This window comes from Halomonas sp. IOP_14 (assembly GCF_021021315.1).
In the GTDB taxonomy this organism is placed as follows: domain Bacteria; phylum Pseudomonadota; class Gammaproteobacteria; order Pseudomonadales; family Halomonadaceae; genus Vreelandella; species Vreelandella titanicae.
On record NZ_JAINWD010000002.1, the window covers coordinates 228,408 to 331,919 of the forward strand.

The 103,512-nt window shown below is 56.1% G+C and carries 95 protein-coding genes (1 of these 95 cut by a window edge); 55 read left to right on the forward strand and 40 right to left on the reverse strand.

The features are described 5' to 3' along the window. The 3 genes from K7H09_RS02640 to dctP all read right to left on the reverse strand — a co-directional run. Window positions 1-737: the 5' portion of a TRAP transporter large permease gene (locus K7H09_RS02640; protein WP_009285860.1), read on the reverse strand. It extends 598 nt beyond the left edge of the window; 737 of the gene's 1,335 nt are visible here — the first part of the coding sequence; it begins with the start codon at window positions 735-737; the stop codon falls past the left edge of the window. Window positions 738-739: 2 nt separating this feature from the next. After that, a complete protein-coding gene (locus tag K7H09_RS02645; RefSeq protein ID WP_027957005.1) occupies window positions 740-1,261 on the reverse strand; it encodes a TRAP transporter small permease subunit in 522 nt (173 codons plus the stop codon). Window positions 1,262-1,361: 100 nt separating this feature from the next. Further along, entirely contained in the window at window positions 1,362-2,357 is a 996-nt protein-coding gene (gene dctP, locus K7H09_RS02650; RefSeq protein WP_141440610.1) for a TRAP transporter substrate-binding protein DctP, read from the reverse strand. A gap of 156 nt (window positions 2,358-2,513) precedes the next feature. Between dctP and K7H09_RS02655 the strand changes: the two genes are divergently transcribed. Further along, window positions 2,514-3,197: a GntR family transcriptional regulator gene (locus K7H09_RS02655; RefSeq protein WP_141440611.1), complete on the forward strand. Its 684-nt coding sequence runs from the start codon at window positions 2,514-2,516 to the stop codon at window positions 3,195-3,197. A gap of 95 nt (window positions 3,198-3,292) precedes the next feature. Here K7H09_RS02655 and K7H09_RS02660 read toward each other — a convergent pair whose 3' ends face one another. Further along, window positions 3,293-4,732: an amidase gene (locus K7H09_RS02660; protein WP_141440612.1), complete on the reverse strand. Its 1,440-nt coding sequence runs from the start codon at window positions 4,730-4,732 to the stop codon at window positions 3,293-3,295. A gap of 307 nt (window positions 4,733-5,039) precedes the next feature. Here K7H09_RS02660 and K7H09_RS02665 point away from each other — a divergent pair, with 307 nt between their 5' ends. Beyond that, window positions 5,040-6,047, forward strand: coding sequence for a GlxA family transcriptional regulator (locus K7H09_RS02665; RefSeq protein ID WP_141440613.1), 1,008 nt, complete (start codon window positions 5,040-5,042; stop codon window positions 6,045-6,047). Further along, window positions 6,038-7,201, forward strand: coding sequence for an MFS transporter (locus K7H09_RS02670; protein WP_009287469.1), 1,164 nt, complete (start codon window positions 6,038-6,040; stop codon window positions 7,199-7,201). Before K7H09_RS02665 ends, K7H09_RS02670 begins: the two co-directional genes overlap by 10 nt. Here K7H09_RS02670 and K7H09_RS02675 read toward each other — a convergent pair. Genes K7H09_RS02675 through K7H09_RS02695 form a run of 5 tightly spaced genes read right to left on the reverse strand, consistent with a single transcriptional unit; the run spans window position 7,198 to window position 12,518 of the window. After that, window positions 7,198-7,644: a phosphatase domain-containing protein gene (locus tag K7H09_RS02675; protein WP_027957001.1), complete on the reverse strand. Its 447-nt coding sequence runs from the start codon at window positions 7,642-7,644 to the stop codon at window positions 7,198-7,200. The two genes, K7H09_RS02670 and K7H09_RS02675, sit on opposite strands and share 4 nt — an antisense overlap. Continuing rightward, window positions 7,632-8,723 carry an MBL fold metallo-hydrolase gene (locus K7H09_RS02680; RefSeq protein ID WP_141440614.1) on the reverse strand — a complete coding sequence of 364 codons (1,092 nt, stop codon included), beginning with the start codon at window positions 8,721-8,723 and terminating at the stop codon, window positions 7,632-7,634. The genes K7H09_RS02675 and K7H09_RS02680 overlap by 13 nt, the downstream gene beginning before the upstream one ends. Beyond that, window positions 8,720-9,811, reverse strand: a complete 1,092-nt coding sequence (locus K7H09_RS02685; protein WP_141440615.1) for an ABC transporter ATP-binding protein — start codon at window positions 9,809-9,811, stop codon at window positions 8,720-8,722. The genes K7H09_RS02680 and K7H09_RS02685 overlap by 4 nt, the downstream gene beginning before the upstream one ends. After that, window positions 9,799-11,511, reverse strand: coding sequence for an ABC transporter permease (locus tag K7H09_RS02690; protein WP_141440616.1), 1,713 nt, complete (start codon window positions 11,509-11,511; stop codon window positions 9,799-9,801). The genes K7H09_RS02685 and K7H09_RS02690 overlap by 13 nt, the downstream gene beginning before the upstream one ends. 2 nt (window positions 11,512-11,513) lie before the next feature. After that, entirely contained in the window at window positions 11,514-12,518 is a 1,005-nt protein-coding gene (locus K7H09_RS02695; protein WP_138799361.1) for an ABC transporter substrate-binding protein, read from the reverse strand. A gap of 134 nt (window positions 12,519-12,652) precedes the next feature. On the opposite strand from K7H09_RS02695, the gene K7H09_RS02700 reads away from it, so the two are divergent. Next, window positions 12,653-13,405 (forward strand): DeoR/GlpR family DNA-binding transcription regulator, encoded by a 753-nt coding sequence (locus K7H09_RS02700; RefSeq protein WP_035538847.1) that lies wholly within the window; start codon window positions 12,653-12,655, stop codon window positions 13,403-13,405. A gap of 64 nt (window positions 13,406-13,469) precedes the next feature. Continuing rightward, window positions 13,470-13,736 (forward strand): DksA/TraR family C4-type zinc finger protein, encoded by a 267-nt coding sequence (locus K7H09_RS02705; RefSeq protein WP_022521873.1) that lies wholly within the window; start codon window positions 13,470-13,472, stop codon window positions 13,734-13,736. A gap of 12 nt (window positions 13,737-13,748) precedes the next feature. Here the strand turns inward: K7H09_RS02705 and K7H09_RS02710 are convergent, their stop codons facing one another. Further along, on the reverse strand, window positions 13,749-14,033 hold the full coding sequence (locus K7H09_RS02710; protein WP_022521874.1) for a YrhK family protein: 285 nt from the start codon (window positions 14,031-14,033) through the stop codon (window positions 13,749-13,751). A gap of 194 nt (window positions 14,034-14,227) precedes the next feature. On the opposite strand from K7H09_RS02710, the gene K7H09_RS02715 reads away from it, so the two are divergent. Beyond that, window positions 14,228-15,472, forward strand: a complete 1,245-nt coding sequence (locus tag K7H09_RS02715) for a GGDEF domain-containing protein (RefSeq protein WP_022521875.1) — start codon at window positions 14,228-14,230, stop codon at window positions 15,470-15,472. A 64-nt stretch (window positions 15,473-15,536) separates the two neighbouring features. Then, the gene (mtnK, locus tag K7H09_RS02720) at window positions 15,537-16,799 is read left to right on the forward strand and encodes an S-methyl-5-thioribose kinase (protein ID WP_230803469.1); all 1,263 of its coding nucleotides are present in this window, start codon (window positions 15,537-15,539) and stop codon (window positions 16,797-16,799) included. Between the two features lie 220 nt (window positions 16,800-17,019). On the opposite strand, the gene K7H09_RS02725 is transcribed toward mtnK, so the two are convergent. The 3 genes from K7H09_RS02725 to mtnB are packed head-to-tail and all read right to left on the reverse strand — an operon-like array spanning window position 17,020 to window position 18,854. Continuing rightward, on the reverse strand, window positions 17,020-17,568 hold the full coding sequence (locus K7H09_RS02725; RefSeq protein WP_190374578.1) for a 1,2-dihydroxy-3-keto-5-methylthiopentene dioxygenase: 549 nt from the start codon (window positions 17,566-17,568) through the stop codon (window positions 17,020-17,022). A gap of 11 nt (window positions 17,569-17,579) precedes the next feature. Then, window positions 17,580-18,266: an acireductone synthase gene (gene mtnC / locus K7H09_RS02730; protein ID WP_230803470.1), complete on the reverse strand. Its 687-nt coding sequence runs from the start codon at window positions 18,264-18,266 to the stop codon at window positions 17,580-17,582. After that, a complete protein-coding gene (mtnB, locus tag K7H09_RS02735) occupies window positions 18,267-18,854 on the reverse strand; it encodes a methylthioribulose 1-phosphate dehydratase (RefSeq protein WP_190374580.1) in 588 nt (195 codons plus the stop codon). Between the two features lie 102 nt (window positions 18,855-18,956). Between mtnB and mtnA the strand changes: the two genes are divergently transcribed. Continuing rightward, window positions 18,957-19,982 (forward strand): S-methyl-5-thioribose-1-phosphate isomerase, encoded by a 1,026-nt coding sequence (gene mtnA / locus K7H09_RS02740; protein WP_230803471.1) that lies wholly within the window; start codon window positions 18,957-18,959, stop codon window positions 19,980-19,982. 16 nt (window positions 19,983-19,998) lie between these two features. Here the strand turns inward: mtnA and K7H09_RS02745 are convergent, their stop codons facing one another. The 8 genes from K7H09_RS02745 to K7H09_RS02780 all read right to left on the reverse strand — a co-directional run bounded on the left by K7H09_RS02745 (window position 19,999) and on the right by K7H09_RS02780 (window position 28,833). Further along, window positions 19,999-20,679 carry an RES family NAD+ phosphorylase gene (locus tag K7H09_RS02745; RefSeq protein ID WP_022521882.1) on the reverse strand — a complete coding sequence of 227 codons (681 nt, stop codon included), beginning with the start codon at window positions 20,677-20,679 and terminating at the stop codon, window positions 19,999-20,001. Then, window positions 20,676-21,077 (reverse strand): MbcA/ParS/Xre antitoxin family protein, encoded by a 402-nt coding sequence (locus K7H09_RS02750; protein ID WP_230803473.1) that lies wholly within the window; start codon window positions 21,075-21,077, stop codon window positions 20,676-20,678. Before K7H09_RS02750 ends, K7H09_RS02745 begins: the two co-directional genes overlap by 4 nt. A gap of 94 nt (window positions 21,078-21,171) precedes the next feature. Continuing rightward, a complete protein-coding gene (gene recQ / locus K7H09_RS02755; RefSeq protein ID WP_230803475.1) occupies window positions 21,172-23,010 on the reverse strand; it encodes a DNA helicase RecQ in 1,839 nt (612 codons plus the stop codon). Window positions 23,011-23,072: 62 nt separating this feature from the next. Then, entirely contained in the window at window positions 23,073-23,915 is an 843-nt protein-coding gene (locus K7H09_RS02760) for a carbohydrate ABC transporter permease (protein ID WP_230803477.1), read from the reverse strand. Continuing rightward, a complete protein-coding gene (locus tag K7H09_RS02765; protein WP_138799370.1) occupies window positions 23,912-24,796 on the reverse strand; it encodes a carbohydrate ABC transporter permease in 885 nt (294 codons plus the stop codon). Before K7H09_RS02765 ends, K7H09_RS02760 begins: the two co-directional genes overlap by 4 nt. A 63-nt stretch (window positions 24,797-24,859) precedes the next feature. Then, entirely contained in the window at window positions 24,860-26,140 is a 1,281-nt protein-coding gene (locus K7H09_RS02770) for an ABC transporter substrate-binding protein (RefSeq protein WP_138799371.1), read from the reverse strand. Between the two features lie 29 nt (window positions 26,141-26,169). Continuing rightward, complete coding sequence (locus K7H09_RS02775) at window positions 26,170-27,300, reverse strand: ABC transporter ATP-binding protein (RefSeq protein ID WP_138799372.1); 1,131 nt, start codon at window positions 27,298-27,300, stop codon at window positions 26,170-26,172. A 114-nt stretch (window positions 27,301-27,414) separates the two neighbouring features. After that, a complete protein-coding gene (locus tag K7H09_RS02780) occupies window positions 27,415-28,833 on the reverse strand; it encodes a sigma-54 interaction domain-containing protein (protein WP_138799373.1) in 1,419 nt (472 codons plus the stop codon). A gap of 222 nt (window positions 28,834-29,055) precedes the next feature. On the opposite strand from K7H09_RS02780, the gene speB reads away from it, so the two are divergent. The 4 genes from speB (at window position 29,056) to K7H09_RS02800 (ending at window position 34,617) form a co-directional block, all read left to right on the forward strand. Further along, window positions 29,056-30,006 (forward strand): agmatinase, encoded by a 951-nt coding sequence (gene speB / locus K7H09_RS02785; protein ID WP_230803479.1) that lies wholly within the window; start codon window positions 29,056-29,058, stop codon window positions 30,004-30,006. A 104-nt stretch (window positions 30,007-30,110) separates the two neighbouring features. Next, entirely contained in the window at window positions 30,111-31,493 is a 1,383-nt protein-coding gene (locus K7H09_RS02790; protein ID WP_230803481.1) for a YjiH family protein, read from the forward strand. Window positions 31,494-31,503: 10 nt separating this feature from the next. Next, window positions 31,504-33,162: a 5-guanidino-2-oxopentanoate decarboxylase gene (locus tag K7H09_RS02795; protein WP_230803482.1), complete on the forward strand. Its 1,659-nt coding sequence runs from the start codon at window positions 31,504-31,506 to the stop codon at window positions 33,160-33,162. A 9-nt stretch (window positions 33,163-33,171) separates the two neighbouring features. Further along, a complete protein-coding gene (locus tag K7H09_RS02800; RefSeq protein WP_230803483.1) occupies window positions 33,172-34,617 on the forward strand; it encodes an aldehyde dehydrogenase family protein in 1,446 nt (481 codons plus the stop codon). 28 nt (window positions 34,618-34,645) lie between these two features. Here the strand turns inward: K7H09_RS02800 and K7H09_RS02805 are convergent, their stop codons facing one another. After that, complete coding sequence (locus tag K7H09_RS02805) at window positions 34,646-35,575, reverse strand: hydroxymethylglutaryl-CoA lyase (RefSeq protein ID WP_230803485.1); 930 nt, start codon at window positions 35,573-35,575, stop codon at window positions 34,646-34,648. A gap of 10 nt (window positions 35,576-35,585) precedes the next feature. Then, the gene (locus K7H09_RS02810) at window positions 35,586-36,791 is read right to left on the reverse strand and encodes a CaiB/BaiF CoA transferase family protein (protein ID WP_230803487.1); all 1,206 of its coding nucleotides are present in this window, start codon (window positions 36,789-36,791) and stop codon (window positions 35,586-35,588) included. A gap of 148 nt (window positions 36,792-36,939) precedes the next feature. On the opposite strand from K7H09_RS02810, the gene K7H09_RS02815 reads away from it, so the two are divergent. From K7H09_RS02815 to hpaI, 5 genes are all read left to right on the forward strand, one after another. Further along, window positions 36,940-37,839, forward strand: a complete 900-nt coding sequence (locus K7H09_RS02815) for a LysR family transcriptional regulator (RefSeq protein ID WP_022521899.1) — start codon at window positions 36,940-36,942, stop codon at window positions 37,837-37,839. Between the two features lie 309 nt (window positions 37,840-38,148). Next, complete coding sequence (locus K7H09_RS02820; RefSeq protein WP_141440629.1) at window positions 38,149-39,129, forward strand: TRAP transporter substrate-binding protein; 981 nt, start codon at window positions 38,149-38,151, stop codon at window positions 39,127-39,129. A 141-nt stretch (window positions 39,130-39,270) separates the two neighbouring features. Beyond that, window positions 39,271-39,813 (forward strand): TRAP transporter small permease, encoded by a 543-nt coding sequence (locus tag K7H09_RS02825; protein WP_141440630.1) that lies wholly within the window; start codon window positions 39,271-39,273, stop codon window positions 39,811-39,813. Continuing rightward, a complete protein-coding gene (locus tag K7H09_RS02830; RefSeq protein WP_009287487.1) occupies window positions 39,810-41,105 on the forward strand; it encodes a TRAP transporter large permease in 1,296 nt (431 codons plus the stop codon). The genes K7H09_RS02825 and K7H09_RS02830 overlap by 4 nt, the downstream gene beginning before the upstream one ends. 22 nt (window positions 41,106-41,127) lie before the next feature. Continuing rightward, window positions 41,128-41,898, forward strand: coding sequence for a 4-hydroxy-2-oxoheptanedioate aldolase (hpaI, locus tag K7H09_RS02835; RefSeq protein ID WP_141440631.1), 771 nt, complete (start codon window positions 41,128-41,130; stop codon window positions 41,896-41,898). A 14-nt stretch (window positions 41,899-41,912) separates the two neighbouring features. On the opposite strand, the gene K7H09_RS02840 is transcribed toward hpaI, so the two are convergent. Genes K7H09_RS02840 through K7H09_RS02850 form a run of 3 tightly spaced genes read right to left on the reverse strand, consistent with a single transcriptional unit; the run spans window position 41,913 to window position 45,848 of the window. Then, window positions 41,913-43,337: an FAD-binding oxidoreductase gene (locus K7H09_RS02840; RefSeq protein WP_141440632.1), complete on the reverse strand. Its 1,425-nt coding sequence runs from the start codon at window positions 43,335-43,337 to the stop codon at window positions 41,913-41,915. Then, a complete protein-coding gene (locus K7H09_RS02845) occupies window positions 43,337-44,638 on the reverse strand; it encodes an L-fuconate dehydratase (protein ID WP_141440633.1) in 1,302 nt (433 codons plus the stop codon). The genes K7H09_RS02840 and K7H09_RS02845 overlap by 1 nt, the downstream gene beginning before the upstream one ends. Before the next feature lie 46 nt (window positions 44,639-44,684). Beyond that, complete coding sequence (locus K7H09_RS02850) at window positions 44,685-45,848, reverse strand: fumarylacetoacetate hydrolase family protein (RefSeq protein ID WP_141440634.1); 1,164 nt, start codon at window positions 45,846-45,848, stop codon at window positions 44,685-44,687. A 237-nt stretch (window positions 45,849-46,085) separates the two neighbouring features. Between K7H09_RS02850 and K7H09_RS02855 the strand changes: the two genes are divergently transcribed. From K7H09_RS02855 to nanR, 8 genes are all read left to right on the forward strand, one after another. Next, complete coding sequence (locus K7H09_RS02855) at window positions 46,086-46,850, forward strand: SDR family NAD(P)-dependent oxidoreductase (RefSeq protein WP_141440635.1); 765 nt, start codon at window positions 46,086-46,088, stop codon at window positions 46,848-46,850. Then, window positions 46,847-47,848, forward strand: coding sequence for a 4-hydroxythreonine-4-phosphate dehydrogenase PdxA (gene pdxA / locus K7H09_RS02860; RefSeq protein WP_141440636.1), 1,002 nt, complete (start codon window positions 46,847-46,849; stop codon window positions 47,846-47,848). Before K7H09_RS02855 ends, pdxA begins: the two co-directional genes overlap by 4 nt. Next, window positions 47,845-49,038, forward strand: coding sequence for a four-carbon acid sugar kinase family protein (locus K7H09_RS02865; protein ID WP_141440637.1), 1,194 nt, complete (start codon window positions 47,845-47,847; stop codon window positions 49,036-49,038). The genes pdxA and K7H09_RS02865 overlap by 4 nt, the downstream gene beginning before the upstream one ends. Before the next feature lie 199 nt (window positions 49,039-49,237). Continuing rightward, window positions 49,238-50,239: a sialic acid TRAP transporter substrate-binding protein SiaP gene (locus K7H09_RS02870; RefSeq protein WP_009287493.1), complete on the forward strand. Its 1,002-nt coding sequence runs from the start codon at window positions 49,238-49,240 to the stop codon at window positions 50,237-50,239. Between the two features lie 128 nt (window positions 50,240-50,367). Continuing rightward, complete coding sequence (locus K7H09_RS02875; protein ID WP_009287494.1) at window positions 50,368-50,901, forward strand: TRAP transporter small permease; 534 nt, start codon at window positions 50,368-50,370, stop codon at window positions 50,899-50,901. 38 nt (window positions 50,902-50,939) lie between these two features. Further along, entirely contained in the window at window positions 50,940-52,319 is a 1,380-nt protein-coding gene (locus K7H09_RS02880) for a TRAP transporter large permease (protein ID WP_027956967.1), read from the forward strand. 62 nt (window positions 52,320-52,381) lie between these two features. After that, the gene (locus tag K7H09_RS02885; RefSeq protein WP_041159285.1) at window positions 52,382-53,458 is read left to right on the forward strand and encodes an Ldh family oxidoreductase; all 1,077 of its coding nucleotides are present in this window, start codon (window positions 52,382-52,384) and stop codon (window positions 53,456-53,458) included. Between the two features lie 64 nt (window positions 53,459-53,522). After that, on the forward strand, window positions 53,523-54,245 hold the full coding sequence (nanR, locus tag K7H09_RS02890) for a transcriptional regulator NanR (protein ID WP_022521913.1): 723 nt from the start codon (window positions 53,523-53,525) through the stop codon (window positions 54,243-54,245). Window positions 54,246-54,301: 56 nt separating this feature from the next. Here the strand turns inward: nanR and K7H09_RS02895 are convergent, their stop codons facing one another. Beyond that, on the reverse strand, window positions 54,302-55,378 hold the full coding sequence (locus tag K7H09_RS02895) for a TRAP transporter substrate-binding protein (RefSeq protein ID WP_022521914.1): 1,077 nt from the start codon (window positions 55,376-55,378) through the stop codon (window positions 54,302-54,304). A 327-nt stretch (window positions 55,379-55,705) separates the two neighbouring features. On the opposite strand from K7H09_RS02895, the gene K7H09_RS02900 reads away from it, so the two are divergent. From K7H09_RS02900 to K7H09_RS02915, 4 genes are read left to right on the forward strand one after another with little or no spacing between them, the layout of a single operon-like run. Further along, entirely contained in the window at window positions 55,706-57,508 is a 1,803-nt protein-coding gene (locus tag K7H09_RS02900; RefSeq protein ID WP_041159284.1) for an IlvD/Edd family dehydratase, read from the forward strand. Window positions 57,509-57,525: 17 nt separating this feature from the next. Continuing rightward, the gene (locus K7H09_RS02905; RefSeq protein ID WP_144809064.1) at window positions 57,526-58,470 is read left to right on the forward strand and encodes a DMT family transporter; all 945 of its coding nucleotides are present in this window, start codon (window positions 57,526-57,528) and stop codon (window positions 58,468-58,470) included. A 31-nt stretch (window positions 58,471-58,501) separates the two neighbouring features. After that, entirely contained in the window at window positions 58,502-59,272 is a 771-nt protein-coding gene (locus tag K7H09_RS02910; protein WP_027956964.1) for a FadR/GntR family transcriptional regulator, read from the forward strand. A 35-nt stretch (window positions 59,273-59,307) separates the two neighbouring features. Continuing rightward, window positions 59,308-60,258 (forward strand): Gfo/Idh/MocA family protein, encoded by a 951-nt coding sequence (locus tag K7H09_RS02915; protein WP_051052052.1) that lies wholly within the window; start codon window positions 59,308-59,310, stop codon window positions 60,256-60,258. Window positions 60,259-60,306: 48 nt separating this feature from the next. On the opposite strand, the gene K7H09_RS02920 is transcribed toward K7H09_RS02915, so the two are convergent. The 5 genes from K7H09_RS02920 to K7H09_RS02940 form a co-directional block, all read right to left on the reverse strand. Next, on the reverse strand, window positions 60,307-61,203 hold the full coding sequence (locus K7H09_RS02920) for an NAD(P)-dependent oxidoreductase (protein ID WP_138799385.1): 897 nt from the start codon (window positions 61,201-61,203) through the stop codon (window positions 60,307-60,309). A 67-nt stretch (window positions 61,204-61,270) separates the two neighbouring features. Then, window positions 61,271-62,326 (reverse strand): Ldh family oxidoreductase, encoded by a 1,056-nt coding sequence (locus K7H09_RS02925; RefSeq protein ID WP_230803489.1) that lies wholly within the window; start codon window positions 62,324-62,326, stop codon window positions 61,271-61,273. Window positions 62,327-62,364: 38 nt separating this feature from the next. After that, window positions 62,365-63,243: an NAD(P)-dependent oxidoreductase gene (locus tag K7H09_RS02930; protein WP_138799387.1), complete on the reverse strand. Its 879-nt coding sequence runs from the start codon at window positions 63,241-63,243 to the stop codon at window positions 62,365-62,367. 131 nt (window positions 63,244-63,374) lie between these two features. Continuing rightward, window positions 63,375-64,340, reverse strand: a complete 966-nt coding sequence (locus K7H09_RS02935; protein ID WP_141440642.1) for a GntR family transcriptional regulator — start codon at window positions 64,338-64,340, stop codon at window positions 63,375-63,377. A 28-nt stretch (window positions 64,341-64,368) separates the two neighbouring features. Continuing rightward, window positions 64,369-65,898: a UxaA family hydrolase gene (locus tag K7H09_RS02940; protein WP_141440643.1), complete on the reverse strand. Its 1,530-nt coding sequence runs from the start codon at window positions 65,896-65,898 to the stop codon at window positions 64,369-64,371. 550 nt (window positions 65,899-66,448) lie between these two features. Between K7H09_RS02940 and K7H09_RS02945 the strand changes: the two genes are divergently transcribed. The 4 genes from K7H09_RS02945 to K7H09_RS02960 all read left to right on the forward strand — a co-directional run bounded on the left by K7H09_RS02945 (window position 66,449) and on the right by K7H09_RS02960 (window position 70,692). After that, complete coding sequence (locus tag K7H09_RS02945; protein ID WP_022521924.1) at window positions 66,449-67,582, forward strand: iron-containing alcohol dehydrogenase; 1,134 nt, start codon at window positions 66,449-66,451, stop codon at window positions 67,580-67,582. A 189-nt stretch (window positions 67,583-67,771) separates the two neighbouring features. Then, complete coding sequence (locus K7H09_RS02950; protein ID WP_197029746.1) at window positions 67,772-68,698, forward strand: tripartite tricarboxylate transporter substrate binding protein; 927 nt, start codon at window positions 67,772-67,774, stop codon at window positions 68,696-68,698. Window positions 68,699-68,707: 9 nt separating this feature from the next. After that, a complete protein-coding gene (locus K7H09_RS02955; RefSeq protein ID WP_027956958.1) occupies window positions 68,708-69,202 on the forward strand; it encodes a tripartite tricarboxylate transporter TctB family protein in 495 nt (164 codons plus the stop codon). Further along, window positions 69,190-70,692: a tripartite tricarboxylate transporter permease gene (locus K7H09_RS02960; RefSeq protein WP_041159279.1), complete on the forward strand. Its 1,503-nt coding sequence runs from the start codon at window positions 69,190-69,192 to the stop codon at window positions 70,690-70,692. Before K7H09_RS02955 ends, K7H09_RS02960 begins: the two co-directional genes overlap by 13 nt. A 375-nt stretch (window positions 70,693-71,067) precedes the next feature. Here the strand turns inward: K7H09_RS02960 and K7H09_RS02965 are convergent, their stop codons facing one another. The 5 genes from K7H09_RS02965 to K7H09_RS02985 form a co-directional block, all read right to left on the reverse strand. Beyond that, window positions 71,068-72,642, reverse strand: a complete 1,575-nt coding sequence (locus tag K7H09_RS02965; protein ID WP_022521927.1) for an aldehyde dehydrogenase (NADP(+)) — start codon at window positions 72,640-72,642, stop codon at window positions 71,068-71,070. Between the two features lie 30 nt (window positions 72,643-72,672). Continuing rightward, a complete protein-coding gene (araD1, locus tag K7H09_RS02970) occupies window positions 72,673-73,659 on the reverse strand; it encodes an AraD1 family protein (protein ID WP_141440644.1) in 987 nt (328 codons plus the stop codon). A gap of 42 nt (window positions 73,660-73,701) precedes the next feature. Beyond that, window positions 73,702-75,003 (reverse strand): TRAP transporter large permease, encoded by a 1,302-nt coding sequence (locus K7H09_RS02975; protein ID WP_009287507.1) that lies wholly within the window; start codon window positions 75,001-75,003, stop codon window positions 73,702-73,704. Further along, entirely contained in the window at window positions 75,003-75,614 is a 612-nt protein-coding gene (locus tag K7H09_RS02980; RefSeq protein ID WP_009287508.1) for a TRAP transporter small permease subunit, read from the reverse strand. Before K7H09_RS02980 ends, K7H09_RS02975 begins: the two co-directional genes overlap by 1 nt. 97 nt (window positions 75,615-75,711) lie before the next feature. After that, entirely contained in the window at window positions 75,712-76,731 is a 1,020-nt protein-coding gene (locus K7H09_RS02985; protein ID WP_022521929.1) for a TRAP transporter substrate-binding protein, read from the reverse strand. Between the two features lie 238 nt (window positions 76,732-76,969). On the opposite strand from K7H09_RS02985, the gene K7H09_RS02990 reads away from it, so the two are divergent. Further along, on the forward strand, window positions 76,970-78,715 hold the full coding sequence (locus K7H09_RS02990; protein ID WP_101148332.1) for an IlvD/Edd family dehydratase: 1,746 nt from the start codon (window positions 76,970-76,972) through the stop codon (window positions 78,713-78,715). A gap of 131 nt (window positions 78,716-78,846) precedes the next feature. Next, entirely contained in the window at window positions 78,847-79,623 is a 777-nt protein-coding gene (locus K7H09_RS02995) for an SDR family oxidoreductase (RefSeq protein ID WP_022521936.1), read from the forward strand. An 81-nt stretch (window positions 79,624-79,704) separates the two neighbouring features. Here the strand turns inward: K7H09_RS02995 and K7H09_RS03000 are convergent, their stop codons facing one another. The 3 genes from K7H09_RS03000 to K7H09_RS03010 are packed head-to-tail and all read right to left on the reverse strand — an operon-like array spanning window position 79,705 to window position 81,794. Beyond that, the gene (locus tag K7H09_RS03000; RefSeq protein WP_022521937.1) at window positions 79,705-80,337 is read right to left on the reverse strand and encodes a hypothetical protein; all 633 of its coding nucleotides are present in this window, start codon (window positions 80,335-80,337) and stop codon (window positions 79,705-79,707) included. Beyond that, a complete protein-coding gene (locus K7H09_RS03005; protein WP_022521938.1) occupies window positions 80,337-80,513 on the reverse strand; it encodes a hypothetical protein in 177 nt (58 codons plus the stop codon). The genes K7H09_RS03000 and K7H09_RS03005 overlap by 1 nt, the downstream gene beginning before the upstream one ends. Before the next feature lie 42 nt (window positions 80,514-80,555). After that, a complete protein-coding gene (locus tag K7H09_RS03010; RefSeq protein ID WP_138799396.1) occupies window positions 80,556-81,794 on the reverse strand; it encodes an ROK family transcriptional regulator in 1,239 nt (412 codons plus the stop codon). 212 nt (window positions 81,795-82,006) lie between these two features. Here K7H09_RS03010 and K7H09_RS03015 point away from each other — a divergent pair, with 212 nt between their 5' ends. The 20 genes from K7H09_RS03015 to K7H09_RS03110 all read left to right on the forward strand — a co-directional run bounded on the left by K7H09_RS03015 (window position 82,007) and on the right by K7H09_RS03110 (window position 103,420). Further along, complete coding sequence (locus K7H09_RS03015) at window positions 82,007-83,518, forward strand: sugar ABC transporter ATP-binding protein (RefSeq protein WP_230803491.1); 1,512 nt, start codon at window positions 82,007-82,009, stop codon at window positions 83,516-83,518. Further along, a complete protein-coding gene (locus K7H09_RS03020) occupies window positions 83,511-84,536 on the forward strand; it encodes an ABC transporter permease (protein ID WP_230803494.1) in 1,026 nt (341 codons plus the stop codon). The genes K7H09_RS03015 and K7H09_RS03020 overlap by 8 nt, the downstream gene beginning before the upstream one ends. Window positions 84,537-84,664: 128 nt before the next feature. Next, window positions 84,665-85,630, forward strand: coding sequence for an ABC transporter substrate-binding protein (locus K7H09_RS03025; protein ID WP_230803504.1), 966 nt, complete (start codon window positions 84,665-84,667; stop codon window positions 85,628-85,630). Between the two features lie 100 nt (window positions 85,631-85,730). Continuing rightward, on the forward strand, window positions 85,731-86,786 hold the full coding sequence (locus K7H09_RS03030; protein WP_230803506.1) for a sugar phosphate isomerase/epimerase family protein: 1,056 nt from the start codon (window positions 85,731-85,733) through the stop codon (window positions 86,784-86,786). 22 nt (window positions 86,787-86,808) lie between these two features. Then, the gene (locus tag K7H09_RS03035; RefSeq protein WP_027956951.1) at window positions 86,809-87,972 is read left to right on the forward strand and encodes a Gfo/Idh/MocA family protein; all 1,164 of its coding nucleotides are present in this window, start codon (window positions 86,809-86,811) and stop codon (window positions 87,970-87,972) included. Between the two features lie 43 nt (window positions 87,973-88,015). Next, window positions 88,016-88,786: an SDR family NAD(P)-dependent oxidoreductase gene (locus K7H09_RS03040; RefSeq protein ID WP_230803508.1), complete on the forward strand. Its 771-nt coding sequence runs from the start codon at window positions 88,016-88,018 to the stop codon at window positions 88,784-88,786. A 44-nt stretch (window positions 88,787-88,830) separates the two neighbouring features. Beyond that, window positions 88,831-90,120: an ABC transporter substrate-binding protein gene (locus tag K7H09_RS03045; protein ID WP_230803510.1), complete on the forward strand. Its 1,290-nt coding sequence runs from the start codon at window positions 88,831-88,833 to the stop codon at window positions 90,118-90,120. A gap of 66 nt (window positions 90,121-90,186) precedes the next feature. Further along, complete coding sequence (locus K7H09_RS03050) at window positions 90,187-91,119, forward strand: carbohydrate ABC transporter permease (RefSeq protein WP_009287517.1); 933 nt, start codon at window positions 90,187-90,189, stop codon at window positions 91,117-91,119. Beyond that, window positions 91,116-91,943 carry a carbohydrate ABC transporter permease gene (locus tag K7H09_RS03055; RefSeq protein ID WP_008959441.1) on the forward strand — a complete coding sequence of 276 codons (828 nt, stop codon included), beginning with the start codon at window positions 91,116-91,118 and terminating at the stop codon, window positions 91,941-91,943. Before K7H09_RS03050 ends, K7H09_RS03055 begins: the two co-directional genes overlap by 4 nt. 13 nt (window positions 91,944-91,956) lie before the next feature. Then, window positions 91,957-93,573 (forward strand): glycoside hydrolase family 43 protein, encoded by a 1,617-nt coding sequence (locus K7H09_RS03060; protein WP_230803512.1) that lies wholly within the window; start codon window positions 91,957-91,959, stop codon window positions 93,571-93,573. Window positions 93,574-93,577: 4 nt separating this feature from the next. Then, entirely contained in the window at window positions 93,578-94,633 is a 1,056-nt protein-coding gene (locus tag K7H09_RS03065) for an ABC transporter ATP-binding protein (RefSeq protein ID WP_159177357.1), read from the forward strand. A 68-nt stretch (window positions 94,634-94,701) separates the two neighbouring features. Beyond that, on the forward strand, window positions 94,702-96,108 hold the full coding sequence (locus K7H09_RS03070) for a sugar porter family MFS transporter (RefSeq protein WP_009287519.1): 1,407 nt from the start codon (window positions 94,702-94,704) through the stop codon (window positions 96,106-96,108). A 291-nt stretch (window positions 96,109-96,399) separates the two neighbouring features. Continuing rightward, window positions 96,400-96,699, forward strand: coding sequence for a hypothetical protein (locus K7H09_RS03075; RefSeq protein WP_442908113.1), 300 nt, complete (start codon window positions 96,400-96,402; stop codon window positions 96,697-96,699). A 187-nt stretch (window positions 96,700-96,886) separates the two neighbouring features. Continuing rightward, window positions 96,887-98,011 carry a heparan-alpha-glucosaminide N-acetyltransferase domain-containing protein gene (locus K7H09_RS03080; RefSeq protein ID WP_230803515.1) on the forward strand — a complete coding sequence of 375 codons (1,125 nt, stop codon included), beginning with the start codon at window positions 96,887-96,889 and terminating at the stop codon, window positions 98,009-98,011. 29 nt (window positions 98,012-98,040) lie between these two features. Then, window positions 98,041-99,186, forward strand: a complete 1,146-nt coding sequence (locus tag K7H09_RS03085; protein WP_230803517.1) for a serine hydrolase — start codon at window positions 98,041-98,043, stop codon at window positions 99,184-99,186. A gap of 49 nt (window positions 99,187-99,235) precedes the next feature. Next, window positions 99,236-99,514, forward strand: coding sequence for a peptidylprolyl isomerase (locus K7H09_RS03090; protein WP_007112840.1), 279 nt, complete (start codon window positions 99,236-99,238; stop codon window positions 99,512-99,514). An 83-nt stretch (window positions 99,515-99,597) separates the two neighbouring features. Further along, complete coding sequence (locus K7H09_RS03095) at window positions 99,598-100,533, forward strand: ABC transporter ATP-binding protein (protein WP_230803518.1); 936 nt, start codon at window positions 99,598-99,600, stop codon at window positions 100,531-100,533. After that, on the forward strand, window positions 100,530-101,291 hold the full coding sequence (locus K7H09_RS03100; RefSeq protein ID WP_133733238.1) for an ABC transporter permease: 762 nt from the start codon (window positions 100,530-100,532) through the stop codon (window positions 101,289-101,291). Before K7H09_RS03095 ends, K7H09_RS03100 begins: the two co-directional genes overlap by 4 nt. 35 nt (window positions 101,292-101,326) lie before the next feature. Beyond that, a complete protein-coding gene (locus K7H09_RS03105; protein WP_230803520.1) occupies window positions 101,327-102,340 on the forward strand; it encodes a nucleoid-associated protein in 1,014 nt (337 codons plus the stop codon). A 117-nt stretch (window positions 102,341-102,457) separates the two neighbouring features. Continuing rightward, a complete protein-coding gene (locus K7H09_RS03110; RefSeq protein ID WP_022521956.1) occupies window positions 102,458-103,420 on the forward strand; it encodes a hypothetical protein in 963 nt (320 codons plus the stop codon). The last annotated feature ends 92 nt before the right edge of the window (window positions 103,421-103,512 follow it).

The window sequence follows — 103,512 nt, forward strand, 5'->3', positions numbered from 1 at the left end:
GCAAACAGGATACCCGCGACCACGCCCAGGAAAGGCAGAACACGCACTAGCGCTTTCAGGTTGGTATCAACATTCTGCTTAACGTTCTGCTTTAGCCGTTCGACGGACTCCGCCATCGGGTTGTTATAGCCACCGGCCATCTTGCAGGCGATCATCGTCCAGATCATAAACAGGCCCGCAAGCATAAAGCCTGGCACCACCCCGGCAATAAACAGTCGACCAATAGAGGTTTCGGTGGAGATGCCGTAGATAATCATGGTGACCGACGGCGGAATCAGGATGCCCAGGGTGCCACCCGCGGCAATACAGCCCGCCGCCACGCCATCTGGGTAGCCGCGCATGCGCATTTCGGGAATGCCCATTTTACCAATTGCCGCACAGGTGGCTGGTGACGATCCCGAGAGTGCAGCAAAGATAGAGCAGGCGCCGATATTGGAAACCGCCAAGCCGCCGGGCAGCTTGCCCATCCATAGATCCAGCGAGCGATACAGATCGCGCCCGGTGGGGGAAGAGGCCACCGCGGCGCCCATCAGAATAAACATCGGAATGGCGACAAAACCAAACTCGGCGATGCGGTCAAAAAAGGTTTCCCCGAAGTAGGTGAGCTCAGCAAGACCACGGTCGTAGATCAGCGCCAGCAGCGATACACCGCCCAGGGCGAAAGCGATAGGGGTGCCAATGGCCATCAGCGCAATCAGCGCGATGGCGACAATAATGCCTAAGGTAATGGGATCCATGCTTAGCTCTCCCCACGCAGAATTTCAGCTACATATTGCAGCGACAGCAGGGTGGCGCCGACGGCCATGGGCAGCAGGGCGGGCCACAGCGGTGGATTCCAGACGGAACCCGTCGTCCACTCACCGTGAAGTGCCTCAAAAACATAGACCCAGCTGGCATACGCCAGGGCGGCACAGAAACCTAATCCAAACAGCGAAGCGATCAAACGCATGATGGTGCGGGTAATACCACCCAGCGCATCGGGCACAATAGTGATAGCCACGTGCCCGCCGGTCATCAGTACATAAGGGCTACCCATCAACATTGCCGCCGTTACTGAAAAGATGGTGAATTCGGTCTGCCAACTGGTGCTCATTCCAAGCAAGTAACGAATAAATACCATCTGGCAAATCACTAATACGCCAGCGATAAACATGGCGCAGGCTAAATAGGCGGAAAGCCGCGAAAGCTTATCCATGACGCGAATGTAGCCGCCGATGATGCCCCCACGCGCCAGGGCATTGTGAGTCGTTGCAGGTGCCATATTTCCCTCGTCAAGCTGGTTATTTCGCCAAGCTAAGCAAGCATCAGTTGAAAACGGCCACCCCGAAGGGCAGCCGAGCCGTTAGGCATTCATGGGTTGCTTACTCGACGGCCAGCGCTGCATCGATAATGGCCTGGCCATTGGGAACATTGTCGGCAAAGTTTTTGTAAGAGGTTTCCTTGGCAATAGCGAGCCAGGCGTTGTAGTCGTCTTCGCTCATGCTGACCACCTCGACGCCGTTCTCCTCGTATAGATCGACCATTTCCTGATCAATGGCGGCGGCCTCTTCAGCAAAGAAGGCTTCTGCGGCTTCACCGGCTTCTATCAGCGCCGCCTGCTGTTCCTCGTTAAGCTCTTGCCATACCTGCTCAGAAATAAGAATGGGTTCGTACATGTACCAGAGCGCGAAGTCACCCGGTTCGGTCAAGCATTCAACCTGTTCATAAAGCCGGAAAGAGATAAACGACATCGACGAGGTATTGGCGGCATCCAACACTCCGGTTTGCATGGCGGTATACACCTCGGAAGAGGGCATGGAGGCAATGGAGGCGCCAGCGGCCTCAAGCATTTGTTCAAACGCAGGTCCGGCAGCACGGAAATTTTGGCCCTCGACGGTATCCGGGGAGGTAACGCACTGTTCGCTAGATGCAAAGCCACCGGATAACCAGGCATCTGCAAGTACTCGAGCGCCGCCTTCGCGAATGACTTCTTTAATCATGTCCATATATTCAGAGTCATTCAGGCGTTGGGCATGTGCCTGATTACGCACTAAGCCCGGCATCAACGTAGCCGAAAATTCCGGATGCCGACCACTAGCGTAGTCCAGCGGTAGAGAGGTGATATCGAGGCGACCACGAGCGATAGCGCCCCACTGTTCACGCGCTTTGAACAGCGATTGGCCCGGATAAACTTCTATGGTCAGCCCTACATCCGCATCGGCTACTTTGCGGGCCATCATTTGCACCATTTCGTCGCGAACGTCTCCCTGCCCCCCGGGGAATTGATGCGACGCGCGTAGCACGGTATCGGCTGAGGCGTGGGAAGCGGCAATGGCGAGACCGAGAGCGGCAGCAGTTGAGATCAAATAGCGTTGCATGAGGCGTCTCCAACAGTTGTTGTTGTGTGTTTGGATGGGCTATATGTATCTATCAGTCGAGCTGATATATATATCAATAGGCGCTATGTATGCTAATGTCAACTGTATGACAGCATTAAAACGGCTAAGAAGAGCCGCGATCCAAGGAGGTAAAAGATGACCGGCACCAAGCGATCCAATGCTCAACGATTAAGAGATTCTCTTGAGGATGACATCATCAATGGCCGCCGTTTACCGGGAGAGCGCCTGGATCCAGAGGCCTTGGGGCGCGAGTTTCAGGTTTCGCGAACGCCTGTGCGCGAAGCCTTTCAACAGTTGGTCGCCAGCGGCTTGGTCACCGTTTCCCCGAAGAAGGGCACCTTCGTTGCGAAAGTGGGGATTGATCAACTGATCGAGATGTTCGAGGTGATGGCGGAGCTTGAAGGCATGTGCGGCCGCCTGGCGGCACGCCGGATTACCGAACCAGAGCTGGCCGCGTTACGCGAAGCGCATCAGCGCTGCGAAGCAGCGGCCCTAGCCGGCGACAGCGACGAGTATTACTACGAAAACGAAGGCTTTCACGACTGTATCTACACCGCTAGCCACAACACTTTTTTGGCCAGCGAAGCGCGCCAACTTAAACAACGTTTAAAGCCTTACCGACGCCTGCAGCTCCAGGTGCGCCAGCGGGTCAATAATTCCCTCAGCGAGCACCAAACTATCGTCGAGGCTATTGAGCGGGGTGACTCTGGGGCGGCCCAGCAAGCACTGAGCGACCATGTATTGATTCAAGGCGAGCGCTTTAGCGATTTCGTTTCCAGCGTACGCAGGATGGAGTCACCGTTAGAGAGAACGGGCTGATTTATCTTATAGCTTATTGATTGGTATGCCTGTATCGGTTGGGTCGCGGTTGTCTTCACAGAACATAGTTTTTCACAAAGGTTTTTTGAGAAAAGCTATTCAGAAAAACAGGGCGGCAAACGATATTTCCAACTGGGCAAGATTGATTGGTAGGCTTGACCAAGTTGCAATAGCGCTAGCTCGGCTCGATGGGGTGCGATTACCTGAATGCCCATCGGTAGGTCGTTATCATTAAAGCCCGCAGGTACGTTTAATACAGGGCAGCCTGAGAGAGAGCCAGGTATGACAATTTGCATCCACCGGTGATAGGTATCCATTGGTTTGCCTGCAATTTCGCTTGGCCACTGGGTTGTCACAGGAAAGGGGAAGCACTGCGCGCTGGGCAGCATGACATAGTCGTAATGCAAGAACAGTTTATTTAGCTCTGTATACCACTGGCTGCGCGTCACATTGGCTTTATGGACATCCAGTGCAGACAAGGCAAGCCCTTGTTCTATTTCCCACTGCGCTTCTGGTTTCAATAAACGCCGCTTTTCAGGGGCTTGATAAGTGTCTACCAAGTTACCGGAAATAGCCCATTGCCGCAGTGTCAGCCAGCTTTCCCAAAGTGATTCCATCGACATCGGCATATCAGGTTGCTCAATGGTGCAGCCAATCTGTTCAAACTGTTTAACTGCGTTTTCGCATAGCTCAAGTACGCCGGGTTCGAGGGGCAATTCTCCCTGCCAATCGCCAAGCCATGCAATGCGTTTACCATGCTGGCAAGCGTTCAAAGAGCCAGAAAGGTTGGTTAAGGAGTCGGTTATAGAGAGTGGAACACGTGGGTCGTGACCAGATTGCGTGACCAGTAGACCTCGAAGGTCTTCGATATTTCTGGCCATAGGGCCTTCGGTGCTCAACTGATGCCCAAAAAGATCGGGTGCTGATACTGAAGGAATGCGCCCAAATGTAGGTCTAAGACCGTATAAATTTTGATAAGCAGCCGGGTTACGTAAAGAGCCCATCATATCGCTACCGTCGGCGACCGGTAGCATGCGAAGTGCCAGGGCTACCGCGGCTCCGCCGCTTGAGCCACCGGCTGTTAGATGTGGGTGATAGGCATTGCGCGTCGCACCGAAAACAGTGTTGAAGGTTTGGGAGCCCAAGCCGAATTCAGGGGTATTGGTTTTTCCTATGATAATGGCGCCGTCGCGCTTAATCCGTGACACCATAATCGTATCAGTGTCAGGTATTTGGTTGGCCATAAGGGGAGAGCCAAGCGTCGTCCTTATACCTGCTGTAGAAGATAAATCCTTGATGGCTTGGGGAATCCCGTGTAACCAACCACGAGATTGCCCTTTAGCAAGTTCCCTATCTAATTGCGTGGCTTCAGCAAGCAAATCATCAGTGTCGCGCAATGAGACAATCGCGTTAACAATAGGATTGAGTAGTGAAATATGGGCGAGATAATCCGCGATTACCTCTTTGCAACTAATATCACGTGAGTGAATCGCATTCGATAGTTCTATCGCATTCATCCCAACGGTAGGAGGCATGCTATAGGCCTTGGGCCAAGGAAGAGGTTCGGGTAGTGAAAGCGGGGAAGGTGAAAGTATATTCATCGGTGAGAAATATCCATTTTTTGCTAAGTTATATACTTCATAAGCTATAATGGATATTTAAGGGGCTGGCAAGCTGTAAGCTGTCATGGTGGCCCCGTTAGATAAACCAGGCTGATGAATACTCTTCGGATAGCGTATCTAGCGAAATGTCCATATCGGTGGGGTAATGGTCCTTGCCGACATAGGGTGCAGCGCTGACACTCTCTCTAATGCTTCGATTCCCCGTTAGCGGAGAGAGACTGTGACTCGCCATGTTGCTCTATTTGCCTACCCCGACTGCCAACTACTGGATGTCAGCGGCCCCTGGCAGGTGTTTGCCAGCGCCAATGCGCTAAGCCCCCAGCCGTTGTATCAGTTGACCCTGGTCGCCGATGCCGTCGGCCCGGTTGTCACCAACGGCGGCCTAGCCGTACATGCTACGCACACCTACCATCAACTGACTCATTTACTGCCCCTGGATACGCTGTTGGTGGCGGGTGGCAGTGGCGTGATGCAGCAGCGTGAAATAGCCGCAGTAACGCGGGTGCTTTGTGAGGTCGCCCCAGAGGTGAGGAGGCTCGGCTCTATCTGCTCCGGGGCATTTTTGTTAGCCGCTGCAGGGTTGCTGGATGGCTGCCGCGTTACCACTCACTGGCGCCATGCACCTCAACTGGCGGATGAGTACCCCGCGCTTAGTGTCGAGCCCGATGCGCTCTATATCGAAAGCAACGGTCGCTACTCCAGCGCCGGTGTAACGGCGGGGATTGATTTGGCGCTTTCGCTGGTAGAGGCAGATCACGGTGCTGATCTAGCTGGTCGAGTGGCCCGTGAGCTAGTGGTGTTTTTGCAGCGCCCTGGTGGGCAGTCGCAGTTCAGCGAGATACTGCGACACCAACAAGAGGCGGGGCCGCTGCGCCGCTTGCTGGATCAGCTCCACGCCGACCCCAGCGTAGATCACGGGCTTGAGAGCATGGCCGACCTGATGGCGGTCTCCCCGCGCCATTTAACCCGGTTATTTAGGCGCTACTTAAATACCACCCCCGGCGCTTACCTGACCCAACTACGTCTTGAACAAGCGCGCTTGGCGCTGCTTAACGGGCGCGAAAACGTATCCCTCGAGCGCCTGGCGCAACGCTGGCGGCTGGGCGGCGCAGAACAACTGCGCCGCCAGTTTCAGCGTTACTACGGCGTATCACCCTCGGTATATCGCCAGCGCTTTGCGTCTTCCCATACAGATGATTCTATTCAGGAGAGCGTTTCATGCCTTTAACCGTCACCCTATTGTCGCTCTGCCAAGCGCTACTGGTTACCGGTAATGTCTTACTGATTGCCGTTTCGCCGCTGATTGGGGCGTCTTTGGCGCCAAGTGCGTCCTGGTCGACCGCGCCGGTCGCCACCCAGTGGCTGGGGCTGATGTGTGCCACCATTCCCGCCTCGTTAATTATGGCCAGGCTGGGCCGGAAGCGCGGCTTTATACTGGGCAACCTTGTGGGACTGGTGGGCGCACTGCTCGCCGTGCAGGCGCTGATCGGCGAGCGCTTTGGGCTGTTCTTGCTGGCAACCTGGCTGATTGGTATCGGCATTGGCTTTGGTCAGCTCTATCGCTTTGCCGCGGTGGAAGCTGCCCCTACGCCGATGCGTGACCGGGCGATTGGTTTGGTGATGGGGGGCGGTGTGCTGGCTGCATTTGCCGGGCCGTGGTTGGCCAGAGTGAGCCGTGAGCTGGGGGAGGTGCCGTTTCTGGGCAGCTTTGTGGGCTTGGCAGCGCTCTACGCACTGGCGTTAGTGGTGCTGATGCTGACGCAACTACCGCCTGCTTCCCGCACCCACGGCGAAGGCAATGCACTGTCGCTGGGTAAGATACTCCGCCAGCCTGGATTTATTGTGGCGGTGAGCGCGGCGATGATCGGATACGGCGTGATGAATCTGGCCATGACCGCCACGCCGCTCGCCATGGCGGGGGCTGGACACCACTTTAACCATGTTTCAATGACCATTCAGTGGCACGTGGTAGCGATGTTTTTACCCTCGTTCTTTACTGGCCATTTGGCCACCCGCTTCGGCGCTAAGCAAGTCATTGTGGCCGGCTGCCTGCTGCTGGTGGCAAGTGCCTTGGTCGCTCAGTTGGGTATCAGTTTAGCCGGTTTCAACGTGGCGCTGATTTTGCTGGGCTTGGGCTGGAATTTTACCTTTCTGCCCGCTACCGGGCTGCTCACTGAGAGCTACCGCCCGGTGGATAAAGCGCGCACCCAGGCCGCCAACGAGTTTTTAGTCTTTGGCACCGCCGCTATCACTGCGTTGCTCGCTGGGCCCTTGGTCAGCGGCTTAGGCTGGGCGACACTTAATCTACTGTTGATCCCTATCTCGCTGGTGCCCTTGGCGGTGCTGGTGTGGCAGCACCGAACCAAGCTGGCAAACGCTTAAAAATCCCCCGGCGCGCACTGCAGGCAAGTAAGCCCGAGCGCGCGCCACTGGGCGACCACGGCATCACGGTCATCCAGCACCAGCCAAGGCGTAAAGCCGTCGCTGCGCATTTGATTGAGTAGCGCGGCTTTCACCTCTTCATCATCTATATGGTCATCGCCCTCAGGGCGCAGGTACATGGCATCAAAGGGGATAGTGTGGCGCTCTAGCCAGCGCTGGGTATGCTCACGATGGCTATCCGGGCGGCCGCTGCAAATCACGATCTGCTGGCCTTGGGCCTTCAGTATCTTGACCAGCTTGGCCACCGCTTCGATCACCGGCGCTTCGGCCATATGGGCAAAGAAGGGCTCCCACTGTTTTTGGCTGCCCAGCACCCAGTCACTGACCTGGTGGGGGTGAAACTCGGCTAAGGTGCCGTCAACATCAACAATTACTGCGGACATGCAAAACTCCCTAAACTGGAAAGGGTGACTAGACGTGAATGAGCAGATAAACGCTGGGCAGTGCAGAGGCGCTCGCCTAGTAGTCCATGCCAGGCATTCAATTCGTTATTGGCAAGCTGGGTAAATAGCGGCACCACTTGAGTGGCGCCCAACTGATCGGCAAGCGCCACCAGGTGCGACGCGCGTAGGTGAACATTCCAGCGCTGCCAACTGATTTGGCCTGCCGCTAGCTCGGCGCGGCGATCAGGAGTCAGATAGCCGGTGTGGAGCAGGTGGTGGTCGGGCCACTGTTTCGGCGTATCGCTGCGATCGCACATCAACATAAGGGTTGGCGGGCAAGCGTTTTGCCGCGCTAAAAGCGAGCGAATCGAGTGGTCGAGCCCAGGCCGACGCAGCGTTGCAGGCAGTGCCAATAGCGCGGCCAGGTTGTCGCGAATCACCGGGTCGATGGCGAGCGTTAACTGCCGCTGGTCAGCTTCTTCCGCCAGCCATAGTGCCATTTCCAGGGCACGGCCGGTTTCCGGCACTGGAAATGCCAGCGGCTGATAAAGATGCTCACTAATGGCCTGTACACAATGTGCTTGGGGTTGGTCGTAGCTGCCGTAGGAGGCATCCAGTAGCGCAATAGCCGCTTTCGGCGGAGTATCAAAAGGAAACAGTCGCGACTCAAAACAGGCGTCGCCGCTATAGTAAACACCGCCCCCTACCGCTAAATGTAGCCACACACCGCCTAGCGAGTGCCCCGCTTGGCCGGTAGTAACGGTGATGCCTTCCAACTCTAGCGTGCCGCGTTCGGGCAGTGGGTGCCAGGGGCGGTTGTGAGGCAAGGCCTTGGCTACCAGCGGTGTGCAATAAAGTGGCACGTTCTCCGCTAGCTCGGCCACGCCGCCGATATGGTCGATATGGTCATGGCTGATCAGTACGGCATCCACATCCAGGTTGTTCGCCCAAGTAATGGTGTCATCCGAGTGGAGTGCACCGCCTGCATCTAGCAGTAGGCGTTTTCCCTGGGCTTCTACCACTATCGCAGCAGGCCCTTTGGCGCCTAAACCACTGAGAATCTCGATATTGACACTCATTGGTCGGGCTCCAGGCACCAGCCCTGCTGAAGGTCGACGGCAACCTGGCTACCCAGGTCAGGTGCGGTGTGGTGGTAGGCCAGCAGTGTTTCCCCGCTGGGCAGGCGCAGTGTGAGCTCATAGCGCTCGCCGCGGAAAATCACGCTTTCCACCTGTGCGGCAAGCTGGTTATGAGTGGGAGCTGCGGAGGATGCGAGTGCCGCGCTGATCTGAATATGTTCCGGGCGCACCAGCACGCTTTGGGTTCGTTCGGACTCGATGGCGTTCAGCCCGCGCATTAGGGCCGCGTTCTCAAGGCGCTTCCCAGGGTGACCGGCGGCGACCTTTAATTGGCTGCCCTGGCCGATAAAGCCCGCTACCCAGGCGGTTCTCGGCTGCCTGTAAAGGGTTTCAGGGGCGCCCCATTGAACCAGCCTGCCCGCTTTCATCACGGCGATTTTGTCCGCCAGCGCCATGGCTTCGGTTTGGTCGTGGGTGACATAGACCAGCGTGGCGCCAGTGCGCTGGTGAAAATCGCGGAAGCTGTGCTCCATGGTGGCGCGCAGGTGCCGATCAAGGTTGGCCAGCGGCTCATCCAGCAGCACCACCGAAGGGTCGCTGACCAGGCAGCGCGCGAGAGCGACGCGTTGGCGCTGGCCTCCACTGAGGGCCTGGGGCATGCGATCGGCGTAGGCATCGAGCTCCACCAGGGCCAGGGCCTGTTGCACCCTGTGGTGATACGCCGCCCCTCGCAGGCCGCGTAGCTTGACTGGGTAGCCGACGTTGTCAGCCACGCTCATATGCGGCCATAGCGCATAGGATTGGAACACCATGGCCATATTGCGCTGTTCAGGCGGCACATGGGTATCGGCGCTGGCCAGGGTGCGATTGGCTAATTGAATCGTACCGTCGTTGATCGTTTCAAAGCCTGCCAGCATGCGTAGCATGGTGGTTTTGCCACAGCCGCTGGGGCCGAGCAGGGCGACAAACTCGCCTGGATTGATCGTCAGCGACAGCGCATCAACGGCCGTCTGCTCGCCAAAGCGCTTGGTGACACGGTCGATCGTTAGCCCTGCTGTGTTTAACCCTGATGTGTCTAGCTCTGCCATGGAATGACTCCTTTGGGTAAACGCGGCGCCAGTAAACTGAGTGTCAGCATCAGCGAGGCGACCATGATTACCACCAGCACTGACACCGCAGAGGCCAGCACGCTTTCGCCGCCTTCGTCGAGGTTGAAAATCAATACGCCGAGGGTTTCGTTACCGGCGCTCCATAGCAGGGCTGACACGGTCAGTTCGTTGACCGCCAGCAGAAACACCAGCAGGCCGCCTGCGAACAGCGCGGGCGCGACCAGGGGTAAAATAATGCTGCCCAGGCGCCGCCAGGGGCCTGCACCCGCGAGCTGTGCCGCCTCTTCAAGCGAAGGATCCAACTGCGCCAGGCTGGCGGCGACGGGCTTAACGCAGACCACCAGAAAGCGCGCCAGGTAAGCGATAAAAATCAGCCCCAGGGTGCCGTAGAGCGCCACATTGATAATCGGCAGCGGGCGAACAAATAGCAGGATGCAGGCAATGGCCAATACCACGCCGGGAAGCGCATAAGGAATCTCAATGGCACTGAGTACCACACCCCGCCAACGCTCCGGCAGGCGCTGTAGCCGGTAAGCCAATGGCAGACTGAGCAGCATCAGCACCACAGCCGCGCTGCCCGCCAGCCACAGACTGTTGTTCACCGCTCGCCATGTGGCGCCTTGGCGACCCACCACTTCGGCGTAAGCGTTCAGGGTGGCGGTCTCGGCGTTTAATGGCACGCCCATGGCGGGTACCAGCGAGCTGATGATCAGGGCAAGCAGCGGCGCGACCAGAATAATCAGTAAGATCCCGACGAGCGTGGCGGTCACCAGCGAGCGCCAACTTCCCAGGGTGAAATCATGGGAGCGCCCACTATGGCCGCCCAGCCCGAAGCGGCTGCGATTCATCAATTGCTGCTGCAACGCCACCCCGGCCAATGCCAGTAAACCAATCAGCAAGGAGAGCGCAGCCATCTCTGCCAACACCCCGGTGCCAAAGTTGGCCATACGCTGGTAGATCAGTGTGGGCAGCACGTAATAGCCTGCGGGAATACCCAGCATGGCGGGGATGCCGAAGTTGCCGAGACTTGAGATAAACGCCATCGCGCCCCCGGCGATCAAGCCGCTACGGGTCACGGGTAGAATAATATGACCCCACACTTGGGTTTGTTTGGCGCCGCTAATGCGAGCAGCTTCAATAAGCTCCCGAGGCAGCGAAAGCAGGCTGGTGCGCAGGGCCAGAAACACCAGCGGGGCGCTCTGGATGCCCAGCAGTAAAGCGATTCCTTCAGCGGAGTAGAGCGGCTGCGGGCTGCCCAGTGGGGGCGCCAAGCCTATGCTTTTCAGTAGCGGGCTGGCCGGACCAAAGAGCTGCAGCCAGCTCAAGGCGGTAACCTGGGGCGGAATCATCATTGGCAGCATAAAGCAGAACACCAGCCACGATTTTCCGCGCACATTGGTGAGCGTGATGGCAAAGGCGAACAGGCTACCCAGGATCAGGGCGATCAGCATGCCGAGCCCCGATGTATACAGGCTATGCCAGAGTGCTCGCCAAGTGCTGGCACTGCTGAGCACCTGCCACAGCGGTGACTGGCGGCCCTGAGCAAGATCGCTCAACGCCTCCATCAGCAGACGCAGGCTGGGTGCCAGGCTCAGCAGTACAATGGCGATCAGCAGGCTTGAAAGCAGCCAGCGGTGCTGGCTGCCGGTCTTGTTGTCAAAGATGAGAGCGGACGTCATGATTACCCGCCGAAGAGGTCACTAAAACGCTGTTTAAGCTCTTCTTCCTGCGCCAATGCCTGCTCGGTATCAACCGGCATCAGGGTAATGCTATTGCGCTCGGGGAAGCCTTCCGGTGGGGTAACGTCGTTGTGAGCAGGCAGATAGCCTTGCTGGCTGACCAACTCCTGGCCCTGCTGGGAAAGCACAAAATCAACAAACTTTTGCGCGGCCTCGACATTCTCTGCACCTTGCATAATGGCGACCGGCTCGGTCACCGCGCTTACGCCCTCTTCCGGGAACACGAATTCGACCGGCGAGCCTTTGGCGGCTTCACGAATTGGCAGGAAATCCACCACGATGCCGTAGGGCTTGGTGCCCGCGGCCACGGCGTTAAATACGCCCCCATTGCCGCCCTGGGCTTCGGTGCGGTTTTCATGAAGCGCTTCGTAATACGCCATGCCAAGGTCCGGGTTGGCAGTGATCGCCGCCATATGGATCAGTGCCGCGCCGGAGTAAAGCGGACTAGGCATGGTGACCAACCCTTCGTAGTCAGGCCCCAGCAGGTCTTGCCAACTTTGCGGCTGATGCTCGGCGCCGGTGTTATAGACAATCCCGGTGGTGATCAGCTTGGTGCCGTAGTAGTAGCCTTCTGGGTCATACAGATCGGCGTCATAGGCTTGGCGCTCATCGCTTAGGTAAGGTTGTAAATGACCCTCTTGCTTGAGTGATTCCATGGTCATGCTGTCGGCAATCAGCAGCACGTCGGGGTTGCTCACCCCGGCTGAAAGCTCCGAGCGCAGCCGGGTCATCAAGCGCGTGGTACCGTCGCGTACCCACTCCACTTCAATGTCGGGGTAGGCCGCTTCAAAGGCGTCAACTGTTTGCTGTGCATCGCTATTGGGCTGGCTGGTGTAGAGCGTTAGCGTTTCGTTCGCCGCTACCTGAGCCGAAAGGGAAAAGCTGGCTACCGCGATGGCAGTAGTAAGGGCAGATGTCGGAATAGATAACAGGGGGCGCTTCAACATGGGTAAACCTCCAGTGAGTGAACCCCACCTAAGCTACTGTCATCTGCTTACAACAAAGTGACACTATGCTTTCGTTCAACATTTTGTGGCTTTCGTTTGCTGCACTTTTTGCTTTCGTTGTGCCTAGAGGGGTTATGCGCCAGTTCGAACGTCGACAACAGCTGTTACAGCGAATCCACTCACAAGGGCGCCAGTCGGTAGACAGCCTGGCAGGCGAGTTTGGGGTTTCTGTGCAAACCCTGCGTGGGGATATTCGCCACCTAGCCGATAAAGGCCTGGTGCTGCGCCGCCAAGGGGAGGTGCTGCCGTTTCCCGAGCAGGAAAATATCGGCTACGACCAGCGTCAGATCGTTAACGTGGCGGGTAAACGGCAGATCGCGGCGCGGGCAGCGAGCTTGGTACAGGATCATCAAGCACTGTTCTTAGGCACGGGCACCACGGTTGAGCAGTTGGCCGATGCGCTGAGTGATAAGCAAGGCCTGCATATCATGACCAATAACCTGCATGCGCTGATTAAGCTGTGCCAGTTGAAGTGTGAGTTAGTAGTAGCCGGTGGGCGAGTGCGTCGTCGCGACCAGGATGTGATTGGCGGCGATGCCTGGCGCTTTTTTCAACGCTACCGTGCCGATGTGGGGATTGTGTCGGTGGGGGGAATGGATAGCCATGGCCAGCTTTATGACTACAACGACGACGAAGTGATGGCCCGTGAGGCGCTGTTGGCCCATGCCGGTTATCGCGTGTTAGTGCTGGATAAAACCAAGTTCGACCTGCCACTACGCTGCGCCGCGGGTCAACTGGGTGATTATGATGCCGTAGTGACCGATGTACCGCTGCCAGACAAACTACGCAGCCCCTTGGCTGCCCAAGGCGTTCGGTTTTTGGGCTAACGGTGCACGCTTCTCGTTACTGCTATGCTGATAGATTGCTAGTGCCGAAGCGAGGAGTGCGATTATGGCAGGTGGATGGGCAAAAGATGGCGCCGAACAAGAGCAGATGGAAAGCACGCTAGAGGATGCGGTGCAGCGTGCGCGTAGCCAGTTGCCCCGCGGCGAAAGTCTTGAGGTTTGCGAAGAGTGTGGCAATCCCATTCCTGAACCGCGCCGTAAAGCGATTCCGGGCGTTAGACTGTGTGTGGTGTGTCAGGGTGAATTGGACAAAAAGCAGTCGGCCTATAGTGGCTACAACCGTCGTGGTAGTAAAGATAGCCAACTGCGTTGAACGGGCTTGTGTCTAAGCGTCCTGGTCGGTGTCCGGCAACTGCTTAAAATAGACATAGCGGTGAAGGCGAATCGCTGGGCGAATCAGCAGTTGGATGCTACCTATCACAAACAGCCACACGCCGACAGTTTGAACCGCACCCTGGTAAAAAAAGCAGACACTGCCGATCGTAAACCAAATGCCCAGCATAAAGTCGTTGATCATGCTAAGCACCTCATAGCGTTGGTGCACAACGAGTTCGCGATGCCCAATGATGAAAGTCCAGTCGTTAGTCACCGGATCCTGTTGGCGCTGCATCATTAGTCTCCTGGTTGAATGTTCAATTAATGAAAATTGGGATGAGTTTCGTTTAACATGTGTACCAATATTCATTTTAACTAAACGCTATTGTGGCACACTATCGTCGTACTCAAAGGTAGTATTAGGCTTCTGATGTTCATTGATGATACATGAAAGCCACAAGTAACCGGGTGAGGCATTGAGGGCGAGTAATGATCAATGACACGCTGCTGACAGCGGTGGAAGATGAGTTGCGTAGAGGGCCTTGGCGGTTACGTTTTGCTGATGAAGTGGAAGCAAGGTTTGAAGAAGATACTCAGCGCCAACGTAGCCGTAGCATGGTCATGGCAGGGTTGATATCGGCGATCATCTACTGCTTGTTTTTGATCAACGACCACAGCTTTCGACCGGATACTTTCACCACCGCGCTGGCGTTAAGGGTGGGGGTAATGCTGCCTTTTGGTATGCCAATTCTGTGGTGGGTTTACCGTGGCGTGTCTCCAGCCCAACGTGAAACGTTAATGGCGAGTACGGTGATCGTTGCTACGGTGATTTCATGTTTGATTTTGGTGGAATCCACCGTTCCTTACTCTTACCTGGATGTTTTCTCTTTCGGCCTTATTTTGCTGGTGGGTAATATTGTTTACTCACTGCGGTTTAACTATGCCTGCGTCTCATCTGCCATTTGTATATTTATAATACTGCTTTTTGTTCTATCTTATGACCCCATGCCGCCAGAGGCGAAGCGGCTAGCAATATTTACTATTATCGCTCAGACGCTGTTTACGTTAGTGGCCAACTATCGTTTCGAGCAGAGCGAGCGAACCTCCTACTTGCATGTATTGAAAGAAAAGCTCCGCGCTGGCTATTACTTAAAAGATAACCAGGAACTGTCGCGCATGTCGGTGACTGATCCTTTAACCAATCTTGCCAACCGGCGCCAGTTCGATACGGTTTTTCCTGTGCGCTGGCAGGAGGCTACCGATAAAGGCCTTTGTTTAGGGCTGATGGTGATCGATATCGACCATTTCAAAGCTTACAACGACTACTATGGGCATCCTCAGGGTGACGAGTGCTTGCGCCAAGTCGCTACTGCCATGCAGGCCAATAGCCGTGATGCCGATTTAGTGGTGCGTTTTGGCGGTGAAGAGTTTGTAGTGCTAATAGCCAATGCATCGCCTGAGGCGGCAAAACCGGCGGCCGAGCGTATCCGGTGCAACGTGGAGGCCTTGGAAATTCCTAATCACGGTGTCTCGGCGCAAAGCGTTGTTACCGTTAGCGTTGGCGTTGCAGTACTCTACCCGAAAGTTAGCCTTGCCCCAGCCGAACTATTATCCCAGGCAGATGACGCGCTTTATGAAGCCAAGCGGCAAGGCCGCAACCGTGTATGGGTGGCTAGTGCGATTGATTCATCATCTGGCGATAATGCTATTGATGGCTTAAGCGTATCAGCCTAGTCGCGGAGATTAACGGGCCAACTGGCGGCTAGCCAAACACGTAAACGTTTGTGAGGAGAGAACTGTGGAGATTGATCAACATTACCGCGCGCTAAGCGTTGACACTCTATCCCAGCGGCTTGGTGATGTTGAGGCGGTGGTTAGACGCGTGGGCGAAGAACCCGCGAGCTGGGACATTCGCGAGGTGGGTGACGGCAACCTCAACCTAGTGTTTATCGTCTCCGGTGACGCGGGCAGTGTAGTGGTTAAGCAGGCGCTTCCCTATGTACGTATGGTCGGCGAGAGTTGGCCGCTGCCGGTCTATCGCGCCCACTTTGAGTACTACGCCTTGGTGCGTCAGGCCAAGCGTGCACCGGGCATTGCCCCTGAAGTCTACTACTTCGACAAGCCCCAGGCGCTGTTTGTGATGGAGTATCTGTACCCCCACACTATCTTGCGCCGTAAGTTGATCAACGGTGAGCGAGTCGCTCGACTTGGCGAAACCATCGGCAAGTTTTGCGCCCGCACGGCGTTTCGTGGCTCAGAGCTTTCGCTGAGTAGCCCAGAGAAAAAGGCGGATGTGGGGCTGTTTTCCGGCAATGTGGCGATTCCTGCCATTACCGAATCACTGGTATTTACCGACCCTTATTACGGCGCTGAAATGAATCACCACACCCCGGAGCTTTCACCGGTGGTGGACGAATTGCGTCGTAACGCGCGTTTAAAGGCCAAAGTACAGCGGCTGTTGATGAAGTTCACCGCGAACACCGAAACCATGCTGCACGGTGATCTGCACTCCGGCTCGATCATGGCCACGGATACCGACGTGCGGGTCATTGACCCCGAGTTTTCCCAGTACGGGCCGATGGCTTTTGACCTGGGAATGGCGGTGGCCAACTTCCTGATGGCCTACTTCAGCCAGCCCGCTCACCGTCAAGAAGGTGAGCTTGATGAGTATCAGGCGTGGATCCTTGATGTGGTCGATGCGTGCTTTAGCCACTTTGATGCCGAGTTCCGCCACCTGTGGCAAACCGAGCGGACGGGCATTCTGTTTCCCAAGTCGCTATTTGAAGAGCAGGGCAACAGCGCAGATGATGCCTGTGATGCACTGCTTGAAGAGATACGCCTGGATGCGCTGGCCTACTGCGGCATCGAAATGCATCGCCGTGTTTTATCACTGGCCCACAACGCCGATTTCGAAGAGATTGAAGACACCGCGCTGCGCGCCAAGCTTGAAGCGCGCAATGTGCTGATGGGCCAAACGCTGATTATGGAGCCGGAAGCCTATAGTGACCTTACCGCGCTGGCGGATTTAGCCAGGACGTATAACCAGCAAGAGGTGTTGTAAACGCCTGCCCCGTAGCGCGGCGTAACGAATCTCGCGAGGAACGAGCGTATGAGGCACCCGCGACGGCGGCGCCAGCCGCCTGGATAATGCCTCCGCGCCTGATCCGGCCTCGGCGTCACCTTCGGCACCGCTAGCGCGCTGCTTCCGCGGGTGCGCTGGCGCTTACGCCGCGCTACAACTGCCTCCCACGATTCACTACTTACGATTTACTATTCACTAATCAAAGCTGATCCAGGCGATCAAACTTCCCGGCGATATCGCTTTCGGTCCAGTGGGGCACCCAGCCTTCCACATTATCGAAGAAGCGCAGCGCAGTGAATTCTGGCGCTGGGCCCATATCGAACCAGTGGGGTGTGTTGGCGGGTACGCTGATCAGGTCATTGCGGGTACACAGTACCTGATACACCTTGTCATCGATGTGAAGACAAAATAACCCTTGTCCTTTGACGAAGAAACGCACTTCATCTTCATGATGGCGGTGCTCGTTTAGGAACTTCTGCCGCATGGCGTCTTTGTCTGGGTGCGTGGGCACCATATGCAACACATCAACGGTTTGATAGCCGCCTATGGCTTTGACGCGGTCGATGTCGTCTTGATAAAGCGCCAAAATATCTTCCTGGGTGGCGTCGTCGGCAATTTCGCCCGGCGCTGCCCACCGCTCAAACAGCACGCCCACCTTGTTTAGCTCAGCGCTAATCTGCTCGCCGTCGGTGGTGTCGATCAGGGCATCGTTAGGGTTTTGATCAGCAAATACTTTCAGTTGCGACATCGTAAGCTCTCCTAAAGCGCAATTTCATCAAAGCGAGTAACGCAAGCATGGGTGTTGCCCGCCTGTGTACCTTCGCGCACCAACTGCAGGGTTTGCATGCCTGCCTGTTTGGCGGCGTCCAGTTCTTCGACCACGTCAGACAAGAACAGCACCGCTGCTGGCGGCAGGTCAAGCTCGGTGACAATGCGATGGTAAGCGGCAGCCTCACGTTTATGGCCAATATGGGTATCAAAGTAGCCGCTAAATAGCGGGGTTAGGTCGCCCGCATCGCTATAGCCAAACAGCAGCTTCTGCGCCTGCACCGAGCCGGACGAGTAGACGTACAGCGCCTTGCCCGAGTCTTTCCACTGGCGCAGGGCGGGGGCTACATCGCTATAGAGATGGCCTTTAAAGTCGCCGCGCTGGTAGCCATCGGCCCACACCATACCTTGCAGTGCTTTCAGCGAAGTAATTTTTTGGTCAGTCTCGATCCAGTGCAGCAGCTGGTCGATCACTGCCTCAAGGGGGGCGTTAGGGGCGTCCATTTCGCTGCGTACGGCATCAATTTGCTCGGCAACTGCAGGTGTGTCTGCATTCGCAAGTAGAAAGTCGGGCAACTTGGCGTGGGCGTAGGGAAAAAGCACCTTATGGACGAAATTAATGTCCGTGGTGGTGCCTTCAATATCGGTCACAATGGCGCGAACAGTTGAATTACTCATTTAAGACCACCGACTCTCTTCAAGAACACAGGCAAGTAAAAACTCAATCGCTTCCAGGTGGCGGCGACAGCTGGCAATGCTATCGCCCACGGCATAAATGCCATGCCCTGCGACCAAAAAGCCCCAGGGCATCGGCCAGCCGCTGCGTACGTACTCGGCCAGTTCTTCCATATCCTGGGAGTTGGGCACCACCGGTAACCAGATGGTAGCCTCGTGGGTCTCGTTGCCTGCTAAGGCTTTTTGCATTTCAAGGCCGCTGAGCTCTATGCCCTTAGGAAATCGTCGCGACAGCACCGTGCTGGCCACGGTGTGAGTGTGCAGCACGCAGTTAATCGACGCATCCAGGCGATAGAGCGCGGCATGTAGATCGCTTTCCGCGCTAGGCTTACCATCGCCGGATAGCACCTTGCCATCCAGGTTGCAGAGCAAGAGGTCATCGGCCTGAATGCGGGTTTTATCCCGGCCAGAAGCGGTGACAAGATAGCCCGCCTCGGTACGGGCGGAAAAGTTACCGCCAGTGGCTGGCGTCCAGCCTTGCTGCGCCGCCCATGAAATGGCGTCCAGCAGTTCAGTTTGTAGCGTCATCATAGGATCTGCGTCGCCTCTTCTAGTGGCAGCCATTCTATATGATAAGCTTCGCGGCTGATAAGCCGTGTAGCTGTTCCGATCAAGTGCTCAAGGAGTCCATCGATGCCTCATCTTCAATCACGCAGTTTGCGGATCTATGCCGACCACCTTGAGTATTTGGATCAAACCCAACTGCCCCAGGCGGAGCAGTGGGTGCGCTGTGACTCGCCAGAAGAGTGGCAGCATGCGGTGAAAACCCTAGCGATTCGCGGCGCGCCGTTGATTGGTTTGAGCGCCGCTTTCGTGCTGGCCCAATACGCCGCTCGCCATCCACAAAATGATTGGCAGTTGGTAAGTGATCGCTTACGCGCCACGCGTCCCACTGCAGTTAACTTAATGTACTGCCTGGATGCCATGGAAGCCTGCTTTGAGCAAGGCGTCAGCGCCCTGGCCGAACGTGCCGCTGAACTGTTTGCAGAAGACCGTGCGCTGTGCCAACGCATGGCTGAGCGGGGGGCTGACTTGCTGAAAACGGGTGACCGTGTGCTGACCCACTGCAACACTGGCGCCCTGGCCACCGCCGGGGTGGGTACGGCCATTGGTGCGCTGGCAGTGGCCAAGCAGCGCGGTGTAGAGCTGCATGTGTTTGTGGATGAAACCCGCCCGCTGCTGCAAGGCGGCCGCTTAACCGCCTGGGAAATGGCCGACCTGGGCATTCCCTACCAGCTAATTACCGACAGCATGGCCGCCAGCCTGATGGCCGCAGGCAAGGTAGATAAAGTGATGGTGGGTGCCGACCGTATCTGCGCCAACGGCGACTTTGCCAATAAAGTGGGTACTTACATGCTGGCGGTGATCGCTCACTACCACCAGGTGCCGTTCTATGTGGTGGCTCCCTACACTACGGTTGATCCCGCTTGTGCTACTGGTGCGGACATTCCTATTGAACAGCGCGACCCCGCTGAGATCCGCGGCGTCGCTGGCGCCTTTGGTGAGGTTACCTGGGCACCCGATAATGCACCGGTATGGAACCCCGCCTTTGACGTCACTCCCGCCAAGCTCGTGACGGCTTGGGTGTTGGATACCGGCGTATTTGATGCCGCCGCGATAGCACGCGGCGAACACTGCCTGGGGCGCGGCGAAAATTAGGAGCGAAAGTTAATCGCTAGCCCAATAGCGTTAGCTCATAGACATGGCGGATATGCTGACCATCCCAGTCATAGCCAAGATGCCGTCCTTGCCTTGTGGCGGAGAGCACGGGCGGCCGTAGCACAGCGGCACACTCGCCTTCAGGGTCTCGAACGCTAGGGTAAACGATGCCGTCCGTGTGTTCCTCCCAGGCTTTTCTCCCCAAGGTTTGCCCAGCTGCCCAGCTATCCGGTCTGAGAAGCGTTTGGGCCGCATCCTGTCGGCGTAAATCAATTAGTTGGCCCGTTAAATCTGACAGATAAACACGCTGCTGAAGCATCATGGGCGGTTCGTTTGACTCCCCCATAAAGCGCTCTGCGTGGTAAACGGTTTCGGCAATGGCGGTGGCTTCGGTGAGTGCGCAGTAGTAGGCGCCAAAGGTGCCATCGCTAAAACGCGAACCGGTCGCGGGGAAGTGGCAGAAGGCCTCCATGACGGGCGTCCAGCCGGGGCCGTAGCGACGGTCGTCATCACGAACCAAGTGAATAGCTCCCGTTTCCTCACGTAGCCTTGCGGAGGTTTCACCCTCCAGCTCATTGAGTAAGTCCCAATCATCAGCGCTGCTGTTGACGCCTTCGAATAAATCAATGGGAGGAAATCGCGAGGGAATAACCCGATAGCTGGGGCGCCAAGTGATATTGCTCAGCGGGAATGTCACGCATGCCCCCCACCACGCGCTGCATCCAAATGTTGGCGAACAACGTAGAGGTCGGAGACTTGTCCGTTTAACAGGCGCTCCATTGGTGTGTGACCGGCAAAAAGAGGGCTGTTGTTGGCTCGCTGCAACCAGCTGTTAGCAGCTTCTTTACTGGGCAACAATATATGCAGTGCTTTATAAATGCCGAGAATCAACGACATCCGTTCCAAGTGATTGGCATCAAGCCTCGCCTGCTCAGGTGAATGCTTCCAGCGCCGATAGGTGGAATCAGGTACCCCGAGCAGCAGAGCGGCCTCGCTCTCTTTTAGACCCCATGCGTGTGAAATATTGGGGTAAGTGCGCATCGCAGCGGCCCCCATTTCACGGCGCTTATCGGCGGTTTTGTGTTGAATAGCCATATCTTTCTCCTCACTTACCTATAGTTTACGCCAAGTGAGCGGTTTTTGAAAAATATCGGCCATTTGAGCTTTCGTTGGTTTTTGTTGTGCTGATTCAGCTGTTTTGCTTGGATTCCTGATGCGCCAAGATGACGTCCAGAAAACCCTCTCCATAATCTTCCAACTTACGTGCACCAATACCCGAGATCGCGCCCAGTGCCGCCAGACTCTGGGGTTTCTGTTCGACCATTTCGGCCAGGGTGGCGTCGTGGAAGATCACATAGGCTGGCACGCCCTGGGCTTCGGCCATTTCCCGGCGGTGCCGACGCAGGGCTTCCCACAGCGGGCCGTGGCCCTGCGGAGCAGAGGTGCTTTTGCTTCCCCGTCGAGCGGTTTTGGCTTTGCTGGGTTTGTTGCTTGGCTTGCGCAGAGTTAGAGTCTGCTCGCCGCGCAGCACCGGCTTGGCATTGGCAGTGAGCTTAATGCCGCCGTGGCCCTCCATATCCACGCTCAAAAAGCCGCTGGCAATCATCTGGCGAAAGAGCGCCTTCCATTCGTTGGCGGAGAGGTCTTTGCCTATGCCGTAGGTGCTGAGTCTGTCGTGACCAAAGCGGGTGATGCGCTCGTTGCTTTTACCTAGCAGCACATCCACAAGGTAGGTCACGCCGAAGCGCTGCTCAGTGCGGTAGACACAGGAGAGCGCCTTTTGCGCCGCCACGGTGGCCTCCCAGGTCTCGGGTGGGGTCAGGCAGTTGTCGCAGTTGCCGCAGGGGGCGTCCAGATGATCGCCAAAATAGTGCAACAGTGCCTGGCGGCGGCAGCTGATGATTTCACACAGCCCGAGCATGGCGTCGAGCTTCTGTTGTTCGATGCGCTTTTGATGGTCGGCGGCGCTGGAGTTCTGCTGCATCTGGCGCAGCGTGATCACATCCTGAAGTCCATAGGCCATCCAGGCATCGGCGGGCAGGCCGTCACGCCCGGCGCGGCCGGTCTCTTGGTAGTAGGCTTCGATACTCTTGGGCAGGTTGAGGTGGGCCACAAAGCGCACGTCGGGCTTGTCGATGCCCATGCCAAAGGCGATGGTGGCCACTACCACGACACCATCTTCACGCAGAAAGCGGGTCTGATGCTGCTGGCGCTGCTCGGGGGGAAGCCCCGCGTGGTAGGGCAGTACCGTCAGCCCCTGGCGTTCCAGCCAGGCGGCGGTCTCCTCCACCTTGCGCCGGGAAAGGCAGTAGACGATACCCGCCTCGCCGTCGTGGTGCTCGCGAATAAAGCGCAGCAGCTGTTCCTTGGCGTTACCCTGATTTTCGGCGATATGGTAGCGAATGTTGGGCCGGTCAAAGCCGCTGTTGTAAAGTGCCGCCTCCTGGAGCTGCAGATGCTCCATGATATCGCCCCGGGTGGGCACATCGGCAGTGGCGGTGAGGGCGATGCGGGGCACCTGGGGAAAGCGCTGATGAAGCTGGGAGAGCTGGCGATACTCAGGACGAAAATCGTGGCCCCACTGGGAGACGCAGTGGGCTTCATCAATGGCGAACAGCGCAATCCGGGTCTGCTCCAGCAGCATCTGCATACGCGCAGTGGCCAGTCGCTCGGGCGCGACATATAACAGATCCAGCTCGCCCGACCGCAGGCGGTTCTCCACCTCGACCGCCTCGTGATAATCGAGGCTGGAGTTCAGGTAAGCCGCCCTGACCCCGTTCTGCTCAAGCGCCGCCACCTGATCCTGCATTAGCGCGATCAGCGGCGAGACCACAATCGCGGTGCCTTCGCGCAGCAGTGCCGGGATTTGATAGCACAGCGACTTGCCACCGCCGGTGGGCATCAGCACCAGCGCATCGCCCCCGGCAATCACATGCTCGATGATGGCCTGCTGTGGGCCGCGAAAGCTGTCGTAGCCAAATACTTCCTGCAGTACCTTGAGGGCTGCCGGGTGAGGGTCGCCGTGCATCAATGCTCTCCTTGTCTCGTGCTTGAGAGAGAATTGTCGCACGAAAACTCAAGGAATTTTGCCTAGCGAATCCCCGCACGCAGAAACGACTGAACGAACTGGCGCTGGAAAAGCAGGAAAGCCACTAACAGAGGGGCGATGCTAAGTAGCGTCGCGGCACTGACGGTGGCCCAGTTAACGCCGGTTTCGGGCGCGGAAAATACCCCTAAGCCTACCGTTAACGGGCGACTCTCTACCGAGTTGGTCACCACTAGCGGCCAGATAAAGTTGTTCCAGTGGTGGCTAATTGAGACCAGCCCGTAAGCAAGGTAGGTGGGCTTGGCGAGCGGTACGTACACCTTCCACAAAATTTCCAGCCAGTTGCAGCCTTCGATGCGTGCGGCGTCTTCCAACTCTCGGGGGATAGTTTTAAAGGTTTGGCGGAGCAGAAAAATACCCAAGGCGCTGGCCACGTAAGGTAAGCCAATCCCGGTGATGGTGTTGATCAGTCCCAGCTCACTGGCGATGCGGTAGTTCTCGACAATCAGCACTTCGGGGAACACAAAGAGCTGAATCAGCACCAGCATAAATAATATGTTCTTGCCGGGAATCGGAAAGCGCGCAAAGGCAAACGCTGCCAGGGTACAGACCACAAACTGACCGATCACCACCCCTGTCACCAGCGCAAAGGTGTTCAGGTAGTAGCGGGCAAAGGGCGCTTGAGACCAGGCGTTAGTGAAATTCTCCAGCGTTAGCGGGGCGAAGAGCTCAAAGTTCACCATAAACTCGCTGGGATGGAAGGCGGCCCAAAAGGCATACAGCAGCGGAAAAATCCAAATAATCGCCAGTAGCCACGCAGCCACTGTTTCCAGCGTTGGAATTGAGACGAAACGGGAGCGGGGCGCATAGGTAGTAGTCGACTTCATTGATAGTGCGTCCTGCGATCTAAAATCGTGAACTTAAGCGTGGCCACTACCGCGAGCACCAGCAGAATAACCACCGTAATGGTGGCTGCCGTGGTGCGGTCAAAGAACGAGAACGCATTCTCGTAGACGTAATAAAGCAGCAGGTTGGTGGCGTTGTTGGGCCCGCCCTTGGTCAAGATAAATAAGTGATCCACGACCCGCACCGAGTTAATCAGCGCATTGATCAGCACAAACAGCGTGGTGGGCATGAGTAGCGGAAAGGTGACACGCCAAAAGAAGCTCCAGCGGCTAGTGCCTTCTAAGTCAGCCGCCTCTTTCAACTCGGGTGGCATGCTCTGTAGCGCCGCCAGGTAGAAAATCATAAAAAAGCCGGCTTCTTTCCACACCGACATCACGATCACCGAGCTTAACGCAACGCTTGGATCGCCCAGCCAGTTCACCCCGGAAAAGCCCAACATGCCGAGCAGTTTATTGAATAGGCCAATCTGCGGCGCGTAGAAAAACATCCAGATATTGGCCGCGGCGATCATGGGTAGAATCGTCGGCGTAAAGTAAGCCATGCGCACAAAGCCTCGCCCGCGAAGCTTGCCATTGACGAACAGCGCCATACCCAAGGCCAGCGCGATAGACGTAGGAATCGTACCGACGGCGTAGATTAAGTTGTTACGGGCTACTTTCCAAAACGTCGGGTCATCGAACAACACCTGATAATTTTCAAGGCCTACGAATTCAGTGGGAGCACCGCGAAAGCCGGGTAAAAAAAGGCTGTTAATGACCGTTGTCACGGTTGGTAAATAAGCAAACGTCGTCAGCAGTACCGCAGCGGGCAGCAGCAGAAGCGCGCCATAGAGCTGCATTTTGCGGTGGTTAGTGAATGACATAGAGACGTACCGCACGTTGGAAAAGCCGGGGCATGCCCCGGCGAACAGTCAAATGGCTAACGATTAGCGGGCGTAGCGGCGCAACACGCTGTCGGCTTCCTGCTGCGCCTGGCTAAGCGCTTCTTGCGGCGTCATTTGACCGGTGAGTGCCGCCTGCACGGCGTTATCCAAGGCGCGGCGAATACGGCCACCCTGGTAGGTGGAAAGCTCCGCCGTGCCATGTTCAAGCTGGTCGCGGGCAACCGCGGCGGGTGGGAACTCTTTCACATAGCTTTGCAGCGCGTCGGTTTCGTAGGCGGCGGGGCTAACGCCCATATAGCCGGTTTCAATCGACCAGGCAGCGGCTCTCTCGGGAGCGGTCATCCAGCGAATAAAGGTCATCGCCGCGCGCTGCTCTTCTTCAGTGGCATCTTCAAAAATGTAGAAGTTGCCGCCGCCGGTAGGGCTGCCGCGCTGGGTTTTCATCGGCAGCATGGCGACGCCAAAATCAAAATTGGCTTCGCTGCGTACGGCGGTCAGGTTGCCCGTGGTGTGCCACATCATTGCCGTGGACTCTTCCAGGAAGTTCTGGCGCAGGGTGCCCCACTCAATGGTGCCGTCAGGCATGGCATTGTGCTCGGTGGCCAGCGATACCCAGTACTCCAGCGCTTCAACCGCTGCGGGATCGTCAAAGTAGACCTCGGTGCCATCTTCGCTCATTAACCGATGGCCGTTCTGAAAGGCGAAGGCTTGGAACATCCAGTAGGGGTAGCCAGTCGACGGCACCATCACGCCCCACTGCTCGCCGTTGGAGGCTTCGCGCACAGTCGCCGCCATCTCGGCCATCTCTTCCCAGTTTTCCGGGGGTGTTTCGGGGTCTAGGCCAGCGGCTTCAAAGGCGTCTTTGTTCCAGAACAGTACGATTGTGGAGCGCTGGAAGGGAATGCCGTAGGTTTTACCGTCCAGTTGGCCATTTTCCATCAGCCCTGGGTAGAAGCCATCGAGCCATTCGCGCTCTTCATCGGTTTCGATCAGGTCGTCAAAAGCGACGATGGCATTCTGCTCAATCAGCTCGTATAGATCGATGGAGAACATGACCGACAGCTGCGGTGTATCACCCGCTTCCATCGCCGACATGGCGCGCACGCGGGTGTCGTCGTAGTTACCGGCGTAGATCGCTTCCACATTGATATCGGGGTATTCGCTCTCAAACTCTTCCACCAGATTATCAACAACGTCGGTGAGTGCACCGCCCACCGCGACCGGGTAGTACATGGTCAGATCGACGCTATCCGCGTTTACCTGGGCGGCGCTTAACAAGCCCGCTGCCAGGGCGGTCATTGCAAAAGGGGTACGCAAACACATAAGAGACTCCGCAAGTGTCAATACTGCTGTCAGTGTTGGAAAGAGCCCACCGCCGGTGGACGAGGAACGCTTCGAGATGAGTTGGGAAATGGGGGCGGCGTCAGGTCATCCCGCCGCAGGCCTTCGGCATCGAAAAGGTGTGTATTCTGTGGAGTCCAATAGAGGCTGCATGGCTGGCCTGTCAGTGCCTGCTTGCCGCTAAGCCGCACGCGTAGGGTGTGCGATCCCACCGCGACATAAGCAATGGTGTCCGCTCCAAGATACTCTTCACTTAATACGTTAGCGGGTACGCCGGAAGCGGGTGCGATTCGCAGTTCGATATCTTCCGGGCGGATGCCCAAGTGTCCACCAGCGGCATCCAAGGGGGCTACGGGGGTACTTGGTTCGCCTTCGATAACGGCGCCATTCTCACCGGCCACTAGGGGCAGCAGGTTCATGGCGGGGCTGCCAATAAAACTGGCGGCAAAAGCGCTAGCGGGGCGGTTATAAAGCTCGTCCGGGGTGCCGTCCTGAACTATTTTGCCGTGCTGCATCAGAATCACACGATCGCCCATGCTCATGGCTTCCACCTGGTCGTGGGTGACGTAGATAACCGTCATATTCAGGCGGCTTTGTAATGCTTTGATTTCCCGGCGCATGTCGCTGCGCAGCCGGGCGTCCAGGTTGGATAGCGGTTCATCCATCAGGCAGATCGGGTGTTCGGAAATAACCGAGCGCGCCAAAGCAACCCGCTGGCGTTGACCGCCGGAAAGCTGGGCAGGTTTGCGGTTCAGATAATCGGTTAAATCAACCAGTTCGGCCACCTTGGCTAGCCGCTCGCGCTGCTCGGCTTTGGGTACCTTGCGGCTGCGCAGGCCAAACACGATATTGTCAGCCACACTCAAATGCGGAAACAGCGCGTAGGACTGAAACACCATGCTCAGCCCACGGTCGCCGGGCGGCAGGTGTGTGACGTCGCGCTCGCCGATATGTATACGTCCGTTGCTGGCCTCTTCCAGGCCCGCGATCATGCGTAGCGTGGTGGATTTACCGCAGCCTGAAGGGCCGAGCAGAATGACAAATTGCCCAGGCGTGACATCGAAGGAGATTTCATCGACGGCAGTGGTCGCGCCCCAACGTTTAGTGACGCGCTCCAGGCGAATACGCGATTGGTTTGACATAGCACACACATCACCGGCTGTTGGTTGTTATTGGTTCAGCTTGTGTTGAAGGTGTTGCCGTTTCATGACACTTACATGGATGGTTGATGACACCCGCTGTGTCAAGATAAAAATTCACTTGGTCACTTTAATGCCATAGCGCTGAAGCCTGCGCACCACACTGGATTGGCTGATGCCCAGCCGCTCGGCAATGGCATAGGTGCTGGGGAGTGTGTTGCACAGCTCTTCAAGCGTTTCACGCTCCAGCCGCGCTAGGTACTGCTTGAGGGTTTCCTGGGGCTCGAGTGCTACTGCCGACCTTGCTGGCGAGGCGCTCGGCAAGTTGGCCGGGAACTGTTCGGCGTGAGGGAGTGCGGCAGGCTCTTCGATTTGATCGGTGGGGCTGGAAAGCCAAGCTCTCTCTAGCCAGTTCTCCAGCTCGCGGACGTTACCCGGCCATTCGCTGCCCATCAGTGTCGACCAAACGCGGGTATCAAGAATTTTTTGCCGCCCGTAGCGCTGGTTGAGCCGGTTTAAACACGCTTCAACCAGGTCGGGGATATCCTCCCGGCGGTCACGAAGTGGCGGCAGGGTGACCGGGATCACATTGAGGCGGTAGTAAAGATCCAGACGAAAAAGTCCTGCTTCTACTTGCTTGCCCAAATCCTGGTTGGTCGCCACGACCAAGCGAAAATTGACTTTGCGTGATCGGGTGTCACCCAGTCGGGTCAAGCTACCGTCCTGAATCACCTTGAGCAGTTTGGTTTGCATTAGCAGCGGCAGCTCGCCTATTTCATCCAAAAACAGCGTACCGCCCTCGGCCTGCTCTAACAGCCCGGCTTTGCCCTGGCGGGCGGCACCGCTGAAAGCGCCGGGCTGGTAGCCAAACATCTCGGACTCAAACAGATTCTCTGGAATCGCCGCGCAGTTAACGTCGATAAAGGGGCCGTCACAGCGCTGGCTCCAGCGGTGTAGCTGCTTGGCAAAGGCGGTTTTACCCACACCTGATTCACCCAGCATCAGCACATTGGCATCCGAAGGGGCGACCCGCTTAAGCAGCAGCGCAATTTCACGCATCACGCTGCTACGCACCTGCAAATTGTCCAGGGCGTCATCCAACGCCTGCTCTTCCGCGTCTGGCGCTGCCTGACTGCGCTTTAAGTGTTCGCTAAAGCGTTTTTGCAGCAGCGCATATTCGTCCTGCAGTAACTGCAAGTCGGTTAAATCCCGCGAGCGGCTGATAATGCGCTCCAGCTTGCCGTCGACGAATACAGGATAGGCTTCGGCAATCACCCGGCGGCCTGTTCCGGTGACCTGCATAAGCTGTGCAGGCCGGCGGGTGCGCATCACTTCCATGGTGATGGAGGGTTTGAGCACCCCGGCCGCTTGCAGTTGCTGCACACTGCTGGAGAGCAGCTCTTCTCTGGATACCCCGTAAACCGCTTCTGCTCCTGGGCTAATATCCACTATTTGCCCATCGCCACTGACGATAAAGAAGTGGTCGTTTGCGGTCTCCACAATGGTTCGCAGCACACGCCTGTCTATTTCACTCATCGCAGCCAACTCCTCTGAGTGATTCATTTATGAATCTTTGATACAAAAATGAATTAAAAAAGCCTCTAGTTGATTCATTTTTGCATCGTTTGGTCGCTAATCCCACCACTTTATAGGCATCTACGACTTGGCATGGTCTGTGCAATGACTTTAGAAGAGTAGTGAAAAGAGCTAGGCCAATACCTACACCGTGCTCACCGCCAAAAATATAAGGAGATGTGTATGTCGGAGTTTAATCAGCCCTTGGGCGGAAACACCATGCCGCGCTTTGCAGGCCCTGCCACCATGATGCGCCTGCCCACCCAAGAGACAGCCGAGGGTTTGGATGCGGCATTTATTGGCATTCCCATGGATATCGGCACTTCAAACCGCCCCGGCACGCGGCTTGGACCACGCCAGATTCGCGATGAGTCGCGTATGCTGCGCCCTTACAATATGGCGACCCGCGCCGCGCCCTTTGAAAGCTTGCAAGTGGCCGATATCGGTGATGTGCCTATCAACACCTTTCATCTGCCGAAAAGCGTCGACATCATCACCGCCTTTTACGATGACGTGCTGAAACATAACTGCATTCCGCTGACCCTGGGCGGGGAGCACACCCTGACGTTGCCAATTCTTCGCGCCATGGCCAAAAAGCACGGCCCGGTGGGGTTGATTCATATCGATGCTCACGCCGATGTCAATGAGCACATGTTCGGTGAGCCAATTGCCCACGGTACGCCGTTTCGTCGTGCCCAGGAGGAGGGGTTGCTGGCCCATGGCAAGGTAGTGCAAATCGGCCTGCGCGGTACCGGCTATGCCGCTGAGGATTTTGATTGGTGCCGCGATCAGGGCTTTCGCGTCGTTCCCGCCGAAGAGTGCTGGTACCGCTCGCTAGCGCCGTTGATGCAGGAAGTGCGCGAGCAGATGGGCAATATCCCGGTGTACATCAGTTTCGACATCGACGGCCTGGATCCTTCTGTTGCCCCCGGTACCGGCACGGTGGAAATGGGCGGGCTGACCTCTAGCCAAGGATTGGAGCTGGTTCGCGGTGCCGCTGGGCTGAATATTGTCGGTGGCGACCTGGTGGAAGTATCCCCACCTTATGACCCCAGCGGCAACACCGCGCTGATGGGCGCCACGCTGCTGTATGAAATGCTCTGCGTACTGCCGGGCGTTAAACACAGCGAGTGACGCCGACCAAATAGCTAACAAAGAAATAGCGACTAAATAAAAAAGTACTGACCTAGTTACGCCGCCAGCCCACCTCCAATAATCACTTCCAATGGGTGAACCCTATGTCGTATAGCAACGTTAAATCGGAACAGCCGACTTCGTCGGCACCGATACCCCGCGCGCACTTACTGAAATTTATCATTCCATCGCTAATTGGGGTGCTGCTGTTTCTCGTCCCTTTTCAAGTCGGCGATACCATTAACATCGGCATGGGTCTAATGGCCGATAGCCTGCAAACTCTGCTGGGCTCGGCGCTGCCAGCTATTGCGGTAGTCGTACTCTGCCTGTCGGTGGTAGCGACGATTTACGCCAAGCTAGCTAACCCTGCCTGGGCCAAAAAAGGCATGCTACATGAAATGTTTCATGTCGGTTCAGTGTGGTTGGTGATGCGCGTTTTAGGCGCACTGTTTGCTGTGATGACCTATTTTCAGTTTGGGCCTGAGTTCGTCACTGCGTCCTTTACCGGTGGAGTGATGCTCAATGATCTGGCGCCGGTACTATTAACATTCTTCTTCTTTGCCGCACTCCTACTGCCATTTCTGGTCGAGTTTGGCTTTATGGAGTTCATCGGCAGTATGGTACGTAAGCCGTTTCGGGTGATTTTTAATTTGCCGGGACGCAGCGCTATCGACGCCACCGCCTCATGGATGGGATCGGGTACCGTCGGTGTGCTTATCACCACGCAGCAGTACGAGCAGGGCTATTATAATGGTCGTGAAGCTTCGGTGATTGCCACCAACTTTTCCGTGGTGTCGATCGCGTTTGCGCTATTGGTCACCAGCTTTGTCGATATTAATCACCTGTTTGTGCAGTTCTACTTTACGGTGGTGGTGTCCGGGTTGATCGCTGCGGTCATCGTGCCGCGCCTGCCGCCGCTGTCGCGCAAGTCCAATGACTACTACGAGCCAGTGGGCTGCCAACTGAACGAGGAGCGAACTGAGAAAGTGGGTCTGTTCCGTTACAGCTTGATTCAGGCCACCAATCGCGCCGCTGGAGCTCCCGGGCCCCGTGAGCTGGCACGTTTGGCGCTCCTCAACGTGATGGATATTTTCCTCGGCTTACTTCCTCTGGTGTTTGCCATTGGTACGGTAGCGCTGATTCTGGCGGAGTTTACCCCGCTATTTACCTGGCTTTCCTACCCCATGGTGCCGGTGCTTGAGCTGCTGCGGATTCCTGAAGCAGAGGCGGCGGCGCCTGCCACTCTGGTGGGCTTTGCCGATATGTTCCTGCCCGCGGTGCTGGCGACCAATATCGAAAGCGAACTCACCCGTTTTGTGATTGCCTGCCTGTCGCTCACCCAGTTGATCTACATGTCGGAAATCGGCGCGTTGCTGCTCAAGTCGAAAATCCCCATCAGACTCTGGGAGCTGGTCGCCATCTTCCTGCTGCGTACCGCCATTACGCTGCCGATCATTGCCTTTATGGCCCATACGTTTTTCTTCTAAGGGGCCTTCAATGAACGCTGATGCAACGAATACTGATGCAACGAGCAATCAAGCGGCGATGACCTGTGCCGAGTTATTGATCCGCCTGCTGCGCGATACTTACGGGGTACGTGCCCTGTTCGGCATCCCCGGTGTGCATACGGTGGAGCTTTATCGCGGGCTGGAAGGCAGCAATGTGAGACACGTTACGCCACGCCATGAGCAGGGCGCCGGGTTTATGGCCGACGGCTATGCCCGGGCAAGCGGCCAGCCGGGGGTGTGCCTGATTATCACCGGCCCGGGGATGACCAATATAGCGACCGCCATGGGCCAGGCCCTGGCGGACTCGATCCCTATGCTGGTGATCTCCAGCGTTAACCGTCGCGATACGCTGGGCATGGGCCAAGGGCGGCTGCATGAGCTGCCCAGCCAGCAGCAGATGATCAGCGGCGTAGCACGATTCAGCCACACGCTGTTGGACGCCAATACGCTACCCGAGGTGCTGGCCCGGGCCTTTGCCGTGTTCAAAGGCGCGCGCCCGGGCCCGGTGCATATCGAAATCCCCATCGATCTGTTCAATGCTCCAGTGAACGTGCCGGTGAGTTGGCAGGCGCCTAGGCTTTACCGCGCCGCGCCTGATCCAGAAGGGCTTGCCGAAGCCGCCCGCTTGTTACACGCGGCGAAGCAGCCTCTGGTGCTATTAGGCGGTGGCTGTGTGGGATCACCAGAGGCGGCCCGAGCGCTGGTAGAAAAGCTCGATGCTCCCACGGTAACGACCATTAACGCCAAAGGGCTGCTAGGCCGCGACCATCCGCTGGATTTGGGGGCTAATGCAGCCCTGCCCGAAGTGCGTGAATTGGCGGCCAATGCCGATGTGATTCTGGCCATAGGCACCGAGCTAGGTGAGACCGATTATGATGTGGTGTTTGATGGCGGCTTTCACCTCGACGGCACGCTGATTCGTATCGATCTCGATCCAGAGCAACTGGTGCGCAACCAGCGCACCACGCTTGGACTGGTGGGCGATGCTGGGCGTAGCCTTGGACTTCTGCTTAATCACTTCCCCGAGCCACTAAACCACCACGGCGCGGAGCGAACCGCTGCCGTATTGAGCGCGCTGAACCTTCACAACGACTCGGCCTTTAGCGACTTTGTGCCTCTGTATGCAACGCTTGCCGAGCATCTACCCGAGGCCATTTTGGTAGGCGATTCCACCGCGCCGGTGTATGCCGGTAACCACCTGGTCAGCCAGCCGGCGCCCAGGCGCTACTTCAATGCCTCAACGGGCTACGGCACATTGGGCTATGGGCTGCCGGCGGCGCTGGGCGCACAGCTTGCGCGAGCGGATCTGCCGGTGGTGGCACTGGTGGGCGATGGCGGGGTGATGTTTACGCTCTCGGAAATCGCAACCGCCGTAGAAGAGCGCCTGCCCGTGGTGATTGTGCTGTGGCACAACGCCGGCTACGAAGAGATCCGTCGCTATATGGATGCCAACGGTGTGGCGCGCCTGGGCGTGGATATTCAGGCGCCCAACTTCCTCACCCTGGCCGAAGGCTTTGGTTGCCCCGGTGTGCTGGTAGAAAGCCCCGCCGAACTTGCCAGAGCGCTCGCCAACCATGAAGCGACCGGGCCTCTACTGATCGAAATAGACGCCGCTGCCTGGCAGCGTGCGTGCGACTTTTCTGACTAGGACATTTCCATGCAGTCAATCAGCCAGCAGTTTATCAACAACCAGTGGGTGCCCTCGAGGGGCTCCCGCCTGCTCGACGTGATGAACCCCTATCGCGAAGTGCGGATTGCCCAGGTAACCGCCGGGGATGCGGCGGATGTCGATGCTGCCGTCAAAGCCGCCAAGCAGGCGCAGCCCGCCTGGCAGGCGCTGGGCGGCAGTGCACGGGCAAAATACCTTGACGGGTTCGCCGATGCACTGGTAGCCCACCGAGACTCGATTATCACGCTTTCGGCGACCAACAACGGCAAGCCGCTGGCGGAAGCGGGTATTGACCTCGGCGACGCGATTGCCTGCTATCGCTACTACGCCGGGCAGGCCAGGGCGCTGGATGCTCGCCAGGGCGAGTTGGTCAGTGTGGAGATGGCGGGCGTTGAAGCGCGCACTTATCACGACCCCGTGGGCGTGGTAGGGCTGATTGCGCCGTGGAATTTTCCGCTGGTAACCAGCGCCTGGAAGCTGGCGCCCGCCTTGGCGGCGGGTTGTACCGCGGTGCTCAAACCGTCGGAAGTCACGCCGCTCCCCGAACGGGTGCTGGCGGAGATCGCGCTGGAGATTGGCCTGCCCGCGGGGGTGCTTAACCTTCTAAACGGCGACGGTGAGGGTATCGGTGCACCGCTGTCCCATCATCCTGATGTGGATAAAATTTCCTTTACCGGCAGCAATCGCGTCGGTGAAGCGGTGATGCAGGCGGCAAGCGCCCGTACCGCCAGCGTTTCTCTGGAACTGGGCGGAAAGTCGCCGATTCTGGTGATGGAAGATGCCGATCCCGGCCAGGCCGCTGACTGGGTAATGGCGGGTATCTACTTCAATGTCGGCCAGATCTGCTCGGCGACCTCGCGTTTATTGGTGCATGAAGACGTAGCCGAAGCCCTTTATTCCGCGCTTGCCGAACGTATGGATGCGCTGACGCTGGGCGACCCGCTCGCCGAAGGTACCGACTTAGGACCGCTAACCAGCGCCAAGCAACGCGACGCCGTGCAGCGCTATCTGGATCTGGCCGAACAGGAAGGGCTGACGGTCGTGCGCGACGGGCAACACCGCACGCTGCCCGCTCAAGGCTACTTCCTGGCGCCCACGCTTTACCGTGATGTGCCTGTGGAAAGCCGCCTGTGGCAGGAGGAGATTTTTGGCCCGGTGCTCTGCGGCCACAGCGTAGCAAGCGAAGCCGAGGCGATTCAGCTTGCCAATGACAGTGCATATGGCCTAGCCGCCACGGTGATCAGCGGCAACCCCGAGCGGGCAAAACGCATTGGCCGTCAGCTCAAGGCGGGCAGCATCTGGTACAACAGCGAGCAGCTAGTACTACCTGAAACCGCCTGGGGCGGCTTCAAGCGCAGCGGTATTGGGCGTGAACTAGGCCCTTGGGGGCTAAGTGCTTATCTGGAAGTGAAGCATGTGATTGGGCCTGCCTAACGCTTAGGCGTGAGCTTTAGGCATGAACTTATGGCATCGCATAACGCCGAGTCGATTTCCCGGCTTTTACCACCTGCCCCGGCACATCATGGCCGATAAGGTCGGGAAGGGTGGCGGCGACTTCAAGCAGTGCATCCAGATCGACACCGGTATCGACGCCCATGGCTTCAAACATATGCACCAGGTCTTCGGTGCATACATTACCGCTAGCGCCGGGGGCGAAGGGACAGCCGCCCAGCCCACCTAGTGAGGCATCAAAGCGGCTAATACCTGCTTGCCACGCCGCCAGGGCGTTAGCCAGCCCCATGCCGCGAGTGTTGTGGAAGTGCAGAGTGAACGGCGTTTCCGGCCAGCGCTCAAGCACGGCTGCGCACAGGCGTTTGACCTGGGCAGGGTTGGCCATGCCGGTGGTATCGCAGAGCGTGACGCCCTGAATGCCAAGGTCGATAAGCTTCTCAACCAGTTCCAACACCCGTGCTTCGGGTACTTCGCCCTCAAACGGGCAGCCAAAGGCGGTGGAGAGCGAGGCGTTGATAAACGCACCGCTGACTTTGCTGACCTCCAAAATCGCCGCGAATTGTTCAAGGGATTGCTCTGGCGTCATGCGCAGATTGGCCAGCCCGTGGCTGTTGCTGGCGGACATCACCAGATTGATCTCATCCACTTGGCAGGCAAGCGCTCGCTCGGTGCCTTTTACATTAGGCACCAGCACGGTGATATCGACCCCTTCACGACGCTGAATGCTGGTGACTACGTCGGCGGCATCGCGTAGGTTGGGAATTGCTTTGGGTGAAGTGAACGACGTTGCTTCAATACGTCGTAGCCCGGTGGCGGAGAGCGCGTCGATCCAGCGGATTTTGTCTTCTGTGGGCACAAAGCGTGCCTCTATCTGCAGGCCGTCCCGGGGAGCAACTTCGTTGATCTCTATCTTGGCGGGGCATGGTGATAACTGGCTCATAATAAACTTCCTAGATTATGCCCGCTTGGCGCAGTTTGGCTCGGGTTTCATGGTCAATGCCCAGCTCATCCAATACGTCGTCGGTATGTTGGCCAAGCGTGGGGCCGCCGTCGCCCAGCCGCCCAGGGGTAGCGCTCAGTTTGGGCAGTACGCCGGGTACTTTTAGCGGTTTACCGTTGGGGCGAGTGAACGTTTGAATCATCTCCCGCGCCAAATAGTGGGGATCAAAGGCGATATCTTCCGCCGTGTAGGGGTAGCCTGCGGGCACACGGGCTTCATCCAGCGCCTGTAAAATGGCATCCCGTGGGCGCTCTTCTGTCCAGGACTGAATCGCGGTATCAATCACCTCGGCTTGCTGGCTGCGCCCATCGTTGTGGGCCAGTGCCGGGTCGTTGGCGAGATCATCACGACCAATCACGCCCATTAAGCGTTTGAAGATGCTGTCGCCGTTACCAGCAATCAGCACGTAATCGCCGCCCTGGCAGCGGTAGGCGTTTGAGGGGGTAATGCCGGGCAGGGCGCTGCCGCTGGGTTCGCGAACCTGGCCGCTGGCATCGAACTCCGGCAGTAGGCTCTCCATCATTGCAAATACCGACTCATATAGCGCGACGTCGATCTCTTGGCCCAGGCCGCTGCGGTTGCGCTCCTGGAGCGCCAGTAGCGTGCCAATCACCGCGTAGAGCGCGGAAAGCGAGTCGCCGATGCTCACCCCCACGCGTACCGAGGGTTCTCCCGGCTGGCCGGTGAGGTAACGCAGCCCGCCCATGGCTTCGCCAATCACCCCAAAGCCGGGCTTATCGCGGTAAGGCCCCGTTTGCCCGTAGCCGGAAATATGCACCATGATTAAGCGTGGGTTGAGTTGGGAGAGCGCTTCCCAGCCTAGCCCCCAGTTGTCTAAGGTGCCGGGGCGGAAGTTTTCCACCACTACATCGGCCTCGGCTGCGAGCTGGCGCACCAGGCCTTGCCCCTCTTCGCTGCGTAAATCTAACGCGACCGAGCGCTTGTTGCGGGTTTGGACGTGCCACCACAGCGAGGTGCCGTCTTCAATCATTCGCCATTTGCGAAGTGGGTCGCCGGTGCCGGGGGGCTCGATTTTAATCACGTCGGCACCGAATTCGCCCAGCAGTTTGGTGGCGAAAGGCCCTGCAATCAGTTGGCCAAGCTCAAGTACTTTTAAGCCCTGTAGCGGAAGCTGGCGCGCTTCGGAAGCATTCATTAAGGCTCTCTCTTATCATTGAGTGTTCACTATTAGCCAGCATGCGTGAGCTAATCAGGGGCGACAATTAGGCAATGGGTAACAAAGGGTTCGTGGCTGGCGAAGGTGTGGGCTACCATAGGGAGCTTGCTTTCAAGGAGTTCGTAGGATGCGCCGCTTTGATTTTGTCACCCTTAAACTGTTTATCTCCGTGGCGGATGAAGGTCGACTGACGGCGGCGGCGGAGCGTGAACACTTAGCTCTCGCCGCGGTGAGCAAACGCATAAGTGACCTGGAAACGTTGGTCGGCACCACGCTGCTCTATCGTCGCCCCAGAGGTGTAGAACTGACTCCCGCAGGTCAGGCGTTTTTGCATCATGCCCGACGTATTATGGATAACATTGAACGCCTGCAGGCCGAGCTCAGCGAGTATGGCGAAGGCGTCCGCGGCCATGTGCGTATCCACTCCAATACTTCGGCGATCATTGCCTTTCTTCCCCAGGATCTCAGCGCCTTCTCACGCCTCTACCCGGAAATCAAAATTGATCTTCAGGAGCGGGTCAGCAGCGAAATTATCGCTGCCGTTCGCGACGGACTGACCGATATCGGTATCTTTGCTGGACATGTCGCGGCGCCCGACCTTCAACAGCTCTCCTATCGACAAGATCGACTCGTGTTAATGACTCCTATCGATCATCCTTTGGCTGGGCGTGAAAGCATCGCCTTTAATGAAGCGCTAGCTTTCGATTTTATCGGCTTGCAGCAGGATGCCTCGCTGCAGTCGCTGTTGAACGAGCAGGCTAACCTAGCGGGTAAAGCGCTGCGAATGCGTATTCAGGTACGCAGCTTCGATGCCATTTGCCGCATGATCCACCATGGTATGGGTGTTGGCGTACTGCCTGAGCAAACCATCTATCGTGATCTGGGAGACTTACAGCTTAAAAGTATCCCGCTTAGCGATCCATGGGCTCAGCGCGAACTGGTGATTGGCATGCGTCGCTATGCCTCGTTGCATGTGACTGCCCGGCATTTGGTGGATCACCTTACCCAGAAAGAGGATGAGCAATAGCTCAAGAAATTCTCCTTATGGCTTCGTGGTTTGAGAAAGCAAAGCTCCAATAGCTACCCTTTCAATGGCCTAAAGCAAGCTAAACAGTGGTTGATTAAAGGAGCTCGGTATTCATCTTTGGTCGTACGGCCGTGATGGAATGGATTTAAAAGCCCGTTATAGCAGCGTTTCTAGCCATCGTGTTTTACGAAGTCAGCCTTCTTGAACGTCGATTTGAGCCCTTGGGATGCATGTTTCAAGATCACGTAAGCGTTACCTGAAAGTTACAAGAACCACACCCAATAACGACAACCGTAGAGAGTCTATCCCATGCGGAAACAACTGCTTGCCACGCTGGCTACCCTAGGCATGCTAACGACGGCGCCGTTCGTCTTGGCGAATCCTATCGAAATCCAAGTTAACAACACCATGAGTGAGGGCGGTTCGGAAAGCGCAGCGGTGGAGCGCTTTGCTGAGTACTTAGAAGAACAGGCACCGGGTCGTTTCGATGTTCGTCCCTTCCTGGCGGGTTCATTGGGCGGCGAAAATGCCGTTTTGGAACTACTGAACCTTGGTCAAACCCAGCTCTCTATCACTGGCGGTAACTGGCGCCAGCAGTACGCGCCTGAATACGATGCCATTACTGTGCCCTTTGTGTTCTCAACCTGGGACGAAGTCGATGCCTATATGGAGAGCCCCTCCGGCCAGGCGTTGATTGAAAAGGCGGAGAGTCAGGGCGGCCTTAAATACTTCGGCACCCAGCACCGCGGCCCGCGCCACATGACCGCCAATAAAGCCATCGAAACCCCGGAAGATCTTGATGGTTTCCGCATGCGCCTTCCTGCGCTGCCAGTATGGATGGAAGTGTGGGAAGAGATCGGCGCCCAGGTCGTCAATGTGCCCGCTCCCGAAATTTACCTTGCCATGCAAACGGGGCAGGTTGATGGTCACGAGAACTCGCTCTCATCGCCCTATACCCGCCGTCTATGGGAAGTACAGGATCACATCATTATGACCAGCCATGTTCAGTTTCCGTGGAATTGGGTGGCAAGTGCGCGCTGGTGGGAAGGGCTTGAGTCAGACGACCAGGCATTGATCGAAGAGGCCATTCATGTCGCCCGTGAGCATGGCACAGAGCGTGAACGCGAACTCGATGAGTACTACCTGGAAGCGCTGCAGGATGAAGGCATGACGATTATTGAGCCTGATATTGCCGCCTTCCGCGAAGCCGCGCTACCGGCGATTGATCGTGTCATGGCCGAAATGGCCGACGGCGTTCGTGAAGACGCCTTGGGTAACCAGAGCGAGTAACCCTCCTTTGGCAGAAATAGCGGCGGCCCACTGGGCCGTCGTTGTTCTTCAAGATAAATAGGTTTTGCAAGACAAGAAAGTTTTATAAGACACCTAAGTTTTCATAACCGAAAAAAAGACGTCAGGGTAAGGAGTTCTGCTGTGGAAGACGCTGTAGCGCCCAGCCAAGGGCCGGATCGAATCGCTTTCTATACGCTGCGCGGCGTCACCCGCCTGTGCGATGGGGTAGGCGTGGCGTTAATGGCGGCCATCCTGCTATTGATCGTGGCGGCGGTCATTGCCCGCGACTTGTTGGGGCTGGGCATGCCCTGGACCGAAGAAGTAGCGTCTATGTTAGCCATCTACGCGATTGGCTTTGGCTCGCTATCGGCGTGGGTGCGCAGTGAACACCTGGTGGTCGATCTGTTTAGCCACAAGCTTTCCGGGCTGGGTAAGAATATTCAGTATCGGTTTACTGCACTGGTTTCCTGCGGTTTTTTTGCGCTTGCTGCTTGGGGTGCATGGATCATGTCGGACATGAGCGCCAACAATAAAACCGTCTCGTTAAGTATCAGCTTCAGCTATCTCTATTACGGCATCTTTTTCAGCTTTGTGGGCATGGCGCTGATTGCCCTTTGGCAAACTTTGCGCGGCCCGGTGGCGTGGTTGGAAACGTCCCATGAAGAGGAGGCTTCTCAACCATGACCGAACTACTGATTTTCGTCGGTGGCCTGTTAGTACTGATGGCCATTGGTTTGCCTGTGGTGGTCGCCATTGGCGTGACCTCCTTTATCGCCCTGGTGGCTACTGGTACCGGTGGGCTGCCCGTTGAGTTACTGCCGCTGCGCATGGTGCAAACGCTCAATAACTTTACCCTGCTGGCGATACCGTTGTTTATTCTGGCCGCCAACATCATGAATATTGGCTCCACCACCACGCGTATTTTCGACTTCGCCACCGCGCTGGTGGGCTTTACCAAGGGCGGCCTGGGTCACGCGAATGTGGTGGCTAGCTCCATTTTTGCCACTATGTCGGGCACTGCCGTTGCCGATGCCGCAGGGCTTGGCAGCATTGAAATCAAAGCCATGAAAGAGCGTGGCTATGCGCTGGATTACTCCACCGGTGTTACCGCTGCTTCCAGCGTTATTGGGCCGATTCTGCCGCCCAGTATTGCCTTGGTTGTGTACGGCTGGTTAGCCAATGTGAGCATTGGCGGGCTGTTTATGGCGGGGCTACTGCCGGGTATTTTGATGGCGCTGCTGCTGATGGGGATGACCGTGCTACTGGCTGCCAGTGGCAAGGTGGTGATGCCCAAGCCCACACCCTTTGATGCCTGCGAAGTCGCCCGCACCGGTAGGCGTGCCATCTTGCCATTAATGATGCCGGCGATTATCGTCGGTGGTATTTGGGGGGGGTTCTTCACACCCACCGAGGCGGGGGCTATTGCCTCGCTCTACGCGGTAATTCTAGGCGGGCTGATCTACCGTGACTTGAACTGGCGAGACCTCTATAACGCTTTCCGCCGTACCCTGATGTTCAGTGCAGTGATCCTGCTGATTATTGCGGTCTCCAGCTTTTATGGCTGGATCCTGGTGCGTATGGGGATCCCTCAGGCGTTGGCGGGGCAGGTGGCCAGCATCGATATGCCAACGATCCTGCTGTTGCTCTGCTTTGCGCTGTTCTTCCTGCTTATCGGCTGCTTTATGTCGGTGATTGAAAGCATACTGATTTTTACCCCGATTGTGGTTCCCGCGGCGCTAAGTGCCGGATTAGACCCCGTGCATTTCGGTATTGTGATGGTGATCACGCTTTCAGTAGGGGTTATTACCCCGCCCTTTGGCACGGTGCTGTTCCTGATGGTGGGCATCACACGGTTGCGCTACGGCCAGGTCGTCACAGCGATCATGCCGTTCTTACTGCCGATTATCGCCACCATTCTACTGCTCATCGCCGTGCCGGGGCTGGCTACTTGGCTGCCAGACGTTATGGGGTATTGATGTTGATGTAAAAGGAAAGCGAATGAAAATGCCGCACAACACGTTTAAGCAGCAACTGCTGGCGGGACAGCCCCAAACGGGGATTTGGCTCGGCTTGGCGAGCGCCTACACCGCGGAGATTGCCGCCACGGCAGGCTTTGATTGGCTGCTGCTTGATGCCGAGCATGCTCCCAACGATGTATCGAGCCTGCTTGCCCAACTACAGGCACTGGCCCCCTATGGCAGCCACCCGGTGGTGCGCCCGCCCACCGGGGATACGGTGCTGATCAAGCGCTACCTGGATATTGGCGTTCAGAACCTGTTAATCCCCATGGTGGAAACGGCTGAGCAGGCTGCCCAGCTGGTGGCGGCCACACGCTATCCACCCGGCGGTAGTCGCGGCGTTGGTCATGTGCTGGCACGCGCCTCGCGGTGGGGGCAGGCAGAAGGCTACCTCTCCCGCGCCGATGACGAAATCTGCCTAATGCTGCAGGTAGAGAGCCCCCAGGCACTTGCCAATCTGGAGGCAATCGCCGCAGTAGAAGGTGTCGATGGGGTGTTCATTGGCCCGGCGGATTTATCGGCCTCAATGGGGCACCTGGGCAACGCCAGTCATCCTGACGTCACCGCGGCGATTAACGATGCCATCACCACAATACGTGCGGCAGGAAAGGCCGCAGGTATCGTGACGGTGGATGAGCAGGCAGCCCGCGGCTATCTTGCTGCGGGCTGCACCTTTGTTGGGGTGGGTATCGATGCCCTGCTCTATGCCAATGCCCTGCGCGGTCTGGCGGAGCGGTTCAGGCACGAATGAACAAAGCGTCGGGGTTACTCTACGGCAGGCAAGATCCTGCCTGGATTCATCAACCCCTTGGGGTCGAACAGCGCCTTAACGCCGCTGACCAGTTCCCGCTCAACAGGCGATAGCCGTGCCAGGTAGGGTGCCTGCTTGGTGCGGCCAATGCCGTGCTCGGCGCTGATGCTGCCGTTGAAACCGTCAAGTACCTCAAACAGCCGCTCCTCCAGGTCGTGCAGGTGGGCTTTCTTATCGCTATCCGCCATTGCCGTGGGCGGTAGAATGTTGAAGTGCAGATTGCCGTCGCCCACATGCCCGTAGGCAATAATTTCGCACTCGGGTGATGCTACCATCACCACCTCGCTTGCCCGGGTAACGAAGTCGGGTATCGCCGAGATGGGCACCGAGATATCGGTACGCAGGTGCTCTCCGCGCCGCCGCTGGCCTTCCAGCATGCTTTCGCGGAACTGCCATAGCTGGGCGGATTGGGTGTCGCTGGAAGCCAGCGCGCCATCCAGCACCAGCTCGCGCTCCATGCCGGTTTCCAGCAGCGCTTCCAACATCGAACCCAGATCCACTGGCCCCGTGGCCGCGACTTCCATCAGCACGTACCAGGGGTACGCGTCTTCAAGCGGGTCACGCAGCTCTGGCGTTGCTTCAATCGCCAGCTCGATACAGCGGCGAGGAATCAGCTCAAAAGCCGTCAGCAGGTCGCAGCACTCCCGGCGCGCCAGACCATACAGGTCGATGACCGCCTGGACGGAGGGCAGCCCCAGTAGAGCAGTCCGGTTCTGGGTAGTGCGTGGTGAAAGCTTTAACACTGCGCCCGTAACAATACCCAGCGTACCTTCACTACCGAGAAACAATTGCTGAAGGTCGTAACCACGGTTGTCCTTGTGCAGCGCATTCAGGCTTTCCCAGACGCACCCATCGGGCAGCACCACTTCAAGCCCCAGCACCAGCTCGCGCATCATGCCGTAGCGGAGTACGTTAAGCCCGCCCGCATTGGTGGCAATATTTCCACCAATCTGACAACTGCCTTGGGCGCCCAGCGAGAGCGGAAAGTCACAGTCATGATCAAAAGCTGCCAGCTTGACGTTCTCAAGGATGCAGCCAGCGTCTACGGTAATGGTGAAGTTAATCGGATCAATGGCGCGCACGCTATTTAAGCGCTCAAGACTGATCACCAACTCCTGACCGTTGGCGGCGGGCAAGGCGCCCGCCACCAGACCGCTATGGCCGCCCTGTGGCGTCATCGCGATTCCTTGGGCGTAGCAGCGCTTTACCACCTCGGCGACTTCTTCCGTGTTAGCCGGACGGGCCACCGCCAGTGGTGTGCCCAGCGTATCTCCCGCCCAGTCGCTAATGTAGCGCGCTATGGCGTCTGGCTCGCGCAGCAAGCCTCGCTCGCCGAGCAGGCTGGTTAGCTCATTTAGAAAGGAGGTGGTGTCTGTCATTACTTCTCTTCCTTCCAGGCCGCGCCCTCGGGGAAGCGGTGCTGTGCTTGGGATTCTGCGTGCATGGCGATACTGTAACCTGGCGCTTCAGGCACTTGGTAGCGGCCACGGTTGATTACTACCGGGTCGATAAAGTGTTCGTGCAAGTGATCCACATACTCAAGCACGCGACCTTCAAGGCTGCCGGATACCGCGATATAGTCGAATAGGGAGATATGCTGGGTGTATTCGCAAAGACCAACGCCACCGCCGTGGGGGCAAATCGGCACTCCGAACTTAGCGGCCATCAGCGTTACTAAAATCACTTCGTTAAGCCCACCCAAACGTGCCGCATCCAACTGGCAGTAGTCGATGGCATCCGCCTGGAAGAACTGCTTGAACATCACTTTGTTTTGACAGTGCTCGCCAGTGGCGACGCCGATAGGCGCAACCCGGTGGCGGATTTCGGCGTGGCCGAGAATGTCGTCAGGGCTGGTGGGCTCTTCTATCCATAGCGGGTCAAATTCGGCCAGCCGACGCATCTTGGTGATCGTCTCGTCGACTTCCCACACCTGGTTGGCGTCCATCATCAGCACGTTGTCCCAACCGATCTCTTCGCGTAGCAGCGCCGCTCGGCGGGCATCCTCTTCAATGTCGCCGCCAATCTTCTGTTTGAAGTGAGTCCAGCCTTCGGCCAGCGCTTCACGCGCCAGACTGCGCACTTTCTCGTCGCTGTAACCCAGCCAGCCCGCTGAAGTAGTGTAGGCGGGGTAGCCATCGTGGCGCATTTCGGCTTCGCGGGCTTCTTTGCCGGAGGCCTGACGGCGCAGCAGACAGATCGCTTCTTCCGGCGTTAGCGCGTCGGTGACGAAACGGAAATCAAGGCAGCGCACCAGCTGTTCCGGGGTCATATCCACCAGCAGCTTCCACACCGGCTTACCTTCGTTTTTCGCCCACATATCCCACACGGCGTTGACGATGGCGGCGGTGGCTAGGTGAATTGCGCCTTTATCGGGGCCAATCCAACGCAACTGGCTGTCGCCGGTAATTTCCCGCCAGAAGGTGCCCATGTCGTCGGTCATCGACTCAAGCGTTCGTCCCTCGATCAGCGGCGCTAGGGAGTGCAAAGCGGTAACCACAATCTCATTGCCGCGGCCAATGGTAAAAGTTAAGCCGTGCCCCTCGGGGCTGCTGTCATCGGTGTGCAGGATGACGTAGGCGGCGGAGTAGTCCGGCGCGGCATTCATGGCATCCGAGCCATCCAGAGAACGCGAGGTGGGAAAACGAATATCCTGGATCTCGACGCGAGTGATGGTTGTCATTGTGCGCTCCTAGGCTGTGATATGAGTGGCGTATGGATTGTTAGAATCAGCGGCGCGCTAAGTGGCGCATCAGTTCGCGAATACCGTAGGTCCAGGGCGGCAATTGATCGCTTCTGCCTACCCGGTTGACCAGGGCGCCCAGGGCCGGGGTGGTGATGGTGACGCGATCACCCAGGTGATGGGTAAAGCCCTGGCCTTCCCCGTCGCGATCCTGAATGGGCGAAAACATGGTACCGAGGAACAGCATAAAACCATCCGGATATTGGTGGTGGTCGCCGATGGTTTGGTTTACCAAGTCCAGCGGGTCGCGGCTGATCTCGCGCATATCGCTCTCGCCCTGGAGCAGGAAGTCGTCATCCTCCCCCTCAATACGCAGCGATACCTGGCAGTTGCGCACGCTGTCGATATCGAAGTGGTCATCAAACAGGCGAATGAAGGGGCCAATGGAGCAGGAGGCGTTGTTATCTTTTGCCTTACCTAACAGCAAAGCGCTGCGACCTTCCACATCGCGCAGATTAACGTCGTTACCCAGAGTCGCGCCGCGCACTTGGCCGCGGCTATCTACTGCCAGGACAATTTCCGGCTCGGGATTATTCCACTGCGAGGACGGGTGCAAGCCCACCGGGGTGCCAAAACCGACTGATGAGAGCGGCTGGGCTTTGGTAAATACCTCCGCATCGGGGCCGATGCCGACTTCCATATATTGCGACCACCCACCGCGCGCCTGAAGCGCTTTTTTAAGCGACATCGCCTCTTCAGAACCCGGCGCAATCTTGGAAAGGTCGGTGCCGATCAGTGCCTGCAGGTCGTTGCGCAGCTCCACCGCTCGTGCCGGGTCGCCGCCCGCTTGCTCTTCGATCACTCGCTCTAACAAACTCACAGCGAAGGTGACGCCGCAGGCTTTAACGGCCTGAACATCGCAGGGGGCTAGCAGGTAGGGCGCTTGTGGTTGGGGTAACTGAGAGTTTTCCAGCAGTGCCTCGACACTACCTAGGTTGGGGCCTTCCGCTTGCTGCACTACCGCTTGTAGGTCGTCGCGTTCCAGCAGGTCAGCCATGGTGGGCCCATAGGCGGTAATGTCGATCACCTGACCGTTGTTGACGGTCACTAGCGCGGGGCCAGGATGACTGCCCTCCAACCAAACGCGGCCAACCAGCAGCGCGTTACCCCGGTCGGCGGGAAGTGTGTCCGTCGATGAAAGTGGATTCATGTACTTCTCCATTCGCTCTTAGAATTAGTTTTAATCGTTAGCAGTGGTAGGCGACTGGCGCTAAACACGCCATCGCCTATCATGTTATAGATGTCGCTTTGTATGACAGGTATGCCAGTTCATTGCTTACTTTAGCGCACCGCTCCATTTCGGGTCGATAGTTAAATCTATCTAGAGGACGACGGTTTCGCTAAGTGTGGCTCTCACAATAAAAGCAAAAGTGTTAAGGAGAATTTCATGTTAGACGAGTGGAACGGTAAGCGAGTACTTATCACCGGTGCTAGCCGTGGCATTGGCGCGGCGGTTGCGAAACAGCTGGGGGCGTTGGGAGCGCACGTAGCGGTGCACTATCACAACAGTGAAGCGCCCGCTGAAGCGGTGGCTAAGGCGATTCGCGATGCGGGTGGGGACGCCTTTACCGTTAAAGCAGACGTCAGCCACACCAGCGAGACCCAAAAACTCGTCGACGATGCCGCCGAGCGTCTGGGCGGTTTAGACCTGTTGATCAATAACGCGGGGGACATGATGGGCCGGGTTGGCTTAGATGAGATGGACGATGACCAATATGACCGGGTCATGGATCTCAATGTCCGTTCAGTGATTATGGCTAGTCGGGCGGCGCTACCGCATTTTCGCCACGCAGGCGGTGGCAATATTATTCACACTACCTCGATTGCCGCACGTAATGGCGGCGGGGGAGGCGCTGGACTATACGCCTCAGCAAAAGGTTTTGTGAGCACGATAACGCGAAATATGGCCAAGGAACTTGCCGGGGATAATATCCGCGTGAATGCTGTGGCCCCCGGTACGATTGCGACCGATTTTCATGAGCGCCACTCAAGCGATGCTCATCTAAACGCAGCTCGGGCATCGATTCCCATGGGGCGTTTGGGCACGGCGGAAGAGTGCGTGGGCGCGTACGTTTTTCTGGCGACCGATACGCTCAGTGGCTATGTCACTGGTCAAATCATTGAGGTCAACGGCGGGCAGTTAATGCCATGAATAGCTCCCCACGCTGTTATGAAATTGCGATCACCATGGGCGACCCTGCTGGCATCGGCCCTGAGATTATTTGCCGCGCGCTGAGTGCTATGTCAGCCACCGAACGTGCCACGGCGATGGTCATCGGTGACCCGGCTATTTATCGCCGTGCAGCGGCGAGTGTTGGTGCTGTACTTGAGTTCGTGCCAGTGGAGCAGGCAGAGAGCGATAAGGATTGTGTGGCGGTCGGTGTGGTCGAGGTGCCGGAAGGCGTTGAGATTGCTGATGGTCAAATTAGCGCCGGTGCGGGTGATATGGCGTTTCGCTGCGTTCATAGAGCCGTGGAATTGGTGCAGGCGGGGCGGGCGCAGGTGATTGTCACCGCCCCGCTGAACAAGGCGGCGTTACATGAAGCCGGGCACCATTACGATGGCCACACCGGAATGTTGGCATCGCTGACCGGTGCGCCCTCGTCGTTTATGCTGCTGGCATCTGAGACGCTCTCGACGCTACATGTATCCACCCACGTGTCGCTACGTGATGCGATCGACCGAGTGACCCCTGAACGCATCATTGCCACCGTTGAAGCAGGACACGCGCACTTGCTCGCGTTGGGCATGAAGGCTCCGCGCATTGCCGTGGCAGGCCTTAATCCGCACTGCGGTGAAGGAGGGATTTTTGGCGACGAAGATAGTCGCTGTATCGCCCCAGCGGTGGAACGCTTGCGGGAACGGGGTTTTGATGTGAGCGGGCCGATCTCTGCGGATACGGTGTTTTACCGCGCTTCGAAAGGCGAGTTCGATTTGGTTATTGCCCAGTATCACGACCAGGGCCATATCCCCGTCAAACTGATTGCTTTTGATACCACGGTCAATGTCAGCCTTGGCTTGCCGCTTCAGCGCACCTCGGTGGATCACGGCACTGCCTTTGATATTGCCTGGCAGGGCAAAGCCGATGCCACCAACATGGGATCAGCGATTGCCTATGCGCGACGGTTAGCCAGTGGCGCCAAGGCATGAGCGGCTGCCGATTGGCGATTATTGCCGATGATCTTTCGGGCGCGCTGGACACTTCAGCACCCTTTGCCGCGCGAGGCGCAGATGTCCGCGTGGTGATTAGCCTGGAGGCATTAGCGACAACGCTAGAGGCATGGCAAGGCCAGTGGCCAGAGGTCATCGCCGTGAATACCCAGTCTCGCCATCTGCAATCTGAGGAGGCGGCGCTTCGGGTAAGCGAAGCAGTGCGTTTGCTCACGCGAGTCGCGCCGCAGGAGTGGTTCAAGAAAGTCGATTCAACCCTGCGTGGCCAAGTAGTCGCAGAGTGCACAGCACTGCGGGAAGCGCTTGGCTTTCCCCTGCTGCTGGCTCCCGCGGTACCGGCCCAGGGGCGAACAGTGCGTAATGCCGAAGTGTGGGTGGACGGCATTCCACTGGCTGATACCACCTACCAACAGGATGCCCTCTCAACGCCCCTGATCGGCCCCATTGATCAGGCATTTTCCGTCAGCGGGCGACCGCTGCAGCGCTATCGCTTTGGTCAGGGCGTTCAACTCCCTAACGGGGACTGTATCGCCGATGCCCAAAGCGACGAGGAGCTTGCTGCGCTCTATCAGCTCGTGTCGAGTGCTGGCTGCCGCCGAGCAATGGCGGGGGCTGCGGGGCTGGCAACGGCTATCGCCCAGCGTTTTTTCGGGCGGCCTGATGCACCATTTCGAGCGTTGAATAGCGTAAATACAGTGCTTTATGCCATCGGTTCTAGAAGCCCTCGTGCTGCCGAACAGCTCCAACAGTTGCGACAATACGTGCCCGGTTTGGCCGTGATTAAAGCGTGTACCGAGCCCTCTGCTACACCTTGTAATAGTAGCCCGGCCTTAGGGACCTATGTGGTCGTGCCCGGAGAGAGTGAGGAATGCACGGCAAACCAAGTCGCCGAGTCGATGGCTTCCAAAGTGGCCGACCTTACGTCTGCCTGGCGGGACGATGATCCGTGTTTGCTATTTTTAACCGGCGGGGATATCGCCATGGCCGTATTGACCCAACTGGGGGTGAGTTATATCTCTGTCGAGACGGAGTGGTCACCCGGGGTGGCACTAGGGAGTATGGATGGCGATAGGCGAAAGCGAGTGATGACTAAAGCAGGTGGCTTTGGCGATCCTCAACTGCTGGTGCGCTTATACCATCAGTTCGCTCCACGGCTTGAATCATCATAGGCACTACTAAAATCGTTACCTGGATAGTTGCGCGATTGCGGGCAGCCAACTAAGTTTGAAGCTGGTGGTATGACACGTATATAGCACTATGATCGGTTACGTTGGTTGCCGCCGCTTAAAAAATAACCAAATACATCACAATAAATAGCAGCAAATCACACTATCCAACAACAAATCCAATGGTTGTGAGGAGTACACGATGAGTCACAAACGCCAACACTCGCTTAAGATGGCCCGCCTGCTGACCGCTACGCTTATCGCCGGTGGTCTCTCAGTGACCGGTGCTGTGCATGCGCAAGAAGAACTCACCTTTGCTCACGTCTATGAGACATCCGAGCCCTACCACGAGTGGGCACTGTGGGCGGCAGATGAAATCGAGGAGCGTACTGATGGCCGTTATTCGATCAGTGTCCACCCGGCGTCGTCACTGGGTAAGGAGTCGGACATCAACGAAGGCCTACAGCTTGGCACGGTTGATCTGATCTACACCGGCAACCAATTTGCCGGTCGTTTCTATGGCCCGGTGGGTATCGCTGGCGCGCCCTATATGTTCCGCGATTTTGACCATTGGCAGGCCTATGCCGATAGCGACCTGTTCAAAGAAATCGCCCAGGGCTACCAGGATGAAACCGGTAACGTACCGCTGGCCATGAACTACTACGGGCGTCGCCATGTAACCTCCAACAAACCGATCAATACGCCGGAGGACATGCAAGACCTGAAAATTCGTACGCCCAATGCGCCAATGTACATGATGTTCCCCGAAGCGGTGGGCGCCAACCCCACTCCGATCGCATTCTCCGAGGTTTATCTGGCGCTGCAGCAAGGTGTGGTGGATGCTCAAGAAAACCCACTGCCGACCATTCGCGCCAAAGCGTTTCATGAGGTGCAGGACTATATCAATCTGACCGGGCATATCACCGATTCGCTAATCACCATCGCCGGTGGCCCATTGTGGAATCGCCTCTCCGAGGAGGATCGTGAGGTTTTCCGTGAGGTCTACACCGAAGCCGGCGAGCGCATCACTCAAGATATCTTGAAATCCGAGGAAGAGCTGGTGGCTTGGTTCGAAGAGCAGGGTGTGACCGTCAACGAAGTCGATATAGAACCCTTCCGCGAAGCCACGATTCCTGCCCATAACGGTGAAGCGGCGACTTGGGATCAGGAAACCTATGATCGTCTGCAGGCTATCGGCCAGTAATCAGACTATCGGACGGTAATGCCGTGAGGCCTGAGTTTTCCAGAATCCGTACGTTTCCGGGATCGTTTTTTTCGTAGACCAAGACTCGCCCCGCCCAAGCCTCGGGTGGGGCGAAGCGGGAGCCTTCCATGAGCCAAACTGACTCTACTGACGAGACCAGCCTTGCAGGTCTCGACGATGATTCCTTCAACATTCACGACTATGCCCTGGAGGATTTCCTGACGCTTGGGATCTTCTGGCTACTGGCACTGGATGTCTTTATGCAGTTTTTCAGCCGCTATGTGCTGGGTAATTCCATCGCCTGGACGGAGGAGATGGCGCGCTATCTATTGGTTATGGTGGGCTTTATGGGCAGCACCATGGCCGTGCGAAAGGGATCGCATATCGCAGTGGAATTTTTCTATCGCTACATGCCGGGGTGGCTGGGGCGCGTGATGTCGACGCTGGTAGACCTGATCAATATTGCCTTCTTCGCCAGCATGGCCTGGATCACCTTCAAACTGGCTGATCGTACCAGTGCCATGATGACCTCGGTGGATATCCCTAAAAGCTGGCTTTACTACTTGGTGATGGTGGGCTTTATCATCATGCTGGTGAGAGGGGTGGAGGTGGCTATTCGTCACTGGCGCTCGGGCACCAGTGAACTGCTCAATACCCAATAACAACACGCCAACACGCTACTCTCTCGGAGATCACCCCAATGCCCAACATTCTGGCTGTGAGGCGCGGCGGTGCGATAGTACCGCCATTGGTCGCGGCTGTCGCGATACTCGGCTGTATCGCATTGGCCGCCACCCAGCACTATTTACTGTTCCTGTTTGCGGCGCTCTTTACCCTGCTGGTGATGGGGGTGCCGATCGCCATTAGTCTTGCCGGCTCGTGCCTGCTGTATGTGCTGCTGACCGGCAGAGTACCCGATGTTGTCGTGATGCATCGCATGATCAACGGCGTCGACAGCTTTCCCCTGTTGGCGATTCCGTTTTTTATACTCGCCGGTAACCTAATGAACAATGGTGGTATTACCGTGCGGATATTTGACTTTGCCAAGGCATTGATGGGCTGGATGCGTGGCGGTCTGGGGCACGTCAATGTAGGCGCCAGCATTGTTTTTTCCGGCATGTCAGGAGCCGCAGTCGCCGATGCAGGGGGGCTAGGTACCATTGAAATCAAGGCCATGAAAGATGCCGGTTACGACGAGGAGTTCTCGGTGGGTATCACCGCGGCATCTTCGACCATTGGCCCGATTATTCCGCCGAGTCTGCCGATGGTTATCTACGGTGTAATGGCCTCGGTGTCGGTCGGCCAGTTGTTCGTCGCCGGCCTGGTACCGGGCCTGTTAATGGGGCTGGTACTCATGGTCATGATCACGATCATTTCACGGCGGCGCGGCTATACCCGCGATGCGGTGTTCTCGTTTCCGGTGCTTGGTCATACGTTCAAGCGCGCCTTCCTGTCACTCTTAACACCGGTCATCATCGTCGGCGGCATAATGTCGGGGGCCTTCACTCCTACCGAAGCGGCGATTGCTGCGGTGGTCTACGCCTTGGTGCTGGGGGGAGTGGTTTATCGTAGCCTGACCTGGCGCCGCCTGCTCAAGGTGAGCATGGAAACTATTGAAACCACTGCCGTGATCCTGCTGATCGTCGCTGGTGCCTCGATATTTGCCTGGATCCTGACCAGCAACCAAGTCACGCAGCATGTCGTGACCCTGCTCGGGCCATTTGCCGATAACCCCATAGCCACGCTGATCATCATCAACCTGGTGCTGATTCTGGTGGGCTGTTTTATGGAGACCATCGCGGCGATCACCATCCTGGTGCCGGTATTGTTGCCGGTGGCCATTACTGCGGGTGTCGATCCGGTGCACTTTGGCGTGATCATGGTGCTAAACCTGATGATCGGCTTGTTAACGCCGCCGGTAGGCATGGTGCTGTATGTACTGTCGCGAGTGTCCGGAATTTCCTTCGAGAAATGCATGCGTGGCACGCTGCCGTTCCTGGTGCCGCTGGTCATCGCATTGCTATTGGTTACCTTCATTCCAGCTATCTCGCTGTGGCTGCCAACACTGATTTATCGTTAAGCATTACCGGGGCTGGCCAATGGTCAGCCAGTAGCCCGACTGAAACCAGGAGCTATCGATTAATGAGAGATACGTCGTCAAATTTTCGCGTCGCTCGCGAAGACCTTGCCCGCTTCATGCAAGCCGTTCTGAAGGCGGCAGGTGCTGATCAGGCATCAGCAAACGCGGTCACTCGCGCGCTGATTACCGCCTCACGTATGGGCACCGACAGCCATGGCCTGCGTCTGCTGCCCCACTATCTGCAGGCGCTCAAGGGCGGGCGGATCAACGGCGCGCCCGACATGCAGTTCCACCAGCGCCTTGCGGCGACCGGTTTTCTGGATGCTGACGACGGGTTGGGGCACCTCGCGGGTTATACCGCCATGGAGCACGCCATGGCGATGGCCGAGACGGTGGGGATGGGGGCCGTCGCGGTGGGCAACTCGTCGCACTTCGGCGCGGCGGGGTGCTATGCGTTGGCAGCGGCTGAGCGCGGGTACCTCGGCATGGCGTTCTGCAATTCGGATCCTTTCGTGCTGTTGCATGAGGGCGCCAAGCCCTTTCACGGTACCAACCCAATCGCCTTTGCGGCGCCGGTGGCGGGCGAGTCGCCTTACCTGCTGGATATGGCGACCAGCTCGGTGCCCTGGAATCGCGTGCAGCAGTACGGGGCGATAGGGCGTGAACTGCCTGACCAGGTCGCGGCGGATGCTGCCGGGCAGGTAAGCCGCGTTCCTGGTGAAGTGGCCGCATTGTTACCGCTGGGTGGTAGCGGCTTCGGCTTCAAGGGCGCGGGGTTGGGTGGCATGGTTGAGGTTCTGAGTTCGATGCTGTCGGGCATGCAGCATGGCTTTAAGCTGCTGCCCATGGGGGGGCCAGACATGGCGACGCCACGCGGGGTAGGGCACTTCTTCCTGGTCATGCAACCGGATGCGTTTGCGGATGCAGGCACCTTTGCGCAAGGAATGGCCGAGTATCTAGCCGACCTGCGCGCCCAGCCTGCTGCACCCAATGCCCAGGTAATGGCACCAGGTGATCGCGAATGGCGCTGCCAGGCTCAGCGCGACGCCGAAGGCATTCCGCTTGATTCTGCCAATCAAGTAGCCTATGCCGAGATCGCCGAGCAGTACCAAATAGCGCCGCTCTCTCGGCTGGTTTGAAGGATAATGACTAGAAATGCAGTAAAATGGCGGAAAATTCCAGGTTAACCAGGGGTGACTGCCTATGAGCAGATACCGGATCGAGCGTAAAACGCTATCGGAACAGGTCGCTGAGCAGCTTGAGGCGGAGATTCTCGAGGGGCGGCTGAGTGAAAACGATCAACTGCCTTCAGAGAGGGAGTTGATGGAGCAGTTTGGTGTTGGCAGACCCGCGGTGCGTGAAGCACTGTTCCACCTGCAACAGCTAGGACTTATCGCCATCAACAGCGGTACCCGCGCCAGGGTAATTCGTCCCACCGCTGAGGCGGTGATGGCCAGGCTTTCTGGGGTAACCCGACAGCTACTTTCTAAGCCCGATGGTCAACAGTATTTCCAGGAAGCGCGGGCCATGTTCGAGATATCTTTGGCTCGCTACGCGGCGCGTAATGCCAGTGAAGAGGATCTAGCGAGGCTGCGGGATGCATTAGCGGATAATCGCGATGCAATAGGTGATGAAGCACGCTTTAAACGCTCTGATAATGACTTCCATGGCGTGTTGGCCAGCATTGGCCGTAACCCCATTTTTGATGCTATCCATGTGGCGCTCTCTGAGTGGTTGGACGATCGCCGCGCGCTGGTACTGCAACAGAAGGACGAAGACAAAGCGGCTACCGCTGCGCATACCGAAATCATCGCAGCGATAGAGTCTCGTGACCCAGATGCGGCCGAGGCAGCCATGCGGCGCCACCTCGACCGTCACTACGGCACCTATATGCAGCTTAAAAAGCGCCTCTCGGACGCTTCTTAATTCTCATGCTACCCAATTAATCCTGCCGCCTTTTTTATTCGGCGGCAGGGATGGGATCACTCGGTCATTGTCGATTCAGCAATCTCTTGGAATTCAGTCACGAGATCTTCGCCGATGCGTGGTGCCCACTCTTCGTAAACCGGCTGCACGGCTTCCTGGAAAGCGGCAATCTGCTCGTCATTAAGACGGGTAATTTGCATGCCGCGTTCTTCAAGCTGATCCCGTGCCCAGTCGTCGTACTCGCTGGAAAGCTGGATTTCGTAATCCGCTGCTTGCAGCGCGGCTTCCTGAACAAGTTCCTGATACTCTGGATCGAGGCGATCCCAGGTACGCTGAGAGATCATCTTGATGAAGGGCGTATAAACGTGACGGGTTTCGGAGCCGTAATCCTGCACCTCATAGAAGTTGGAGGTCAGGATGGTGCTCCAAGGGTTTTCCTGGCCATCGACAACGCCTTGTTCCATGGCGGAGAAGAGTTCACCAAATGCCATCGGGGTCGGGTTGGCGCCCAGCGCTTCCCAAATAGCCAGGTGCACTGGGTTCTCCATGGTGCGAATAGACAAGCCACGAACGTCCAGGCCCGCCACATCTTCTGGTGAAGCGACTTCACGAGCACTATTGGAGAGCTGGCGGAAGCCGTTTTCAGAGAATGCCAGGGCTTTTAGACCAGTGCCATCGAAGGCATCAAGCATCTCCTGGGCAGCATCGCTACGCATGGCCTTTATAGCCGCTTCCCGAGTAGGCAGTAGGAAAGGAAGGTCAAAGACTGCCAGCTCCTCGACATAACCTGTGGCGGGTGAAGAGGAAGGGTAGGTCATATCCAGAGTACCGGTTTGCAGCATTTCCATCATCTGCACGTCATCGCCAAGCTGGCTGTTGGGAAAGATATTAACGCTGATACGCCCTTCGCTGCGCTGGTCGAGAATATCCGCAAAGTATTGGCTAGAGATATATTGAGGCGAGCTTTCCGCCAAGCCCAATCCCATTCGCAGAGTGACGCTGCCGTGGTCACCCACGGTACCGCCCTCTATCTCTGGCGGATCGGAAAGGTCAGGCGTTTGCGCGTAGGCAATGCCTGAGCTGAGCAGTGTAGCGCCGGTCATTAATAGGGTGCGTTTCCAAAGATGGTGCATAGTCGTCACTCTCCTGGCGTGCTGCAGGTCGCTACGCTAAGGGGATATTCCTAGCGAGCTGCAGCGTGGTTGATTGTTGTTGTGTGTAAGCGGCACTCGCTTATAGAGGTGTAAGTGCCGCTCCCTTAGGTGAATGTCTAACGTTTTTGATATATGTTCAACATATACTTTTGTATGTGTCGACGCCGCGGGTAAGAACGCGTACCGTCATGGCAACTCTTCCCTACATTTTAGGAAGCTTTCTTCATTGTTAGTGTTGGTGGGCAGTTTGAGTGCCTAAAGCGCGCCTGCCGACTTGTATATTTACTTTAGGCGTGGAGCGGAACCATGGCCAATTTTCAGCGAATAACTCCTGAGCAGTTGCGTTCACGCTACTGGTTCGATAACCCTGATCACCCCGGAACCACGGCGCTATGTATTGAGCGTTACCTCAATTACGGTATTACTCTGGATGAGCTGACCAGCGGTAAGCCGATCATTGGTATTTGCCAGTCGGGCTCTGATTTAACCCCGTGCAACCGCCACCACATTGACTTGGTCAAGCGGGTTAAAGACGGAATTCGCGCCGCAGGTGGCGTGCCGTTTGAATTTCCCATGCATCCTATTCATGAGAACGTGCGCCGACCCACTGCTGCGCTGGATCGGAACCTCGCTTACTTGGGCATCGTGGAAGTGCTCCATGGCTACCCGCTAGATGGCGTGGTATTGACCACCGGCTGTGATAAAACCACCCCGGCTGCGCTGATGGCCGCGGCAACGGTGAATATTCCGTCCATTGTGCTCTCCGGTGGTCCGATGCTAAACGGCTGGCGCGGTGCCGAGCGGGTGGGCTCAGGCACGATTATCTGGGAGCTTCGCAAGCGGCTGGCAGCTGGGGATATCGACTACGCAGAGTTCCTTTCCCGCGCCAGCGATTCAGCACCCTCGATAGGCCACTGCAACACCATGGGCACCGCCTCTACCATGAATTCCATGGCGGAAGTCCTGGGCATGAGCCTGCCGGGGTCGGCGGTGATTCCTGCGCCCTATAAAGAGCGCGCAATGGTGGCCTACGACACGGGTACGCGGATTGTCGATATGGTGTGGGAAGACCTGCGCCCGCTGGATATTCTGACCCGGGAAGCGTTTGAGAACGCCATCGTGGCGTGCTCGGCACTGGGCGGTTCATCCAATGCGCCGGTACATATCAATGCGATTGCCCGCCATGCAGGCATTGAGCTGGATAACGATGACTGGCAGCGCCTGGGCCATGAAATTCCACTGCTGGCCAACGTAATGCCTGCCGGTGCTTTCCTGTGCGAAGAGTTCTACCGCGCCGGTGGTGTGCCCGCGATCCTCCATGAGCTACACACTGCCGGTAAGCTGCACGGCGAGGCGCTAACGGTCAATGGCCGCTCCATCGGCGATAATTTGCAGGGCCGTGAAACTCAAGACACTGACGTGATTTGTCGCTATAGCGACCCGTTGGTGGATCATGCGGGCTTCCTCAATCTCAAGGGCAATCTATTCGACTCGGCGCTGATGAAAACCAGCGTGATCTCGCGGGATTTCCGCGAACGCTTCCTGAATGACCCCAATGACCCGGAAGCCTTTGAGGGCAAGGTGGTGGTATTCGATGGCTCCGAGGATTACCACGCCCGCATTGATGATCCAGCGCTCAACATCGACGCTCGTACCATTCTGGTAATGCGCGGTGCTGGCCCGGTAGGCCACCCTGGCGGTGCCGAAGTGGTTAACATGCAGCCGCCGGAGGCGCTGATCAAACAGGGCATCGAATCGCTGCCGTGCCTGGGCGATGGTCGCCAGTCGGGTACTTCCGGCTCACCGTCGATTCTCAATGCCTCCCCGGAAGCCGCTACCGGGGGTGGCTTGGCGCTGCTGGAGAGTGGCGACCGTCTGCGGGTCGATCTCAAGCGCGGTGAGGTGCAGCTGCTGATCGAACCCAGTGAACTGGAAGCCCGCCGGGAGCGTTTAGCCCAGCAGGGCGGTTACCGCTACCCTGGCCACCAGACGCCCTGGCAGGAGATCCAGCGCAGCATGGTCGAACCGCTGGACCGCGGTATGACATTGGAACCCGCCACCAAGTACCGCGATGTGGCTCGCCAGCATCCGCCCAGGGATAATCACTGAAGAGGCGAATACTAAAGATGAGTCGTTGGAGTACCTTATCGCATCGCCAGCAGGGACTACTATTGACCGCTGGCGGGGCGCTGATCATGGCCCCGGATGCCCTGCTGATTAAAGTGGCTGATCTGCCCGATGCCGAGATATTGATGTGGCGTGGCTTTCTTTCGGGCTTAGGTTTTCTACTGATCGCCCTGATGCGCTATGGCCGTGGCACGCTGGCAGCCTACCGTCGCTGCGGCTGGACGGGTATCGCCGTGGCGCTGCTGTTCAGCCTGACCACCTGCGGTTTCGTGCTGGGCAACCAGTACACCAAGGCGGGCAACGTACTGATGATACTGGCCAGTTCGCCGTTAATCGCTGCCGTGCTCTCCTGGATCATTCTCAAGGAGCGTCTGCCAAGGCGTACCTGGTTAGCGATATTGCTGTGCATGGTGGGTGTCGCCATGATCGCCCTTGATGACGCGGGCGCAGGTTCTTGGGTCGGAAACGCTTTCGCTTTGATGGCGGCAACGACCCTGGCGATTAACTTTACCCTCTGCCGTACGCGGCCGGGGGTGGATATGAGCCCGATGCTGGTGTTCAACGGCCTTATTGTGGGTAGCACCGCAGGGCTGTTTTGGCTGGCGGGCAGCGAACCAACCCTGCCTGCAGCCAACCAGCTTGCTGTCGTTATCCTGCTCTGCCTGATTATTGTGCCTTGCGGCGTGACGCTACTGCAGCGTGGGCCGCTCTATCTGCCCTCTGCCGAAGTGGGCCTGCTAATACTGCTGGAAGTGGTGATAGGCACGCTGTTGGCCTGGTGGATTCTGGCCGAAAAGCCCGCGCCAATGGCCATGGTTGGCGGCGTTCTGGTGCTGGGCACACTGGGTGCTAAAGGCCTCTATGAACGGCGGCTGGAACTGAAACAGCGGGCGGGGCTCGATGCTACGCCGTCGATAACAGTCGACCGGTCAAGTACGGTATGATTGACAGGAATCGAAATAGGGTCTTATCGCAGTGACGTCATCTCCTAGTAAGCCAGTAGCTCGCCCCAGTATTGCCGAACATCTCGCCGAGGAGATCTTTGGTGGGCGCTATCACCCCGGTGACTTAGTACCCCGAGAAATGGATCTATGCGAACGCTTTGCGATCAATCGCTCAGCGGTGCGTAGCGATCTTCGCCAACTGGTCGATGCCGGGATTATTGAGCGGATTTCTGGTCATGGTTCCAAGGTGCGCGAATACTCAGAGTGGCATATTCTTGATGCCCAGGTGACTGACTGGCTGACCCGCTACGCTGCCCCCAACCCGGATATTCAGCGCGAGATTCTTGCCTTCCGTCTGGACGTTGAGCCCTATGTGGCGATGACCGCCGCCAAGCGGGCCAAGGCGCGTGATTTAGTCGCCATCGAAGAAGCCTTTGAAGGGCTAGGGCAGAATCTACGCAACGCCACCTGCGAAGAGGAGCGGCGGCTGCACAGTGAGTGTGATGTCGCTTTTCACGAGGCGATCTTCAAGGCGACCCACAATATTGTCTGGGCGCAGCTATCACATATCCTGCGACCCTCCATCTACATGCTGATTTCCATGTCCAACGAGAACGCCCCGGATCCGGAAGAAAGCCTGGAGCGCCACCGTCAGTTGATGGAGAGTATTCGTCTGCGCCGCCCTCGGGAGGCGTTTTTAGCGTCCCAAGCGGTGTTGGCAGGTACCGCCGCAGCGCTAGGGCTTGAGCACAGCGTTAGCTCATTAGGGCGCAGCGTTGAGCTGCCCCACACCACCCCCTGAACCCATTTTCAATGGTTAAAAACAAAGGCAAGCGTATGTCTGACTTCAACTCTGGCTTTAGCTCTGGCTTTAAGTTCGGCCTAGTGGGCGTGGGTAAAATTGTCCGAGACCAGCACCTTCCTGCCATAGCCGCCACCCCAAACTGCCATCTTGTCGCCACGGCGGATCCTCATGCCTCGCTGCCGGAACTACCCGCCTATCAAGACCTGGAAGCGATGCTAGACGCCCACCCTGAAATCACCGCCGTCTCAATCTGCACGCCGACGCACCTGCGCTACTCCCAGGCGCGGGCAGCGCTGATGCGTGGCAAGCACGTGCTGCTTGAGAAGCCGCCAGGGGCGACGTTAAGCGAAGTGGAGGATTTGATTGCCTGCGCTCAGAAGCAGGGCGTTAGCCTATTTGCCGCCTGGCATTCGCGGTTTGCCCCCGGCGTGGCTCAGGCCCAGCAGTGGTTAGCCGATCGCCAGGTTCAGCGGGTTGAGATCGAGTGGAAAGAGGACGTGCGGGTATGGCATCCAGGCCAGGCGTGGATCTGGCAGCCCGGTGGCATGGGGGTTTTTGACCCCGGTATTAACGCGCTGTCGATTGCGACTGAAATCCTGCCTCAACCGTTCTTTCTGCAACGGGCGCGGCTGCTGGTACCGAGTAACGCGCAAACTCCGATTGCGGCAAAGTTATCCTTTATTGATCCAGAAGGCGCGGCGATCGAGGCCGATTTCGACTTCCTCCAGAGCGGCCCGCCAACCTGGGATATGCATATCGACAGCGATGGCAACCGTCTGAGTCTCACCCAGGGCGGCTGTCGATTGGTCATCGACGATGAACTGATCATTGAAGAGGAGGAGCGCGAGTATCAAGGTTTATATGCGCGCTTTGCCGAGCTGATCGCCAACGGGCACAGCGAGGTGGATGTGGCCCCGCTGCGCCAGGTCGCCGATGCGTTTCTATACGGTCATCGTGAGGCTACCGAAGCGTTTATCGAGTGAAGGCTTTATCTGGAAATATGAGGTAGCCAAGAAGCTATCTTAGTGGCCTTAATCGGATACGATCTTATTGCGTTTTATACAGCTGTCATACGCTTGGGGAACGAAACTATCTTCCCCCACGTCGTCTCGAGCTAACGTAAGAAACTCGCAAAGCGGTGGCAGCATATGGGGGGCTAGCTGATAGGCGTTTAACGTTTCAGTCAGGTAGCGCATATCTTTTTCAGCATTACCAAGACTGAACTGTAACTTTGTGCACTCCTTCTGCAGTACCCACTCCATAACGGGAGCGAGCATCGCGCTGTTGGCTCCCCCTTGTGAGCAAATTTCCAGGAGTTTGTCTTGTGAAACGTCCATGCCAGCCGCCATAGTGGCCGCCTCACTGACTAGGGCAGCAGCCCCTAACGAGAGAAAATTATTAATCAGTTTCAGTTTATGCGCTGAACCAACCTTACCCACATGAAAGATGTTTTCTGCGAAACTTTCCATGACCGGCGTAATACGCGCCACTGTGGAGACATCGCCACCCACCATGACATTTAGCCGTCCATCTCTGGCTTCACGAGGCGTGCGTGCTAAAGGCGCGTCAACGAGTATCACCCCTTGATGTTCTACGTTTTTCGCAAGGCGCTCAGTTGATTCGGGATGAGCCGTAGAGCAGTCGACAATAATAAGCCCTTCATGGCTTCCGGCCATTAAACCGTCAGCCCCGCTGACGATTTCGTTAACCTGTTCGGATGTCTTCACGCAGATAAAAACAATATCGCTATTTCTTGCCATCTCTGCGGGAGTGCTAACTTCCGTCGCGCCTTCCTTGCATAGCGCTTCAAGGGGGGATCGATTCCTATGGGCCATCACCGTTAGCGGATAACCGTTACGTACGATATGTCTGGCCATTTCCTTGCCCATTAAGCCGAGCCCAATGAATCCGATGCGTTCTTGTTTCATAGTCGCCTCTGATGAGTTGGTTCACCACACCTGAATATCGCCCACTAGACCTTTGCATGAGCGGCTGTTATTGCAGCGCCCGAGGGAAAGTAACCCCCAGACGTTCCGACCAATCGGCTAGAGCTTCGGGAACACCGTCTGGAAGAGGCACGCCCTCCTGCGCATAACGCTTATGGAGGGCAAGTCCGCGCTCGCCAGGAATCCGTACTGGAGGGCTACCTTCCGCAACAGGATTGTTACGGCAAGCATCCACCAAAGCGCCAGTTTCGCGTTTGAAGGCGTCAAGCCCACCAAAGGCTTCGGGATCCATGATCTGCACCATGACCGAGGCACCCCATTGTGCAGGCGCCTGCACACGACCAAATCCAGCGAGCCCAGACGTTAAGGCTTCCACCATTAGCCCCAGCGCATATCCCTTGTGGCCATGGTCAAGCCCACCAATTGGCATGATGCTCCCCTTAGGCTCATCGAACAGCACGCTAGGTTGATCGGTCGCATTGCCCTGGTGATCCTTGAGCCACGGATACGGCAGTTGGCTGTTTTGTTTGTGCAGTCGGCCGACCATGCCATTAGTGGTAATGGATGTGCTGACATCTAACAGAACCGGGCCTGAAGCCGTCGGGTAGCCCACAGCGATAGGGTTAGGGGTATGGGTCGCTTGCAAACCGCCATGCGGGGCAACCGACTTAGTCGCCGGATCGGATGACTCGATCACTACCACGAGGTCTTGATCAGTGGCACGTTTCAGATAGGCCGCCAAGCAGGCGATATGATTTGAGCATCGAATCACGACTGTCCCCGTGCCGCAGGAGCGAGCCATCAATTCGGCGGTTTCCATTGCTTTAATGATCAACCAGGGGCCGGGAAGATAACGACCATCCCATGTCTCCACGGCAGCGCGTTTGGAGATTACCTCATACTCACCTGACACAGGCATCCGGCCAGACTGAATCTCGCCAAGGTAAGGGGATAGTAGCTGAAGCCCGTGAGTCGTGTGTCCCATCAAATCGCCTTCGACGAGTATCTCGGCAACTGCTTGAGCCTTTTCTTCATCGAGCCCGGCTGCCACAAGTAAAGCGGTGCTGAATTGAGTCATTTCCTGAACGTCGTAATGGTGGCTCATTGTATTTATTCTCCTAAATTTGTTGTTGTCAGGCTCTCTTAATCATTACGCCGTCTGAGTTGATTGATTAAGGCGCTATGGTCTAACTCGCCATCCCCTTGATCGACGAGCTCTTCAAAAAGTGTGTTGACCAATGACGAAACCGGTAGCTTAAGATGTAGCGTGTCGGCAAAAGCCATCGCGGTCTGAGTATCTTTCAATTGCCATTTCGCTGGCCCACCCGGGGTAAAGTTTTCCTGAATCATACGCTGCCCGTGTATACGCAAAATGGTCGAGTCAGCAAACCCACCTTCAAGCGCACTGAGCATTCGCTCGGGGTTTGCCCCGCCCTGTTCTGCCAATAGTATGGCTTCTGCCACGGTAGCAATGGTGTTGGCCACAATCATTTGATTGGCGAGCTTAGCAAGTTCCCCGCTACCTGCAGGGCCAACATGGACGGGCCTGCCGAGAGATAAGAGAATGGGTTCTACTGCTTTAAAACTTACGGCATCGCCACCCACCATAATGGCCAGCGTGCCGTCGATCGCTCCCTGCTCACCGCCGGAAACCGGCGCATCAAGGTAATTAATCTGGCTCTTGGCGGCTTCTTCTGCTTGACGGCGAGCGGTTTCGACAGGTATTGAACTCATGACAATAAGTGTGGCGTCACGCTGCATGGCATTGAGTAGGCCGCTAGGGCCCAACAGCATTTCATCACACACAGGCCCAGAGCTAAGCATAACGATAACGACATCGCTTTCGGCAACGGCTTCTTCGGGCTTTTCTACGATGGTGGCACCCACCGACTCTAAACGGTTGGCTTTGCTTTTTGTTCGATTCCAGACAAGCACTTGGTGTCCTGCATGGGCCAAGCGTGCTGCCATCGGCGCACCCATAATGCCCGTGCCAATAAATCCGATAGTACGTGACGTTGTCATTATTAGTTCCTCTATCTAGATGAGCCATTGAAGAGATGAGGCGGTGCGTTTCTATATCTCATGCAAGATTTCAGCTACGTTTCTCAGCTACGTTCCAGCGTGATGGGGCATCCACGTTCGTTATTTGGTTGTTAGCGCAGGTAAAGCGGTATATCGATATCACCTGATTCTCGGAAGTTAATCAGCCGGTCGAGTACCTTGGATTCTGAACGCTCTAAATGGGTTGCCAAGGCTTTGCCTGCTTGCGCAGGTTGTTGCAGGCGCATTTTTTCAAATATCCATAAATGTTCATCGAAGAAAGGATCTTGATCGGGAAGCTTTAATACTCGTCCAAGCAGGTGTTTACTGACTAATAAGATAGGATGCGTGCGCCGGAGCATATTCATGACCTCCTGGTTATCACCTAAACTAACGGCGGCATGATGGAGGTCATTTTCTAACTCATCCAGTAGCTCCCCCTTTATATCAGGATAGCTCTCAGCAGCGTTTTTGAGTTTGGTTATATAGCCTTTAATGGCACTTTCTGGCATATGTTTTGTAGCTCGCGCAATCATATAAGGTTCTAATTGGCGACGTGCTTCATAAAGATTATGTAACCGCTGATCATTCAGGGGCACCACGCTCCAGCTATTATATTTAATCTTCTCGACTAAACCGATAGACTGTAAATAGAGCAAGATTTGATGAGTGACCGTGCGGCTGACATTAAGCGTTTTGGAAAGCTGCAGCTCATTGAGTTCAAACGCACCCTTAATCGAACATAAAACGATGTCATGCTCAACGCTGTCGATATGCGCCCGCCAAGAAACGATACGATCTACTTTTGGGGCATGGCCAAGTTGTTTGAAATCATGCTCACTGAGCGCACGTCGCACTACCTCACCTGGCGATGCGCCTACTAAATAGCCGCGCCCCTCGAAACGGCAGATATACTGCTCTTCGTGCAATCGGCTTAATGTTTGCCGAACGGGCGAGCGGCTAATACCAAACAGCTCCGCTATATTTCCCTCAAGCAGTACTAAACCGGGTTCAAGACGTTTCCCAACAATACTCTGCTTAAGAGCCGTGTAGAGTTGGTCGCGCAGCGTTTGTGTCATAGTCAGTTAATTGCTCTTTAATGGGAGTTTAGGTGACGGCACCTACCAACCAGGGAACGAATTCATTATTACCGTAACCCAGTGATTCGCTGGCGCTCATATCGCCTGAAGCGATGGCAATAATGCGCTCAAAAATCTGCTCTCCAACACTTTCTACGCTGTCAGTGCCATCAACAATAACGCCACAGTTTATATCCATGTCTTCATGCATTTTCTCATACATGGAGGTATTCGTTGCGAGCTTAAGGCAGGGGGCGGGTTTGAAGCCTGAGACTGAACCTCGTCCAGTGGTAAAGCAGACTACGTTAGAACCGGAGGCGATTTGACCCGTGACCGAAATCGGGTCATAGCCAGGGCTATCCATAAAGTTAAAACCGCGCGTGGTCATCTTCTCAGCATACAGCAGCACGTCGTTAAGGCTCGACGTTCCGCCTTTAGCTACTGCGCCCAATGATTTCTCAAGGATAGTTGATAGCCCACCCGCTTTATTGCCTGGGGAAGGGTTGTTGTTTAGCTCAGCGCCATTTATCTCAGTGTAATGTTTCCACCAGGTGATCCGGTCGAGTAGTTTCTGTGCGATGTTCTCATTAATGGAGCGGTCTATCAGGAGGTTTTCAGCGCCATAGATTTCGGGGGTTTCGGCGAGTATAACGCTGCCACCATGTTGCACGATAAGGTCGGCGGCATGGCCCAAAGCTGGGTTCGCGGTAATACCTGAGTAGCCGTCTGACCCGCCACACTGCAATGCAACCACTAAGTGCTCAAGGGGCGCAGGTGCACGCTGCTGTTGGCCGTGTTGGGTGGCCATTTGCATGATGTGATCACAGGCCGTTTTGATGCTAGTGCGTGTCCCTCCCGCGTCTTGAATATTAAAGTAAGCCAGCCGCGAGGCATCTTCCAACCCCTTTCTTTTGACTAATGTTTTGACCTGGTTGGTCTCACAACCCAGGCCAATGATGAGTACAAAAGCAAAGTTGGGGTGCTGGGCATACCCTGCGATAACACGCTCAAGAAAGGCAAAACCTTCTGAGTCAGTATTCATGGCGCAACCAGAACCATGGGTAATGGCCACTACACCATCGAACCCCATTTGGCTTAATTCCCCAGACTGATTGAGCGCGTCCGCAGCGGCTTTAGCCACCGTGGCAGAACAGTTCACGGTAGAGAGAATACCAATATAGTTACGCGTTCCCACGCTACCATCAGCCCGTTGGTAGCCTTGAAACGTCCGTGAATGGCTAACGGTGACGGTTTTTTGATGGGGCTGAAAATCTTCCAATGAAGAACTAAGTTCAATCATGGTGAGGTTGTGGGTGTGCACATGCTCACCAGGATTAATATCCCGTGCAGCCAGCCCAATCAGTTGGCCATATTTAAAAACGGCCTCACCATTTTTGATAGGCGTGAGCGCAACTTTATGCCCCGCATCAATATTTTCTTGAGCAAGCGTGCCCTTTTTATCAATGGGTATATCTTTTGGAACTGCTTTTGAGGCAACGCCTACGTTATCCCGCGGATTGAGATGAATAATAACTGACGGGGAATTAATGAGATTCATCGTTTACCTCAAGCTGATTATTGGGCTTTTGTTGCAAGGGTCAGGCGCAAGCTTAAAAGCGATCATTGTGGGTGCACTCTAGCAAGCCGGCCGCGTACGTCGATTAGACTATTGTTCTATATAATGTTCATTGAGCGCAATGGTCATCTAGTCTAGATTGCTTTCATACACGCGGCGCACAAAGCTAATTGCCGATTGCGGCTCAGTTGGAAGGCCAGCTCACGATTACGCCGCAGATGGATGATGTGATTTGGATACGGCGCGGCCATCCATCGCTTCTTACGGCCTGTGTGTTACCAAGATCTCCCCATGGCCTTGCTGCCGGAGGCGCTGAAGGAGAGCAATCCCCTGAAGGTAATCCGCTTGGTGGATGGGCAGCGTGAACATGCCCATATTTGAGCCGCCGTTCACAGTTTTGCTAGGCGTTTTTTGTAAAGGCCTTGGCAGCTGCAAAATACATTACTAGACTGTTATCACGCAGTCATACTGTATGACACCTTGAGTGAAGAGATTGCTGGGTTCACGAGCAAAACAATAATGAGAAATGACAATGCCCCACATAATCAATTATTTAACAAAAATTCAGTTCGGTGAAAGCGCTATTGCTGAATTAGCCAATGAGCTGCAATTGCTGAAGATAAAACGACCGTTGTTTGTGACTGATAAGGGGCTCAGTGCTACCCCTCTTATCACACACGTTATTGAGTCTGCTCAGCTTGATGATGGCGCATGTGTTTTCGATGATACGCCGTCCAACCCTACGGAAGTAGCGGTAGAGCAAGCGCTTACTTACCTGCGTGAAAGCAAATGTGACGGCATTATTGCCGTTGGCGGTGGTTCCAGCATTGATTTAGCTAAAGCGGTCGCCTTACTTTTTAATCATCCTGGGCCGTTACGCCAATACGCTGCGATTGAAGGCGGCGTAACAAAAATTAAAGCCGATGTGCTGCCATTAATAGCAATACCGACAACGGCAGGAACCGGTAGTGAGGTGGGAAGAGCCTCATTGATTACCATGAAAGACAACCGCAAACTTGGCTTTCTCTCTCCTTACCTGATTCCTTCGGTCGCTATTTGTGACCCTCGTTTGACGCTAGGTCTACCACCTTTTTTGACCGCCGCCACGGGTATGGATGCGATTGCTCACTGCGTTGAAACCTTTTTAAGCCCCAAAGTGAATCCTCCGGCTGAAGCGATTGCTTTAGATGGGCTGACGCGCGCTAGCAAATATCTAGTAGAGGCAGTTGAAAACGGCGAAAACTTAACGGCTAGAAATGAAATGATGATGGCGGCCCTTGAAGGCGCCATGGCTTTTCAGAAGGGGCTGGGAGCGGTGCACTCCTTATCCCATGCATTAGGCGGCCTGCACGAGTTAAAACTTCATCACGGTACGCTCAATGCTGTGTTGATGCCGACTGTGCTTAGATTTAACCAGCCCGGCTGTGAGGAAAAATATGCTTGCCTCAAAGACGCGATGGGTCTCAATCCTAACGACGATTTAGCTGAAGCATTTGAAAAGCTCAATGTGAAATTGGGGATGCCTGCTAGCTTGAGCGAAATGGGCGTCATGGAAGAGCACTTGGATCAACTGGCTCAGTGGGCATTGGAAGATCATTCTACGGCGACCAATCCGCGCGCGCCCTCTAAGGAAGACTTTTATGACATGCTCAAAGAGGCTTTCTGATAAATAGAGTTCTGTCCACTTAATAGTCCGTGAAGGAGGTCTTTGACAAGAAAAACGTAAAGTAATAAAGCATGCAGTTCCAAAAATGATAATTAATTGTAAGCAATACATTACTAAAGGAAAATGAATATGATAATTACAAACCATTCCCTTAAAACTATTTTTGCTTCAAGTATAGCCGCAGCTGTTATGACAGCGTCTGGCTCTGCCCTTGCGGATTACCCCGAACGCCCCCTTACGTTGATTGTGCCTTGGGCTGCTGGTGGTGGCACTGATGCGACGGCGCGAACTATCGCCCGTGCTCTGGAAGAAGAGCTGGGGCAGAACGTCAATGTTGTCAACCGAACAGGGGGCAGTGGCGTTGTTGGTCATACCGCCATGATTAATGCTGAGCCGGATGGTTATACGATTGGCTTGGCTACTGGCGAAGTTAACATGATGCATTGGTTGGGTTTAACGAACCTTACGTATGAAGATTTTACGCCTATTGCTCAAATCAACTACGACTTTCCAGGCATACAGGTAGCAGCCGACTCTCCTTATGAAACCCTTGAAGAGCTCCTTGAAGCGATACGCTCTGAACCTAAAGGCACGTTTACTGCTTCGGGTACTGGCCAAGGCGGTGTGTGGCATCTAGCCTTTGCTGGCTTTTTGATGGATCAAGGTATTCCCGCCGACCAAGTGATTTGGATTCCTAGTGAAGGAGCAGCACCAGCGATGACTGAGCTGGTGTCTGGGGGGATTGATATCGTACCAAGCTCGGTGCCTGAAGCCCGCTCAATGATCGAGGCCGGTCGCGTTAAGAGCTTTGCGGTAATGTCTCCAGAGCGTATACCCAGCTTCCCTGATGTTCCCACCACTAATGAGTTAATCGGTAGTAGCTATCAAGTGGGCGAGTGGCGTGGAATTGCAGGGCCTAAAGGCATGGATCCAGAAGTAGTAGCAACACTTGAATCAGCACTAGAGACTGCTTACAACAGTGATACTTATCAAGGGTTTATGAGTCAGCAAGGTTTTGGTACCGAGTGGCGTAACGCGGAAGAGTTTGGCCAACTCATGGAAGATATGGATAGCGTATTCGGTGAAATTGTTGAACAAGTTGGCTTAGCTAACTGAGGAATGACAATGCGGGATTTTTTCGCCGGAATAGCGTTCGTTATTGCTGGGATTGTTACGATCATTACTGCCCAGCAGTTTCCTACTCTACCAAGCCTGCAGTATGGACCTTCGCTTTTCCCCTCCCTCATAGGGGGGGGATTTTGCCTCGGTGGGGCTGTACTTGCCTTGAATGCATTATGGCTTAGAAAAAAAGCTGTCGCGCAAGAAGCACACGGTAGTCCATCCCTAGCTGGCTCACTGCCTGAGAAAAAGAATTGGGCAATGTTGTTGCCACCAGTATCGATTGTCTTTTATATCCTGGCAAGCGACTACCTTGGTGCAATGTTGACGATAATGATCATTATGTTTTTGCTGATGTTATTAAGAAAAACATCACCCTACATAGCATTGGCAACATCTCTAGCAGTGTCGTCAGCTATTTATTTTATCTTCTCGCGCTACTTGCTCGTTCCATTGCCGCAAGGTCTTCTATTAGGGGGTAGCCTGCCATGGATATCTTAATGAATGGGGTTGGGCTGGTTTTAAACTTTGAAACCTTGCTGGTTATTTTAGCGGCTTCACTGTTTGGTATATTTGTAGGTGCAGTCCCCGGCCTTACTGCGACAATGGCAGTAGCGCTATTAGTACCTTTAACTTTCTACATGGATACCATCCCGGCTATTGCTGCCATTGTAACGACATCGGCGATGGCGATCTTTGCGGGTGATATTCCGGGTACCTATCTAAATATACCGGGCACGCCTGCATCGGCTGCTTATGTAGGGGAGTCCTACGCATTAGCGAAAAAAGGCAGGGCAAGAGAGGCCTTAGGTATTAATTTAGTATGTTCTGTTTTTGGCGGTATTTTTGGCACCATCGTTTTAATTGTTGTGGCTCAATCCCTTGCTGAGGTAGCGCTGCAGTTCAGTGCATTTGAGTACTTTTGGCTTGCGGTGCTCGGGTTAAGCTGTTCAATTTTTATTTCAGTTGGTTCTAGAACAAAAGCATTCCTCTCACTTCTTTTTGGCATTCTGCTTTCAACCGTAGGGCTTGATATGATGAGTGGTGCTCCACGTTTTACATTTGGAGTGCCCGACCTTATGGCCGGTATTAACTTTATACCCGTTATGATTGGTATGTTTGCTCTAAATGAACTGATGAGCTATTACGCTTCAAAATCTGAGAAGAAAACAATCAGTATCGTCGATAACGATAGTGTCTTCCACAATGTACCTGGGCATATTAAACGTTACTGGCGTAACATGATACGTGGTAGCTCAATCGGCACGTTGATTGGTGCACTGCCGGGCGCGGGTGCAGATATTGCGGCCTGGATCTCGTATGGTGTGGGAAAGGGTAGGTCAAAAGAGAGTGCCAAATATGGCACCGGTAATATAGAGGGCATCATGGATGCAAGCTCCGCTAATAATTCCGGTATCAGTGGTGCATGGGTGCCCGCTTTAGTCTTTGGGATTCCAGGTGACTCTATTACTGCCATCGTCATTGGCGTTTTATACATGAAAGGGATGAATCCTGGGCCCACTATTTTTATGGATGGGAGTGGATTGATCTATGCGCTATTTATGGTGTTTATTTTAGCTAATTTGATGATGCTACCTATTGGCTATATGGCTATCCGACTTTCAAAGTTTTTCATCCTAACACCCAGCCGGGTACTAATGCCCATAATATTATGCTTTTGCATTGTGGGGGCTTTCGCTATCAATAATAGCGTTGTGGATATTTGGTTAATGCTTATTGTAGGGCTAGTGGCTTATGTATTGGCTGTGAATGACTTTCCAATGGCGCCAGCCATTCTTGGTCTAGTGTTGGGTTCCGTTGTTGAAAATAATTTCATGAGCGCAATGTTGCGTACCGGTGGTGACTTAACGAGCTTCTTTGCAAGACCAATCAGTGCGGGGCTTGGCATTGCGGTGATTCTACTATGGTGCTCACCGCTTATGATTAAAGCTTATCGCTATCAGCAGCATAAATCAGGAAGTGTATATTAGGGCCTGTTGACGTTTCATCGCGAACCGCGTTGCCCCACAAAGCGCGTCAGACAAGGCGCAAAACGCTGGGAAGGGTGGTTCCCTTTTCAAGTTTTGCAACGCCGTATGGCGCGCTTTGTGGGGCAACCCGAAGGGCTGGGCCCGTTTTTATCCGCGGCGGCGTTAGTCGTCGTTCATTTGGAATCACCAAACCTCTCTCCTCCTGCCTTGCCGCGAATAAAAACGGGCTCCAGCGCGGCCGCGAGTGAAACGTCAACAGGCCCTAGTCTGTCAGTTACTATGAAATAAGCGCAGCGAGGCAAATATGGCCTCGCTGCGCTAGTTCGTAAGTCTGTTTTATAAGACTATCGTGAAGCCATCGCTGGCTTTATTACGTTATTCACGCTTGCCATCGACCAGGCGCGATACTCCTGCAGGATTGCCATCACGAATAGCGTCGGGCAGTAGCCCTTCCGGCAGCGCCTGATAGCACACTGGGCGCAGGAAGCGGAAAATCGCAGCGCTACCTACTGAGGTCGTGCGTGAATCCGAGGTGGCAGGATAAGGGCCGCCATGCACCATGGCGTGGCACACTTCTACACCCGTCGGCCAGCCGTTGGCCAGGATACGTCCGGCCTTGCGCTCCAGCGTCGGCAGCAGTTGCTTGGCAGTCGCCAAGTCACCGTCATCCATCTGCAGCGTAATGGTGAGCTGGCCTTCTAACTGAGCCGCAACGCGGGCCACTTCCTGGGTGTCAGCACAGGCGATCACCAATGAAGTCGAACCGAACACCTCTTCCTGTAACGCGGGGTCGCTCAGAAACGCCTCGGCTTGGGTAACGAACAGCCCGGCCTGGCAGGGGTGAGCTGTCTCACCTGCCTGGCCGCGTGCCACCTCGGTCACCTTGGCGTGGCTGGCGAGTCGGCCTACGCCCTGTTGGTAGGCATCATGGATACCCGGCGTCAGCATGGTCTGGGCAGCACTGCCCTTAACTGCTTCACCGGCCGCCGCAACAAAGGCGTCCAGTTCAGGGCCCTGAACCGCAATGACTAGCCCCGGGTTGGTGCAGAACTGCCCGGCACCCATGTTGAGTGAACCGACAAATCCCTCCGCAATCGCTTTACCGCGTGCCTTGAGGGCTTCCGGAAGTAGAAACACCGGGTTAATGGAGCTCATCTCGGCGTAAACCGGGATCGGCTGCGGCCGCGCCTGGGCGGTAGCCATGAGCGCCGTGCCGCCGTTACGTGAACCGGTAAAGCCTACTGCCTGGATGCGAGGGTCGGCAACCAGCGCCTGACCGATTTCGCGGCCCGAGCCAAACAGCAGCGAGAAAACGCCCTCAGGGAGTTCGCACTTGGCAACGGCGCGTTGAATGGCGCGACCTACCAGCTCAGAAGTGCCGGGGTGGGCAGAGTGGCCCTTGACCACTACCGGGCAGCCGGCGGCCAGTGCGGAGGCGGTATCGCCACCGGCAACGCTAAAGGCGAGCGGGAAGTTGCTGGCGCCAAACACTGCCACCGGGCCCAGGCCGATATGGCGCTGACGCAGGTCGGCGCGGGGCAGCGGCTGACGATCGGGCATGGCCGGATCGATACGTACATCCAGCCATTCACCTGCGCGCACTACCGAGGCGAACAGCCGCAACTGGCCACAGGTACGTCCACGTTCGCCCTCTAAACGCGGGCGGGGCAGGCCGGTTTCGGCCATGGCACGTTCGATCAGCTCATCGCCGATCCCTTCGATCTCGGCGGCAATGGCTTCAAGAAAGCTGGCCCGCGCCTCTAAGGAGGTCTCGCGATAGCTATCGAAAGCCGCCTCGGCTAATGCGCAGGCCTGTTCGACCTCGGTCTTGCTGCCGCCGGGGTAGGCGGGCGCCAGCGTTTCGCCGGTGGCGGGATTTACCGCATGAATGTCAGCCTGTTGGCCGCTAATGGCCTGCTGACCGATCAGTAGTTTACCTTCCAGAGTCATACTTCCTCCTGCTGGGGTGGTTAGAGTACGTTAAAGCGACTTTACGCTGATGGGCGGTGCGTCTGCTTCCACCCGTAGAGGGTTGCGCAGGGCGCGACCAAACTCCTTGATTTTGATCTCAAAGCGATCGCCCTCGCGCACCTTGATGCCGTCGGCGAAGCTCAGTGTCGCGGTACCGAAAAAGTGCACATGCACATCGCCGGGGCGGCGGAAGCCCGGGTATTTAAAGTGGTGATATTCCAGGTTGGCCAGGCTATGGGCCATGTTGGCCTCGCCGGTGAGAAAGGGCTTCTCCCACACTGTTTCACCACTGCGATGAATAGCGCTGGTGCCTTCCAGATGATCAGGTAGTTCGCCGATCAACAGTTCGGGACCAAAGCTGCAGGCGCGTAGCTTGGAGTGAGCTAACCACAAGTAGTTGAAGCGCTCGGTCACGTGATCAGAAAATTCGTTACCGAGGGCGTAGCCGACCCGCCAGGGCTGGCCGTCATCACCAATCACATAGAGGCCCGCCAACTCAGGCTCCTCGCCTGCATCTTCGGCGAAGGCGGGGGATGGAATCTCCGCTTCTGGCGCCACCACGCACTGGCCATCGCCCTTGTAGAACCACTCCGGCTGTGCACCTACCTGGCCTGCATCGGGTTTGCCGCCCTCCACGCCCAGCTTGAACATGCGCATGGAGTCGGTCATATCCTCCTCCGCGGCCTGGGCTTTGGCATGCATTGCCGAGCGGGTATCGGCACTTCCCAGGTGGGTAAGGCCGGTGCCGGTGACCAGGCAGTGGGCCGGGTCGGTATGGGTCAGCGGGGGTAGCAACTGTTTAGTGTCGACCAGCGCTTGATAATCCAGGCGTGTGTCGGTCAATGCTTCCGTCAGCATGTCGCTAAGTGGCTTGCCGGCGGCAATGGCCCGATTGGCCAGGGTGTAGGTGTCGCAGTCGAGCAGTCTGACCTGCTCTTCGCTTTCGACCAGGGCGGCGCGAACCTGGCCCTGGTGGTCACACTGAATCAGTCGCATGGCGGTCTCCTTATGCAGAGTCAGTCAATAGTGTAGCGGTCATCATAGTGGCCAAATGGCCAGTTGCGGCCACATCAATAGCGCCGCGAGTACGCACAGCTGAATGGCCATAAAGGGTAGTACGGACAGGTAAATATCCTTGAGGCTGATATCCGGCGGTGCCACGCTTTTAAGGTAGAAGGCGGCGGGCCCAAAGGGTGGCGACAGGAACGATACCTGCATATTCACGGCGAATAGAATGCCGAACCAGATCGGATCGAAACCGAGCTGAATAACGATGGGTAGAAAGATCGGCAGAGCCAGCATGGCGATCCCGATCCAGTCTAGGAATAGCCCCAGCACGAGCATAATCGCCATCATCACCAGAATGATCACAATGGGCGCTACATCGAGTCCCAGGATCAAGCTCGAAACAAAACGGTTGCCTCCCATTAAATTATAGACGCCCACCAGGGCGGCGGCGCCGATGCCGATCCAGATGATCATGCCGCAGGTATTCATGGTCTGCCCAAGGCTATGGTGCAGCATACCCGGGGTGAATTCGCCGCGAACAATAGTGGCGAGCAGTACACCGAAAACACCCATGGCCGCGGCTTCGGTGACCGAGGCGATACCACCGTAGATAGTGCCCAGCACTAAAAAAGCGATCAGCCCTGGTAACAGAATGGCCTTGACCGCGTCCAGCTTAGTGGCGAAAGGGTTATCCTGGGTATCTCTATCTAACGGCGGGCCCAGTGCGGGATTTCTCAGGCAGCGCACCAGCACATAGGCAATGTAGCAACCCATCAAAATCACCGCTGGCGTCACGGCTGCGGCGAACAGGTCAGCAATCGATACGCTGGCGATCAGACCGTAGATAATCAGCACGATTGAGGGCGGCATCATGGTGCCCAGGGCGCCCCCGGCACACACCACCCCAATAGAGAGGTGTTTGTCGTAGCCCAGGCGGAGCATTTGGGGCAGCGCCAGAATCCCAAGCAGCACGATCTCACCACCGATAATGCCCGAAAGAGCGGCCAGGAAGAACGCTACCACGATGGTCTGCACCGCCACGCCACCTGGCAGGCGACCGGCGAAGACGCGCATGGCGTTGAACAGGTCTTTGGCGATTCCGGAGCGATCCAGCAGTGATGCCATCAACACGAACATGGGCACCGCCACCAGCGAATACTCGGTGATAAACCCATAAACGCGGCTGGTGACCAGGGGCAGCGCCGCCTCGCCGAACCAGCCGAAGGTGAACGCCATCGCTACCAAGCCGGTGATAAACGCCAGCGGCAGACCGGTGACCAGTAGCGCGAAAATGGCCCCGACCATGAGGATCGTTGCGGTTGAAATATCCATCAGCGAGCCTCCTCGATGTTGGCAGCGGGTTTCGCTTTAATCGATTCCCACAGATGCAGGCAGGCCTGTAGCGTCATCAACACCAGAGCAAACAGAATCATGCCCTTGACCATAGCGGGAAAGGGCGGATTCCAAGAGGTGCCGGAGCGCTCCAGCGACCACTCACCGAGCGGGTTATGCGAAGCTCCCCAGAACATATGAAAGGCGGCATAGCTCATCGTCAGGCAGAAAATCAGAGTGAGCAGGTCGTTGAAACGATCCATCCAGCATTTCAACCTGGGCCCGGCGCTGTCGTAAAGCACCTTGACGCGGATATGGCTATTGCGCGCCATGGCCGCTGGGCCGCCCAGTACAAAGATAACGGCGATCAGAAACACGACGGTTTCGTGTACCCAGGAGGTGGGGTTGTTGAAACCGTAGCGCATAAAGACTTCGACGACGCTGATGCCCATCGCGACCAGCACGAGCCAGGAAACGGCACGGCCGCCCCGTGCAATTAAGCGGTCTAAAGCATTACGTTCGGGAGACACCTCCTCCACCGTTTCGAGGATCTCGGGGAGATCCTGGGTATTCGGCGAAGGAGTTTGATTGTCAGGCGTTTTTTGGGACATGGCGCGACTCTACGCGCAGCGCTCGGGGTGTTTGCCCGAGCGCTGCGTTGGTTAGATTAATGAGGCCGGTTGTGAGCAGAGAGTTGAGAGCACAGAGTTAGAGCAGATTGCGCGAGCGCAAAAAGGCGGTCGCCGAGTCATAAATCTTCTGAGTCATCTCATTTTCACCCGCCCACTCTTGCCACTCCTGCTCAGCCGCGGTGCGGAATTTCTGACGCTCTTCTTCGGGCAAGTTGAAGGGGTGAACGTCTGGGTCATCCTGAAGCCGCTGCAGGGTCTCAATATCCTGCTCCTTGAGGCGGGCAATCAGGTCGTAGGCCATGCCATCAAAGGCGGTATTGAGGGTCGTCTGTAGCTCCTCGGGCAAGCCATCCCAGATGTCTTTATTGATCGACACAGCGATCATGGGCATGGAGTGAAAGCCAGGGTAGAGCGGGTAGGGGGCGAAAGCGTGCAGACCCATGGCGTCGTTATTCGAGAGCACCGTGGAGTCTGCGGCGTCGATTACGCCTTTTTCCAGGCCGGTATACACCTCAGAGCCCGGCAGATTAACGGGTGTGGCGCCAATGCGCTCGAAGATGTTGTACACCATGCCTTGAGGGGCACGGATTTTTAGCCCTTCAAAGTCAGCGATGGATTCGATGGGCACCGTGGAGGGTACCGACTCCAACGGAAAGGTCGCTGCGCTGATCAAATGGGCGCCATAGGGTTCGACCAGTTCGTTGTAAAGCTCTTCACCGCCGCCGTATTTCATGTACTCCAGGAAATCGTAGGGGTTCTGCCAAGCACCAACAAGATTGCCGAGCATACCAAAAGCCGGATCCTGGCCAGAGAAGTAGCTGGGGTCGGTCATATGACCCTGCAGAATCCCTGAGCTAACGGCGGTCAATGTCTCAGTAGGGCCAACCACGGAATTAATCGGCATTACCTCGATTTCAACACGGCCATCGGTCATTGCCGTAATTCGCTCGGCCCACTCTTGTTTGATCTTAAAGCTGGGTTCGCCCGAGGTTTCTGACGCCTGAAATTTCCATTCGTACTCGGCTGCCTGGGCCGCAGAGAGGCCCAGCAGTAGCACGGAACCAGTGAGTAGCGAGCTGTATTTCGATTTGAGCATAGCACTATTCCTCAAGTTTTTTGTTGTGGAGAGCGTGGTGGTTAACGCTGTAATGCAACGGGCCAATGACCCACGTGGGAGGGTAATGTTGAACATTAAGAGCAATTGTTCAACATATACTTTTGTATGGTCGACTAGATTGACGGGGTAGTTTAGTGTCTTGCGCATTCGGCACCCACTCTCGACGCCAACTCTCAGGTCGTCAGCCGTCACCGAACTAAAACAAGGAGTTAACCTCATGGGCCAACGTCAACGTCCGCTGCGCAGTGCTGAATGGTTTGGCACGGCTGATAAGAACGGTTTTATGTACCGCAGTTGGATGAAAAACCAGGGCATTCCCGACCATGAGTTTCAGGGCAAACCGATCATCGGTATCTGCAACACCTGGTCGGAGCTCACACCTTGCAATGCGCACTTTCGTAAGTTGGCGGAGCACGTGAAGCAGGGCGTGCTGGAGGCGGGTGGCTACCCGGTGGAGTTTCCGGTGTTCTCCAACGGCGAATCCAACCTACGGCCTACCGCGATGTTTACCCGCAACCTGGCCAGCATGGACGTGGAGGAAGCGATTCGCGGTAATCCCATCGATGCGGTGGTGCTGCTGGTGGGCTGCGACAAAACCACCCCGGCGCTACTGATGGGTGCGGCAAGCTGCGACATTCCCACCATCGTGGTCACCGGCGGGCCAATGCTCAACGGCAAGCACAAAGGTAAGGATATTGGCTCCGGCACCGTGGTCTGGAAGCTCTCCGAGCAGGTCAAGGCGGGTGAGATTTCACTCCACGACTTTATGGCCGCCGAAGCGGGCATGTCCCGTTCTGCGGGCACCTGCAACACCATGGGCACCGCCTCCACCATGGCCTGCATGGCGGAATCCCTGGGCACCTCGCTACCCCACAATGCGGCGATCCCTGCGGTAGACTCTCGCCGCTACGTGCTGGCACACCTTTCGGGTAACCGGATTGTCGAGATGGTCAACGAAGACCTGCGGCTCTCCAAGATCCTTACCAAGGAAGCTTTCGACAACGCCATCCGTACCAACGCCGCCATTGGCGGCTCCACCAATGCGGTGATTCACCTCAAGGCGATTGCCGGACGGATTGGTGTGGATCTGACCCTGGACGACTGGAGCCGAGTGGGGCGCGGCACGCCCACGGTGGTCGATCTACAGCCCTCGGGGCGGTTCTTGATGGAGGAGTTCTACTACGCCGGTGGCCTGCCCGCGGTGCTTAGACGCCTGGGCGAGGCCAACCGGCTGCCCTTCAAGGACGCCTTGACCGTCAACGGCAAAACCCTGTGGGAGAACGTCCAGGATGCCCCGCTGTACAACGACGAAGTGATTCGCCCGCTGGATAATCCGCTCACTGCGGACGGCGGCATCTGCGTGGTGCGCGGCAACCTGGCCCCCAACGGTGCGGTGCTCAAGCCCTCAGCAGCCACGGCCGAGCTGATGCAGCACCGAGGTCGTGCGGTGGTGTTCGAGGACTTCGACGACTACAAGGCGCGCATCAACGACCCGGACTTGGACGTGGAAGCCAATGACATACTAGTCATGAAGCACTGCGGCCCGCGGGGTTATCACGGCATGGCGGAGGTGGGCAATATGGGCCTGCCGCCCAAGATCCTCGCCCAGGGCATTACCGACATGGTGCGCATCTCCGACGCCCGCATGAGCGGCACCGCCTACGGCACCGTGGTACTGCACGTAGCGCCCGAAGCCGCTGCCGGTGGCCCGCTAGCGGCGGTACGCAACGGTGACTGGATCGAGCTCGACTGCGCAAGCGGCCGGCTGCATCTGGAACTCAGCGATGAAGAACTAGCCTCGCGCCTGGCCGAAAGTGACCCCACTGCCGCCTCAACGCTGATTGCCAGCCAGGGCGGCTACCGCCAGCTGTATATCGAGCGGGTGCTCCAGGCGGACGAAGGCTGCGACTTCGACTTCCTGGTCGGCTGTCGGGGTTCTGATGTGCCGCGGCACTCGCATTGATGGTCATTCGAAGATCCTGAGGTAGCGCCAAAAGGGTCGCGAGCTAAAGCTACCTCCCTCGGGGGCAATTATCAGCCTGGCAGATATAGCTCCACGCAGAGTGACGAAGAGCTTAAAAAAGAGGACGCGCAATGACCGCTAGGTTGACCGACAAGCATATTCTGGTAACCGGTGCTGCCACCGGCATCGGCCGCGCCATTGCCGAGGCCTGCGTCCGCGAGGGTGCCACGGTCGCCTTGCTGGATAGAGACGGTGATAACGTCGAGAGGCTGGCAGCGCAACTGCGCAGCGAAGGACACAATGCTCAGGCGTTGGTGGCAGATATTGCTGATCGCGCAACGGTGGACGCCGCCGTGGCGAAGGCACGGGAGATTAACGGGCCCTTGACCACCTTGGTTAATAACGCCGGAATGAATGTCTTCCATGATCCACTCGCCATGCCGGATGACGCCTGGCAACTTTGCCTAGCGGTCGATCTGGAAGGTGCCTGGTTCTGTAGCCGGGCGGTGTTGCCGGACATGTTGGCGCAGGGCGACGGCGCCATTATCAACATCGCCTCCACCCACAGCTTCTCGATTATTCCCGGTTGTTTTCCCTACTCGGTAGCCAAGCACGGCTTGATTGGCTTAACCCGATCGCTCGGCATTGAATACGCACCGCGGGGCGTGCGGGTCAATGCCATCGCGCCGGGCTATATTGCCACCTCGGCGGTAGAGGCGCATTGGCAGACCTTCGATGACCCCGTCGCGGCTAAGGCACGCATCGAAGCCTTGCTGCCACCAGGGCGGTTAGGGCAACCCGAGGAAGTCGCCATGACGGTGGTCTTCCTGGCTTCAGATGAAGCCCCCTTTATCAACGCCAGTTGCCTGACCATCGACGGAGGCCGCAGCGTGGTTTATCACGACTGACAGTTGTTATGGTCGTTGAGTGCTTGCAAGGAATATCTGGATATTAGTGGCGTGAATAGAGTTTAGGCTGTATCCACGGGTTTAAACGTTAGTGCTTAGTTTTCCTTCAGCGAGCTCAATCTCTTGAGTAGATTGTCTTGGAAGAAATATTCCTTTTATACAATCTGGATTAATGATGGCAAGTTGAATATGGTTTTCAGAAAAAAACTTGGCTCCATCGTATAGTGGATCGCCTTCGATAAACGCGGCTCTAACAGAGTCAAAGGGTTCACCCTGTTCCTTGGCTAATGCACATGCATAACGGATTACAGCACAGTCAAGCTCACGGGCTTTAAAATCAAAATCTGTTTTTCCAAACGATCTATTCTCAGGCAGTGGTGTACCTTCTGCCTCTAAATCGTCTTTTAGCTGCTGATAAGCTTCTTTAAGAAAATCATTATATTTTTGGTCAAGCAAATCCAGACAGTTGCCGAGCTCAATTACTGCGCCCAGTACAAAGGGATCTTTAACATTAGAAGCAGCCCGCTGGCTATCTTGAAGGGCATACTGATGCGCTCTTTCAAGATTATTTTCCCAAAAGTAAACGCCATTGCCCAGCCAATCATACTTATTATTACTGTGTTTGAATTCAGATTTTTGGTTCAGGATACTGATGGCAATATCTTTATCTAACCCATGAAAACCATAGACAATTGTCGGTTTTGATGAATACATTAGGTCTTAACGTGTGCCGTATGGTTGCCTTTAGACTTAGATGGACTGAAAAAACGCTTATCAAGACGTCCTTGTGAATCAAGGATGTGCGCATCTTTAAGCAATTTCATTCTTTGCTCATGAGTGCGGTTCTGCCCAGCTGCCTTAACTTTTTGTGTCAATTGATGAATAGACATAAAATACTCCCTTGTACATTTTCATGCTAATCGACCTTTTGGCTACAGGCAAGTAGCCGATCCGGACTTAGCCTGGCTATCTAACAGCGTCTCGCCATCGGTGGCATTTAGCGCCATGGTGATGCCTCCCATGCAGGTCATGTCGCGATCCCAGGCGCAGTGTTCGATGCGGGTGGTGCCCATCAGTTCGGCCACCAGGGCATCGTCAATGGCGGTGTGCATGGCGGCTTGCATGGCGTCAAAGCCGCGCACGCCGGAGCCGGTAATCAGCACTAGATCGGGGTTAAAGAGCGCCAGCACATTGGCAATGCCGAACCCCAACGCCCGCCCAGCCTCGGCGTAAATACGCTGGGCTGTCGGGTCGCCTTTTAATGCTAACTGTGTCAGCGCTTGCATCTGCTGCTCTGAGGGGTGTGCGCTGTCGCCGGAGGGAAGCGCTAAATGATCGGCGGCGGCGCGATAGAGCGCATAATCGCTAGTGTAAGCTTCAATGCAGCCCCGTCGCCCGCAGGCGCACAGGGCGCCATCGGGTTGGTATTTGCTGTGCCCAAACTCCGCCGCTGAGCCATTGGCACCTAGAAAGGGCACGCCGTTAATCAATACCGACATACCGATACCGTAGCCCAGCATAATGACCACCAAGTTGGGGCAGTCTGCATAGGCGGGCTGTGCCGCTAGAACGCTGGCGATGCAGTTGGCATCGTTTTCCAGCAGTACGCTGCAGTGAAAACGCTCCGCTAATCGCGTCGATATCGGTGCGTTACGAAAGCTTAAAGCGGGGGACCAGATAATCGTACCGCTTTGCGACGAGACTACCCCCTGCACTGCCAAACAGATCCCCGCCAATCGTTGAAATCCCTTTAGCTGTTGCGCGCAAACAGTGCTGATCTTCTCTTCCAGCAGCGCTTCCAGGTCGTCGGCGCTTAGCGTCAGGGTGGGCACCGCGTGGTGTTCGCTATGGCGTACCTGGCCCGAAAAATCGCCCACCACCAACTGGATCTCATTGATCGATAGCTTGATACACACCACGCAGGCGGCATTAGGGTCGAGTTCAATCAAGGTTTTTGGTCGGCCACGCCCGGTGGGGCGGGGTGTTTCGGGGGGCCGTTCCGTGATCAACCCCTGCTGGAGTAGTTCGGCGCTGATCGAGGTGACTGTGGCAGAGCTAATGCCATTGAGTGCGCCCAGGTCGATGCGTGCCACCGATCCTTGGTCACGCAGAGTGCGTATCACCGCCAGGGTGTTGTCGAGGCGGCTAGTGTCAGTCGACGGAAGGGCCATAGGGTCGCCGTTATAGTTCGTGTTGAAAAAAAGCAGTGCTGCACATTGCTGAGCGCTCTCATCGTGGGGTGTGAGCGCAATTGTCAAAATACGACCTAAGTTGCATATGCAAATATTTATTTTAGCACCTAAAGTAAATCAAGCATCAGCCTAAATCAATCGATGTTGATAAGCCCCCAACACAATAACAACAGACTTCATCAGGTGGCCTCATGCTGTTATCAGCGCGCAAACTCTGCCGCTCGTTTGGCGAAAACCAAGTGTTATTCGACGTTGATCTCGACCTGCAGGCGGGCGAAGTGCACGCCTTGCTGGGTGAGAACGGCGCCGGTAAATCGACCCTGGTAAAAATCCTGGCCGGTTACCTTCGCCCCACCTCCGGTGAGGTCCTGGTGGACGGCAGCCAACGGCACTATCGCTCCAGCGGTGAGGCAGAGGCCGACGGCGTGGTGATGATTCACCAGGAGTTGGCACTGGCGGAACAGCTCAGCGTAGAGGAGAACATCTTCTTGGGCCGCGAACTGCGCCGTGGAGTGTTTCTGGATCGACGAGCCATGCGGGAACGCAGCCGGACGGCACTGTTGGAGCTCGAAACCGACGTTGATCCACGCGCTCGAGTGAAAGACCTTAGCACCTCTGATCAGCAGATGGTGGAGATCGCCAAGGCGATCACCCGGGATGTGCGCGTGCTGATTATGGACGAGCCCACCGCCACACTGACGGAAAACGAAGTATCGGTGCTATTCGCACTCATCGACCGTTTGCGCCAACGTGGTGTGGCGATTCTATATATCTCCCACAAACTGCGTGAAATTGAGCAGATTGCCGACCGCGTGACGGTATTGCGCGACGGCCATTTGGTCGATAGCGGCTCCATGACTGGACGCAGCAAGGAAGAGTTGGCACGGCTGATGGTGGGGCGTGAGATCACTGAAATGTACCCACCGCGTACGCATCTCCCCTCCGATGCGCCGGTGGTGCTGGAAGCGCGGGATATGGTGGTGCCCGGGGCCGTTAAACAGGCCAGCTTTACCCTGCGCCAGGGGGAAGTGTTGGGGTTTGGTGGCATCGTGGGCGCCGGACGCACTGCGCTGATCGAAGCGGTGCTGGGCCTACGCGGCAAAAGTGCAGGCCAAGTGCTGCGCAACGGCCAGCCGGTGGTGTTGCGCCACCTGCGCGATGCGGTGCACCAACGAATTGCTTATCTCACCGAGGATCGCAAGGGCAAAGGCTTGGTGCTCAATATGGATCTGCGCTCCAACGTTACGTTGCTCAATTTACGCGCTCACTGCCATCCGCTTATTGACCGCCGCCGTGAAGAGCAGGCCTTTCAACAGGCCATCCAGCGCTTTGATATCCGCCTGCGGACGGCAGCGCGCACCGCTGCCGAACTCTCCGGCGGTAACCAGCAGAAGCTGCTGCTCGCCAAGGTGATGTCCATTGCCCCTGAAGTCGTGATTATCAACGAACCGACCCGGGGCATCGATGTGGGAACCAAGCACCAGATCTATCACTTTATCCATGAATTAACCGAGGCGGGCTGCTCGGTGATATTGATCTCTTCAGAAATGGGCGAGCTGATCGGCCTTTCTCACCGGGTGGCAGTAATGTGCGCCGGAGTACTCACCGGGGTGCTTGAAGGCGAGCAAATTAACGAACATGAAATCATGCAGTACGCATCCGGCATTAAAGGAGTAGAGGTCGATGAGCAGCGTCATGGCTAATAACAAAACGACTAATAAAGCAGCTAACAAAATGATCAAGCAAAAAGGCTTCGCCATAGACCTGAAAACCTGGGGGCCCTTTGTAGCGCTGGTGGTTCTGGCGCTACTGGGTGTGCTGATTAATCCGGCTTTTTTGGGGCTGGATAATCTCTCGAACATGCTCACCCGCAGTGCCTTTATCGGCATTATTGCCATCGGCGCCACCTTCGTGATTACCGCCGGCGGGTTGGATCTTTCGGTAGGGGCAATGGCGGCCTTTATTGCCGGGGTGATGATTATTCTGATGAACAGCCTCGTCGAGCAGTTCGGTGCCGGCGTCACCACCGTGCTACTAGGTGTCGGTGCCTCGCTGCTGCTGGGGCTGTGCGCTGGCTTTATCAACGGCATGGTGACCACCAAAGGCAAGATCGAAGCCTTTATCGTCACCCTTGGCACTATGGGGATTTACCGCTCGTTGGTCACTTACCTCGCCGATGGCGGCACCCTGACATTGGACTGGGCGGTGCGCGATATCTATCGCCCGGTGTATTACGGCAGCTTCCTGGGCATCACCATTCCGGTGTGGGTATTTCTGGCGGTCGCCATTATTGGCTACATCCTGCTCAACTACACGCGCTTTGGGCGCTACTGCTTTGCCATCGGCTCCAATGAAAAAGTGGCCGAATACAGCGCTATTCACGTCGATCGCATCAAAACTATGACCTACATGCTGCAGGGTGTGTGCGTGGCCTTGGCGACAATTATCTATGTGCCCCGGCTGGGCTCTGCATCGGGTGCCACCGGGGTACTCTGGGAGCTGGAGGCGATTGCCGCGGTGATCATCGGCGGCACCATGCTCAAGGGCGGGCATGGGCGTATCTGGGGCACGGTGGTGGGCGCCATCATGCTCACCATGATTGGCAATATTCTCAACTTGACCGATGCCATTTCTAACTATCTCAACGGGACGGTGCAGGGGATCATCATCATTGTGGCGGTCTACCTGCAGCGTGCCTCGTGGAGAAAAGCAGCGCCTTAAGGCACTGAAACGAATGTAAAAACCAGGAAAAACGTTCGCAACATCAACCCTTAGCAGCTCGCAACGCAGCAAGTAAAAACAGCAAGTAAAAACAGCAAAACAATTACAAACACGAAAGGAGCATCACTATGCGAACCATCAAGACAGCAGTGAAGGTCTGCGTCACTACTGCAGCACTCACTTCAGCAATAGGGCTCTCCGGCGCCGCGGTTGCCCAGGAGTACACCATCGGTGTCTCCATTCCCGCCGCCACCCATGGTTGGACGGGGGGCGTTAACTACCATGCCGAAGAGGCCAAAAAACGCCTTGAGGCGCTCTATCCTGACATTGAGATCACCATCTCCACAGCAGGCACGGCGGGAGAGCAGGCCAATGATCTAGAAGACTTGGTGTCGCTGCGCAACATCGATGCGCTGGTGGTGCTGCCGTTTGAGTCTGGGCCACTGACCGATCCGGTGCGCCGGGTTAAAGAGTCTGGGGTGTTCGTCACCGTGGTAGATCGAGGCCTGACGGAAGAGGGGATCCAGGATCTCTATGTAGCGGGGAATAACCATGAACTAGGCCGCGTGTCCGGCGAGTACATCCGCGAGCGCCTTGATGATCAGGGCGACATTGTGGTGCTGCGCGGTATTCCCACGGTGATCGACGATGAGCGGGTGCAGGGCTTCCAGGAAGCGATCGAAGGCTCCGAGGTCAACATCCTCGATATGCAGCATGCCAACTGGAACCGTGATGATGGCTTTGAAGTGATGCAGGACTACCTATCGCGCTTCGACAATATCGACGCCGTCTGGGCCCAGGATGACGATATCGCGCTAGGGGTAATTGAAGCAGTGCGCCAAGCGGATCGTGAAGACGAGCTGTTTATCGTCGGCGGGGCGGGCATGAAGGACATTATTAAACGGGTGATGGATGGTGATGAGCTGGTGCCGGTGGACGTGTTGTATCCACCTGCCATGATCGCCACCGCCATGGACCTGACCGTACAGCACTTTGTCTCCAATGGCCCGGTGTTGGGTGAGTACATTCTAGGCTCGCCGCTGATTACCCAGGAGAATGCCGAGCAGTACTACTTCCCCGATTCGCCGTTCTGACCGCGTATTGATTGCGTAGTGATTAATAGGCGCGGGTAAAAGCACCACTCCTTCCCGCGCCTACCCAAGCACTTAATCCAAACGATATTGAGAGAGTCCTATGAAAACAATCAAAGGGCCAGCGCTCTTTCTCGCCCAGTTCGCCGGTGATGAAGCCCCCTTTAATAGCCTCGACAGCATTGCTGCTTGGGCGGCGGGGCTTGGGTATCAGGGCGTGCAGATTCCCAGCTGGGATGCACGCATGATCGATCTCAAACGTGCTGCCGAGAGCAGCACCTACTGCGATGAGATCAAAGGCACACTGGCCGAACACGGCTTGGCGCTCACCGAACTCTCCACCCATCTTCAGGGCCAGTTGGTCGCCGTGCATCCCGTTTATGACGAGATGTTCGACGGCTTCGCGGTACCCGAGGTTCGCGGTAATCCCAAGGCACGCCAGGCCTGGGCCGTTGAGCAGTTAAAGCTGGCTGCCAAGGCATCGCAAAACCTGGGACTCACCGACCACGGCACCTTTTCCGGGTCGTTGGCGTGGCCGTTCATCTATCCCTGGCCCCAGCGTCCGGCGGGTTTGGTCGAAACCGCTTTTGACGAACTGGCGAATCGCTGGCGGCCGATTCTGGATGCATTTGATGAAGCGGGCGTGAACCTCTGCTACGAGATTCATCCCGGCGAAGACCTGCACGACGGCATCACCTTTGAGATGTTCCTTGAGCGGGTCGGTAACCACCCCCGCTGCCACATCCTTTACGATCCCAGCCACCTGATCCTGCAGCAGCTCGACTACCGCGGCTTTCTGGACGTGTATCGTGACCATATTCAGATGTTTCACGTTAAGGACGCCGAGTTTAACCCCAGCCCCAAGCAGGGCGTTTATTCCGGCTATCAGTCATGGACAGAGCGCGCGGGGCGCTTTCGCTCCCTGGGCGATGGCCAAATCGACTTCAAGTCGATCTTTTCCTGGATGGCGGCCAACGACTATCACGGCTGGGCGGTGCTGGAGTGGGAGTGCTGCTTGAAGCATCCGGAAGTCGGCGCCCGTGAAGGCGCAGCCTTTATTCGCGACCACATTATTGAGGTCACCGAGCGGGCGTTTGATGACTTCGCTGACGGCGGCTCCGACGAGGCCGCCAATCGCCGCATTTTGGGTCTTAATTAACCAAAGGGGAGGGCAATACGACATGAGCAATCAACACGACACGCCGCGTCGGCTGCGCCTGGGCATGGTCGGCGGTGGCCAAGGAGCGTTTATCGGCGGGGTGCACCGCATCGCCGCGCGGTTGGATGACCATTTCGAACTGGTTGCCGGGGCCTTTGCCTCTGACCCTGATCGCAGCCGGGCCGCCGCCGCGGAGCTGCACGTTGACGCCGAACGCGCTTACCCCGACTACCAGACCATGGCCGAAGCGGAGCAGCAGCGGCCGGATGGCATCGATGTGGTCGCCATTGTGACCCCCAACCATGTTCACTTCGACGTAGCGCGCACCTTTTTAGAAGCGGGTTTTCACGTCATCTGCGACAAGCCGATGACGATCACCCTGGACGAGGCGCAAACCCTCGCCGAGCTGGTGGAACGGACGGGGCTGTTCTTCGGTTTAACCCATAACTACTCCGGCTACTCGCTGGTACGCCAGGCGCGTGAAATGGTCGCCAACGGTGAGCTGGGTGACCTTCGCGTCGTCCAGGTGGAGTACCCGCAAGATTGGCTCTCCACCCGCCTGGAAGAGAGCGGCGTCAAGCAAGCTGAGTGGCGCACCGATCCCAAACGCAGCGGCCCGGCAGGTTGTTTGGGTGATATCGGCACTCACGCCTACCACCTGGCGCGCTATGTGACCGGCCTGCAACTGGAGTCACTCGCCGCCGATATGCACACCTTTGTCGAAGGGCGAGCGTTGGATGACAACGTACATATGCTGCTGCGCTTCAAGGGCGGCGCGCGGGGCATGCTGTGGTCTAGCCAAGTCGCGCCGGGCAACGAAAACGGTCTGCAGCTCCGCGTTTATGGCAGCAAGGGTGGCCTTGCCTGGCGCCAGGAAACGCCCAATCAGCTAGTGCATTCGCCACTGGGAGAGCCGCCACGGATATTGACCCGCAACGGCCCAGGCCTGGGCGAAGCGGCCATGGCGGCTGCACGCATTCCACCGGGGCATCCGGAAGGCTATCTCGAAGCCTTTGCCCAGCTCTATCGCGATTTCGCTGTGCAAATTCACGCCCATCAACGGGGTGAGCGCGCTGAGGCGCTGGCGTTGCAAACCCCGGGAGTCGCCGACGGTGTCGATGGCCTTACGTTTATTACCCGCGCGCTGGCCTCGTCCGCTGCCGGTGGGCAGTGGGTGGATATTTAAAACGCGGTTAAAGCACGCCTAAAAGAAAGAGGTGGGAAACAATATGAATCAACACTCAGCGCGCTATACAAGCCTTGAACAGCGTGTGGTCTTTATTACCGGCGGCGGCAGCGGCATTGGCGCCTCGCTTACCCGAGCCTTTCATCTTCAGGGCGCGCGGGTGGTGTTTGTCGATATTAACGATGAGGCCAGCGAGGCGTTGGTCGAAGAGCTCCGCGTCGAGACCGGCGAGGCACCGCACTACCACCACTGCGACATCCGCGATGTGGCCAGCCTACAGCAGGTTATCGCCGAGACCGGCCAGGATCTCGGGCCAATCCATACCCTGGTCAACAATGCTGCCAGCGATGATCGTCACGCCTGGCAGGATGTGGATGTTGCTTATTGGGATGAACGTATGTCGCTCAACCTGCGGCCGATGTTCTTTGCTGCCCAGGCAGCGGCTGAGCAGATGATGCAAGCGGGCGGTGGCTCGATCATTAATTTTGGCTCGGTCAGCGTGCAGATGGCGTTAGGCGGTTTGCCCGCTTATGTGACTGCCAAAGCGGCCGTGCACGGTTTGACCCGCAGCCTGGCCCGGGAGTTGGGCGAGCACAATATTCGCGTTAATACACTGGTGCCCGGCTCGGTGATGACCGAGCGGCAGCTCGAAAAGTGGATTAGCCCCGGCGACGAAGTCGCCATTCAACAACGCCAGTGCCTAAAAATGCGCCTTGAACCCCAGCATATCGCCCCCGCGGTGCTGTTTTTAGCCAGTGCCGAAAGCCAGGCCATCACCGCTCAGGAGTTGGCGGTAGACGCGGGCTGGGCTTGATGGATGATTCAACAGCAAGCTTTAAAGTACATTAGGAGAATTTCATGCACGTATCTAACAAATACAACGTGCCCTGTTCACGCCCTCGTCACTTAGCGCTGGTTGTTGCCGCTGTTGCTGCTTTGGGGTCAGTAACCGCAGCCGCCGATACCACGGTGACGGTGCTAAGGATTGAAAGCAGTAGCGCTGAAAAACGCTACTACGAGGAAGTGGTTGCCGCCTATGAGGCGGAGCACCCCGACGTTAATGTCGAGTTCGAATACCTTGCCAACGAGGCGTACAAAACGCGCCTGCCCACCATGCTGCAGTCCAGCCAGCGCCCGGATATCTATTACACCTGGGGCGGTGAGGGGTTGCGCGATCAGGTGGATGCGGGGTTTGTCCGCGACCTGAGCGAGCCGATGCGCGATGGCTGGCAGGATATCTACCCCGCGTCTGCGGTGCGCGCCTTTACCCTGGATGATCGTGTCTATGGCGCACCGCTCTACGCCACGGTGGTGGGTATCTGGGCGAACACTGCCCTGACAGAAACGGCGGGAGTTAATGCGCAAGCGATCAAGACCTGGGAGGATTTTGAAAACGCCGTGATAGCGCTGCGGGAAGAGGGCATAACACCGTTGGTGGTCGGTGGTCAGGATGGCTGGCCGCTGCACTTTTATTGGGGCTCTTTAGTCACCCGCCTTGCCGGTGGCGACGGCATTGAAGCGGCCAAAAGCGGTGATAACGGCGGCTTTAATGGCGAACCCTTTGTGCGAGCAGGCGAGATGCTGCAGTCGCTTGTTGATCTTGATCCTTTTCAGTCCGGCTTTATGGCCACTTCCTACGAGCGCGCCAGCGGGATGTTTGGCGATGGTGAGGCCGCTTTCCACGTGATGGGTGACTGGGATTATCTTCCTTCCAAGCAGCGCTCAGTCAGTGGCGAGGGAGTCCCGGATGACAACTTATTGTTTATTCCTTTCCCAGAAATCGCTGGTGGTGAGGGCAACGCACAGAGTTTTGGTGGCATGAATGGATTTGCTGTCACCCGTGACGCCCCCGATGAGGCGGTCGACTTCCTGCGTTTTCTGCTCAATGCAGAAAATCAGCGTAAAGCCGCCGCGACAGGCATCTTTGTGCCGGTTGCCGAGGGCTCAGCTGAAGCCCTTGAAACTCCCTATGCCCGCCGTGTCGCTGAAATTCTCGATGAATCCGACTTCCACCAAGTGTTCCTGGATCAAGCGCTGGGAACGTCCGTAGGCGCGACGATTAACGATATTAGCGGCGACCTCGCGCAAGGCGTTATTACTCCGGAAGAGGCCACAGCGCGGGTCGAAGAAGCCTGGCAGTTTAGATGATCCACCCGCTAAAAGAGCACGCGCGTTAACGCCCGTGCTCATCCATGCTCTGCCTCGGAGTTTGCCATGACCACGCTTGACCGAACCGCCGTGCCGCGGAGAGGGAATGCTGACCGGGTGAAGAAAGGCTTGGTGAGCGGTAAATTCACCGCGCTATTGATCCTGCTTCCACCGGCGTTAATCCTTTTTTCGCTGTTCGTCATTCTGCCACTAGCGGATGCCGTCTATTACAGCGGTTTCTCCTGGAATGGCTACGGTGCGCCCAGTGACTTTGTCGGCTCGCAAAATTATCAGCGCCTGCTTGATCACTCGGTGTTTCATACCGCGCTGTGGAATACCGCCAAACTGATACTGGTATCACTACTGATTCAGATGCCCCTGGCACTGGGGTTAGCACTGTTGGTGTACCGTAAAACGCCCACCAATACTCTGTTTAGGCTGGTGTTTTTCCTGCCCTACATCTTGGCGGAAGTGGCCGCGGGGCTCATCTGGAGCTTTGTTTTTGACGGCGACTACGGCATTACCAGTTCGCTGTTGCATGCCATGGGCCAGGAGTCGGTATATGTACTGGCCGACCACCAGTGGGCGTTTCCGGCGATTATGACCGTGATCGTTTGGAAGTACTTTGGTTTCCATATGATGATCTACATTGCCGCCCTGCAGGGCGTTCCCAAGGATCTGGTTGAAGCCGCCAAGCTTGAAGGGGCTAAACCCCGCCAAGTGGCGCTTTTTGTACAAATCCCGCTGATTAAGCATGCCATCGTGGTGAGTGGTTTCTTTGCCATTATCGGTTCGCTACAGATTTTCGACATTATTATCCCGATGACCAACGGCGGCCCCTCTAACTCGACTCATACCATCGTTACCTACCTGTACAGCTTCGGTCTCTCACGGCTCAATATTGGCTTTGGTAGCGCCGCTGCGGTTGTGCTGTTTGTGCTCGCTATCGGAATTGCCTTCTTCTACCAACGTACCACTGGCAAGGGGAGTAAGGCATGAAAAGTATCACTACCCGTAACACCCTGCGCGTGATCATTCTGATCGTGGTGGCGAGCGTGGTGATCGGCCCCCTGTTAGCGGCGTTCTTCGGTGGCTTTAAGGGCAATTCTGAGCTGCGCACCAATCCGCTGTGGCTGCCCGATAGTTGGGATGCCGGCAATTACATCGGCATCCTTCTGGACGGCAATTTCTGGCGCTATTTGGGTAACTCTTTCTTCATCTCGTTAATGACGGTGTTTTTAACCCTGGTGGTGGGGGCCGCAGCGGCTTATGTGTTTTCGCAGATCCGCTTCTTCGGCGCCAAGATGATCCTCTCCTATCTGCTGCTCGGCCTGATGTTTCCCTTTGCGGCGGCCATTCTGCCGCTGTTTATCAAGGTGCGGGATTTGGGCCTGCTGGATACCTATTGGGCGGTGATTCTGCCCCAGACAGCGTTTGGTTTGTCGTTAGCCATCCTGCTCTTTAAGGCTTTCTTCGACCAACTACCCAAAGAGCTTTTTGAAGCGGCCTACGTCGATGGGTGTAGCTATTTACGCTTCTTCTGGTCGTTCACACTGCCGCTCTCGACCCCCATTCTGGCTACGGTGGGCGTGTTTGTCTTTGTGCAGAGCTGGAACAACTTCCTACTGCCGCTAGTGGTGCTCAACGACCGCTCTATCTATACCTGGCCACTGGGCATGATGCAGTTCCAAGGGGAGTACCTTACCCAGTGGAACATGATTCTGGCCTTCGTGACCTTGACCATCATTCCGGCGGTTATCTTCTTTCTCGCCGCCCAGAAGTACATCGTGGCTGGCCTGACCGGCGGCTCGGTTAAGGGATAAAGGAGGATCCATAATGAACGATGTTATTCATAACCCGATTCTGGCCGGGTTCAATCCTGACCCCTCTATTTGTCGGGTAGGCGACGACTACTACTTGGCCACATCGACCTTTGAGTGGTACCCAGGCGTTCAGATTCATCACTCCCGCGATTTGGCTAACTGGACGCTGGTCACACGGCCCTTGAGCCGTGCCAGCCAACTAGATATGCGCGGCAATCCGGACTCATGCGGCATCTGGGCGCCCTGCTTAAGCTACGCCGACGGGCTGTTCTGGCTGGTTTATACCGACATGAAACGTTATGAGGGGAACTTCAAGGATGGACATAATTACGTGGTGACAGCGCCGCGTATCGAGGGGCCCTGGAGCGATCCGGTCTACCTGAATTCAAGTGGCTTTGACCCTTCACTGTTTCACGATTCCGATGGCCGAAAGTGGTTGATCAACCTGCAGTGGGATTATCGCCAGCGCGAAGGGCGGGATCGTTTCGGCGGAATAGTGCTGCAACAGTACGATCCTGAGCAACGCCGCTTGGTGGGCGATATCACCAATATTTTCGCCGGTACCGAAATGAAGCTTACAGAAGGTTCGCATCTCTACTGGCGCGATGGTTGGTACCACCTCTTGGTGGCCGAGGGCGGCACGGGTTACCAGCATGCGGTGACCATGGCGCGTTCCAAAACGCTGACAGGCCCTTACGAGGTACATCCCAACAATCCACTTCTGACGAGTCGAGATGATCCTGAAAACTCGCTACAGCGGGCTGGCCATGCAGACTTGGTCGACTCCCCTGAAGGTGACACTTATCTGGTGCATTTATGCAGTAGACCTCTGACAGGCACCCGGCTATCGCCGATGGGGCGCGAGACCGCTATTCAGCGCGTGGAGTGGGGCGAAGATGGCTGGCTACGGCTCGCTGATGAGGGCAATGTACCAGCGTTAGAGGTGACGATGAGTGGGGTGACGCAGAAGCTGCCTGCTCATGCAGAGCACTACGATTTCAAATCAGCAACGCTGCCCGAGGCGTTTCAGTGGCTGCGTACCCCCTATCCGGAACGGCTGTTTTCGCTCACTGAACGGCCTGGCTACTTACGTCTTTTTGGCCGTGAATCGGTAGGTTCCTGGTTTGAGCAGGCGCTAGTGGCGCGCCGTCAGGACAGCATCCACTGCAGTGCCGAAACGACACTCACCTTTGAACCCGAGGATATTCAGCAGTTTGCCGGGCTTATCGCCTACTACAACCGCTTCAAGTTCCATTATTTAGCGGTGACCTTGAACGATGCAGGCGACAAGGTGCTTAGCATTATCAGTTGCCTGGATGATTGGCCGAACGGCAACTTGAGTATCGCCGAACAAGGCATCCGCATTGAACCTGATGCCACGATTCGGCTTGGGCTGGATATCCACGCCCGGGAACTGCGCTTTCGCTATGCCCAGGGAGGTCAGCCCTGGCAATCGATTGGGCCAGCATTAGATGCTGGCCTGCTTTCCGACGAAGGCAGTGGTCGTGCCCACGGCTATTTCACCGGCAATTTTCTAGGCATGGCCGCCCACGACATTAGTGGACGCGGCACCCCCGCCGATTTCCAGGCGTTTTGCTATCGCCGTGCCCCTCTTTCAGAGACGAGATAAGCTCATGGCTGAAGTAACACTACGCGATATTGAAAAGACGTTTCATGGCAAAACCACGGTAATCCCTGATTTAAATCTGCATATCGAAGATGGCTCTTTCACCGTGCTGGTTGGGCCTTCTGGCTGCGGAAAATCCACCTTGCTGCGTATGATTGCAGGCCTGGAGACCGTGACTCAGGGCACGATCACTATCGGCGGCGAAGACGTTACCACCGCCGAGCCGAGTGACCGGGACATTGCCATGGTCTTTCAGTCTTACGCGCTTTATCCGCACATGACGGTCGCCCGCAATATCGACTTCGGCATGCGGCTGGCAAAAGTGCCCACCGAAGAGCGAGAAGCCAAAGTGGCCGAGGCCGCGCGCTTGCTCAATCTTGAGGATCTGCTCGAGCGTAAACCCGCGGAGTTATCCGGTGGGCAGCGCCAGCGGGTGGCCATAGGGCGCGCCATTGTGCGCAGCCCCGGTGTATTTCTCTTCGACGAGCCGCTCTCTAATCTGGACGCTTCGTTACGCAACCGCATGCGGGTCGAGTTGGCCGAACTGCATCAACGGCTCGAGACCACCATGGTGTATGTCACCCACGATCAGGTCGAGGCGATGACCCTGGCCGACTGCATTGTGGTAATGAACGCTGGGCAGATTGAGCAAATGGGCAAGCCCATGGCGCTTTATCAACGCCCCGAAACGCTGTTTGTAGCTGGTTTTATTGGCTCGCCGAAAATGAATTTGATCGAAGGTGAACTAGCGGCGGCTTACGGTGCCACCACTCTAGGCATACGGCCCGAGCATCTAGAGGTGAGCCGCGAGAAGGGCGAGTGGAAAGGACGTGTGCGATTCATCGAGAAGCTGGGTGCTGACTCTTTCGCCTATATAGATAGCGAGCAGACCGGCCCGCTCACCGTCCGTCTCTCTGGCGATGTCGATCTTAGCCATGGCGATACGCTTTTTATCACTCCCCAGCAGGCCCAACTCCACGCGTTTGATGCCGATGGAAAGCGGTTGCCTGATGGCGCGTTGCAGCAACCTTCAACCCGTCACGAAAGCTCCCTATATCACTGACGATTTTCAATTTTTCCAACTACCAATACGCAAAACAACGCTCAATAACAAATCCAAGGAGCTAGACAATGACAACACAAAGAACGCTAAGCCGCTCATCGTATATCTTGGTGATCTGTTGTATTGCCGCCATCGGCGGTTTCCTGTTTGGTTTCGACAGTGGCGTGATCAACGGCACTGTGGATGGCCTACAGGCCTCTTTTAACTCCGATAGCGCAGGCACGGGCTTTAATGTGGCGTCGATGCTACTGGGCTGCGCGATCGGTGCTTTCTTTGCGGGTCGCCTGGCGGATCGCTTTGGCCGCCGTACGTTGTTGATCGTGGCTGCTGTGTTCTTCCTGATTAGTGCCTGGGGCTCCGGCGTTGCCGGTAGTTCTATGGAGTTTGTGATATATCGCATTCTCGGTGGGCTTGCCGTAGGCGCCGCCAGTGTCATGACCCCGGCTTATATCAGTGAGGTAGCACCATCGGCCTACCGAGGACGCTTAGCTACTATTCAACAGGTGGCGATTATTTCTGGCCTTTTTATGGCATTTTTGAGTAATTATGTCTTGGCCTATGTAGCGGGCTCGGCCATGTCAGAACTATGGTTTGGCTTCGCGACCTGGCGTTGGATGTTCTGGATTGAACTGATACCGGCTGCCGTTTTCCTGGTGGCATTGCTGTTTATTCCTGAAAGCCCGCGCTACCTGATCAGCACCGGTAAGCAGGGCGAAGCCCGCCGTGTGCTTGGGTTAGTAATGCCTGAGCGTGATGTCAGCAGCAAAATTGATGAAATTAATACCACTCTGGATCAAGATCACAAGCCACGGTTGAAAGATGTGATCAACCGTTCCACGGGCAAGATACATGGCATCGTCTGGGTGGGTATTGGCTTGGCGGTTTTCCAGCAGTTGGTGGGCATTAACGTCGTTTTCTACTATGGCGCAGTGCTATGGCAGTCAGTGGGTTTCTCCGAAGGCGATGCGCTACTCATCAATGTGATCTCTGGCGCCGTGAGTATTGGTGCCTGCCTGCTCGCCATTGCGCTGATCGACAAAATTGGACGCAAACCGCTGCTTTGGGGTGGTTCGGTTGGCATGGCGGGGACACTGGCGTGCCTCTCCTATGCGTTTTCTACAGCGACGATGGTGGATGGCAGCCTACAGTTATCGAGTGATATGGGCGTATTTGCGCTGCTGTGCGCCAACCTTTATGTGCTGTTTTTTAACGCCTCGTGGGGGCCGGTGATGTGGGTCATGCTGGGTGAAATGTTCCCCAATCAAATGCGCGGCTCGGGGCTGGCGATTGCCGGTCTTTTCCAATGGCTAGCCAACTTCGGCATCACCATGACCTTCCCTATCATGCTGGCATCTATTGGCTTGTTTGGGGCCTACGGGTTTTATGCGATCAGTGCCGTTGCCTCTGTCTTCTTTGTTATCTACTTCGTCAAAGAGACGCGCGGGAAAGAGCTCGAAGAAATGGCTTACGAGTAAGTCACTTTCACTTTGTTGCCCCGATTGCATGATTAACCGGGGATCATGTGTCTATTTTAAACAGTATAAGGCTAGTTTTTATTAATAAAATCAAAGGGTTGGTGTGTGTTTAAAACATATAAGCAATTGTTTAACAATGCTTTTTGTTAACTATTGGCACAGGCTGGCACGTGCACTGCAATGCAGTAGGTAAGAGTGGAACAGGTAGGACGATCTGACGCTCTTACTCATTAAACCCAGTGCGATGCTCGCACAGATGTTTAAGTAGCAACGTTTGATAGGAGCAGTATCATGATGAAGACGGAATCTCTCAAGAAACTTGGCATCCTAGGTGTATCATTTGGCCTGTTGGCCAGCCCACTTGCGTTTGCTCAAGTGGACAGCAGTGACGAGTACGAAGAACCGACCCCGCAAGAAGAAACGACGCAGGATGATCAAGGTACCTACAACAGCTACGACACTGAGCAAGATAAAGGTTCGGATGTAGGCACTGAGTATGAAGAGGAAGAGCAAGAATTCACTTACGAAGAAGAGGAAGAGGAGCAAGAAGTATCCGCCACCGATGAAGAGGAGGATGATTCCGGCTGGTAATTGCAATCTTTAAGGAATAACTTTTCTCGGGCTCAAGGATGAGTCGAAGGATGCCCCGCCAACTGCGGGGCATCTTTGTATGTGGCCGTTAACAGTATCAACCAAAGCGCACGATATAATTTCGCGCTAAGGTGTTAAGCATCGGCGCGCTTAACAATTTGAGAACGCTACCCACAAGGATGTCTCGATGCCCCTGAACTGGTCGCCCTTAAAATGGACAGACAAGCCCCAACTGCCCAAGGCCGAGGGCCGCATAGCGGCGATTGACCTAGCCCGTGGTATAGCCATCGGCTTGATGATTATTAGCCATTCAGTCAGTGGGTTAGTCGGCATTCGCAATGTACCCGATTGGGGGATGGTGCCGGTTCATTTTCTGACTAAATTCTCCTCTTCGCTGTTTATTGTGGTGTTTGGCATTGCCCTGGCGGTGGCGTTTCTTTCCCACACTCAAAGCGATGACTGGCCTAAGCGCCGGTTAAAGCTATGGCTGCGCGCTGTAGAAGTGTGGTTCTGGTACAAAGCGCTCCTTGTCATTGAGATGTTGCCGTTCTACTCGCCCAGCGAGATCGTCGATGCGTTGCTCTATGGCCGATTTGCCATTTGGGTCGAAATCTTAGGCTTCTACGCCATAGCGCTGCTTTGGGTACCGTTGATTCTGCCGCTCTGGGCGCGGGCGCCGCTCTGGAGTCGGCTTGCCACCATTGGCGCATTAACAGCACTGACTATTTGGCTGCAAAGCCTTACGTTTGGCGGCAACGATATTCTGAAGGCGCTGCTGGTAGATCATGAAGACCATTACACCTGGGGGCAGATCAGTCGCGCGCCGTTGATTTTGGTGGGCCTACTCATCGGCGAAGCGTTGCTGCGCTGCTACTTCGACTCCGCCAAACGGCGCCGCTTAGTACTCACTCTGTTGAGCCTGGGTACGATGATGGTGGCGGGGTTTTATGCGTTGGCGTTTATCAGTGGCGATGTGCATGCGGCGATGCTGGCGGTGGCCAACAATGTCGGCAAACACCCGCCAGGGCTTGAGTTTATGCTGTTTAGCTTGGGTGGTGCACTAGTGCTGTTAGCCCTCGCTTTAGCCGGTGGCGCCAAAGCCGCGAAGGCACTTTTGCCGCTGACGATGGTCGGTTCAGATGCCCTTAAAGCGTTTATTTTCCATATTGTGATGATCTTTTTAGTGCTGCGCTTTTTGTGGGAAGGCGAGGGAATGTACACCTATCCACAGGCGCTTGGCGTAGGCGGGCTGTTAATACTTGGCGCTGCGGGGTGGATTTGGTTGACCCGTTGGATGGCTAACCACCGCTAAAAGCGATTAATAACTGCTGGAGTTATGATTTGCGACACTGGATACAACGTGGGCTGGTGGCAGTAGCGCTGATTATAGCGCTCCCTGCTCATGCAGATGAGTACGATACAAATTGGTACGATGCTCATTGGTACTATGAAGTCGATAAAAAGAGCGCCTGGCAGGGCGATTTAACCGCGCGCTTGAAGGCTATCGAAGACATCTTTGAGGGGCAGCTGGGCGTTTATGTACAAAACCTCGCCAGTGGTGAAGCGTTTTCATGGCGCGCCGATGACTCTTGGTATTTAGCCTCGCTGATTAAAATACCGGTGGCAGCGCAGGTGCTTGCAGAGCGACAGATAGGTACGCTGACGTTGGATGATCGGTTAACGCTTGCGCGTAGTGACTTTGTCGATGGCGCGGGCCCCACTAATTGGCACGACCCTGGCACGCCTATCTCTATCCGTTACTTGATGGAGCAGATGATTACCGTCAGCGATAACACCGCCACCGATATGCTGATTGACCGCGTGGGGCTGGCGGTAGTTAACGCACGCGCCCGTGCGATGATTGCCGCAAGCGGTGGTAACCCTGATGAGATAGGCCCTATCTCTAAACTGGTCGGCGTACGCCAAGGCGTTTACGGTGAACTCCACCCTGACGCTCGGGAGCTTGGCGGGATGGATTTTATCGCCCTGCGTCAGCACTCGGTGAGTCAGCGCGGGCAGGCGTTAGCCCGCGTGCTAGGCGTTAGCACTGATACCTTCACCCAGCCTGATTACGACCATGCGTTTGATGCTTACGAAGCCAGTGGTGAAAATGTGGGCACCCTAAGCGCCTTTGGCGACCTGCTCGCCAGCCTGCACCCTGTTCAACAGGGCAGTGCCATGAATGATTTAAATGACGAGCAGCGGCAAACGCTGTTGGCGGTTATGCAGCGAACCCGTTCCGGCAAACAGCGTCTTAAGGCGGGTATGGGAAGCGGTATAAGCTTCGCCCATAAAACCGGCACTCAGCAGCGGCGTAGCTGCGATGCCGGTATAGCCGAGCGCACTAACGCGGATACTGCAACACAAGGGCCCTGGGTGATTGTCACCTGTACTCGCGGGCCAGAGTCGGTAAGCGATCACGAACACGCCTTGGCCCGTGTGGGCGAAGCATTGCGTTATAGCGGAGCCCTGGGTAAGCCGTGGTAAACTACCGCCCCGAATGACCCCTCAGAACATCATTAGTTAGGAGTAACCTATGACACGCGCCAGCGCCCGCCACATTTTGGTCAGCAGTGAAGAGCAGTGCCTAGCACTGAAAGAAGAAATTCAAAATGGCCGCGACTTTGCTGAAGTCGCTAAAGAGCACTCCAGTTGCCCCTCTAGTCGTCAAGGTGGTGATCTCGGTAGTTTTGGCCCCGGCCAGATGGTACCCGAGTTCGATAAGGTTGTTTTCAACGACGAAGTAGGCCAAGTACACGGCCCAGTGAAAACCCAGTTTGGTTACCATCTACTGGAAATTACCGAACGCACTTAACTTTTCCTAACCAAACGCTCTTAATTGCGCCTATAAGGCCGTCAAGCGTTGCGGTCATTCGACCGCAACGTGAGGAGTACGCCTTGAACGACCCGATTATTACTATTAACGGCCTGAACAAAACCTACGAGGGTGGCTTTCAGGCGTTAACCCATATCGATTTAACCATCCAGCGCGGCGAGATATTTGCCCTGCTTGGCCCCAATGGGGCAGGTAAAACCACGTTGATTAGCGTGGTCTGCGGCTTGGTTAATCCCACCGCTGGTCATGTGCTGGTAGATGGGTACGATAATATTACTCAATACCGTCAAGCCCGTGAGCGTATTGGGCTAGTGCCCCAAGAGCTGACCAACGAAGCGTTTGAAACTGTCTGGAACACCGTCAGTTTCAGTCGTGGTCTGTTTGGCAAAGCGCCCAATCCAGCGCATATCGAAAAAGTGCTTAAGTCGCTGGCGCTTTGGGATAAGCGCAACAACCGCTTGATGACACTCTCGGGTGGTATGAAGCGCCGTGTGCTAATCGCCAAAGCGCTTTCCCACGAGCCGCGCATACTGTTTTTGGATGAGCCCACCGCAGGGGTCGACGTTGAACTGCGCCGGGATATGTGGGAAGTGGTGCGCCAGCTACGCGATAACGGCGTGACGATTATTTTGACGACCCACTACATCGAAGAAGCCGAAGAGATGGCCGACCGCATCGGCGTTATCAATCGCGGTGAGCTGGTGCTGGTGGAAGAAAAAGCTGCGTTAATGAGCAAACTGGGTAGCAAACAGCTAACCCTGAACCTGCACAGCCCGCTGACAGAGATACCTGCAAACCTGCAGCGCTTTGAGCTAAGCCTGGCCGCTGAAGGGCATGAGCTGATCTATACCTACGACGGTAGCCAGGAAGAGGATGGTCACGCGATTTCGGAGCTATTGACCGCACTTGAGCGAGAGGGTGTCACCTTTAAAGATCTGAATACTCGGCAAAGCTCGCTTGAAGATATTTTTGTTGATTTGGTTAAGGAGCGAGCATGAACCTGCATCCCGTTCGCGCTATTTATATGGCGGAAATGGCGCGTACGCGCCGCACGTTGCTGCAAAGCATCGTCTCGCCGGTCATCTCCACGTCGCTCTATTTTGTGGTGTTTGGTGCCGCGATCGGCTCACGCATCAGCGAGGTCAACGGCGTTAGTTACGGCGCTTTTATTGTACCGGGTCTGATTATGTTGATGCTGTTGACCCAAAGCGTCTCAAACGCCTCTTTCGGCATCTTCTTTCCGAAGTTTTCTGGCAGTATTTACGAGCTGCTGTCGGCGCCTATCTCGCATTTAGAAATTGTGATCGGTTACGTGGGGGCGGCAGCCTCGAAATCGATTCTGCTGGGGCTGATTATTTTGGCTACCTCGGGCTTGTTTGTACCGCTGGAAATCGCCCATCCGTTCTGGATGCTGACGTTTCTGGTGCTAACCGCAGTCACTTTTAGTCTGCTGGGTTTTATCATCGGTATTTGGGCCGATGGTTTTGACCGGCTACAGCTGGTGCCTCTGCTTGTGATTACCCCGCTGACCTTTTTGGGTGGCAGCTTCTACTCCATTGATATGCTGCCGCCGTTTTGGCAAACCATTACCCTGGCAAACCCCGTGGTGTATCTGGTGAGCGGCTTTCGCTGGAGCTTTTACGGTATCAGCGATGTAAGCCTTGCCGCGAGTGTGGGCATGATTGCCCTCTTTCTCGCGGCCTGCCTGGTCGCCATTGGCTGGATTTTCCGTACCGGTTACCGCCTCAAACCCTGACTCTTTTTTTAAACACTGGAAGCTATTAGACCTTTATGCCACTACTGCAAAGTATTGTGCACCGCCTCGATCCGACGCTTGACGGTGAGCGCCTAACCCTAACCGCTGCGCCTCAATCAGAGCAGGCAGCGCCCAGTGACGACTCAGTGATGGCGACCCTGGTGGGTGCGCTCAATGACACCTACAACACCAAGCCCAAAGGCTGGGGGCGCTTTGCCGAAGAGGGTGAACAGGCAGGGCCGCTTGCCATGTGGTTGCGCGACTATTTGGCGGGCGATAAAAGCTTTGCTGAGCTTTCTGTTGAACTGGCTGAACGGCTCGCCAAGCAGCTTCAGGAGCAGTTGTCAGTAAGTGGTTACTTAGTGTTCAGCCACCAGCGCCAGGGTGATACTGAAACGCTGCTGATGGCATTGGTGCACCAGCGCGAAGGGATTGGCATTAATGATGACCACCACGCGGTGCCTGCTGCCCAGCTCAACACCAGCCAGCTTACCCTGGCGGCGCGTATCAACCTTACCCAATGGCAGAGCGAGGCACCGAATGCCCAGTATGTCTCGTTCCTCAAAGATCGCGGCGGTAAAAAACTCGCTGAGGATTTGGTCACATTGCTGGGTATGGAAGAGGGCGTCGATGCCCCGGCCGAAACCCGCACGCTGCTGAAAGCGTTTAGCGACTACGTCGAGAAAGAGGATTACGACGACGAGGTGAGCCGAGAAAAAACCGACACGCTGGTGGACTACGCCAATGAACAGCTTCGCCGTGGCGAGCCAATGACCTTGGAAGAGCTTTCTGGGCTGGTGGACGAACAGCAGCCGAAAGCCTTTTACGACCATATTCGCAACGCCGATTACGGGCTCTCGCCGGAGATCCCTCCCGATAAGCGCACCTTGAGCCAGTTCCGCCGCTTTACCGGCCGAGCGGGTGGCGTTTCGATTAGCTTTGATTCGCACCTGCTGGGCTCAAGTATCGAGTATGACGCCACTCAGGATCGCCTGATTATCAAGCAAGTGCCCAAGCAGTTAAGAGAGCAGCTTACCAAGAAGGATTGAGGTAAGGGCATCTAGTCAGTAGAGCTCTTTTTTTGTTGATGTGCAGATAGCATGAAGGGGTATCGCGCTAGCTAGGCGCCACTGTGCTAGCATTTGAGTAGTGGAATAGGAGTTTGCATGAGCGAAGCGGATACCTCCCAGCCTGCTGACCACGACAGTCCTTGGAAAATGGCGCTTGATGGGTACTGCCAAGAATTTTTGGATCTGCTGTTCCCAGCCATTCATGAACAAGTGGATTGGTCGAAAGGCTTTAGCTTTCTCGATAAGGAGTTACAGCAGATCACAGCGGGTGCCAACAGTGGCAGGCGTTACGCCGATAAGCTGATCAAGGTCTATGCACAGGACGGCAGCGAGACTTGGGTTCTGATCCATGTTGAGGTGCAGGGGGAGCCGGAGGAGGCTTTTTCTGAGCGAATGTACACCTATCAGTACCGGCTACGTGACCGCTACGGGGTGGATGTGGTGAGCTTGGCGGTGTTGGCAGATATCCGCGATAGCTTCCGGCCCACCACTTTTCGCTATCAGCGCTGGGGATGCGAGCTGACCTTTACCTTCCCCACGGCTAAACTGATGGATTGGGAAGCAAACTGGACGAAGCTCGAAGCAAGCGATAACGTCTTTGCGCTGGTGGTCATGGCCCAGATCTACGCTAAGCGATTGAAGGACGGTGCAACGCGTAAGGATGTCAAGATTGCTCTCATTCGGCTGCTGTATGAACGAGGCTACAGCCGTGAACAGATTGTGCGGTTGTTCAATATCATCGACTGGATGCTCCAGCTGCCGAGAGCTCTGGAGTCTGAGTTTGTCCAGGCGGTTTACGCCATACAGGAGGAAAAACACATGCCTTATGTCAACACTGTTGAGCGCTTTGAGCGAGAAAAAGAGCGTCAAGAAGGGCGTCAAGAAGGGCGTCATGAAGGAGTGGAAGGTACGTTACGTAAGCAAATCGCCTTGAAGTTTGGTGAGATGCCCGATTGGGCAGATCAGCGCCTGACATTGGCTTCAGACACGCAGCTAGACGAGTGGGTAGTACAGATTCTGACGGCAGATAGCTTGGAAACTCTGCTTCATAAGCAATAACCTGCTAGTCAGTATCCTCACTTATCGCACTAAAGAGGGCAGCCCCTGAGGCTGCCCTATGTGTAGTGCGCCAGGCATGGCGCGCAGCGCCT

Bases quoted from the DNA above. Each gene is read 5' to 3' on its own strand.
- K7H09_RS02645 (WP_027957005.1), bottom strand. From the start codon at position 1,261: ATGGCACCTGCAACGACTCACAATGCCCTGGCGCGTGGGGGCATCATC.
- dctP (WP_141440610.1), bottom strand. From the start codon at position 2,357: ATGCAACGCTATTTGATCTCAACTGCTGCCGCTCTCGGTCTCGCCATT.
- K7H09_RS02655 (WP_141440611.1), top strand. From the start codon at position 2,514: ATGACCGGCACCAAGCGATCCAATGCTCAACGATTAAGAGATTCTCTT.
- K7H09_RS02660 (WP_141440612.1), bottom strand. From the start codon at position 4,732: ATGCCTCCTACCGTTGGGATGAATGCGATAGAACTATCGAATGCGATT.
- K7H09_RS02670 (WP_009287469.1), top strand. From the start codon at position 6,038: ATGCCTTTAACCGTCACCCTATTGTCGCTCTGCCAAGCGCTACTGGTT.
- K7H09_RS02675 (WP_027957001.1), bottom strand. From the start codon at position 7,644: ATGTCCGCAGTAATTGTTGATGTTGACGGCACCTTAGCCGAGTTTCAC.
- K7H09_RS02680 (WP_141440614.1), bottom strand. From the start codon at position 8,723: ATGAGTGTCAATATCGAGATTCTCAGTGGTTTAGGCGCCAAAGGGCCT.
- K7H09_RS02685 (WP_141440615.1), bottom strand. From the start codon at position 9,811: ATGGCAGAGCTAGACACATCAGGGTTAAACACAGCAGGGCTAACGATC.
- K7H09_RS02690 (WP_141440616.1), bottom strand. From the start codon at position 11,511: ATGACGTCCGCTCTCATCTTTGACAACAAGACCGGCAGCCAGCACCGC.
- K7H09_RS02695 (WP_138799361.1), bottom strand. From the start codon at position 12,518: ATGTTGAAGCGCCCCCTGTTATCTATTCCGACATCTGCCCTTACTACT.
- K7H09_RS02700 (WP_035538847.1), top strand. From the start codon at position 12,653: ATGCGCCAGTTCGAACGTCGACAACAGCTGTTACAGCGAATCCACTCA.
- K7H09_RS02705 (WP_022521873.1), top strand. From the start codon at position 13,470: ATGGCAGGTGGATGGGCAAAAGATGGCGCCGAACAAGAGCAGATGGAA.
- K7H09_RS02710 (WP_022521874.1), bottom strand. From the start codon at position 14,033: ATGCAGCGCCAACAGGATCCGGTGACTAACGACTGGACTTTCATCATT.
- K7H09_RS02715 (WP_022521875.1), top strand. From the start codon at position 14,228: ATGATCAATGACACGCTGCTGACAGCGGTGGAAGATGAGTTGCGTAGA.
- K7H09_RS02725 (WP_190374578.1), bottom strand. From the start codon at position 17,568: ATGTCGCAACTGAAAGTATTTGCTGATCAAAACCCTAACGATGCCCTG.
- mtnC (WP_230803470.1), bottom strand. From the start codon at position 18,266: ATGAGTAATTCAACTGTTCGCGCCATTGTGACCGATATTGAAGGCACC.
- mtnB (WP_190374580.1), bottom strand. From the start codon at position 18,854: ATGATGACGCTACAAACTGAACTGCTGGACGCCATTTCATGGGCGGCG.
- mtnA (WP_230803471.1), top strand. From the start codon at position 18,957: ATGCCTCATCTTCAATCACGCAGTTTGCGGATCTATGCCGACCACCTT.
- K7H09_RS02750 (WP_230803473.1), bottom strand. From the start codon at position 21,077: ATGGCTATTCAACACAAAACCGCCGATAAGCGCCGTGAAATGGGGGCC.
- recQ (WP_230803475.1), bottom strand. From the start codon at position 23,010: ATGCACGGCGACCCTCACCCGGCAGCCCTCAAGGTACTGCAGGAAGTA.
- K7H09_RS02760 (WP_230803477.1), bottom strand. From the start codon at position 23,915: ATGAAGTCGACTACTACCTATGCGCCCCGCTCCCGTTTCGTCTCAATT.
- K7H09_RS02765 (WP_138799370.1), bottom strand. From the start codon at position 24,796: ATGTCATTCACTAACCACCGCAAAATGCAGCTCTATGGCGCGCTTCTG.
- K7H09_RS02770 (WP_138799371.1), bottom strand. From the start codon at position 26,140: ATGTGTTTGCGTACCCCTTTTGCAATGACCGCCCTGGCAGCGGGCTTG.
- K7H09_RS02775 (WP_138799372.1), bottom strand. From the start codon at position 27,300: ATGTCAAACCAATCGCGTATTCGCCTGGAGCGCGTCACTAAACGTTGG.
- K7H09_RS02780 (WP_138799373.1), bottom strand. From the start codon at position 28,833: ATGAGTGAAATAGACAGGCGTGTGCTGCGAACCATTGTGGAGACCGCA.
- speB (WP_230803479.1), top strand. From the start codon at position 29,056: ATGTCGGAGTTTAATCAGCCCTTGGGCGGAAACACCATGCCGCGCTTT.
- K7H09_RS02790 (WP_230803481.1), top strand. From the start codon at position 30,111: ATGTCGTATAGCAACGTTAAATCGGAACAGCCGACTTCGTCGGCACCG.
- K7H09_RS02795 (WP_230803482.1), top strand. From the start codon at position 31,504: ATGAACGCTGATGCAACGAATACTGATGCAACGAGCAATCAAGCGGCG.
- K7H09_RS02800 (WP_230803483.1), top strand. From the start codon at position 33,172: ATGCAGTCAATCAGCCAGCAGTTTATCAACAACCAGTGGGTGCCCTCG.
- K7H09_RS02805 (WP_230803485.1), bottom strand. From the start codon at position 35,575: ATGAGCCAGTTATCACCATGCCCCGCCAAGATAGAGATCAACGAAGTT.
- K7H09_RS02810 (WP_230803487.1), bottom strand. From the start codon at position 36,791: ATGAATGCTTCCGAAGCGCGCCAGCTTCCGCTACAGGGCTTAAAAGTA.
- K7H09_RS02815 (WP_022521899.1), top strand. From the start codon at position 36,940: ATGCGCCGCTTTGATTTTGTCACCCTTAAACTGTTTATCTCCGTGGCG.
- K7H09_RS02820 (WP_141440629.1), top strand. From the start codon at position 38,149: ATGCGGAAACAACTGCTTGCCACGCTGGCTACCCTAGGCATGCTAACG.
- K7H09_RS02830 (WP_009287487.1), top strand. From the start codon at position 39,810: ATGACCGAACTACTGATTTTCGTCGGTGGCCTGTTAGTACTGATGGCC.
- hpaI (WP_141440631.1), top strand. From the start codon at position 41,128: ATGAAAATGCCGCACAACACGTTTAAGCAGCAACTGCTGGCGGGACAG.
- K7H09_RS02840 (WP_141440632.1), bottom strand. From the start codon at position 43,337: ATGACAGACACCACCTCCTTTCTAAATGAGCTAACCAGCCTGCTCGGC.
- K7H09_RS02845 (WP_141440633.1), bottom strand. From the start codon at position 44,638: ATGACAACCATCACTCGCGTCGAGATCCAGGATATTCGTTTTCCCACC.
- K7H09_RS02850 (WP_141440634.1), bottom strand. From the start codon at position 45,848: ATGAATCCACTTTCATCGACGGACACACTTCCCGCCGACCGGGGTAAC.
- K7H09_RS02855 (WP_141440635.1), top strand. From the start codon at position 46,086: ATGTTAGACGAGTGGAACGGTAAGCGAGTACTTATCACCGGTGCTAGC.
- pdxA (WP_141440636.1), top strand. From the start codon at position 46,847: ATGAATAGCTCCCCACGCTGTTATGAAATTGCGATCACCATGGGCGAC.
- K7H09_RS02865 (WP_141440637.1), top strand. From the start codon at position 47,845: ATGAGCGGCTGCCGATTGGCGATTATTGCCGATGATCTTTCGGGCGCG.
- K7H09_RS02870 (WP_009287493.1), top strand. From the start codon at position 49,238: ATGAGTCACAAACGCCAACACTCGCTTAAGATGGCCCGCCTGCTGACC.
- K7H09_RS02875 (WP_009287494.1), top strand. From the start codon at position 50,368: ATGAGCCAAACTGACTCTACTGACGAGACCAGCCTTGCAGGTCTCGAC.
- K7H09_RS02880 (WP_027956967.1), top strand. From the start codon at position 50,940: ATGCCCAACATTCTGGCTGTGAGGCGCGGCGGTGCGATAGTACCGCCA.
- K7H09_RS02885 (WP_041159285.1), top strand. From the start codon at position 52,382: ATGAGAGATACGTCGTCAAATTTTCGCGTCGCTCGCGAAGACCTTGCC.
- nanR (WP_022521913.1), top strand. From the start codon at position 53,523: ATGAGCAGATACCGGATCGAGCGTAAAACGCTATCGGAACAGGTCGCT.
- K7H09_RS02895 (WP_022521914.1), bottom strand. From the start codon at position 55,378: ATGCACCATCTTTGGAAACGCACCCTATTAATGACCGGCGCTACACTG.
- K7H09_RS02900 (WP_041159284.1), top strand. From the start codon at position 55,706: ATGGCCAATTTTCAGCGAATAACTCCTGAGCAGTTGCGTTCACGCTAC.
- K7H09_RS02905 (WP_144809064.1), top strand. From the start codon at position 57,526: ATGAGTCGTTGGAGTACCTTATCGCATCGCCAGCAGGGACTACTATTG.
- K7H09_RS02915 (WP_051052052.1), top strand. From the start codon at position 59,308: ATGTCTGACTTCAACTCTGGCTTTAGCTCTGGCTTTAAGTTCGGCCTA.
- K7H09_RS02920 (WP_138799385.1), bottom strand. From the start codon at position 61,203: ATGAAACAAGAACGCATCGGATTCATTGGGCTCGGCTTAATGGGCAAG.
- K7H09_RS02925 (WP_230803489.1), bottom strand. From the start codon at position 62,326: ATGAGCCACCATTACGACGTTCAGGAAATGACTCAATTCAGCACCGCT.
- K7H09_RS02930 (WP_138799387.1), bottom strand. From the start codon at position 63,243: ATGACAACGTCACGTACTATCGGATTTATTGGCACGGGCATTATGGGT.
- K7H09_RS02935 (WP_141440642.1), bottom strand. From the start codon at position 64,340: ATGACACAAACGCTGCGCGACCAACTCTACACGGCTCTTAAGCAGAGT.
- K7H09_RS02940 (WP_141440643.1), bottom strand. From the start codon at position 65,898: ATGAATCTCATTAATTCCCCGTCAGTTATTATTCATCTCAATCCGCGG.
- K7H09_RS02945 (WP_022521924.1), top strand. From the start codon at position 66,449: ATGCCCCACATAATCAATTATTTAACAAAAATTCAGTTCGGTGAAAGC.
- K7H09_RS02950 (WP_197029746.1), top strand. From the start codon at position 67,772: ATGACAGCGTCTGGCTCTGCCCTTGCGGATTACCCCGAACGCCCCCTT.
- K7H09_RS02955 (WP_027956958.1), top strand. From the start codon at position 68,708: ATGCGGGATTTTTTCGCCGGAATAGCGTTCGTTATTGCTGGGATTGTT.
- K7H09_RS02960 (WP_041159279.1), top strand. From the start codon at position 69,190: ATGGATATCTTAATGAATGGGGTTGGGCTGGTTTTAAACTTTGAAACC.
- K7H09_RS02965 (WP_022521927.1), bottom strand. From the start codon at position 72,642: ATGACTCTGGAAGGTAAACTACTGATCGGTCAGCAGGCCATTAGCGGC.
- araD1 (WP_141440644.1), bottom strand. From the start codon at position 73,659: ATGCGACTGATTCAGTGTGACCACCAGGGCCAGGTTCGCGCCGCCCTG.
- K7H09_RS02975 (WP_009287507.1), bottom strand. From the start codon at position 75,003: ATGGATATTTCAACCGCAACGATCCTCATGGTCGGGGCCATTTTCGCG.
- K7H09_RS02980 (WP_009287508.1), bottom strand. From the start codon at position 75,614: ATGTCCCAAAAAACGCCTGACAATCAAACTCCTTCGCCGAATACCCAG.
- K7H09_RS02985 (WP_022521929.1), bottom strand. From the start codon at position 76,731: ATGCTCAAATCGAAATACAGCTCGCTACTCACTGGTTCCGTGCTACTG.
- K7H09_RS02990 (WP_101148332.1), top strand. From the start codon at position 76,970: ATGGGCCAACGTCAACGTCCGCTGCGCAGTGCTGAATGGTTTGGCACG.
- K7H09_RS02995 (WP_022521936.1), top strand. From the start codon at position 78,847: ATGACCGCTAGGTTGACCGACAAGCATATTCTGGTAACCGGTGCTGCC.
- K7H09_RS03000 (WP_022521937.1), bottom strand. From the start codon at position 80,337: ATGTATTCATCAAAACCGACAATTGTCTATGGTTTTCATGGGTTAGAT.
- K7H09_RS03005 (WP_022521938.1), bottom strand. From the start codon at position 80,513: ATGTCTATTCATCAATTGACACAAAAAGTTAAGGCAGCTGGGCAGAAC.
- K7H09_RS03010 (WP_138799396.1), bottom strand. From the start codon at position 81,794: ATGGCCCTTCCGTCGACTGACACTAGCCGCCTCGACAACACCCTGGCG.
- K7H09_RS03015 (WP_230803491.1), top strand. From the start codon at position 82,007: ATGCTGTTATCAGCGCGCAAACTCTGCCGCTCGTTTGGCGAAAACCAA.
- K7H09_RS03020 (WP_230803494.1), top strand. From the start codon at position 83,511: ATGGCTAATAACAAAACGACTAATAAAGCAGCTAACAAAATGATCAAG.
- K7H09_RS03025 (WP_230803504.1), top strand. From the start codon at position 84,665: ATGCGAACCATCAAGACAGCAGTGAAGGTCTGCGTCACTACTGCAGCA.
- K7H09_RS03030 (WP_230803506.1), top strand. From the start codon at position 85,731: ATGAAAACAATCAAAGGGCCAGCGCTCTTTCTCGCCCAGTTCGCCGGT.
- K7H09_RS03035 (WP_027956951.1), top strand. From the start codon at position 86,809: ATGAGCAATCAACACGACACGCCGCGTCGGCTGCGCCTGGGCATGGTC.
- K7H09_RS03040 (WP_230803508.1), top strand. From the start codon at position 88,016: ATGAATCAACACTCAGCGCGCTATACAAGCCTTGAACAGCGTGTGGTC.
- K7H09_RS03045 (WP_230803510.1), top strand. From the start codon at position 88,831: ATGCACGTATCTAACAAATACAACGTGCCCTGTTCACGCCCTCGTCAC.
- K7H09_RS03050 (WP_009287517.1), top strand. From the start codon at position 90,187: ATGACCACGCTTGACCGAACCGCCGTGCCGCGGAGAGGGAATGCTGAC.
- K7H09_RS03055 (WP_008959441.1), top strand. From the start codon at position 91,116: ATGAAAAGTATCACTACCCGTAACACCCTGCGCGTGATCATTCTGATC.
- K7H09_RS03060 (WP_230803512.1), top strand. From the start codon at position 91,957: ATGAACGATGTTATTCATAACCCGATTCTGGCCGGGTTCAATCCTGAC.
- K7H09_RS03065 (WP_159177357.1), top strand. From the start codon at position 93,578: ATGGCTGAAGTAACACTACGCGATATTGAAAAGACGTTTCATGGCAAA.
- K7H09_RS03070 (WP_009287519.1), top strand. From the start codon at position 94,702: ATGACAACACAAAGAACGCTAAGCCGCTCATCGTATATCTTGGTGATC.
- K7H09_RS03075 (WP_442908113.1), top strand. From the start codon at position 96,400: ATGATGAAGACGGAATCTCTCAAGAAACTTGGCATCCTAGGTGTATCA.
- K7H09_RS03080 (WP_230803515.1), top strand. From the start codon at position 96,887: ATGCCCCTGAACTGGTCGCCCTTAAAATGGACAGACAAGCCCCAACTG.
- K7H09_RS03090 (WP_007112840.1), top strand. From the start codon at position 99,236: ATGACACGCGCCAGCGCCCGCCACATTTTGGTCAGCAGTGAAGAGCAG.
- K7H09_RS03100 (WP_133733238.1), top strand. From the start codon at position 100,530: ATGAACCTGCATCCCGTTCGCGCTATTTATATGGCGGAAATGGCGCGT.
- K7H09_RS03105 (WP_230803520.1), top strand. From the start codon at position 101,327: ATGCCACTACTGCAAAGTATTGTGCACCGCCTCGATCCGACGCTTGAC.
- K7H09_RS03110 (WP_022521956.1), top strand. From the start codon at position 102,458: ATGAGCGAAGCGGATACCTCCCAGCCTGCTGACCACGACAGTCCTTGG.